Here is a 115343-nt window from a genome sequence, read left to right on the forward strand (position 1 = left end):
ATCGCCCTGTATACCGCTAACCAACACATCAACATCACCCTTTTTTTGCAGCAATGGCACAATATCCATCGAGCGACTTAAGTGTCCGTTGCCCGTGCCCTGTATAGCGTAAAGTATCTTCATTTTATCAAATTTATATAAAAGCCCTTAAATAAATAAAGAGAGCGGGGTATTAGCTCTCTTTATTCTGTAATTAACTGATCTTATTAGCCAATGAAAAAAAGAACGATCTATTTAAAACTTCAATTGGATTAACGTTGCAAAAGTAAAATTGGCATATTAATGGCAGGTTAAGTTTGTGTTAGGTATGAATAACATTTATTAATGTGATTTTAAATAACTTAACATATACTTTTATAAACAGGCAGATATGTTGATATACAGAAAATTAGCTTTACTGATCATTATTTTAAGCAGCGCATCAACCGCGCATGCGCAATCAGAATGGGTAAAGGTTACCGAGAAAGAGGGTATAACAATCTACAACAACCCCAAATCGGCCGAAAAAATAAAACCCATAAAGGTGGAATGTACGCTTAATGCAACAGCCGCGCAACTGGTGGCTGTGTTGTTGGATCTAAAAAGTTATACCGACTGGGTTTATAAAACTAAAAGCACTACGCTGGTTAAACAGGTATCAACCTCAGAAATATATTACCACAGCGAAGTTAACGTACCCTGGCCCGCTCAAAACCGCGATTTTGTGGCCCATTTAAGTATTACACAAGCTGCGGATAAAACGGTTACGGTTGATGCGCCATCGGTAAAAGGGATGGTGCCCGTCAAGGAAGGCATTACGCGTATTTATGAATCAAAAGGCAAATGGATCATCATCCCGCAGGGTAACCAGGTTAAAGTGGTTTATTACCTGCAGATAGATCCCGGCGAAGGTGCGCCTACCTTCCTGATCAATCTTTTTGCTACCGACGGACCTATGCAAACCTTTAAAAAATTGAAACTACAGGTACAAAAACCGGCTTACAAAAACGCGGCTTTATCGTTCATCAAAAACTAAATGCATGTTAGCGTGGCTGAAAATATATGCCCAAAATTTTTGAAAAAAATGATGACCTTAGCTGCTTCAAATAACAACGCCGCTTAATGAGTAAACTAACCGAAGCCAACGCCCGCCGTTATACCCTCAATCTTATTATCATTACGTTTTTGGTGCGCCTGCTTATTGCAGCCTACACCGGCATGGGCAACGGCGAATCGTACTACTTCCGCGGCGCGTTGCATTTCGACTGGAGTTATTTTGACCAACCTCCCCTCTTCTTCTGGCTGGGCGGTATCAGCATAAAATTATTGGGGCTTACTAATTTAGGTTTGCGTTTACCTACGGTATTGCTATTTGCCGGCTCAAGCTGGTTACTTTATTTGTTAAGCGAGCGGCTATTCAACGCCAAGGCCGGCTTTTGGGCAGTTACTGTAATGAACCTGAGCGCGTTGTTTACTATAGGTGTAGCGGTTTGGTTTCAGCCTGACGGACCATTGGTTTTCTTTTGGCTGGCAGCCACCTGGTACATAGTTAAAGTGCTGGGCATAGGCGGACCAAAGCTTGACCCCATTAAAGATAAAGGCAAAGTATACCGTCTATGGCTGATCATCGGCATTATGATGGGCCTGGCAACATTGAGTAAATACCATGTTTTATTTCTGTTCGCGGGTGTTTTCTTGTTCATTGCAACCAATAAAGATCAGCGCCATTGGATCACTCACCCTGGGCCGTACCTGGCTATATTCATCACCCTCTTGATGGCTACCCCTGTTTTGTGGTGGAACTATAATAACAATTGGGTATCTTTTGTATGGCAGGGCTCGCGGGCCGGCACCAGGCACGAGGCTTTCCAGTTTCATGTGGATTGGTTTTTGCGGAGTATCCTGGGTCAGGCCGCATGGTTGCTGCCATGGATATGGTGGCCGACTATCAAGCAATTATTCATTAGCTGGAAACAGCGTTTTGAGGCCGCCTACGGCTTTAACTTTTGGATGGCGGTGTTACCTATAATTTTCTTCACCGTATTAACCCTGTGGGCCGATCTGCAGTATCATTTCCACTGGCAGGCGCCGGGTTACATGATGCTGTTTATGCCGCTGGGCTTCGCTATTGACAAAGCTTTGAATGGCGTCGATGAATACCGCAAACGCTTAACCCGCCGTTGGCTTAATTTTTCTATTTACTTCACCATTATAACCATTGGCGTACTAGGCACGCACTTGGTTACCGGCTTTTGGCAAAGCTATGGCCCCAAATGGGTGGCCGGCCTTGGCGGCGGCAAAATTGACCCCACTATACAGGGCGTAGATTATGACGGCATCATGACCCGCTTTGAGAAAGAAGGCTGGTTAAACAACCCCAAAGTATTTGCAGGCAGCACCCGCTGGTGGCTGGCTGGCAAGGTAGACTGGGCCCTGCGCGGAAAAAAAGACATCATCTGCTTTAACCGCGATGCACGTAACCTTCCCTTTCTTGTCGACCCGAAAACACTATTAGGCAAAGACGCCATCATCATCGGCGAAGCCAGCGCTTACGATGAAACCATAAACCAGGACGGCACCCCATTCTTCGACAGCATAACCAAAGTGGCCGATATCCCCATCATCCGCGCCGGCGTGGTTGAAGAATACTTACAGGTTTTTTATTGTAAAAATTTCCATCAATCGGCTACGCCATTGCCTGATTACCCGTTGTACAGGCAGTTGAATGGGTTGGTGCCTTTTGGGAAGTGATGATGAAATCGGCCAATCACTATTTGTTATGTTTGTTCATTGCCTGTTGTTTATTAATGGCGTGCAACACGAAGTTTGACAAAAAAACTTGGACGACAGGCGCAGTTGATGGCTTTCCTCCACCCTCGCGGGCCAGAATGCTAAAAGACTTAACAACCAACCATAAATTGGTGGGATTGACCTGTAAACAACTAATTGACAAATTAGGGGAACCTGACTGGAAAGACAGCATTGCAATAACCTATAAAATTGAGCTTGAATACGACATGATCGACCCCGACTACACCAAAAACCTTGAGTTTGCATATTCAAAAGACTCTGTGATACGCTCATTCAAAGTAGTGGAGTGGAAAGATTAAAACAGAGATAATGAATTACATCCTAGGCATAGACATAGGCACCGGCAGCGTTAAAGCTGTTGCTGTTGCGCAGGGCGGCGAAATACTGGCTACCACGCAGTACCACTATCCTACCCAAAGCCCGCAACGCGGCGCCAGCGAACAGGATGCCGAATTAATATGGCAGCAATTTGTAAAATGCGTAAACCAGGCTTGCGCTGATCTGAACGAGTCGCCAACGGCCATCGGCCTAAGCAGCGCCTTCCATAGCCTGATCTGTGCTGATAATGCCGGCAACGCGCTAGGCCCCATGCTAACCTGGGCAGATACCCGTGCGGCAAAACATGCCGAAACTTTAAAAGCATCAGCCGAAGGCGAAGATATTTACCGCACATCTGGGACGCCTATTCATCCCATGTCGCCGCTGTGCAAATTGTTTTGGCTGCATGAGTACGATGTGGATTTATTTAACCGTACAGAGAAGTTTATTTCCATTAAGGAGTACATCTGGCATAAGCTGTTCGGCGTATTTGAGGTGGATCATTCCATCGCTTCGGCAACGGGCTTATTTGATATAGCGACGCTGGATTGGAACGAGAAAGCCTGTGCCGTGGCGGGGATCAGCAAAGCGCAATTATCGGCTCCTGTTAAAACTACTTACCAGCGTAAAGATATTAACGCGGCAGTCGCTCTGCAATTAGGCATTCCCGCTTCTACACCTTTTATTGCCGGCCTTGGCGATGGTTGCGCAGCCAACCTGGGCAGCAATGTTTCCGCCGAAGGAACAGCCGCCTTAACCATTGGCACCAGCGGCGCGGTGCGGATAACCGGCAACCAGCCTGTATTTGATTACAGCGCTATGATCTTTAATTACCTGCTGGATGAAAAAACCTTCATCAACGGTGGTGCTGTAAATAACGGCGGCAACGCGGTTAACTGGCTGCTCAAAAACTTCCTGAACAAAACAAACGTAGATCCTACAGACTACGAGCGCCTCTTCGCGGATATTGAAACCGTCCCGGCAGGTAGCGATGGCCTGCTATTTCTCCCCTACCTGCACGGCGAACGCGCGCCCATATGGGATGCCGGTGCCAGCGCTTCATTCTTAAACGTACGATCGGTACATACGCAAAAGCATTTTCTACGCGCGGGTATTGAGGGTATATGTTATGCTTTAAATGATGTGTTGACGCATTTGGAGCAGTCATCGGGCACTACCATTAACCAAATTAACATTAGCGGCGGTTTTATATCATCCCCTACCTGGGTGCAATTACTGGCGGATGTGACCGGTAAGAAACTGGTGGTAGTGCAGGAAGAAGACGCATCAACCCTTGGCGCCGTATATTTGGCCGCAAGGGCTTTGTATGGCGTCGGGCATAGCTTTAAAAACACAGACGAACACATCACCATTATTGAGCCGGATGCCGCAAAGCACGAGACTTACCAGGGAGGTTTCAAGCAGTACAGGGCGTATTACAAAGCTTTAACCGCCATCGCCCGCTAAAACAAAAAGTGCCACCCCAACGGATGACACTCTGAACTATAAAACACCAAATTAAACTTAAAATTCAAACCACAGCGTGCCGCTTACAGGCTCGCCGCTTAGCTTATTTTTCTGGCTTTGCGGGCCCATGGCCTTGGCATCCTGAAACTTAGTGCCTATGGCGCTTATGCCTTGCAAAAAGCTAATGTTGCCTTTAGGCATAGGCGGCTCTACACGGTCGAGGGTAGCGTTGGCGCGGTCTTGCTTGTATACTTGTAAAAACGTGTTCTTGTTATCGCTGTACACGGTGAACGGTGCTTCCTTGTTCTCGATGGTTACCCAGTTAACTTCCTGGTGGTAGCCTTTAAACTCGGGATAGATCCAACTTTCGCCTGTAATGCCGTTGTTGTAGGCTTTGTGCCATACGCCAAACTGCTGGCCGCGCAGGCGGTTGCGCCAAACTTTGTAAGGGCCTCTGCCCAACCATTTCATGCCGGTAACTTTATCCTCAGGGTAGTTAAAGCTTATACCGTGAAAATCCACATCGCCGCTTTGCTTGTAGCTGTATTGCAGTTGCGCGGGTTTACCCCAGGCAAAGGTCCAGCGTATGTGCAGGGTGGCATCGCCTTCGTATTCGGCATCGATGATCTGGTTGCCGTTTTCTTCTTTGTGGGTAAATTGCTTCAGGGTGGTGTTAACGCCGGCCAGTACCGGTCCGTCCGACAGGGAAATGGTGGTGTTGCCTTTAACCACCTTAGCAATGTAGCCGGTAGTTTTATCAAAATAGTATTTTACGCGATTAGCGCTAATGATCACATCATTACCTTCTTCGCTGGCCGTAATAGGCATTTTTATCCACGGCGTTGCTGTTTTAGCAATTGACGCTGGCGCGGTTATTGGCCAGCTCCAGGTAAATATCTCGTGCTTATTCCTGTCGTAAGCGGTTAAATATAATGCGTCATTTTTATTCCATCCGGCAGGTAAATTAAGGTTTAGCGTGCCTTGCGCGCCGGGTGCCAGGCTTAATGCTGCCGGTGCGCCCGTTAAAGTAACCGTAGCAGTAGTTGTTTTCGCTGCCGCGGATGGGAACTTAACCAGCTTCCATTTAAAAGTGCAGGCATTAAGGTTGGTAAACGAGTACCGGTTTTCTACTGGTATCTTACCATCAAACTTCGCATCGATAGGCTGTGGGGTAATATAAACCGGCGACCAAATTTCTTTTATCGTATAATAACTTGCTTCTTTTTCGCGGTGCGGACCAACAATACCATCCGGCGCGTGGTTGCCATCGGCATCGTAAGCGCCGTTTTTATCTGTACGGATTATCGCTTCATCACCCAACACCCAGATAAAGCCGCCCGCGTTGGCCGGATACAAGGTCATCGCGTTCCAAAAATCTTCCAAACCGGCTCCTGCCCCACCATCGTACAGGCCGTGCATAAATTCGGTTGGAAAAAATACGCCGCCGTCTTTATCCTTTGGTAAGGTGTTGGCCACATAGTTATAGTCGGGGTAATGTTTTGTGTTGGTGTTGTTAAACTTTTCCCAAGGGTGAATTACGGTACGGTTTTGCGGATCGTATAGCTTGTAATCATTATCCAAACCACGGTTCCAGCCGCCTTCGTTTCCGTTATCCCAAAACAAAATAGCCGGGTGATTCACATCGCGTACCACAACTTCTTTAACCAGCTTACGACCAACAATAGTATCGTATTTAGCTTGCCAGCCTGTCAACTCATCCAACACATATAAGCCTATCGAATCGCATATCGCCAAAAAGTCTTGGTCAGGCGGATAATGCGACATACGAACAGCGTTCATGTTCATATCTTTCATCGCCTTCGTATCCATCAAGTGTATAGCATGGCTAAGCGTGCGGCCGCTCTCCGGCCAGAAGCTATGGCGGTTAACACCTTTCAACACTATTTTGGCGCCGTTAACATATAGGCCGTCGTTTTTACGCACCTCAACAGTACGGAAACCAAATTTTTGCTTCTGGGTATGCAGCACCACACCACTTTTGCTTTTAACGCTGATGATAGCCTGGTACAGGTTAGGATACTCGGCGCTCCACTGTAAAGGCTTGTTAAAGCTGGCGCTCAGTTGCTGAAAATCGGCCCCGCTATTAGCTTTTACGCTGAATGGTTTACCTATGTTCTCTCCGTTTAATTTTTGCACCTGGCCGGTAATTAGTTCGTCGCCTTTTAAGTTAGCCGCATAAACATCCATGGTAAATGCACCGTCAGCAGTAGCATTCACAGCCATACGGTCAATATAAGTTTGCGGGGTGATCTCTAAATAAACCGGGCGATAAATACCGCCGAAGATCCAGAAGTCGCCATTCTCGGCTTTATTAACCGAGGCGTTGGCAGACACCTTATCAACTGTAACTTCCAGTTGATTTTGACCTGTTTTCACCAGATCTGTAATATCATATTTAAAACGGTAGAAACTGCCCTGGTGTACCTCACCGGCCTGTTTGCCGTTTATCATCACCTTGGTATCGCGCATTACGCCTTCAAACACAATAAAAACGCGTTTACCTTTCCAGGCAGGCTGCGTAGCGAATGTAGTTTTATACTGGCCCTGTTCTTTAAACTTTACTTTGTCGTGTCCGTAATTGTAATTGCCAAAGCCTTGTAGTTCCCATTGAGAGGGTACAGGTATTTTTGTCCACGAGCCACTTTTACGGCCTTCGGTGCAGAAGAAATCCCACAATACGGTATGATCTTTATCGGTTCCCGACAGGTATTTTACGATAGTTTGTTGCGAAAACGTGCTTGCCGCGCTCAGGAGCATCAGGCATAACAGGCTCAGTTTTTTCATGTTTATAAATTGGTTATTCGTTGCTAAACTAATCATTACAACCCAATTTGCGCAAACACAAAACGCGGGAACGATTGCGTAATGCAGATGTTGCAGAGCTGGTTTCGCTTCGCTATTTTTAAATTATGATAGGTTTGAAATTACTGGATATCGCTCTCACCATAGTACACCTGCTTATTGTAAGTTTTAACCTGGTGGGCTGGATATGGCCACGCACCCGCCGCGCGCATTTATACTGCGTAGCCATTACCGCCGCGTGCTGGTTTTTACTGGGCATATGGTACGGCATTGGTTACTGCCCGGTTACCGATTGGCAGTGGCAGGTAAAAGCAGAACTAGGCCAAACTAATCTGCCAAATTCGTTTATTGAATATGTAGTGGAGGGGATAAGCGGTGCGGATGTACGATCGTCTGTTATTGATGTGTTTACTGCCGGTGGGTTTTTATTGGCGATTGTGATGACGGTATATTTTAATTTTTTTGCGGGAAAGAAGTCCAGGACATAGGCTTGAGGAGCTGGACGTTGACCGACGGTTTCACCAACCTGTCATTGCGAGCGCAGCGTGGCAATCGCGCGGAGAAAAGTAGCCTACCAAGCAACGTGCGATTGCTTCGTCGTTCCTCCTCGCAATGACATAAAAAAAGATATTTACTTCAACATCACCCTCGTAGCTCCATATCCAAACTTCTCCTTCTGCGCATCCATAAAAGTTTGCACTTTGGCATGCTTGCCCAGCAGCTTGTGTATCTCATTACGTAAGGTACCGTTACCCGCGCCGTGGATAAACACTATTTCGGGCAATTGATGAACGATGGCCGCATCAAGGGTTTTATGGAAATAGTCCAGCTGTATTTTTAGCATCTCGGTGCTGTTTAAAAACTGATGATCGTCGCGAAGCTTTTCTATATGCAGATCAACCTCTTTACCGGGTTTGTTTACGGCTACTTTCTCTTCGGCGGTTTTAAAAAAGCTTTCCTTTAGTTTATCTGCGTCGATGACTAATTCAGGTTCATCTAACCGTATGAGCCAACCCAATTGATTTAAAACCGGGATATTCTTTTTAGTGCCCGAAAAATCCTTCGCCTTAAATTTATCATTAAAGGCAATCGGTGCCGCCGGTTCAATATTTTGCGTGGTGTAAGCCAGTATATTGATGATAAACTTTGGCCATAGCTGCAGATCAGCCAGCTGTGCCGAATATATTTTCGTGGTTGCCTGCGGAGCCGTAATACCGGCATATTCTCCTTTAAAGCCCTGCTTATCTGTAGTTAGCGAAGCCAGCAACTGGTACGATGTATCGTTAATTAAATGAAAATGCACTACCGAATTTGCTTTGGCATCGGCCACTACACCCAGGTAAATACCTTTGCGTTTAAATTCAGCGGATGATACCGCTGTTTCCTGCACAGCTTCGGTACCTGCTGCGGCCGGCGCTTTGTAGCCGTGTACTAAGGTTACTTTGTTGGCGGGTACAGGTATTTCAAACCCATCTTCAATGGTTACCCCTATCATCTGCTCATCAATAATGCGGGTTATAAAACCCTCCATCTTTTCATCTATAAACCGTACAAAGTCGCCTAGTTTTAATTTCATGGGTGTGTGTTACATGTTGAGCCGCAAAGCTACACTATATTAGTTTATGCTAAAACATACTACCTCTTGAAACGTATTAGTAGTGAATTTAACACCAATACAACTAATAGCTATAATGAAAACACATACCTCTCCCTTAAACAACGATTTATTACAAAAGGTGTTTATGCATAACCTTAACCGCATTTATTTTGCCAAACGCTACGCCGATCGTGAAATGGGGCGTTTAATTGAAATGGCATCTTTTAAAACCCTGCAACAGGGAATGGCAGAATATGCTGATGACTTAAAAAGGCAAATTAAACGGATGGATCAAATTTTTGAGACGTTTAACGAGACCCCTTCGGACGAGAATTGCAACCCTTTGCGGGCTATTGTTAAAGATGAATATTGCCTCTCTGATAACTTTGATATACCAATGTTAAAAGACATGGATATTATATGTTTTATGCAAATGCTTGAACATATAAACATGGCATCGTACAGGTTGCTCAGAACCATTGCGAAAGCGCAAAAAAACACCCAGGTGCAGCAGTTGCTTAGAGAATGTTTTGATGAGTGCGTTGATAACGACCAGTTGTTCGTACTCATTTCTAAAGAATACATCGGCGCCTGATCAACGTACTAAAAATCAAGCTATTAATATACAAAAAATAAAGCCACCCGCTTTCGCAGATGGCTTAGTTATAGCTATTTAATACCCCTATTAAAATAACCTACTGTAAAGTTGAAGGTTTTTTTTTAAACCTCCAAACGGTTTAGTAAACTATTATTAAATACTGACGAATAAGTCAGTATTTATGGCGTTAAAATTAACTTTTTAACCCTTTCAGGCATATTTTGCATTATAGCAATGCAATCGATAACAAAAAATGGCCCTCCTTTTCAGGAGGGCCATTTTTTTCATTACTTAAAAGTAAGCGCTTAGCCTAATAGTACGGCTTTAACAGTATCTAAAATTTTGAATGAGTCTTTTGAAGTTGGTGCTTCTGAGTAAACACGCAATACCGGCTCAGTGCCCGACGGGCGGATCATTACCCAGCTGCCATCTTCAAAGAAGAATTTAAAGCCATCCAGGTCATCCATTTTGGCAACCTTTAAATCGCCGAAGCTGGTGTACTTACCTTCTTTGCTGTTGCTGATGATCTGCTGTTTCAGTTCTTCGGTAACATGCAGGTCGTAACGCTCAACGGCAAATTTGCCTACAATGTCGTAAATCTCCTGTACCAGGTCGCTCAGGCTGCGGCCGGTTTTGGCCATAAACTCCCAAACAATTAAGCCAATCCAAATACCATCACGCTCAGGGATGTGGCCAACGGCAGCAATACCGCCTGATTCTTCACCACCAACCAGGAATGGTTTGCCCGAGTTAACAATCAGGTCGCAAATGTATTTAAAGCCAATTTTGGTTACAGTGTTATTTAAACCGTAAGCATCGCAAAGCTTCTGTATTTTGCTGGTACAACTAAATGTTGAGTAAACCTCGCCGTCTTGTTTTTTCACTTTATACATGTAGTGGATCAACAGCAACAGGATGTGGTGCGAATCCACAAAGTTGCCATCCTGGTCATACAAACCAATACGGTCGGCATCACCATCGGTAACTAAGCCTGATGCGATCTCACCGTCTGATAGTTTGATCAGGTCCTCAAACTCGGTCAGGTTACGCTGGATAGGCTCAGGTGCCTGGCCGTCAAAACCCGGGTTAGCATCGCAATGTAAAAAGGTAATATCAGGGAACAGGCGACGCATTACGTTCTGGCCCGCACCGTACATAGCATCGTAAGCCCAATTAAGGCCGCAGGTGCGGATAAGGTTAAGGTCGAAACTGTTTTCAACGTGGGCTACATACATGTCTTCCAGGTTTACGTATTCAACCAGGCCGTCTTTTTGATAATCGTCTAATGATTTTAACTCACCGGTAAAAGTTTCCGGGATCAGGTTTTCTACCTTTTCAATATCGGCAGGAACAGCCGGACCACCAAAATCGGCTTTAATTTTATAACCGTTGTAGGCAGGCGGGTTGTGGCTGGCGGTAATAATAATACCGGCAGAAGCATGTTTACGCACCGTACCTAATGATATCATTGGGGTTGATACAAACTGGTTTTCGGCACGGAAAACTTTAACGCCTTGCGACGCCAGCACGCGTGCAGTGGTATCAGCAAACAGCGGACCGGCAAAACGTGGGTCGCAACCTACAACGGCAGTAGGGTTTTCAAAATTATCTTTAAGCCATAATGCGGTTGCATAGGCCACGCGTTTCACATTTTCAACGGTAAAATCTTCCGCGATGATAGCTCTCCAGCCATCTGTACCAAATTTTATTTTTGTCATTTTACTATGATGATATATAGTGGTTAAAATCCTAATTTAGGCGCCTCAAAGTTGATACAAGAATATCAATCATTTGTGGTAAACAGAAACAAAAAATGAAAGTTTTAAAATTCGGCGGAACATCGGTAGGAAGCCCTGAGCGAATGAAGAATTTGCTGGGCATTATTGATGCTTCGGAAAGACAGATCGTGGTGCTGTCGGCCGTATCGGGCACTACAAACAGTTTGGTTGAAATTGGACAGGCCTACCTGGCCGGCGATAAACCTAAGGCCGCCGGTTTAATTGCCGCCCTGAAGGCCAAATACGAAACTTTTATTACCGAACTTTTTGCCAAACCAGATTTTTTAGCAGAAGGCAAAGAGGTTATTGACTATCATTTTTCGCTGTTGAGCAATATTGCCAACGACTTATTTACTTCGGTAGAGGATAAAATAATTTTGGCGCAGGGCGAGTTGCTATCGACTACGTTATACCATGTTTATTTAAAGGAGATAGGCGTACCCTCGGTATTATTACCTGCTTTAGATTTTATGAAAACCGATGAGGATAGCGAGCCGCTGGTTGAGCATATCACGTCGCATCTTATCCCACTATTAGAAAAACACCCGGATAATAAGCTATTCATCACCCAAGGCTACATTTGCCGTAATGCCTTCGGCGAGATTGATAACCTGCGCCGCGGTGGCAGCGATTACACCGCGTCATTAATAGGTGCCGGCATCAACAGCGAAGAAGTGCAGATTTGGACCGACATTGACGGCATGCACAATAATGATCCGCGCATTGTACAAGGTACTAAACCTATCGCCCAGCTATCATTTGATGAAGCTGCCGAGCTGGCTTATTTTGGTGCTAAGATATTGCATCCGCAAAGTGTTTTCCCGGCACAGAAATATAAAATTCCGGTTAGGTTGCTGAATACGATGGATCCGCAGGCTAAGGGCACCTTGATTACTTCAACCAGTGAAAAGAACCAGATCAAGTCTATTGCGGCTAAGGATGGAATTACGGCTATCAAGATCGTATCAAGCCGTATGTTGCTGGCTTACGGTTTCCTGCGCAGGGTGTTCGAGGTTTTTGAGCGATATAAAACTTCGATAGATATGATCACCACTTCGGAAGTGGCGGTATCTTTAACTATTGATGACACGACATACCTTGACCAGATATTGGAAGAGTTAAACAGCTTTGGCGAGGTGGACATTGACCACGATCAGACTATTATTTGCGTAGTGGGCGATTTCGCGGCAGACAAGCAGGGCTTCGGCTCGCGCGTGCTGGATGCCTTGAAACACCTGCCATTGCGCATGATATCATACGGCGGCAGCAAGCACAACCTATCTGTACTGGTTAAAACTGAGGACAAGGTGGAGGCACTGAGGAGCTTGCACAGCCGATTATTTTAATAAATAATACGCCGTCATTGCGAGGAACGAAGCAATCTCTACATAAGCTTAGCATTGAGATAAATTCGACCGGCAAACGGCAATAAATATAATGAGGATAGCTGACCCGCATGTGCAGAGATTGCTTCGTTCCTCGCAATGACGTAAAAGATTATGTTCAACCAAGATACCGTTACCCGTTTTAACAACATCGAAACACCATTTTATTACTATGATCTGGATGTTTTGAACCAGGCATTACAGGCTTGCCATGCGGCTTCGGCCAAATATGGCTTTCATGTGCACTATGCCTTAAAGTCTAACTTTAACCCTAAGGTTTTGCAAGCCGTGCAGGCCATAGGCTTTGGCGCCGACTGTGTGAGCGGTGGCGAGGTGAAAGCTGCTATTGACTATGGTTTTAGCAAGGACAAGGTGGTGTTTGCCGGCGTGGGTAAATCAGACAAGGAAATAAACCTGGCTTTAGATGCCGACATATTCTGCTTCAACGTGGAATCTGTACAGGAACTGGAGGTTATTAATGAGCTTGCTATCGCTAAGGGTAAAACCGCCCGCGTGGCCATCCGCATAAACCCTAACGTTGACGCGCATACACACCACTACATTACCACCGGATTGGATGAAAATAAATTCGGCGTTAATACCTGGCAGTTGGATAGCGTGGCCGAAACTTTACGCGCCTGCAGCAACATACAGTTTATCGGCGTTCATTTTCACATAGGTTCGCAGATCACTGATCTGGAAGTTTATAAAAGCCTTTGCATCCGCATAAACGAGATACAGGACTGGTTTGAGAACCACGGGTTCACCGTAAAGGTACTCAACGCCGGCGGTGGCCTTGGCGTTGACTATTACAACCCGGACACTAACACCGTTTCTAACTTTGAGGGTTACTTCAAAGTTTTCAAAGACTTCCTGAATGTTAAACCCGGTCAGGAGGTACACTTCGAGCTGGGTCGCGCGCTGGTGGCCCAATGCGCATCGCTGGTGGCCAGGGTGCTTTATGTTAAGAACGGCCAGAAAAAGAACTTCCTGATCCTGGATGCCGGCATGACCGAATTGATGCGCCCAATGCTTTACCAGGCATATCATGAAATTGAGAACATTAGCCGGAAGTCGGAAAGTAATAACTTAAACTACGACGTCGTTGGCCCTATTTGCGAGAGCACCGACTGCTTCCGCAAGGATGTGAGCCTGCCTGAATCATTCCGTGGCGACCTGATTGCCGTACGCACTGCCGGCGCTTATGGCGAGGTTATGGCATCGGGTTATAACCTGCGGGATAAGGTGGTAAGTGTTTACTCTGAATAGATAATAAAAAAGCTGGGATCGTGTCCCGGCTTTTTTGTTAGAACCTATATCCTGCCCTCATCATAAAGGCACTGCCTACCTCAATGGTGCCAAAAAAATCTCTCAGCTTCATGTAATACGCCGCTTTTGGATAAATGTTACGGAACATGCGGGCCGTGGCCGAATCCTCGGTGTACTTAACGTTGTTAATATTGTTATTGCCAAAGGTGGTGCCCAGGTAACCACGGATGCCATGCTGAAATTCCACATTATTTTGGTTATGGAATATCACCTCGGTGGTTAGGCCAAGGCTGAAGAGATCGCTGCGGCTATCAACGTAAAAGGCGGGCTGGTTGGCTACCAGTTTACGGTAGGCCAGGTAATCGCCAAATTCATGGCTGAAGGCGGCCTCAACACCGATGAATCTGAAATCAACCCTACCCTCGGTTACAAAGGCATTTGCCGAAAAACGTCCGCCTACGGCGCCGAAAAACTTGTCACTAAAGTAATTGGGGGCAGCTTTGTCACTCGAACCGTTCTGGTAATCGCCGAAAGAGGCGAAACCACCATAGGCAACGTTAAAATTATTGAAACGATGACCCTGGCTCAGGTTAACCTGGCCGCTAATGATCAGGTCATTAAAGCTGCTGTTGGCGTGCATGTCCAGTCCGCCGGAAACATAGGTGGATGAGGCCTCCTTATCAAACGAGGCTGGTTTGGGCATATACGCAATATCGTTATGGAACAGCGCCGGCGAGTACACCCGCGAGCAGGCACTCAGCATCAGCATCGCGCAACCGCATATAAATGGTAACTTTATCTTCATAGGTCAAATTTTAAATTCTTCTTCACTATATAACGCGCAGTGTAGCGGTTTATGCGTAGCGCGCTACACCGCTACACCTGGTGTAGCATGCTACACCACTCATTATCAATATATTAATATTTTTAATACTACACCTGTTTCACTTATTTAGCGTACTATTTTGTAGCGCTAAGCTACAGGTTAACGCGCAAGTTCATCAAAAAATTCACCGTTAAAACTATCGGCAAAATGCAATATGTTATCATACTTCGCAAAACCAGCTATAGAGTGCGTGGTGGTTAATACCACGGCTTTCATCCCTGCATTAACTGCCGATTCTACACCTTTTGGCACATCCTCAAATACAATACAGTCTGTTGGGTTAACTTGTAATAGTTCGGCGCATTTAAGGTACGTTTCGGGGTGTGGTTTACTGATCAGCACATCATCGGCACTTACTACGGCTTTAAAGTAGTGGCGGATGTTAAGGTTATCCAACACAAAATCAATATTGAATGGTATAGCTGCAGATCCTATCGCCATTAAAATACCTGCCTGGTGTGCTTGCTCCAAAAACTCGGACAAACCGGGTAGCAGGCGTAAATGCGGCAGGTACTCCCGTTGGTATTGCTGTTCCTTTAACATAGATAGGCGGTCCATCTCTTCGGCTGTAAACCTGCCTGCTCCAAATACGCGGGTTATCAGTTCGGGGTTTTTACCGTATAGTTGCGGGGCAAGCTCGTTGGTGGTAAAGTTAGTACCTAACTCCTGGTTAAACATGTTCGTCCAGGCACGGCCATGATAAGCCATGTCATCTATCATGGTTCCGTTTAAATCAAATAAAAATGCACGCATTGTTAGTATATGTTTTTGTTTGGTGGCACTGTGTAAGTCAGGTGAGCTGCCTCCGCCCGCAAAAGTAACAAACCCTTTTATCTACCCAAAAAAACAAGTCTTTAAAACCGACGTTGAGCAACCAATTGCTTATTAATAAAGTATTAACCTATAACTAATAATTGTATTATAAAAGTTACAAGGTTTACAACGTTATTAAGTCGAAATTTAAAACCATATGATATATAAAAGCGTAGCTATAGTTGTAAAAAATTTATTGGTGCTTACCCCCTGTCACTGCATCTATGAACGAACTTAACCGACTACAAGCTGTACAAAGGTTTAAACACCTTGATGCCGCTATCACAGCCGATCTGGAAGAGATCGTTAAACTCGCCGCGCACCTATGCAAAACGCCGGTTGCACTAATTACTTTGCTTGATGATGACGTGCAATGGTTTAAAGTGCGCACGGGGGTTGATATCGAATCGACCGACAGGAGCCTGGCCTTTTGTAATTATACCATACAGCAGGATGGCCTGATGATAGTGCCCAACCTGGCGGTAGACCCACGCTTTGTAGACAACGCTTTGGTTCATCGCGACCCGCATGTACGTTTTTATGCCGGAGCTTCGCTTAAAACTAATGATGGCCACGCTATTGGCAGTTTATGTGTTGTTGACCTGGAAGCACGCGACCTTGATGAACACCAGCAGCACGCGCTTAAAGTACTGTCAAAACAGGTAATGAACCTGATGGAACTTAACCACAGCCTTACCGAACTGGAGCAGCGCCACCATGAAACCAAGCTGCAAAAAAAGATCATTGAAGAATCGGAACTAAAGCTGAACGCCATATTTAACAGCAGCCGCGACACGCATGTGCTGGTGAACAATAATCTGGAGATACTGGCCTTTAACAATGCCGCTGAAGAGTTTGCGCAGGAAAACAATGGCAGCGGCCTGATAACCGGCGATTGCCTGCTTAACCATGTTACCCCTAACCGCGTTGAATCTCTTAAAAAATTATTTGCACGTGCTTTTAAAGGCGAAACGGTGAAAAAAGAATGGATACTAAATGCCGATACCCCTCAGGCCCGTTGGAAAGAGGTTGTATTTGTCCCTATAAAAAATAAAGCTGACGAGATCATTGGCGTGGCCCTCAACTCAACCGACGTTACAGAACGTAAAATGCAGGAGGACCAGATCAATATCCAAAACGCCGCGCTTACCCGCATTGCCATCATCCAATCGCACGAGTTACGCCGTCCGGTAGCGTCGCTGTTAGGTATTATGGCCCTCATCAAATTGGAACAAAGCAAAGCAGCCCCCGAGTATTTTGAGATGCTGGAGCTTACCGTGCAGGAGCTGGATCAGAAGATATGCGAGATCGTAAAGGATTCGGAAGATACGATCAATGGGTATATGTCGGTAGCCTAGTTACCACTCTCGACCTCCCTTTTGGGAAGGATAAATATTATTTATGTCATTGCGAGCGTAGCAATCTCCGCATGCTAATTGTACAACTTGTATGCGGAGATTGCTTCGTCGTTCCTCCTCGCAATGACAAAACCTTGTTTCTACTCTACACTACAGTGCACTTTTCCATACACTCCAAACCGATTAAACTATCTTATGGTATCTTCCCGGTATTGGCATTGTTGTTGTATAAACCTATATAGCTACAAAAATGAAGAACATTATGAAAGATCAATCAAAAATTATAGCAGCCTTATTGGTAGGCGCGGCCGCAGGTGCGGTATTGGGTTTATTGTTTGCTCCGGATAGTGGTGAAAACACCCGCGGAAGTATTGCCGGTTACGCCGATGACCTGGCCGGAAAAGCTAAAGACAAAGCCCGTTCAGCATCTGATAGCATCAGAGACTACGGTAACAGTGCCTACGAAAAAGTAAGAGCCAGGTTTAATGGCGCTGCCGATGACCTGTATAACTACCGCGATGGCGTAAGCGACGAGATACGCTCAAAAGGCGAAGATATTGCCGATGATGCCCGCGACCATGTTGCCAACGCTAAATCAAAAGTTAAAAGCGCTGCCAATGATGTGAACGACGCTATTCAAAGCGCATAAACAAGTCACCTTATCCCCGCAAGGGTTTCTATAAATAATAAGAACAGTTAATTTTTAATAAAATGCCCCTAACGCGAGGTTAGGGGCATTTTTTATAGCGCATACGTAGCGCGGACTGTCATGCTGAGGCACTCGAAGCATGCGGGAAGAGGCCTTTGCGCTCACCCTTCGACGGGGCTCAGGGTGACACCTAACAGGCAGAGCTTCCTTTTACTTCTTCTCCGACACCTCCATCAACTCCTTTAAATACTTCCCCCAAATAGTGGGGTTAGAATGTGTGCCGTGGCCGGATGTCTCATCCGTTATGGGCAGCAGGATGTAATGGCCTTTGGCTACTTTTTTAATCTCGCGTTCCATAATGCCCAGTTCGGGTGGGTTCACTTCGTCATCTGCCGAATTAATGGCAAACAGCGGTGCTTTTATTTTTGACAGATGCGGCGCAGGGTTATAATAGCGCGAAGCATCAAAGGCATAGATCACATCGTTAGCATCCAACGTAGTTTGGTAGCGTTTCCAGGTGCGCTCCACAATAGCATCCTCCAATTCGCGGGTTGGCGCAGCCTTCTGCATCTGCAGCGGACTGCTACCCATAAACATCAGCACCGCCGAAGCGCCTATCAGCCCTTCTTTGGGTTGTTCTTTGTACTCCCCTCCCATCCAGGCCGGGTCGTTCTCTATCAGGTCAATGGCCAGTTTGCGGGTCATGCGGTTTCGGCCCGCAATCTCAACGGGGTTGCTGGCCAGCGGCATCAGGGCATCCATAAAATCGGGATAGGTATAGCCCCAAACCCAGGTATGCATGGCACCCATTGATGTACCCATCACCAAACGCAGGTGTTTAAGGCCCAAATGCTCGGTTATAAGCAGGTATTGCGCCTTCACCATATCATTATAAGTATATTTCGGAAACTTCATGTGCAGGCCATCACTGGGCTTGCTTGATTTGCCATGACCTATACCATCAATAAATATCATATAATACTTAGTAGCATCCAAAGGTGCGCCGGGGGCAAACAAAGTATTAGAGAACCGCGCGATAGACACCAGTCCCTGCGAATTACCGGTAGTGCCATGCGTTATTAAAACGCCGTTATCTATGTTTCCCTTAGCATCCTTATGCGGTTGCCCTACGGTGATATAGTGGATGTTCATTTCGGGCAGTTTTTCGCCGCTTTCGAACAGGAAATCTTTGGTTTTGTAGTCGCCTTCTATGGGTTTGGGGTAATTGGTTTGGGCTTGGGTGGTTATGGCTGCTGATAGTAGCAGGATGAGGAAGGTGTTTTTGAGCATGATGGATCGGGTTTTGTTTGTGTAATATACGAAAACCTGCAAGTGTCAACAAGCACGTCATTACGAGCGAGGAACGAGCGTAGTAATCCCCGACAGGAAAGTCACGTGCATACCGTTCTCAATGGGATGGCCACGCTACGCTCGCCATGACGTAGTAGGTGGGAACAAAAAAAGCCCCCGATAATTCGGGGGCTTTCCATATCAAAAATGAGGTATATTATAATTTACCGATCTCTTGAACTAAATCGATCAATTTGTTTGAGTAACCCCACTCGTTATCATACCATGATACAACTTTAACAAAGTTATCGCTCAAAGCAATACCTGCTTTTGCATCAAAAATTGAAGTACGTGCGTCACCTTTGAAGTCTTCAGATACAACTTCGTCTTCAGTGTAACCCAGGATACCTTTTAATTCGCCTTCTGAAGCTTCTTTCATAGCAGCTTTAATTTGCTCGTAAGTAGCAGGAGTTTTTAAGCGGGCAACCAAGTCAACAACAGATACGTCGGCAACAGGTACGCGGAATGACATACCGGTTAATTTACCTTTCAACTCTGGCAATACCAAACCTACAGCTTTAGCAGCACCGGTTGATGAAGGGATGATGTTCTGGTAAGCACCACGGCCACCTCTCCAGTCTTTTGCAGACGGGCTATCAACAGTTTTTTGAGTGGCAGTTACCGCATGGATAGTGCTCATCAAACCTTCTTCGATACCAAATTTATCATTTAATACTTTAGCGATAGGCGCTAAACAGTTAGTAGTACATGAAGCGTTAGATACGATAGTTTGCTCTGCTTTTAACAGTTTATGATTTACACCCATTACGAAAGTAGGGGTATCGTCTTTAGCCGGCGCGCTCATCACTACTTTTTTGGCACCTGCGTCAATGTGTTTTTGAGCAGTATCCAGTGTTAAGAATAAACCGGTAGACTCGATGATAACTTCAGCACCAACTTCATTCCATTTAAGGTTTGCAGGGTCTTTTTCAGCAGTTACACGAATAGTTTTACCGTTAACAACCAAATGGCCACCTTCAACAGCAATAGTACCTTTGAAAGCACCGTGAGTTGAATCGTACTTTAACATGTAAGCCATGTAGTCCGGGTCAACAAGGTCATTAATACCAACAACTTCAATGTCGGCTCTTTCAACAGCAGCTCTGAATGCCAGGCGTCCAATACGGCCGAAACCGTTGATTCCTATTTTCATGATTTTTTAATTTTTATTTGAATAATACGTTAATAGATTGTTTATAGGCTCTTTTATGATACTTGTAATCTCCAATCCTGACTCGGCAGCTACCTCGTGCAGGTAGGTTTGAAATGCAAAAGCGACTGATCCTTCAAAATGCAAAGAAGCACCCGGATGTTGCTTATGTAAAGGTAACAAGTATGTGGTTATTAGTTTACTAAATCCTGTTTTTATGACGTTAGCAAGATATTGATCTTCGTGATTCTCCATATAAAAATCACTGAATGAACTCAGGAACAGGGCCGGTTGTTTTTGGCGATAAACTTTCTCCAACAGGTTACTGCGGTCGGCATCAAATTGCTTTACAAACTTTTTGCGCAGATGCTCGGGCAGGGTTTCGTTCATAAAGCTTTTTACCAGCTGGCGGCCCAGCCAATTGCCGGATCCTTCATCGGCCAAAATATAACCTAAGCCATAATTGTTAGGTTTAACCTTGCGCCCATCGTACCAGGCAGCGTTACTCCCGCTTCCGCAGATGCCTACAATACCCGGCGAGTTTTTGCAGCAGGCAATGGCCGCGCCCTCAATATCATGCGCTATGTTTACCTTGGCAAATTTAAAAAAGCCTTCAAAAGCTTTTTGCACCACCGCTTTCAGATCAGTTGATGAAGCGCCGGCACCAAAAAAATATACCTTCTTTATTTCTTCGGCGTGGTGTATCAGGTTAATGTTTTTGTTGAATAGTTGTGTGATGTGTTTCTCATCATTAAAATAGGGATTGATGCCATTTGTTTTAAAAGAGGCAACAGTACGCCCCTTGTCCGACAGTCGCCAGTCGGCATGATTTGATCCGCTATATACAACTGCTATCATTTATATAGATAACACGTCAACCATTTTCAACAAGTCTTCTTCCAGTTTAAACTCGTGGCCGCTAAGAGCCTCTTGCAACGATGTAATTTTAATGTGGTTAGCTTCTAAACCAACCATTTTTTGCGAGTGACCGGCAATTAAAGCATTAACCGCCGCGTAACCTAAACGGCTACCCAATACGCGATCGAAACTGCTTGGCGCGCCACCACGTTGTAAGTGGCCCAGTACGGTAACTTTAATATCGTAGTCAACCTCTTTTTCAACAGCTTTGGCCAGGTCGTAAATACCGCCGCTCTTATCGCCTTCGGCAACAATTACAATACTGGATGATTTTTTATTAGCCTGCAATTGTGCTATAAGTTCTGGGATAGTAGTAGACTTTTCGGGCATTAAAATAGCCTCAGCACCGGTTGAGATACCCGCGCGTAGCGCGATAGCACCCGAATCGCGACCCATAACTTCTACGAAGAACAAACGATCGTGTGAGTCAGCTGTATCCCTGATTTTATCAATAGCCTCGATAACGGTGTTGGTAGCGGTATCGAAACCCAGGGTATAGGTTGAGCCGTACAAATCGTTATCAATAGTGCCCGGCACACCCATTACGGCAATGTCGGGATATTTTTGCGAGAAACGCAGCGCGCCGGTAAAAGTACCGTCGCCACCTATTACTACTAAGGCATCAATGCCTTGTGCTTTGGCATTCTGGTAAGCGGTTTCCATGCCCTCGTCTGTACGGAAAGGCAGGCAACGCGCGGTTTTAAGTATGGTACCGCCCAGGCTCAGTATATTGCTAACCGAGCGACTGTTCATAGCATACATATCATTTTCGATCAAGCCTTTATAGCCTTGTCTTATCCCTACAACTTCTATCCCGTTATACAAAGCAGTGCGTACTACGGCCCTTATGCAGGGGTTCATGCCGGGTGCATCGCCTCCGGAAGTTAATACGCCAAGTTTTGAAATTTTATGCATGGTTTATAATGATATTATTTTGCGAATATAAGGTGTGAAAATTACACCATTAAATTTATTTTTATTTATTTTTGATGAGTTGACATTGTATCGTCAAAATTATAAACTTTAATTTAAACGTCATTTGGAAGAAAAATTACCCGCGTTTGAGTCAGTATTTTCTATTGACTGCTTAATTTTTGGATTTGAAGCCGGTGAGCTTAAAATTTTATTAATTGAACGTAATGAAGAGCCTTTTAAAGATAAGCTGGCCCTACCCGGCTACATTGTAAAACAGGATGAAAGCCTTGACGATGCCGCCGAACGTATCCTATACGAGCTAACCGGCCTGCGCGATCTGCCGATGAAGCAGTTCCACACTTTTGGTGAGGTGAACAGGCACCCGCAGGGCCGCGTTATTACGGTAGGTTACTATGCGTTGATACGTATTGCCGGCCAAAAAGAACTGCGCCCTATTACACAATACGCAAAACGAGCCTACTGGCACCCGGTTAACGAACTACCTAAACTGGCTTTTGACCATACCGAGATATTCACCAACGGCTTCGGCAAAATACGCCGCAGGCTAAACCACCAGCCCATAGCGTTTGATTTGCTGCCCGAAAAATTTACCCTTACCCAACTGCAAAGCCTTTACGAAGCCATCCTGAACAAAAAGTTGGACAAACGTAACTTCCGCAAAAAAATGCTCAGCTACGGCTTTTTGAAAGAACTGGTTGAAAAACAAAAAGGCGTATCCTACCGTGCGGCCAAGCTGTATAAGTTTGACAGGCGCAAGTATGCCAAGATCTTCCAGAGCGAATTGGCGGGGGAAGTGTAGGGTTTTAGAATCAAGAGCCGGGAACCAAGAATCAAGATTTTTTGGTTTGTGAAATATTAAAAAAGCCGTGACTGCGTCACGGCTTTTTTTGTGTCCGAAAATTCAAGGCATAAAAAAAGAGCCAAGACATACATCTTGACTCTTGACTCTTGACTCTCTAAAACTACGCCTCCGCAGCTAACTCCATGTGGAATTTCACCAGGCTATCTATAGGCGAGCGGATAATGTTGCCTACGGTCATGCCGTTTTCGGTGGCAACTTCTTCCAGCACGTTGCGGAAGTTATAACCTACCGAACCTATGCAGTTGAAAGTATATTTTTGATAATCAGGGTAACGGGTTACCAGGTTCTTGAAGAAATCTTCGAACGAGGTTTTAACGAGGTTACGTGAGTATTGAATGTTTACATTGTTATCATACACAAACTTGCTGAAGCTTGCGCAGAAACGGTTTGGCAAAGGCTGCGTATAAACCGCTTCATTGATATCATCAGGCGTTAATTTAAAGGTCTCCCAAAACAAATCGCGCACCGCATCAGGCATATAACCGCGAATGTAGTCGGTCAATAATTTTTTGCCGATGTAGCAACCGCTGCCTTCATCACCCAGGATGTATGCGCCCGAATCAATGTTTTGTACAATATCTTTACCATCATAAATACAGGTATTGGTACCGGTACCTAATATGGCGGCGAAACCCGGCGTACGGCCCAGCAAAGCGCGGGCTGCGGCCATCAAGTCATGCCCTATGTTAACTTTAGCATTGGTAAAAACAGCGCTCATGGCGGTTTGAACGTGTTTACGTTTCTCGTCTGTAGAACAGCCTGCACCGTAGTAGTTTACTTCGGTAATTTTGTCTGTTTCCAGGTCAGTTGGTAAACTTTCGTTTAGCGAGTTGATAATGTACTCAATACTTGAAAAGTAAGGATTGTAGCCCTCGGTATTGAAGTAAACTTTCTTACCATCGTCGGTAAGTAAACACCAGTTCGTTTTGGTCGAACCGCCGTCAGCAATAATGATCATACCTTTAAGTTTTTAAAATAGTGCTCTAAAAGTATAATTTCTTATTGTAATTCATACAATAAGGTGCAAAAAAGTTACGTTTTTATTCGCCGGCCTGTTATTTATCACATCAAAGGGGGCTGCTTAAAAGCTATTTTCGGCTAAACATTATCTCATAATCAGCTGTAATAACCACCCGTGGGTTGTAAAAACCACCATTACCATCGGGGGTATCAGGGTTACCGCTGTATACAACGTGTACAAATAACAATAAGTGTCCGTTTCTAACGTCGTAAGTGGTGTACAAGGGCTTAGCCAGTAGCGTACCTATAATGCTGGTAGTACCTTGAGCCGGGTTAATGCTGCTCAGACCTAAAATGTGGGTATTGTCAAAACTCCTGATCACCAAACCGTCAGCCTCTTTGGCAGTAGTGGTGTAGTTCCAGGTGCTGTAAAAGTTAAAATCGTAAGGTGTAGGCACGCCCATGCCGTTAAAGCGGGTCATGGTTTCGGATATAGCAATGCTGTTATCGCTGGCAAATGTCATGCTAAATGAGTACGGAAACTGAATAAACAGGTTACCGTTTATCGTTTGCTTCATTTGCGTGCTCACGCTATCGTAAGTGGTTTTAAACGTGGTTTTATAATCCTTGTTATTAATATTAATAACGGAATCTATCGTACCGTCAATTTTGGTAACCTTCCATCCGCCTAAAATATTAAAGCCTTCACGCCCTTCTTTAGGGGTAGCACCCTTTTTTTTGATGCAACCGGTAAGTGCACCCAGTACGGCAATAAACAACAGGTATTTGCTAAAGTTCTTCATGTAAGTTCAGTTCTTATCTGCCAATTAATAACAATACGTATACCAATAGCATAAAGTTTTAACATTGTTATAGGTAAAAGGGGGGTGCTAAGCACAAATTTAGCTATTTTACAACATTTAGTGCTAACATTTTTTGCAAGGCTATATACCGGTTTTACTAACGCGAAGGGTAATTGGGGAATTTATGCATCACCAAAGCTCCCCAATTGCCATAGCTACCTACCATACAGGTAATGCGGGTACTGCCATTGCATATCCTTGCTTACCTTAATGGTATCGTTCTCCTGGCTCAGTTTTTTTAACCTGTCGGGAAAACGCAAAGGGTCGTTGGTATCGGCCATCCATTTCAATAACTGGTAAAGCAGGCGCTTTTTAACGGCGGCGTATTTGGGGTTGGTTGATAGATCGTTAAACTCCCATGGGTCCTGCTGCAAATCATACAGTTGTATTTTGTTGGGATGCAACCATTCGGCGTAAGTTTTTTGTACCTGCGGCGATGCGGTTTGCAGTTCATTCATAGTTGGGCTGCCACCCAACGGAGATTTAGGCCCGGCATTTAAATAGCGCTGCGCCACAATATTGGTAGGCTTATCCAACAGCGAGTAGATCAATTTATACTGCTTATCGCGTATGGCGCGGCGCGGATTGTAAAGGTCGGTTTGGTCGATATTTTTTTCAGTATAGAGGTATTGCCTGAAATTGCCGTCGTGGTTATTAAAAAGCGGCAATAAGCTTTTACCCGGCAGTGTTTTATCGGCAGGTAAGCCGGCTACATCCATCAGCGTGGGCGTAATATCAATGCTTGATATCAGCGCGTTGCTTACCCTACCCTGCTTAATTTTGCCCGGCCAGTTTACCATAAAAGGCACTTTGGTACCAGCCTCGTATACATCGAACTTACCGCGGGCCATTTCGTCGCCGTGGTCTGACAGGAAGATCACCAGCGTATTACGCGCCTTGCCGCCGGCTTTCAGCTTACCCAGCAGCTCACCTACGCATTCGTCCAAACGCAACAGGCAGTTGTACATGGCGGTGGTGTATTCGCGTATCAGTTTGTTATCGTGCTGCAGGTAGCTAAAAGGTTTAACCTGCTGCTCGGTCACCGCCTGCTTCGGGCTGCCGTCAATCTGGTTAATAAAGGGCCAGTGCGCATCGGGGTAATTCACCATTAAAAAGAAGGGCGCTTCGCCATCACGCATAAATTTATCGGCATAATCCGCGTAGCGATTCATATCCTTACGCTCGTAATTGGGGCTTGTAAGGGGGTGATAGCCTATCGGGAACTCAGATTCGGGCATTACATGCAATTTGCCTATCATACCGGTGCGATAGCCGGCATCTTTCAGCCGCGCGTAAATGGTTTTAACCGGCATGGCATATTTAAAACCGAAGGTAGTTAAGCCCAAATGCCCGGTTTGGTGCGGATACAATCCCGACAATATACTGCTGCGCGACGGACTGCAAACCGACTGCGTTACATAAGCATTGTTAAAACGGAAACCACCAGTAGCAATCCTATCCAGATTAGGCGTTTTGATCACCTCATCGCCATAGCAGGAAAGGTGCGGCCCGTGATCTTCGCTTACTATCAATAAAATATTGGGCCGTTCATCCGCAGGCTGCGCGCCAAAGGCACATACCAACACAAAAAGTGCAAGCCCGGCCAGGCCTGTCAAGCCTGTAGCCAGGTAAATTTTCCATTTCATTGCCGTAAGCTTCCCTCGCGTTTGTTTACTATTTTAAAAACCAGGGTGTTACAAATTTAGGCGGGAAGCAGGCTTGATGGTAATATTTTATTTTGGAATGGTGGTATTAATTTCGAAAGCATTACCAATGACTGGTTGAAGCTTTTAACTTCGACCTAAAATACGTCAAGCTTTCAGCTTAACGTCGAAACGCGGTCTCGAAGCATATTTACGCGTTTTGGAAACCAGGGACAACGAAAGGATTAATATGTAATTTAGAAACTTACAACTTAAACTATATTACAATGAAGAAAATAATCTTAACACTAGCTGTAGCCTTAGCTAATTACTCAACGTATGCGCAAACCAACACATTTCCTTCAAGTGGAAATGCCGGTATCGGAACAACGGCTCCAACTAACGCACTTACGTTCGCATCATCAGTAGGAGGAATTGACAACTACAATACTGCGAATCAGACAACAAACTATGAACGAATGCGTCAGCAGTTTATTTCTAACAGCTACACATTTAGGACCGAGGCGGCTGGTACTGGCACCGTTAGAAACTTCTCATTTTTAGGTGGAAACGTTGGGATTAACACTAACAATCCCGGAGGAAACCTTTCGGTAAACCAGACAACTGATGCGATAGCGGGAGTAGTGATAGCAACACCAAGTAGCGCAACGGGAGGTATAACTTCATTGCAGTTTAACTACAATGGTGTGAGCACACCCACCACCAACCGTGTCGCGCGTATTAGTACCATTACTCAATCTGGTGGCGGAGGAGATCTGACGTTTGAAACAGCACCCAGTACTTCAGGGGCATTTTCTTCGAAGATGACCATTCTACGCGGTGGTAACGTTGGCATTGGTACATCGTCACCAACTAATCTACTGCATATTAGTTCGGCTTCAAGCGGTTTAATAACAGGGGCTTACATGCAAAACGTAACGTCATCCACAACCGCGTCTATCGCTCTTGACTTTGGTATAGCAAGCTCGGTTAATTTAGGTCTGGTATCAGGAAGGATTGCGAATGTAAGAACAAGTAGCACTAACCATGATTTGGTTTTTTCAACTTATCAAGGCACTCTCAAGGAGATGGTTAGGATTGTTTCAAATGGTAATGTGGGTATTGGGACTACTGATCCTCAAGGTTACAAACTAGCAATTAACGGTAGTGCAATAGCCACTTCTATGACAGTAAAACCCTACGCTAACTGGCCTGATTTTGTATTTAAAAAAGATTACAAACTTGCTACATTAACAGAGGTTAAAAACTATATCGAACAAAATCAACATTTACCCGACATGCCTTCTGCAAATGAAGTGAACACCAACGGGATTGACTTGGGCGAGATGAACAGACTGCTCACTAAAAAAGTAGAGGAATTAACCTTATACGCCATTGAGCAGCAACAGCAAATTGAACAACTAAAGAAAGCTCAGGAAACAAGGATATCCGCTTTAGAGAAAGCATTATTGAATATGGGAGGTAACTAAAAAGGGGGTTAATCGCGGACAGGTTTTCCCTCTTGCACTCGTTTGCAACGAGCGCCTAACATGGTTTAGCATCTGTGATGCGACGGGCGATAAAATCGCAAGCCCAGCTTAAGCACTCGTTACAAACGAGCGCAAGTTTTTGGTAGCTTTAGAATATTAAATGAAACATGAAATATCTGTTTTATAACATTTATAGAAACTTATTGAAAGTTAAAACGAATGATACGCCCATTGCTAACGCAATGTTCATACTTAGCATATTTCAATTCATTAATATCCAAACGGTATCGTTGTTTTTACAGCCTGCTGGAGTAAATTTTACGCTCGGAGGGCAACATGTATATTACCCAATTCTAATTGGACTATTTTTATTTGTAATTAATTATTTTCTTTTAGTAAAAAACATTTCAAAACTTAAAGAAAAGTATCAACACGAAAGCAATAAGCAAAAATTGAAAGGTAATATAATACTGGGCGGATATTTGGCGCTATCGTGTTTACTTTTATACATGGCAGTGTAATGCTCCGCGTGCACCCTTTTTTACTTCATTCGCTCAACCAAGAGGCAGAAGTCAAACCTAATCCATCCTACCCTGTTACTACATAAAACGACAGCCATGGGTCTCGACAGATTTAAAACCGCGCAAACCACCGACTACCCCATCGCGCTGGCCGAAATAAAACGCGGTCGTAAACGCAGTCATTGGATGTGGTACATTTTTCCGCAGATTGCCGGGTTGGGAATGACGGACACCTCACGCCGTTATGCAATTAAAGATATCACTGAAGCAAGTAACTACCTGGCCGATAAAATGCTTGGCCCCCGCCTGGTCCAGATCAGCGAGGCCCTGCTACAACTGCAAACCGATGATGCAAATACTGTTTTTGGTAGCCCGGATGATATGAAGTTACGATCAAGCATGACTTTGTTTGGCGCGGTGCCCGGCGCTTCGGCGGTTTTTGGGCAGGTGCTGGATAAATTTTATGGTGGCAAAAAAGACGAGCGCACACTGGCCATTTTGGAAAGTAAATAACAATCGTTAAAAACTTAAAAGAAAATAATTTTCATATTTAGAAAAATCAATCAAACATCCTTCCCCGTTGCTTGTTGCTAATTGTATAAAACAAACAAAAACCTACTATTATGGAAACGAGCAATTTTAACCCTCAGCAAGAGGAGCAGCAACAACAGCAAGGCCAGTCGACTAATTCATTTAACGTTGGCCAGGACAACAATGCCGGTTACAATGACCAGGACATCCAGGGATCGGACTTTGCCGAGACCGATGACCTGGATGACGACCTGGAAAACAACGACAGCACTTACGAAGAGGACGACAGCGAAGACAGTGACTTAAGTGACGATGACGATTTGGAAGATGACAGCGAATTGGACGAGGACGACAGCGACCTTGAAAACGACGACATCCCCGAGGCTGATGAGACCGACGACAATACCAACTACGGCACATCAACCGGATTAAGTTAAAAATAGCTTAAAGCAAAATCATCGGGCGGCCATTTGTGCTGCCCGTTTTTATTTACGGCAGATGTAACAACAAACCAATTAGCCATCAGTCTGTTATCATTAAAACCACACACGCTATGATACTGGAATATTTAAAACAGGAATTTGAACAGGAAGTAAATAATACCCGCAAACTACTGGAAATGGTGCCGGCAAAAGATGCGGATTTTAAACCCTCGCCCATATCATGGAATATGGGTCAGCTGGCACAGCACATAGCTACCATTTACTACTGGTATGTTGGTGCCTGTACTATGGATGAGTATGACATGAGCACCGGCAGCCTGGAGCGCGGCGAAACCAACGACCTGCCCGCCACCCTGGCCCTGTTTGAAAGCAATGTAGAAAAAGCCCGCGCCGCGCTAAACACCCTTACCGAAGACAGCCTGCAACAAAACTGGACCATGAAAGCCGGCGGCAAAGTAGTGCTTGGCCCCATACCCCGTGGCGCCGTTATCCGCAACGCGCTGTTTAACCACGTATACCACCACCGCGGCGAAATGATAGTTTACCTGCGTGCTACGGGTAACAAGGTGCCCGGTTTGTATGGCCCTACTTATGAAGATGAGCAGGCAGCAAAATAGCGCTTACAACAAGCAAAAGGCCCCGATGGTAAACCATCGGGGCCTTTTTATTAAAGCTTTTATTATTGTCCTAAATCTGACTATCTTTAGCAAAGATGCAGAAGTATACACATGACTTCTGCATTAAGTATAAAACCAAACCTTATCATGAAAAAAATCATCATCACCGCAATCGCGGTTTTTGCTACATCGCAATTTGCGCATGCGCAATGGACCAGCAGCGGAGGCACTATATCACTAACTACATCAACAGACAATGTAGGCGTTGGCCGCATTAGCACTGCCCGAAAACTGGACGTACTATCAGGAACAGGGGTTACGCCTTTTGCTGCAGAGGGCCCTAACGGGTTTATTTTGGTTGATAATATAGGCTCTGGTCAAAACTTTTACAGGGCAAATGCTTACCATCAATTTCAAGGTACCTCGGGCATTGCACTAATGACGATAAATGCCAATGGCAAAGTAGGTATTGGCACCACATCACCAGGCAGCTTATTATCTTTAAACAGTGATAACCAAACCGATTTGCAGTTAAACAGGGCCGCATCAAAGTATGCCAGGTTAATATTCTCTACCGCAGGCGCTATTAAATGGTATGCAGGTATGGATAATGACCGTACGCCGGGCGCTGAAACTTTTATTATTGAAGACCCAACCGCTGTAAGATTTGCAATAAACAGTGACGGGAATGTTGGTATAGGTACTAGCACGCCAGGTTCCAAGCTCGATGTTTCGGCAACGCTTGCTACCGATAATGCGGCGGGTTCTAATCTTACGATAACAGGGTCTACGGTAAATGAAACTTATATCGCCCAAAAAATTACGGCAACCCACACTAATACGAATACAGGAGGCGGACTAACAGGGCTTGATATGACTATTACCAATAGCGGAAGAGGCATATATGCTACTAACGGAATAGTGGCCCGGGTGATTACAGGCCCACGAAATAGTGGAAGCACAGTAAAAAATCAGTATGCCGGTTATTTTCAGCTTACAGGCTCTTCGGCAACAAGCTCGACGGCCACCTTTCAAAATTATTATGGTATACGAGCCGGGGTAAACAACACTACAGCCATAGGGGAAGGTGGAAATGTTTACGGCGGCTATTTTGCAGGCTCGGGTGTCACTTCCAATAACGTATACGGCGGCTATTTTACGGCATCAGGCGGCACGCACAGTTATGGTATTTATTCTGTCGCCCCAAAAAACTATTTCAGCAGCAACGTAGGCATTGGTACCGATCCGGGCGATGCCATGAATTTATTCATAGATAAAAACATTACCGGTAATACAACAGCGGTAGGTATTAACAATGCCGGCCAGGTTCAACCTGATGTAACTACGGCAGCCTATATGTTTCGGTCTATTGCCAGGGTTGCAAGCGGTGTTACGTTAACTAATCTTACACACTACCGGGCCACAAAAGGCACTTTTAGCAGTCCCCCCACTGCGCAAATGGCTTTTTATGCAGATAATTTAAGCGGTGCCACAAACAACTATGCGTTTTATTCTAATATGAGTGCAGGCACCGGGATATGGAATTTATACATGACCGGAACCGCGCAAAATTATATTGCGGGCTCTGTTGGTATAGGTACAAGTACCCCTGATGAAAAACTTACTGTAAACGGTAATATCCACGCCAAACAGGTAAAGGTTGATAACAACATCCCGGTACCTGATTACGTTTTTGCGCCCGATTACAAGCTTATGCAACTGAAAGATCTGGAAAGCTATATCAATAAAAACAAACACCTACCCGAGATCCCATCGGCCACTGAAATTGAAAAAAACGGTTTGATATTGGGCGATATGAACCTACAGTTATTAAAAAAGGTGGAGGAATTGACCTTATATATCATTAAGCAGGATAAGGTTAACCAATCTTTACAGAAACAAATTAACAAGCTAGTTGCGGCTAAAAGCAAAACCACGCGGAAAAGCAAAAATTAAGGTTGATTTGATTTATACCAAAAAGCCTCAAGACATACATCCCGAGGCTTTTTACATAAAAGTAGTGATCCCATTTGGATTCGAACCAAAGACCTACAGATTAGAAATCTGTTGCTCTATCCAGCTGAGCTATAGTTAAACGCTGTTTTTGACACTTTTTACCGAAAAGTGCACCAAAAGTGCACCGAAAATGTCAATTAATCAATTAAACTTCACTGAACCCTCTATCGTTACAACTAATGACCTTAAACATCGCTCCTTCATATCATTCTACTTCAACGGTAGCCCACAAAGGCAATATCATGGGAAATGTGTAGGCCAAGAGATAAACCCGAACCGCGCAAAGACAACAAGTGAGAAACATCACCTTTTAAACAAGTTAAAGTATGAAATTCACAAAGCTCTTGAAGCTGGAACCTACCCATACGTAGCACCTAGTACCAATGTAAAAGTTGCCGAGTTTAAACCTGAAGATGAGCGTGCGGTTAAGCTACTGTTTGAAGTAGTGAAAGATAAAATCAGGTCGGACTTGAGTAAGAAATACAAGCGTAACCTGAAAGTCGTTTACAGAGAATTTAAAAGATTTATGTCAGAAGAAGAACTGAGCAAGCCCTTGAAAACGATCTCCACCACGCGGATTGAAGCATTTCTTAATCAATTCGCATCTTCAGGCACATACTATATGAATAAACGAAGAGACCTGGGGGTGCTTTTTAACTCCGCTGGTAGGGCTTTTGAACAACCTGTAGTAACGGTGAAGATGTCCTCCAAAAAGAAGTCGAAAGCACAGCTTCATAAGCCTTATGATAAGGCTCAACTTAAACCAATATTTAACTATCTAAGACAACATTATCCGAAGCTACATCTTTGTTGCTTGTTAACTTATAGCTCTTGGCTACGGCCTCATGAAGAAGTTAGATTGTTAACTTTACAGCATTTCAATACAGACTTGACACAAATTATTTTATCAGGTCATGAAAACAAAGGAGGTAAAGTGAGAGTAGTCTACGTTCCTGATTACACTCGGGACGTTCTCGTACCATTCCTATCAAAGATAATGCACAACTGCAACATCTTTACAAACTCCATCAAGCCATTAAATGAAAGTTATTTCAATACAACATGGTCGCGGGCTTTCAAACAGATGTTCGATATTGGGCTCATTACCGAAGGGCAAACAATTTATTCATTCAGACATACTGCCGCTGTCGAAACTTACAGGAGAACTAAGGATGTTTACTTGTTACAAAAGTTATTGGGACACTCCTCAATACTGGTTACGTTAAAATATTTACGAAGCTTGGGCGAGTTTAATTCTGATGAATTGAGAGATGCAGCGCCGACACTTTAGATAAACATTAGGACAGGCAACTACGTGCTTTTTTTAACTTTGAATGTTCATAATAGAAATCAATGTCATCAGCTAACCTTTTATATCATTCATTGAAACTTGTAATAAAAAAAGACTTCCTAAAGTGGTTGTATGGCCATCGCTTTATAGATACCATAGGGTTATCAAAAGATGAAGAGAGTTATAGTAAATTGTGGAGTAATCAACCGGAGAATAAAGCTTTGGTATTTGAGGGAGCGTTTGGCAATAAGTTTAAGTCTTATGTTGAAACTGATAAGTTTAATAATAGCTACAATGAACTATTGCACAAAGTTGGTTTAGCCAATAAACACAAGGATAACTTATTATACTTAACGCTATTTGATTACATTGACACTGAACATCAAAGTCTCGCCTACAACACCCTTATTAGACTTCAGGATTATGCCAAGTTTATTATTGACTTTGCTTTAAACTGCTTGAAACATCTTGATGAAATGTTAGAGAATGAGAAGTATGTACAAATCTATAACATCTTCACGCGAGAGTACATCTTTGTAACTAAAAGCTTTATAACAGAATTGAATGCGTTGCATGATGAAGACTTACTTGATTATATGTCAGATGAAATAATAAGATATAACATTATTAACTTTTACGATTTGAAGTTATATGTACCATTAACTTTTAACCTTTATATTTCTAGCAGTGCGAAAATGGAATTTAAGTCCATTGACGGGTCTACAATACCATATGTCACACTGCCAAATCAAATCAGACATGAGCTTTTAAAACATACAATTGACATGATGTTAAGAGAGCATGAGCGGTATAAAACTGAATTCTATAGTAGAATAATTGAGGGAACCCTTCCAATAATGTTTTATAAAGACATATACACCCAAAGTTATCGCAAAGACATAGGTGGTAATAGCCTTAAAGCTGTTTCGATTGTTCTTAAGGATTACTTAAAGCAGTATACGAGAGTGTCAAAACCTTCTGCTATAGCTCATTTCATCTTTGAGTTAATCTGCTTACTAAAAGGTTTCCAACTTCCTAATGATATTCAGTTGCCTGAAGATCCAAAACAACTAAGAACTTTCTACCTCAAACATGGCTTCAATAGTGAAATGATACGCTACTACATTAGAGATTAAATACCTGTCGTGTAAATGAATATTCAAAGCCTTACAACCAATAGTTGTTAATAATAATTAATTACACTGTGTAACAGGTAGTTATTCGTTAATTCAAGTTTTTTTCTAATATTTCTTAACATCGTCAAAGCCCTGTTTTGATTTGAAGTATCAAAGGCAATTAATAACGGGAACGCTAATGATGTCGAATAAAACTCAATCACCTGGTAGGCGACCCCAAAAAACGACTAGAGTGGACGAAAGACCATGAAAAGATGGCTACAAAGAAGAGGCAAAGCCTCAATTAGTGGCAGTAAGATGTTAGTTACTGCTAAAATGTTTTTAGGGAAGGAAGGCTCCTTGCAATTTATTTCCCCTGATCAGCTCTTCCAATTCAACGACAACAGCCGTGAAGATGATGTGAGCGAGATGAGTGCGTTCTTTGATCTTGCAAAACTTGGTTACAAGCCAATCATTACTCGTAAAACTCGAATTGATCAAGGCGGGAATGTTTACAAGTTTCAGAACTTTAACCGCAATGGTAATTCAGACGGTGCCAAAGTTATCTTGATTGGCAAACTTGCAGAATTCATCGAAGGACTGTATGATAGCAAATACGCTATAGACTTCACCTATGATGACCTCATCGAGGAGGCGGAGCAAGCCTAACAACTCTAACCCAGGGGCACGCCCGCTCCTGGGTTTCTTTCTAACTATTTATTTAATTATTTGACAACACATCGTCTGTGTTGACTGGAGAACTTATATCAAACATGAAGACTTTTAAATTATACAAAGATCAATACATAAGAGACATTGAGCCTTTCAAATCCTTCGGTATTCCCAACAAAAGTGTGGGATATAAAACTTTGCCTGGTTGTGGAATCACATCTTATGCGATAGAATGCATGAAGCAAAATCTTCTGCTAATGCTCGCTAACGTACCTGTAATAAAGGATAAGGTTGCGAAACATAACGCAAAATTTCCTAACGATCCAATTCTGGGTGTTTACAGAGACACAGATGTTGATGATATTGAGGTTTACCTGTTAAAAGATACGCCTTACAAAAAGATTCTTACCACACCGGAGGGCTTCATGAAGAAAGTTCTTAAAGCGTTTGGCGAAGACCGCACCGAGTTTTACAGAAACTACTTTTTTCTCTTCGACGAATGCGAGAAAGCAATTACTGATGTATCATATAGAGAGGCAATTGCGGCACCATTTGATGAATTTTCTAAATTTGATAATAGGGCGCTAGTATCAGCAACGCCCCTACCATACTCAAGTGACCTGTTTAAGGATTTCGAACATTATGTAATTGAACCTCAGTTTACTTACAGCAAGACCATTAAAGTTATAACAACCAATAACGTGCTCGCATCTCTTAAATCGTATTTGGAGGCATTGGATAGTAATCAAATTTGTTTGTTCTTTAATTCGACAGTTGGTATCAAAGCTGTTATTGATGGTCTTGGTATTAAAGACGACTCGGCAGTATTCTGTGCCCAGAAGAGTGTTTCTAAGTTACTAACGATGAAGTTTAAAGACGCAACATCAGACTTTAAGGTTGAAGAAATGAAGAAATATAACTTCTTTACCAGTCGTTACTACTCTGCATTAGATATCGAACTTGACACCAAACCAGACATTGTCATATTGACTGACTTGTTCGCCGCTGAACACAGCACCATCGACCCCAAAACTGAAGCGATACAGATCCCGGGACGGTTTAGAAATGGTTTTAACAGTTTAGCGCATGTAACAAATTTCAATTCTAGTATTGAAGTTATGAATCAAACAGATGCTCTTAATTACCTGGATGGCTCACTTGATCTCCATGAACATATAGTCAATCTACTCGAATCGAGTAAACAAAAGTCAAGTGTTGATATGTTACGTTTTTTCAAAAAGTTTTCTCCAATGGCTAATTTCTACTCCAATGGTAAACGAAATCCTTTTATGATGGACAATGCGTTAAATAACCACAGGGTAAACGGTTATTATCAAAGTGAAACAAATTTACTGCAAGCATATAACGCTCTCGCTGACCACTTTGCCATAACACATCAACCGGAACAATATCCGGTAAGTGACGAAAGCCTGCACCTTCTCAAGTCTGATTTATCCAAAAAGGAACAAATGCGAGAGGCAGCAAAACTGATAAATGATTTGACATGTGAGGTTAAGCCAAATTTTTTTACAATAAGGCTCCCTTACATGGAGGAGCTAAGAAATTCATTAATTGAGTTATACCCGTTTCTCCCGGAAGCAATACGATACTTGGGATTAGCTGGTTTAGAAGCAACAAACTATGTAAAGTCAGCTATAACTAAAGCTATTACTAAAGAAAAGCGTACCAGAGTGGATAGAGATTTTGCTCCATTCGTTCATGCACATTTTGCGAGTATAGATTCAGTTGTCGAAACGCAAATGGTCGAGGATTTGAAATCACTTGCTTCGGAGCATGATTATCCCTACAAAGTAACTGGCTCGCTTATAAAACGGTTCTTTGAAGCAAAACGGACCTCAAAAACTAAAGTCAATACTTGGAAGATAGGCGAACCTATCTGCTTTGGGTCAACTCAAGAATAATGAAAAACTTCTATTTATAGATGCATGATAAAACTTGAATTAACAATCATTCTATCTAACCTTAACTCAAGAATTATCAATAATTAATATTTGTAGAGGTTGTTTAAATCCTGAATTAACAAAGGCTGCCATTCGTGGCCTTTGTTGTTTGAACAACATCCTCAAACTTTTCTTTTACAAGGTTGCCTTTTAAAGCAAGTAGTCCGAATGTTGACCTATGCAAGTTTATCTTTTCTTTGTTCATACGCCCTATTATGCTTATCTTTATGTATAATAAATAACTGGTAGACAGCTTCTTGATTCACGTGTTTTCTTTTTTTGTAGTTTCTACCAGTTATTTATATTAGATGAGTTGCCCTCCCAAGATCACTACAGCACTACTCTGCTCCACACCAGATTATCAAGTGAAAGAAAAACAATAAATAGGAAATGGGCATAAGCACAAACACAAACGATTTGGATAACACAACATCCACAATAGATAAAGACGAGCAAACAGTATTACTTGTAGAGTATGACATCCCTGGCGTAAGGATTGGAAAGAACCTTAAAAAGCGCTACAGACTCCAAGACATATTTGATATCCTTTTGATTGCAACCAATCAGGGGTACTGCGATGGTGGAAGTAGCGGTGAAGGATCTATGACCGTATGCTGCATGGTGAATAACTTTGACGAAGCAAAGCAAGTAATTGAGAAGGCCCTGAATGGCACAAAGTATGGAAATTATACACGCATTGTTGAAGAAAACGCTGCATATTGGAAAGAGCTGTTTCCTCATCAGTTCCCGGACAAAGTTGTTAGCAGTGAAGTTCTATAAGTAAACTCCTGATACATAATAATAAAAGCTGCCTAGTGCAGCTTTTATTGCTTTAAAGAGTTGCCAACACTTTACTTTATAAGGGAATCATTCGAGACGCTACACTGGCTAAGCCTGTTGAAGTCCATTTTTCAAATATATTTTTTTTTAGGGTGCACCTCAAACCCACCCCGGGCTTCTATCTTTAGTTTGCTTAAATATTTAAAGTAATTCTCATATCAGAAATCTTTTGTGTCTTGTAAGCGCATACTGCGCTCTGAAATCAACCCCTCACTTGTTCTCGATCTAAAACAGAAAGTATTTGAAGCTTTCAGGCGGATAGCCTGGGTCGAAAGCGCATCATACCAAACCCAAGGGCATAACTCAGCAAACAGGCTAGCTTTCATACTATCACTGCTGCCCGGTCTGCTTTCGACCAACTTCCGCCAAAGCTCAAATCCAATCAATCATTAACCCAAATCAAGCAACATGCAAAGAACTCAATCAATTCAACAATCAATGTGGCTGCGAGCAGAGACCACACTCGACACTACCTATGAGCAAAAGGCAGCTAACCGTGAGGTTGAAATGGCCTATCATAAAGCCTTAGGTAAGCTTAAACTGCTTTACAAACGTGGTACTTATTGGTTTTATGAGCGCAACCACAAGGTGCATCCAAGTTCACAGAAATGCGCGATTCACGACTTTCGCACAGCAGACGTGATGTTCTACTTGGCTTGTGATGACTTATGCGTCTACAACATTTGCTATCGGATATTCGATAGTGAAATCGAAGCTAAAATCCAAGCTATCATAGATGCCATCAAGCCGCAGTCATGCGTTTCATTATCAACCAATGCTATTCACCTACAGGAAGTGTTACAACGATTCAAAAATGAATCGAAGTTCGTTACCCGGAAGGATTAGTAGACTTCACACTCTTATCAAGGCCTGACATTACACGTCAGGCCTTTCTTGTATATAAACCTCAACAACTTACACCAAATGAAAGAATTCAAAACCTTTGGTAACATTCTCCAACAACACTATCCATTACCAAACCAGCGAGGCACTAAGCGTTGGATTCTCGCACAGCGTAGGCATTGTAAAGTGCTTCATCAAACAGATAACTATTCTATTGAAGTAGCTTATATCAGAGTTCTGAATTATGTTAAACAGCGCTGTTTGCAAGTTGGTGAAATTTACTATGAGCGCGATTATCGGCAAGACAGGTCGGAGGGTCTAGCAGGGATGCACTGCATCATCACTCCACATTTCTACTGGAGACTTGACTGCGAGTTTACATTCAATTATGTTGTCAGCTTCGTTTTTAATAACTGCATTTATGAGCATGAGATTAGAAAGCTACTTGCTGCATATCCTTTGGATAGAACAGCTACGGAGAAACAACTTTCGCCTGACTTCAACTCGTTCTACAACTCAGTGCTAGCGATTCAAGAACCTGAGCACATTCATTCCTTTACAAGGTAATCTTTCGAGACAGCCTTATACCATATTACGCAAGCTTGGCTTAATCAGCCAGGCTTGCTTCATTTAACAACCAATCATTAACTATTAACTCAACTTACAATTGGAAACACAAACCAACGAGCAGGACTCATCGAAAGTCCACGAACAACTTGACATTGAAGGCCATTCTAAAAAAGCTGTTTCATGCAGAGCGTATAAAACTATAGTCGACAACATCATTGCTTTACTTGCTAGCGATGAGTGTCCAGTTGAATACTCAAAGTACTTCCAGGTCAAGGAAGATACCAATGGTTATGAGCCGGAAATGAGGTATCACTTCTACTCACCGTTGCTAACACTTTCGATTAGCGACTACTATGGAGATTACTGGATTCTGTACTCAATCGACACAAGTTTGGGCTGTCCTTACTTCAACGCGGCGTTGGTACGGGTTATTTACATCTACACATGCGTAGATCGAACCGGGATAAACATCGAAAGGAATGTTGCGGTAATCTTTCATCGTCCTAATGGCTATCAGCAAGTGGTGAGTGGCCTTTCAGGCGCACAGGAAGTAGTGCTAAAGGATGCAAGCAAATCAACCTATGACACAGAGGATTTACCTTATTAACCATGAAACAACTAAACAACAAATCAGCAACATCCCCTTATAATAAGGAGGTCAAGGCAACATACTTCAAAGTCCTTAAAGAAGCCAAAGCCTTACTCGCAACGCTAGAACGTGACGAGTTACGACATTCATTAATTCGTGAGGACCGGCTAAGCTCCACACCAAGTAGAGTTATACATGAGTTTTGCAACCCACTTCTGTACCTACGCTTAGAAAGTTATGCAGATGGTAAGTTTGGGGTTCGATACGGGTTCGAGCCTTGCGAAAGTTATAGTCACATAACAGCAGCATTTGTTCGCTTTCTTTACAAGGTCACTATGCAAGGAGCAACGTCAGAAGACATCGAAAGCAGTATCAACACAGGTTTCTTTGTGCATAATCCTGATGAAATGTACGAATACTTGGAAGAGCGGATGAAGCACCACACGTTCTATTTGATACCTTACAAGCCATCAACAAGCAAAAGAAAACAAATGATGGCAGTGGCTTAGTATCACAACAGTTTATTAACTTTACAACCATAACAAAGGAGGAAACCGCAAACAGTACTACACTAACATATAGATAAAAGATTGAGCGTTGCTTAATTTGTTCTGCACTAGAAATCGGGAAAATTTCAAACATACAGGAACAAATGAGTTCAACGTCCATGCGCGAGAGCGTCTGGGCGAAGACTTGTTTGTTGTATGTGGGCTTTTCCCGAGCCTCTAGTGCGCAAATGGAGTTTAGTCCAGGCGCTCTTGTGTTATAAACTACCGATAAGGACTACTCGGTACCTAACTTCAATCACAACAAATGAAAAGATTATTAGTCCTACTGATCCCTTTCTTTCTAATCATTTCCTGCAAGAAAGACAGTTCAAGTTCGCAAACACCATCGGGAACTATTGACCCTACCGATATCAAACTTCAATCTCTAACGCTAGACCCCAGTGCTATAACACTGAAAGTTAACGAGACCAAGCAACTTACTTTTACGGCACTACCTACCAATGCATCTAACAAGGTAATAGCTTATACTTCTTCGGACCAATCTATAGCTTCCGTATCTGATGTAGGCTTGGTAAAAGCTATTAAGTCTGGAACAGCTACAATCAGCGCGACCAATGTCAAATCAGGGCTGGTTGCACAATGCAAAGTAACCGTATCGCCTATTCTTGTCAGTTCAATAACAATCAGTATTGAAACTATCTCAGGTTCAACATTGGGTTATACCAAGCAACTAACGGCTACTGTGCTACCTGCAAATGCCGCCAATACAAAGATTACTTGGTACTCGTCTGACCCAACTAAAGTAAGTGTTAGTTCCGATGGTTTGATAACTGTTCTCGGCTATGGTATGGCTATCATAACTGCCAAGAGTAACGATGGCAGCAACATCACTTCCAATACTTGCACTGTAACCGTAACTAAGTAGTAGTCATGAGTACAAATTTAGATTTGACCAAGCACTTTACAGATTGCAAGGTCTTATTCCCACTTAACGCTAGTTGCGCTAAAGTGCTTAACGAACTCTTTGTTATTGGGTTAAGTATCAATCAATTTGAAGACAAGTACAGAGGTAGTACTAAGTCAAACATCAGACTTAATACACCAAGTTATCAATCGAGCGTTCAGTATAACATTGCAACGGACATCTGGGGACCTAAAGAATTTGTAATAGTAAACAAAGGTGGAGGTGATTACGAAGCTGGACTCGTCTACGCCATACGTGAAACTTCCGAGTTTTGGACTGTTGACAACTACCTAAGTAAACTTCCTGATTGTGATTTGGTCTTGGATAATCCGGGTAACAAGATGTATAGGCTTTGGCCACCTTACACGACTTGGGAGCGTACAAGAGAAATAATCATTGCTACGCAGCGCCATACCGAAAAGGCCACAATGGTAACTGTATTATTGAACTTCTAGTGCCTCAATTCTATGAAATACAATCCAATCACTAACACACTCTTTGATGATAAAATGGTTGTGCTGAAACAACTCCATTGTCCAATAGCTAAGCGGTGGGACGAATTGGTAAATGAACCGCATAGCCAAGACAGGCTATGCGGTTCTTGCAATCACCATGTTGTCGAAACCTCGCTTTTACAAGGGGAAGCTGTCGAAACCTTGCTCAAACAAAACCCACACACATGCTTGAAAGTTGACTTAAATCAACCTAACATTACAATTACCTATGATAAATAATTTATTAGCTCTATTCATTAAGAAGCCAAACGATTGTAATGAAGGTAGCCTGCGCATTATCAGAACCGCAAGGTCAGTTGACGACATAAACGAAGCCATTAAGCAGGGTTACTGGCCGCTAGTGAAACCTGTACAGCCATCAGCGAAAATACATGGTAAGTATGCAATATTTCAGAACCAATCAACTGGTGAGATCAAAGTCGTTAATGATTACAGGGAGTCACATGAAGAGGGATATAAAACTGTTATCGACTTCACTTCATACTATCCTTACACCTTTGAAAATCCTTATGCAGCGTATCTTATACCATCTGATATCAAAACTGGTGAACAAGTTTTGTTAGAGGATCTTATTGAGGATATAGTTGGCTCACACTGGAACCAAGGAGATGTTTATCGTTTAAAATCCTGTAAAGCTACTTGGGATGGTAAAGAGTTTGTATTACAGCAAGTACCAAATAGAGAGTTAGCTGTAATTGGATAATATTATTTCCGCGTACTTTTCAATGGGTCAATCCTTTTTTTGACGTCTATGGCGTTCGACGTTTTTATTAAACTCAAAGATGAACAAACTACTCAACACCCACATTATCATCACAATTGCTAGCGATAAATCAATCGTTTGCCAATTGTCTTTAGTAATGATGATCTTTATGAATGGATTAAACAATATTGCGAATAAAAGGCACAATATGGCTATTACACTTTGCTGTTCTTTATACTTAATGTAAGCCAGCCATGCAAATAAGCTTGTAACAGCAATTCTCATGAATTGATAATAAGCATAAGGCATATTTAACAAGCATAGAAGCAACATTAAAGCTATTGTTGCTTTAAGGGCGTTCGAGTGGTTCATGTTCTTGTGGGTCATAGTAAACAGAATCTACTTTCAACGAAATGACATAGGTTGTGTCTCGCAAGTTGAGTTTAACTTCTTTATTTTCTTTTGCGGTTTGAAGAAACCGTTCATCCTCATGGCTGTAATAATAAGCAAACCAAGAGCCTAATACAATTGAGATGAGCAACCAAATGCCACCAGAGCTATCTTGGGATTCTTTTTTCATAATTAGTGATTCACGTACTAGAATCTATCTTAACATATTACGCTCTTTTAATATATGCGAACCATGCCTCGCTTGTCAGAGTCTAAAGACCATTGAACTTGCCAAGTCTTGCCATTTGTATGGTCTAATAGGATGAACGTATATATATTAGTAGTAAGATAAAGGCCAAACCTATCATTGCTTTCTTCTTCAGCGGATACTAATGCAGTAGAATTGATTTGTATTGTTGTGCGGTCTTTCTCGCTACCATGTTGCACTTGCCATACAAGTCCATTTCTGGTATTTAATTTAACAAAGTTCCAAATGTTTGTAGTTGGGAACAGTCGATAAGCAGCACTACCTACATATTGATTAGATGTCATTGATATCTTTTGCTCGGACTGTGCAAATGACCTTGAAAAACATAGTGTCAATGTGTAGAAAAGTATAAGGCTTATAATGAGTGGGTTAATACGCATGATTGTGGTATTTTAGGTTTAAGCAAATATAAGAGTAATCGACGTTGCAGCAATACCTCAATAATTTAAGCTGTTAAAAGATTAAATTTACGTACTTTGATGCACCTTATCACATCATGGAGCAACATCATTTCAAAAGCCTACTTAGTCAAGTAACCACTTTAAACAATCATTACAAAAGGATTAATGAGTTAACGGGAGAGAACTTTAATGTCTTTCGCATACTCAAACTTGAATCCTCAGAAGTTCGGATGCATTCAGCCTTCATCGCTGAACTGCTCAATCCCAAGGGAAGCCATGGGCAAAAGGATACGTTCCTACGTCTCTTCATAGATCAGTTTTGCTTCAGGAAAAACGAGTTTGACACTACCAATTGCCAGTCTAACGTTGAACTACATACTGCGTTTATAAGTGAAGATGGCGCCGAAGGTGGACGTATCGATGTGATAGTTACAGATCAATACCACAATAAAATTATCATTGAGAACAAGATATATGCAGGAGACCAAAATCAACAACTGTTGAGATATCATAACCATGACACTAAAGCAGATTTGTTTTACCTTACTTTATACGGGAAGGCACCCAGCGATTCCAGCAAGGGGAACTTAAAAGAAAACATTGATTTCAAATGTCTATCTTATAAATCTGATATTATTAAATGGTTGGAAGACTGTAGAAAGGAAGTAACGGTTTACCCAATAGTGCGTGAGTCTATAACTCAATACATCAACCTCATCAAGTACCTAACCAATCAAACCATCAATCGAACCATGCAAAAAGAGCTTAATGGCATAATAAAGTCAAACCTTGAAGCCTCCTTTACAATTTCTGACAATCTAGATAATGCTTTAAATGAAGTTTTGAAAGACTTTACTCCAGAATTAGAAGGCGTGTGTCAGTCGCTAGGTTTAAAATGTTCAAATAAGGTCAACTTCGAAGAGCGATATACTGGCTTTTGGATATGGAAAGAGAACTGGAAGTATGCCAATATTGGATTTCAATTTCAAAACTATGACAAGGAGTTGATATATGGTATTGCAGCCAAACGGAATCCTGACCAGTTCCCTACAGACCTTAGAAAGCAATTAAACATTTTGGCTAACAATACCAAAAAGGTAAACGGCTGGTGGCCTTGGTTTAATTATGTCGAGGCACCCTATGGCAATTGGAGCAAGTATGAAGCATGGAAAGCAATTGAAGACGGCTCTATGTTATCTAATTTTAAAGAGAAAATCTCTTATCTAATAAAACTTACTGACGGGATAAGTTTATAACCTATCGGTCCAACATTCCACAGAGGGACATTGCTTAAATATAACAAGCCCTCGCTTACCTTACCCTCTTTCTGTTGCTCACATAGGGATAAGGTAAGCTCTGCTTATTCTTGTCTATCGCACAGGGCCTTTCACGCACAGGAAATAAGGCGTTTCGCATTCCTTACACTCACAATCTTTGCACCAAGTTGCGTTCATGGTAATAAGCTTATCAGCACATTACCATTCACCGGCGGTTGCCGACTTGTCACATCGCTTGTCATGAGTGAGCAGAATGCTCCACACTCACTTTCTCTCGATTTCAGCAACTCTCACTTATGCTGCACATCACTTGGTTTGCAACCAGGTGATGCTTGCAACGTTCAAGATGCGTAAATCGAAGCGTTCGTATTGTCTGGCTCGCCTACGCCTAAGCAAGAAGCTGCTCAACTTTCACACAGTTTGAGGTGGCCATGCGCACAACCTGTTGTCAAACTATCCGCCAGTTGTTTGTCGCAGATACTGAACAGTCGCGTTTTACGCTTTCTCTGCTCAGACTTCTTGCTTTGCTCGCAACCACCTGCGTTGCTCTTCGGTGGTTTTGGACGGCTCGGTTTATTGTTTACCAGTTCCAGAAAGTGCCATCTGTCAACATTTTTTTGTTTTGCTTGAAATCACTATATTAGACTACCAATATAACCTTATGGCAACCTCAGTTATATCAGCTTTTAGTGAATTTAATAAAAATATAGTAAATCTAGATCCCGACCGAACGACAAAAGGTCGAGCTAGTAGGGATTGGCTAATTGAGCAACTATTAAAGCTTCCAGACAGAATTGACGACTTTCCGAATTTGTATGAAGGAATGCATATAAAGTATGGCTCCTTTGCGAGAAACACTAAGATTAGACCTTTAGATGATATTGATTTAATGCTGACGTTTAGAGCGGACGGTGCAACCTATCTTATGGAAAGTTATGGCAAAAAGTATATTCTTTCAGCTCCGGAAACTTCGATAAAACTAAGAAAGCTTTGCAACAATGATGGAACAATCAATTCTATAAAAATGGTTAACAAAGTTGTATCCGCTTTGAGTGGTATTGAGCATTACAGATCAGCAGATATACACAGGAGACAGGAGGCTGCTACGTTAAACTTAAGCTCTTATGAATGGAACTTTGACATTGTTCCTGCTTTTTATACAGATACAGGTTACTACCTAATTCCCGACGGAAGTGGTGGGTGGAAAGCGTCGGACCCTCGCATTGATCAAACTCGCGTAAAAGATCTAAATACGAAGCATAAGAGCAGGCTTTTGCAAACGATTAGAACCGTTAAGAATTGGAGTAAAAGGGCAAAGATACCTTCTATGTCATCTTATTTGCTAGAAAATTTGATTCTTAATTACGCGGAGTCGACAGACGAATTGAGTGAATATATCGATGCTAACCTTATTCTGTTTTGGAAATACCTGAAGACCGCCGTCTATGGAGGCGTTCAAGACCCTAAGGGCTTTCAAGGGAACCTGAATACTTTGACATATGAAGAGATGACGATAATTTCCGACAAAGCCTCCAACTGCTACGAACAAGGCAAGTTAGCTTGGAGTTATGAGGTTGACGAGAAAGATCAAGAGAAATCTATAACTAAGTGGCGGCAAATTTTAGGCGATGACTTCCCAGCATATGGATAGTATTGGTGCACACATAGTGGTTGAACAAAACAAAGCGCAACGTATAGCAGAGTTGAGTGCTCAAAGGCAAATCTATTCCGAAGCCAAACAACTGTTTTATGTTCAATTGGTAATAGCTGTGCCTATCCCAATCATGATTTCCTTTATTCAAGTATTCTATACAAATGCCGCCAAACTTAGTTGGGTCTTTGCCTTTTACAGTATTGTCGCAAGCATTACAGAGATCTTTATTGAGGGTGAAATTGCCAAAAAGAAACAAGTCGCAGCCGCAATACAAGAGCAGTTTGACTGCAATGTGCTAAACATACCTTGGAATAAAGTTTTGGTTAAAGAAAGACCAAAGCCCGAAGCTATATTTAAAAGTTCTACCAAGTTTAAGTCTAAGGCCGACCTGAGTCGGTTATATGATTGGTACTCTCCTGTTTTAGTAGAAGTTGCGACAAATGCGGCAACTTTGATTGCCCAACGGGCTAATTGCACCTATGACTTTTCACTTAGAAAAAAGTTTAACTACATTATACTTAGTTTAGCTTTGTTAACCCTAATATCCACCATATGGACAACCCTTGCGATTGGCCTTACGATGCAAACATTCTTTTCCAATATTGCATTGCCAATGTTGCCAATAACGCTGGTTGTTATTAAGCAGATACGTTTAAACAATGAGTCATTAAATAATTTGGAAGAGCTTAGAAGCGTAGTAGAATCTTGTCTTGAGAGTATTACACGACAGTCAAACCTTTCAATAGATGTTATTCGTCAGATCCAGGACAAAATTTATTGTAATAGAACATCCAGCCCATTAATGCCCGACATACTGTACAGTATGTTGTGGGGTAAGTTGGAAGAAGAAATGAAATTTTCTACAGAGGCGAAAATAGAGGAACTGTGATAACATCTCAAGAATTCTCTCCCCAAAGTTAGTTTCACATCATCACATAGCCGCTTCGCTTCAAGGTTGTACAACAAACCGGGGTATCCATGAATGGAGCCTCCACAGCTTTGTTGTCTCCACCTTGCCTTAGTGATGCTGTTCAGCAGTCCGTTTCTTCGAGAATTCACTCGAACTAAAACTTACTGCTATGACAGAAATCAAAGAACTATTTACTGAATTTAACCGCTACGCATACGGACAATCCCTTCACAACGCATTCACTGACATGCTTGATTGGATGCTGTTACCTTTTAAAAGGTATGACAAAGCAATTGAACAAAATGAGGCACTCGAAACCTACCAATCTCATCCAAAGGTTGAACACCTGGTTAAACTTATATCGCTGATAGGTGAACTGTCAGAAGGATTCCGCGACCCGCTTGGTGAGTTGTTTATGCAAGCTATCAGCAACGGTCACAATGGTCAGTTCTTCACGCCAACTCCAATAGCGGATATGATGGCTATGATGCAAGTGGGTGATTCCATTGAACCAGGTAAGCGAGTTAGTGATCCAGCTTGCGGTAGTGGCAGGATGTTGCTTGCAGTAGCTAAACTTAATCGCAGTAGCTTGTTGTACGGTGCAGACCTTGATATTACGTGTTGTAAAATGGCGTTGCTCAACATGCTGCTTAACTCACTTAGTGGGGAAATAGCTCACATGAACACACTTAGCAATGAGTTTTATAGAGGCTTCAAGGTTGGTACAGTACTGTTTGATGGGTTCCATATGCCTTATTACAAAGAATTCACAGAACCTGAGTTAAGTTACATTTGGTTACGACCTTTAAAAGTTCAGGAGGTTAAGGCAAAGTTTAATAAATCTTTTAATCCAACACGTTCAAATGTGTTCACTGCCGAACAAGGGTCGCTATTTGATTAGTAGCGACCAACAAGTATATTTACTGTTAAATCTGTTAACTTAGCAGGTCACATATACTATAGTATGGCAAAAGCTAAAACGACCAAACCCCAAGACAATAAGCCAATGGAACAAATACTGTTCCTCACGGCTGATAAACTCCGTAAGAACATCGATGCAGCTGAGTATAAGAGTTACGTTTTAGGATTGTTGTTTCTTAAGTACGTTTCTGATGCTTTTGATGTGCTTCATCAAAAGATTGTTAATAAAGAAGGCGATTACGCCTACGATGATCCCGAAGACAAACTGGTGTATAGTGCTGAGTATGTGTTTTTCGTTCCTGAGAAAGCAAGGTGGAATTATATAGTGTCCAGAGCCAAACTGCCTACCATTGGTGAGGAAGTTGATACAGCGATGGACCTTATTGAGAAGGAAAACCCTAAAATCAGGGGTGTTCTGTTTAAGCAGTTTGCGCAATCTAAACTGGATAAAGTCACCCTCGGAGAGCTTATTGACCTAATTAACAACATGGATCTGGGTACGGAGGCCGCACAGCGTAAAGATTTGTTTGGCGTGGTTTACGAATATTTCCTCGGACAATTCGCTTTAGCGGAAGGACGTAAGGGAGGGCAGTTCTATACACCACGTTCAGTTGTTTCACTACTGATAGCTATGCTTGAGCCAAAGCATGGTAAAGTCTATGACCCTTGCTGTGGTAGTGGTGGTATGTTCGTGATGTCTGAAAAGTTTGTTGAACAACATCAAGGCCGTTTGGACGACATTACCATCTACGGGCAAGAAAGCAATCAAACAACCTGGAAGCTTTGTGTTATGAACCTCGCTATCCGAGGAATCGACCCGGAGCAAGTTAAGTGGAATAGTGAGGGTAGTTTCCTCAAGGATGCACACCCTGATTTAAAGGCAGATTATATTATAGCAAACCCACCATTTAACGTATCAGACTGGAGTGGCGAACTTCTTCGCCAGGATGGTCGTTGGAAGTACGGAATACCGCCCGTAGGTAACGCCAATTATGCGTGGCTGCAACATTTTCTATATCACTTGGCACCCAAGGGAAAAGCAGGGATTGTGTTAAGTAAGGGTGCTTTAACCACCAAGTCAGGTGGAGAGTATGAAATACGCAAGAATATGGTTGAAGCCGGTGTTATAGATTGCATCGTCAATCTTCCGACAAAATTGTTTCTGAATACTCAAATCCCTGCTTGCCTCTGGTTTTTAAACCGTGATGAGAACAGATTACGTAAAGGTGAAGTGCTGTTTATAGACGCGCGCAATTTAGGGCATTTGGTGAACAGACGAACCCGTGAATTTAACGATACCGATTTAAATGCTATCTCTGAGACTTACCACCATTGGTTAAACAGTAGGGACGAGTATGAAGATATACCGGGCTTCTGTAAATCCTCATCGGTTGCTAATATAACGTCAATGGATTATGTACTTACACCTGGACGGTACATTGGTTTACCAGATGAAGAGGAGGATTTTAACTTTGTCGATACACTGTCAAATCTTCAAGCTGAATTAGAGAAGCAAATGGAAGAAGAACAGGTCCTTAACGAACGCATTAAAGATAACCTTTCTAAGTTGATGGAGGTGGGAGATGAATAAATGGAAAGAATATCGTTTAGAAGATATAATGGCTCCAGCAAAGAGCTTTTATACTCCAAAAGCGGGAGACAATTTTCCCTACGTAGGTTTAGAACACATAGAACAGCAAAGCTTACGCCTAAATAGTGTTGGAACGTCGGATAGCGTAACCAGTCAAAAGCTTAAGTTTTCAGCTGGCGATGTATTATTTGGTAAGCTTCGACCTTACTTTAGAAAGGTAGTAGCTCCCGCATTTACAGGAGTGTGCTCGACAGAAATATGGGTATTAACTGCTAAAGAGCCTGTCATGCAACGGTTTCTTTACTATCTCGTTGCCTCATCCGATTTCATCGAAACATGCAATGCCGGAGAAAGCGGAACAAGGATGCCAAGGGCCGACTGGAATTATATTAAAAACACTACTTGGCAAATTCCACCTAAGAATGAGCAGCAAGAAATTGCTGAAGTCCTTACCAGCTTGGATGAAAAAATAGACCTGCTGCACCGCAACAACAAAACGTTGGAAGCTTTAGCAGAAACGTTATTCCGTCAGTGGTTTATTGAAGAAGCTGATGATAGTTGGGAAGAAAGATCATTATGTGAGTTTTTAGAAATAAAAGGAGGCTTTACGTACAAGGGCGAGTATATTGGAAATGGAGATGCATTACTACTTGGTATGGGATGTGTGTCATTCAACAATAGGTTTTTATTGTCAGGAGCTCGTCCATATTCTGGACAATGCCCTGAAAAATATATGGTAAAACCAGGTGATCTGGTGATTGCCACAAGGCAACAATCAGACAACTTACCAATTCTCGGATTTCCAGCAATTATACCCGACGACTTCATCGGTAAAAAAGTAATCGTTGGAGCTAATTTATACCGAGTAAGTAATAAATCATTATTCAGCAACTATCTTCTTTATCTTCTATTAAAAACCAGAGAGTATAAAGATCATATTGTCGCATCTGCAAAGGGTTCAACTGTTAGGATGATAACGAAAGACGCAATTGAGTCTTATAGGTTTGCTTTACCTCCTAAAGAAGTAATAGATTCATTAGAACAGGTTATTACTCCGATAAATAATAAATTAACAGCAATTACAAGGCAAATCCATACTCTCACGACACTGCGTGAAAATTTACTACCTAAGTTATTAAGTGGAAAAGTAAAGGTAAACAACCCCGTAATAGCATGACACGCATAGTTGAAAATGACATAGAGCTTTGGGTCATAGAAGTATTGCAAACCAAAGGCTTTACCTATATCCACCCGAATCTGCTTGACCCGGATGTTGATACGTCCCTTCGTAATGGTTTTGCCGATATCGTCATTGAGAATTATCTTCAACGAGCTTTAGCATTAATAAATCCAACAATACCGACCAATACACTTCAACAAGCTGTTAAAGAAGTACTAAGAGCACCCGGGCATGGCGATTTGATGGAATGCAACCAGTACTTTCATACCTTGCTTGTAGAGGGAGTTGATGTAACCTACACTGAAAAAGGAGAAGAGCGTACTATTAAAGCGAAGCTAATTGATGATGTAAACTCGGACAACAACCTATGGCACGTTACGCATCAAGTAACCATAATTGAGAATGGGCAGCATAAGCGGCCCGATGTGATATTATACCTCAATGGCTTGCCCATAGTTGTACTTGAGCTAAAGAACGCAACAGATCATAACGCGACTATTGAAAAAGCTTACCACCAGTTACAAACGTACCACCGTAGCATTCCTACGCTGTTTAACTATAACTGCTTCGAAGTAATATCTGATGGGTTAGAAGCTAAATTGGGAACGATAACAAGTGATATATCCCGCTTTATGTCATGGAAGACTTCGGACGGCAAGACAGTAGCATCTAACAAAACGAGTGAACTGGCCGTACTGATGGATGGGTTATTGAACACAGAGGTTTTAACTGATCTCATTCTGAACTTCATCGTATTTGAAAAGACAAAAGTAGAGGACTTAGCTACAAAGACCGTTCGTATTGAAACAATCAAAAAGATAGCAGCCTATCATCAATACTACGCAGTTAAGAAAGCAATTATATCGGCACAGGAAGCAAGTACAGATGGCGGTAACCGCAAAGGTGGAGTTATATGGCATACCCAAGGCTCGGGTAAATCCCTTTCTATGGTGTTCTTCACCGGACTATTAGTTAAAGCCTTAAACAATCCTACAGTAGTTATCATTACAGACAGAAATGATTTAGACGAACAGCTATTCGACACGTTCGCCAACTGCTCTCAGCTATTAAGGCAAGTGCCTGTGCAGATTGACAGCAGAATAGCCCTGATAAAAGAGCTAAAGAACCGACAATCCGGAGGTGTGTTCTTTACAACTATTCAAAAGTTCCTACCCGAAGATAACTCCAACCAATTTGAGAAACTCTCTGAAAGACGTAATATCATCGTTATTGCTGACGAGGCGCACCGTACCCAATATGGGTTTGAGGCTAAGGTTAGGTACATAAAAGATGAAACCGGAACAGAAGTAGGCAGCGAAACCACGTATGGATTTGCAAAGCATATGCACGATGCCTTACCTGGTGCAACTTTTATAGGTTTCACCGGTACGCCTGTAGAGAGCAACGATAAGAACACTCAAGCGGTGTTTGGCGAGTATGTGGACATATACGACATTGAACGTGCCGTGAAAGATGGAGCAACAGTGCCGATCTACTATGAAAATAGGTTCGCTAAACTAAAACTTGATAAAATCTTTACTGAAGAATTAGAGAACAAGCTAAGCATGGTTGCCGAAGATATACCTGAGTATGCTGTCAATAAGGCAATAGAACGTTCAACGCGACAAGAAGCAATTATAGGTCACCCCGAAAGGTTAAAGATGGTTGCTAACGATATTCTTACTCATTTTGAAAGTCGGGCAGAGGTATTTACAGGCAAAGCTTTAATTGTTGCGATGAACCGCAACATTGCAGTAGCCCTATACAACGAGATTGTAGCCCTCAAACCTGAGTGGCATGATAACCGTGATGAATATGGAGGTATAAAGGTTATCATGACTGGTAGCTCGTCCGATGAAAAGCATTTGCAGGATCACATCCGCACCAAAGCTAAGCGTGGCTTAATAGCTGCCCGTTTAAAAGAGAAACGTGACCAGTTGCAAATGGTGATTGTGGTAGATATGTGGTTAACAGGTTTCGATGCACCAGTATTGCATACGCTATACCTCGACAAAGACATGAGCGGCCACAATTTAATGCAAGCCATAGCAAGGGTTAATAGGGTGTTTAACGACAAACCAGGTGGTTTGATAGTAGATTACGTTCCAGTTACAGGGAACTTAAAGACGGCCTTAAAAACCTATACAGAAAACAACGGCAATGGTGCCATCACACTTGACATTGCAGAAGCAGTAAATCTAATGCTTACGAAGCTCGAAGTGGTAGAACAGATGTACCATAAATTTGACTATCAATCATACTTTAAGGCGAGCACTGGCACTAAGATGAACATCATTTTAGAAGCGGAAGACCATATCCTTGGTTTGGAAAATGGTAAAGAGCGATACATTAAAGAAGTTACTTCATTAGGCCAGGCCTATGCACTGGCCAAGTCAGAACCGGAAGCTAAAATTATTACAGAGGAAGTAGCATTCTTTCAGGCAGTCAAGGCAAGGTTAGCGAAGTTTGATATAGCCGTTACAGGTCAAAGGCGTAGGGAGTTTGAGAATACCATTAAGTCAATGGTAGAAACTGCTATTGCTACTGATGGCATCGTTAACCTTTTAGACCAGGCTGGCTTAGATAAGCCAGAGGTTTCAATCTTTAGCGAAGACTTCATGAACGAAATCCGTAACATGAAGCAGAGAAATGTGGCTATTGAACTGTTGAAGAAGCTATTGTCAGACCAAATCAAAATACGGTTTAAGAAGAACCTTGTTATTAATAAAGGCCTTACCGAGAAGCTAATGGCCGCTATTAACAAGTACAATAATAAATCTATAACTGCCCTTGAAATGATGGAGTTGTTGCTCGAACTGTCCCACGATGTTAATCGTGAAACCGAACTGGGTAACTCTATGGGCTTAACCGATACCGAGAAAGCCTTTTACGATGCCCTTGCTTGCAACCAATCAGCAATGCACATGTTAGGAGATAGTAAGCTGCTAATCATAGCTAAGGAGCTAGTACAACGGGTAAAACGAAGCACGACTACTGACTGGACAGCCAGGCAATCGGTTAAAGACCGTGTTAAACTTGAGGTTAAACGCGTCCTGCGTTTCCATAAATACCCACCTGACGATGAAGCCCGTGCTACTGATACAGTGTTGGAGCAAGCTGAAATGTATGCTAAGGAATTAGCCTAAACTAAACATGAATTGCAGATAACTGTTATCGTGTTATGGAAAGGATAACATTTGATCAGTTACCTGAAATGGTTGCGCTGATCCTGGAAAAGTTAGAGCGGATTGAGACGCTTATTGGTAAGGGTGAAACTGTTGTAGAGCACTTTGGCAAGGAAATGTTAACTGCTAATGAGGCAGCAGCATTTATGGGTGTTTCTAAGTCAAAGTTATACAAGATGAGTCATAATCGAGACATGCCAATTTACAAACCAACAGGTGGTCGTATCTACTTTAAGAAGGATGACATTGTTGCTTACCTTCAACACAATCGAGCCATGAGCCGTGATGAAATCGAGCAAGAGGCAATTAATTACATAACAAAGTCAGCCACAAAACGAAGTGCGCAACGGTTCAAGTAGAAATATAGATATGCAAGAATGTACTGTTAGCCCAGAGTTTTTACATACCGAGTTACTTCAAGAGTATATTCATACTTTTTATGGATATGGCAGTTGGTCAGTCAGCAAGTTTTGGTTTATTGGCATTGAAGAAGGTGGCGGTAATGAACAACAAGATATCGTAAAAAGGCTTAGCAGTTGGGTGAAACTCGGCAAAACAGATTTGATGGATTGCAAGCTACACCACCAAAACACAGGCTCGTTTCCAATGGAACCTTTATTAAAGATGCATAGTCGAACCTGGACGCGACTAATTATAGCTAAGTTGGGGTTTCAATCTATAATTCGAAGCCCGGAGGTGATGCTTGACATTTTAAACAATCAGTGGGGACAATTGTCTTCTGATAACTTACTTGTTGAATTACTACCCTTACCGTCTCCAGGAGTTGACTATTGGAATTATAAATATTGGGTAGACCTTAGCTCAGACCTGCGTTTTCTTAAAGATAGGTTTACATACAAGTCCCAAGTTATCCTACAAAGAATCACTTACATCAAATCAAAAATAGCTGAACATAACCCTCCAGTCGTGCTATTCTATGGTAAATTAATGCAGGAACATTGGAGTGAAATCATTGGAACCAACCAATTAGAAACCTTTGACATTTTAGAGAAAACACGATATAGGATAAAACATAAGCTGATTGGCAAGACACTTTATGTCCAGTGCCCTCAGCCTACTTATATCAGAGGTTATGCCTTTTGGACAGCGTTGGGTGTGAAGATAAAAGAGTTGGTTGATACGACCGCACTGAATTCTTAACACCCCAAAAGGACCAATTACTTTTTTAAAAGGTAACTTTGATATCCTATTCTTGAATCAATTTTAGTGCTTGCCTAATACAGTAACTTTTAAAAAAGCAGGCAAGTGCAGTCAAATACTCAAAGTACATTCAAACAATAGACACTAATTAACAAAGGGTATATACCTCATATTAAAAAGTGTCCAACCTAACTCAGGATTATAAAGACCTCTATATACAGTAAAAATTCAAATTTCTTGAGTTGAAACTCCAATACATTATATTAGCTATCCTAAACCGCGCATATGTTTAAATATCTACTGGTAGTATCATTAATCACAACTTCTATTAGCGTAAACGCTCAACAATTTGTAAACGTTGTTGACCAAACAGTTGTCATAAACTCAATGTCTAGCCCTGTTGGTAGCACGCGAGGTGTGGTTAAAGTAAATTTACCACCTAACACAACTTCATACATCTACAGGTTATCAGTGACCCCAAAAGACCGTAGAGGTGATGCATCAAATCTGATAATGTTGTTAAATCAAGTCGCCCCTAAAGAAATCGTAGTAGGTTTGACATTAACTCAGTTTGTTGTTAAGAGTGCAGAAAACTTATCAGTGGACGCATTTACATTTACTAATGTGTACGACGCAGATGCATTCGCATTAAAACAAACTGATTGGCATGCCTGCAATGAGAACTTGAATCTAGTCAACACCTGCTCGTCGTCAGCTTCATGCATTAACCCAATAGTTTATTTCGGATTTAGAAATAATAATGTGATAACTGGTCTTAACGTACGTTTGGAAGTTGTCGCGATAGTCGACACAGAAAGCACCTCAAAGTTCAGTTATACAGTAACCAATGCAACCAAACAAGATATAGCGTTTCAGTTAAGTACTAATAACGTCACATGGGAAAAGGCTGAGCTACGACCTGGATATGACAAATACATCACTATACCTAATCGATTACTGTACTTTAAATTATTTACAAGTGCTTTCAACTTCGTCAAGTATGAAATTAAGCCTGACGATCACTATAAAGTAATTTGGAATCCTAAAGGTGTATTAGAGTTGGTGAGGTTCTAATTCAAGATTTCATCGACCTCTATAACTAGTAATTTTTAACTTTTCTTGAATTAAACATTTAGAATAATTCCCTTATAAGAAATAGGTTTGGGCTAACACTACATAAGTCAATTCAAACTTTTAGTTACCTCTATAGATAGTAATTTTTGATATTTCTTGAATTAGCAATATCTTGTCACAAACTAAATTTTATCAAATGAGACTTAACTACGCGTGGCAAAACTTTCACAAAGCATATCAGTGTATAAATTCTAGAGGGACTAATTCACAAAACCTAAAATTCGCATTAGGTGAACTACATACTCTCACACCTGCCGACCTACCAGAAGATCTTCAAGAGAGTTTCAGAGAATTTTGGGAGCAGATGACAAGCGTCCAATCAAAAGGTGAAGAAGGAAAGATTTCTGCTACAGTAAATAGTTTGTCAGATGCAGAAGTTCAAGTTGCTATTGATAAAATACTATCAATGCATGAACGAATATGTCAGGTAACGGGTAATCCGCGTTAATTCAAACATTTAACTACCTCTATAAAGTAAGAAATTCCATATTTCTTGAATTGGAGATTGGGGAGAGAAAATACATAATTAAGCAAGCAAAGTTAGGACTGGTGCTTCTGAAGCGCATGAAAGACTACGGCATAAACTCACAAGCCAACACACAATCCATTTATTCCGTTTCCTTTCTTGCTTTATCGCACCAAACCTGAGTAGGCTGTATAATTATTTATTCACGTAAACGTATAACTATGAAAGACCCTCCTACTGTTATCTTACTACGTAAAATGCAATGGTGCACTTAAAAACTGCACTGAAACTGCACCGAAACTGCACCGATTAGTCTTGAAACTTCAATTTTTTGTAGATTGCAACAATCAGCCTACATAGGGCAAATATTTAATTAACCTATTTACAAATACTGCACTTAGCTGTAGAACAGTGCTTTAAAACAGAAAAAGCCTTTCTGAACTAACAGAAAGGCTTCCAATTCCCGGTGATCCCATTAGGATTCGAACCTAAGACCTACAGATTAGAAATCTGTTGCTCTATCCAGCTGAGCTATAGGACCGCGCAAATAAATTGCGGTGCAAATATGCAAATTTCTGCTTAAAATCCGAATGGAATTTAAAAATTATATATCTTTAAGCAGCAACTTGTTATCTGTTTACAGGTTGCAAATTACAAGCCAATTTTACTTTTTTGATCAATATCAGGGTATGAAAAAACTGTTACTGCCGGGCTTTATATCCGGTTTAATGTTATTTGTGGGCATTGCGTGCGCGCAGGCTCCGCTATCAACTGTAAAGCTGGATATTAAACTGGTGGCCGATAAACTGGCCTACCCTACCGCGTTTGCGGCGCCTAATGATAAAAGCGGTAGGCTGTTTGTTGGTGAACAGCGTGGCCGGATACGCATCATCAAAAATGGCGTTTTACAGGCCGAACCTTTTTTGGATATTACCAAAGATGTGCTGATGATGGCCAGTGCCGACGAGATGGGGCTGCTGGGCTTGGCCTTCCACCCAAACTTTGCTAAAAATGGTAAATTTTATGTGTACCACAGTCGTAAAATACCTAAGGCGCCGGGCCTTGATCACCGCGGCGTTTTACGCGAGTATACTTTGGCCGATCCGAAAGCTAATAGTACAGCCAACGCCACATCGCGCGATGTGATCACTATTGACGAGACCGACTCCAACCATAACGGCGGCGATATCAAATTTGGCCCCGATGGTTACCTGTACCTAGCCCTTGGCGATGGTGGCGCGTACAACGACCTGCACGGTGAGTTTGGCAACGCCCAAAACATGAACCAGCTGCTGGGCAAAATATTACGTATAGACGTTAATCAATCGCCATACGGCATCCCGAAGGATAACCCTTTCATCGGCAAAGAAAACCATAAGCCCGAAATTTATGCCTACGGCATGCGTAACCCTTGGCGCATCAGTTTTGATAAGCTTGACGGCAGGCTGTTTGCCGGGGATGTGGGCCAGAACAACTGGGAAGAAGTGGATATCATTACCAAAGGCGGCAACTACGGCTGGCGCGTGCGCGAGGGAACCCACGTAAAATTCCCGAACGACCCCGACCCTAAAAACTGGATCAACCCCATTGCGGATTATGGCCACAACGAAGGCATCAGCATAACCGGCGGTTTTGTGTACCGTGGTAAGGCAATCCCGGCACTGGCAGGCAAATATATATTCGGCGATCTGAACGGCACGTTGTGGACACTGACTGACATTAAACGCAGCATGTGGCCGCGCGAAAAACTATCCATCAGCAAAGCACCCGGCACCTGGCAGATATACAGCTTTGGTGAGGACCAGCAGGGCGAATTATACATACTGGCCAATATGCCTGAGCAGCAAACCGGCGCGGTTTACAAAATAGTGGCGGGAAAATAAAAGATTAACCTTTAGATGATGACGCCCTTACAATAAGCTGCGGCTTAATGCTGATAACTTTTGGCGTTACCACCTCTTCGGTATTATCCATTTCGGCAAAGTAAAGCTCGGCAATGGTTTTACCCATGTGGAAACTAAACTGATCAATACTGGTTAGCGACGGATTGGTAATTTCGGTAAAGGCTTCGTTAGCGTAGCCTAAAATACCCAGTTGTTCGGGCACGTTTATGTTAAGCTCCTTAGCAACCTCTAAAGCCCCAAGCGCCGAGTAATCAGACGTTGAAACAAAGATAGCGTCGGGCGGGTTGGGCAGGCTTAGGAGTTTTCGCGTTGCTTCGGCGCCCAGTTCTTTTGTCCAAACGTTGCCTATAATAAGGCTTTCGTCAACCGGTATGTTATGGTTTTTTAACGCCTGTAAGTAGCCGTTTTTACGGTGTTTAAAAATATTGATGTTTTGAGGGCCTTCCAGCAAGGCAATGCGTTTATAGCCACGCTCAACCAAATGGTTTACCGCCTCTATGGATGCCTGTTCATTATCGTTAATCACTTTCAGGGTTTCCAGGTCATCCGCTACGCGGTCAAACTGGATAAGTTGTATCCCCTGCTCCATTACATTTTTAAGGTGGCTGTAGTCGTTACTTTCAACCGATACCGAAATAATGATACAATCAACATGCTGGTTCATCAAGGTGTTAACGCAGTTGATCTCTTTGCTATGCGATTCGTTAGACTGGCAGATGATCAGGTTATAGCCTTTTGCATACGTAGCATCCTCTAAACCCGCAATAACGTTGCTAAAGAAATTGATATTGATACGCGGCACAACCACCCCGATGGTTTTGGTTTTGCCCATACGCAGGTTACTGGCCAGTGTGTTGCGCTTATAGTTCAATTCGGCAGCCGTTTTTAAAACCAGGTTCTTGGTTTCTTCATTAACGTTTTTGCTATTATTGAGCGCACGCGATACCGATGAGGCTGTAATATTGAGCTTCGCCGCTATATCATAAATGGTAATTCTCTTCTTTGGCTTCATAGGCAATCACAAATATGTAAAAATTTCCCACTCAATCGCTTTCCTATAAATAAAAAAATCTATACAATCGATTGCAATTAATAAAAAAATTATACTTTAGCCTTCATATAAACCAACGCTTAAAAACCTGCTGTTTTCAATTAAAAAAATTGGGGTGTTATGTTATTACTAGGAATTGATGTAGGCACCTCGTCTATCAAAGTATCTGTGGTTGATGCCGCTACGCAAAAAAGCGTGGCCTCGGCCCAGTATCCCGATACCGAATCGGCCATTACCGCGCTGCAACCGGGCTGGGCCGAGCAATCGCCGGATATGTGGTGGCAACACGTGCAAAAAGCTATTTTGCTGTGCAACGCTACCGGCAAATATCAGTCGCATGATGTAGCTGCCATTGGCGTAACCTACCAGATGCACGGCCTGGTATTAATTGATAAAGATCAAAAAGTACTTCGCGACAGCATCATCTGGTGCGATAGCCGCGCGGTTGAACTAGGTAAAGGCGCGTTTGACGCCATAGGCCATGAGCAATGCCTTTCGCACCTGCTCAATTCGCCCGGTAACTTTACGGCCTCAAAATTGGCCTGGGTAAAGCAAAACGAGCCGCAGATTTACGCCCAAATAGATAAAGTAATGCTGCCCGGCGACTACATCGCCCTAAAACTTACCGGCGAGCTGACAACTTCCATATCTGCCCTATCCGAAGGTATCTTTTATGATTTTGCTAACGAGGATATTTCGGCCGACCTCTTAAATTACTATGGTTTTGACAGGTCATTTATCCCCGAAGCAAAACCGGTATTCTCCAGTCACGGTGAGCTAAGCGCGGGCATGGCATCGGCCCTCGGCCTAAAACAAGGCATCCCGGTAGCCTACAAAGCCGGCGACCAGCCCAACAACGCTTTATCTGTAAACGTACTAAAACCCGGCGAAGTAGCCGCCACGGCAGGCACATCAGGCGTGATATACGGTGTAAGCGATGAACTGACCTATGATCCGCAATCGAGGGTGAACACTTTCGCACACGTAAATTATCTTACCCAACAAAAAAGCCTGGGCGTTTTAATGTGTATTAACGGTACCGGCAGCATGTACCGCTGGGCCAAACATACATTTGCTCCTAATCTGTCATACGTACAACTTAATGAGTTGGCAGCAAAGGCGCCTATTGGCAGCAACGGTCTGCTGGCCCTGCCTTTTGGTAATGGTGTTGAGCGAATGCTGAGCAACCGGACTACCGGCGCGGTATTTAGCGGTATCGACCTAAACAACCATAACAACACCCATATTTTCCGCGCGGTTAATGAGGGTATTGCCTGCGCCTTTAGGTACGGGCTTGATATCATGCGCGAAAACGGCATGAATCCATCGGTTATCCGTGCCGGTAGGGCCAATTTATTTTTGAGCGATGTGTTCGCCCAATCATTTGTAAATGCTACGGGTATCCCGGTTGAGCTTTATGAAAGCGATGGCAGTGTAGGCGCGGCTTTAGGCGCGGGCATTGGTTCGGGTATATACGCATCGGCCACTGAAGCCTTTACCGAAATGAAGCCCGTGCAACTGATAGAACCATCGGCCACCGCCAAATTTGAGCCGGTATACCAGGCCTGGAAACAACTTTTAAATAAACATTTAACATCCATATAAACCTAAAAAAGACAACAAACACAATGGCAGGAGTAGTAACCGGGCAAACCGAATTTTTTAAAGGAATTAGCCAAATTAAATACGAAGGACCAAACACCGACAACCCATTTGCCTTTCGCTGGTACGATGCGGATAAGGTAGTGGCGGGTAAAACCATGAAAGACCACCTGCGTTTCGCGGGCGCTTACTGGCACTCGTTTGTGGGCAATGGCGGCGATCCGTTTGGTGGCGCTACGCATATTTTTGAGTGGGATAAAAAGGAAGATGCTGTGGAGCGCGCCAAAGACAAAATGGACGCGGCATTTGAATTTTTAACCAAAATGAACCTGCCATACTACTGCTTCCACGATGTGGATGTGGTTGATTACACCAACGATATTAACGAAAACGACCGTCGCCTGCAGGCTTTGGTTGAATATGCTAAACAGAAACAAACCGATAGCGGTGTAAAACTGCTTTGGGGCACAGCCAACCTGTTCTCGCACCGCAGGTACATGAACGGCGCGGCTACCAACCCGGATTTTCATGTATTGGCGCATGGCGCGGCGCAGGTTAAAGCGGCGCTTGATGCTACCATTGCTTTAGGCGGCGAGAACTACGTTTTTTGGGGCGGCCGCGAAGGTTACATGACCTTGCTAAACACCGATATGAAACGCGAGCAGGATCACCTGGCGGCTTTTCTACACGCGTCAAAAGACTACGCGCGCAAAAATGGTTTTAAAGGCACCTTCTTTATCGAACCAAAACCTTGCGAACCGACCAAGCACCAGTATGATTATGACTCGGCCACTGTATTGGGCTTTTTGCAGAAGTACGACCTGATGAATGATTTTAAACTGAACATTGAGGTTAACCACGCTACCCTGGCCGGCCATACCTTCCAGCACGAGTTGCAGGTAGCTGCGGATAATGGTTTGTTAGGATCTATCGATGCTAACCGTGGCGATTCGCAAAACGGCTGGGATACCGATCAGTTCCCGAATAATATTAATGAGATCACCGAATCCATGCTCATCATTTTAGAAGCCGGTGGCCTGCAAGGCGGCGGCATAAACTTTGATGCCAAGATCCGCCGTAACTCAACCGACGCGGCCGACCTGTTTCACGCCCACATTGGTGGTATGGATACCTTTGCCCGTGCTTTGATCACCGCGGATAACATCCTCCAAAAATCAGACTACAAAAAAGTACGTGCCGATAGATACGCCAGCTATGACAGTGGTAAGGGAAAAGAGTTTGAGGCCGGAAAATTAAGCCTGGAGGACCTTAGAAATTATGCAATCGATAACGGCGAGCCAAAAACCATTAGCGGAAGACAAGAATATTTGGAAAATGTGATAAACCGCTATATATAATTTGAAAAAACCATGATATAAAGTTATAATTGCCAAACCAAATATAAACTTTACGAAACATGAACAAATTGACTAACGGCGACTATGCAGTATTTTTAGTATACTTCCTGGTCGTTGCTATTTATGGCTTCTGGGTATACAAGCGCAAGCGCGATGCCGATGCCACCTCGAAAGATTACTTTTTAGCCGAGGGATCATTAACCTGGTGGGCAATTGGCGCATCACTTATCGCATCAAACATTTCGGCCGAGCAGTTTATCGGTATGAGTGGTTCGGGCTTTAAAATGGGTTTGGCTATTGCTACCTATGAGTGGATGGCTGCTGCTACCCTGGTTGTGGTTGCTGTTTTCTTTATCCCGGTGTATCTTAAAAATAAGATATTCACCATGCCGCAGTTTTTGCACCAGCGCTATAATGGCACGGTAGCCATGATTATGGCGGTATTCTGGTTGTTGCTTTACGTAGTGGTAAACTTAACTTCTATTTTGTACTTAGGTGCATTGGCAGTTAGCAGTATATCAGGCGTAAGCTTCCAGGCTTGTATATGGGGATTAGCCATTTTCGCTGTAATTATCACCCTGGGTGGTATGAAGGTAATTGGTTATACAGACGTTATCCAGGTGTTCTTTTTAATATTAGGTGGTTTAGTAACTACTTACATTGCTGTTAATTTAGTGGCCGATCATAACGGTGGCGGTGGTATCATGAAAGGTCTTTCGGTAATGAAGGAACAGGCCTCCGACCACTTCCATATGATATTTAAGAAGGACGAGCCAAACTATATCGATCTGCCGGGCCTTTCGGTACTGATAGGTGGTATGTGGATCATCAACCTGAACTATTGGGGTTGTAACCAGTACATCACTCAACGTGCCTTAGGTGCCGATTTGCCTACTGCCCGTGGTGGTATCCTGTTCGCGGCTTTCCTGAAACTGTTAATGCCGGTTATTGTGGTATTACCGGGTATTGCGGCTTACGTATTGTACAAACAAGATCTTTTCCAAACCGAATTATTGCAAGGCGGCGAGGTTAACCCTGACCGTGCTTACCCGGTATTGTTAAACCTGTTGCCATCGGGCTTAAAAGGTTTATCATTCGCGGCACTGACAGCTGCTGTGGTAGCATCGTTAGCGGGTAAAGCAAACAGTATCGCTACCATCTTCACGTTAGACGTTTACAAAAAATTCAAACCGGAGATAACCGACAAACAACAAGTACAGGTAGGTAAAATTACCGTAGTTGTTGCCATGATATTGGGTATCCTTATCTCTCCTTTCCTGGGTATCGATAAAAAAGGCGGTTTCCAATACATTCAGGAATACACAGGCTTCGTATCTCCGGGTATCTTCGCCATGTTTATCCTGGGTTTCTTCTGGAAAAAAACGACTTCAAACGCGGCATTATTTGCAACTATCGGCGGTTTCGGCTTATCGGTATTGTTTAAATTCCTGCCGAATATGGTCGACCTGTCGTTCCTGTCATCTACAGGTTTCTCGGTAGCTAATGCAGCCGGGGTTTACGAAATTCCGTTCATTGACCGTATGGGCTTTGTATTCCTGATCTGCGTTATCGGTATGTACATCATCTCGATGATCGAGAACTCAAAAGGCGCTAAACAACACGCGCTTGAGGTTGACACCAAAATGTTTAAAACCACCACCGCTTTTGCTGTGGGTACGTTAATAGTTTGCGGTATACTGGTTGCAGTTTATTCTGTTTTCTGGTAGGACGCGCTATAGACTTACGAAGTTTTTGAAACTTCGTAAGTCGAAATAAAAAAGGGGTTACATTGTAAATCATGTAACCCCTTTTTTATTACAAATGGTTAAATAAAACGATAATTTTACCTATATATTCCATATTTCATGGCACGATCAAAACGAAAAACTCCATTTTTTGGAATTACTACTGCAACATCTGAAAAACTCGACAAAAGACGTTGGAACCAAACTTTTAGGAGGATAGCTAAGATTAAAATAGCTAAAGGAGCTGAAGTGCCTGAAAAGATTCAAGCTGTTACCAATGTATGGGATGGTTCAAAAGATGGCAAATATTATCGCAAGAATCATAGTGTTAAAGATCTGCGCAAATAAATAAGTCAAACAGCTTACTTTTTATTTCCCTCTCTCCTAAACCATCTCCCCTGTTTTGATGTTAAGCAAGAAAACATCACAACATGAACAACTTTTTTAGAGGTATTATAGCAGCCTATGGCGCCAAAAAACTGGGCGGGGGTTGCTTTTCAACCATTGTAATATTTATTATAATTTACGTGGCTTTGGGGCAGTGTAACCAGCGCTCGCACGCAGCTACGCGGCCTGCTAATATGAAAGCGAAGCAGATAAAGGTTTGCGTGGCGCCGGCCGGTATAATCGCTCACTCGAACCGCTAGTACCAGAGACGCAAATATTGCGTCTCTACGTTAAAAAAAGGTGCGCCACTTTTATCGGAAGCAAAATCACGCAAAACACAAGTAACTGATAATTATGCACTTACAAATAAAGCAGGGTGCGCCGCATTGCGCCGCTTTTTTGCATAAAAAACTGATAGTTAATTATTTACAAAAAACAGGTGCGCCACATGCGCCACTTTAAAAGTGGCGCACCCCGGTATTAAAAATATCGAATACGATTTCGCATTTTTCCTTTAAACAAATTGGGTATCCGCTCCAAAATGATGTTTATTTGTATCAGTAAAACCAATTGCAACACTTAAACATTAACTCATATAATGCTTAGTAATTTAGAGCAAACTTTCCGTTGGTACGGTCCGCATGACGCGGTTACCCTGGCCGATATTAAATTTACCGGCGCTACCGGTATTGTTAACGCCCTGCACCAGATACCTACTGGCGAGGTTTGGCCGCTTGACGAGATCAACAAACGCAAAGCGATGATTGAGGCCGCGGGCTTCCGCTGGTCGGTTGTGGAGAGTGTGAACGTGCATGACAGTATTAAAACAGCAGGCCCCGATCGCGACAAGCACATAGCCAACTATATCCAAACCCTTAAAAACCTGTCTGCCGCGGGCATCAATGTAGTTTGCTACAACTTTATGCCGGTGCTTGACTGGACCCGCAGCGATATTGATTACCGTTTGCCAAACGGCGCTTCGGCCCTGCGCTTTGAGGCCCGTGCCTGGCGCGCGTTCGACCTGTATATTTTAAAACGCCCCGAAGCCGCTAACGAATTCACCGAACAGGAGCAAGCTGACGCCAAAGCTTACTTAGATGCCTTGAGCGAAGACGAAATAACCCTGCTCACCAACAACATGATGGCCGGTTTGCCAGGTACCCGCGATGTAATGACGGTTGAGGAGTTTAAAGGTTTCCTGGCTAAATATGACGGCGTGGATGCCCCTACCCTGAAAGCTAACATGGCTTACTTCCTGCAAGCTATCATCCCTGATGCCGAGAAGTTGGGCATTAAGATGTGTGTACACCCCGACGATCCACCGTTCCCGATATTTGGTTTGCCAAGGATAGTATCTACCGAGCAGGACCTGAACGATGTGGTTAACGCGATACAATCGCCAAGCAATGGCTTGACCTATTGCACCGGCTCATTAGGTGCCCGTGGCGATAATGATCTGCCGGGAATTGTTGAGCGATTGGGGCAGCACTTCCATTTCCTGCACCTGCGTAACGTAAAGCGCGAGGCAGATGGCAGCTTTTACGAAGACGACCACCTGGCGGGCAGTACGGATATGTATGCCGTAATGAAGGCCCTGATACTGGAACAACAAAAAAGACAAGCCGCTGGCCGCACAGACGTGGCCATACCAATGCGCCCGGACCATGGCCATAAGCTTTTGGATGATTTTAGATATGACACCTTCCCCGGCTACTCGGTAATAGGCCGACTCAAAGGCCTCGCCGAACTGCGCGGATTGGAATTAGGTGCTAAACGCAGCATCTTAGGATAAAAAGAAAAGACCACCCGTCAGAGGGTGGTCTTTTTTGTTTTATAGAGAATATGAATACCTTAGTATATCACTACAAAACTATGCTAAGCAACAACAAACAAACCGTTACCAAATACCTTGAAGCCCATGCACGGCTTGACCATGAAGCCGTACTGGCCTGCCTTACCAACGATGTGATATGGGAAATGCCCGGCGTGTACGGGCGCATTGGCAAAGCGGCATTTGATAAGGGTATAGAAAACGATGAGTTTACAGGCTATCCCATCATTGAAATTACCCGCCTGATAGAAGAAAACAATGTAGTAGTTGCCGAAGGCACCGTTATAGCCAAACGCCGCGATGGCACTACCCTGAATGCCGCGTTTTGCGATCTCTTCCATATGGAGAACGGGCTGATCAAGATATTGACCACCTACGTTATGGCCAAATAAAACAATTAGCGACTTTGCTGTTTATACAAAGGCAACGCACAATCAAATTGCGCCGTACTTATATATATGCCCTATATAGCAGCAACATCTACCATTAATCTACCTTATAAAACGCCACAGCAAGCCGTCAAAGAACGAGCCTACGAGCTGTTCTCGGCCAACTTCGCGGCGGCCGACAGGCTGATATTCGCTTTTGATAATACGGGCATTATAACCCGTAATTTCTGCAAGCCGCTGGAATACTATGGCAGCCCTACCACGTTTGAAGAACGTAATAACGACTATATCCGGATAGCCCTGCAATACTCGGTACTGGCTATTGAACAATGCCTGGCGGAAGCCGGTGTAAGCAAAGATGAAGTGACAGACCTGGTGTTTGTATCCACCACCGGCCTGGCTACCCCAAGCATCGATGCCTTGATCATTAACCAAATGCGTCTTAATCCTAACATTAACCGCTCGCCATTGTGGGGATTAGGTTGCGGTGGCGGCGTGTCGGGCATGGCCAAAGCTAATGTGGCGGCTAAGGCTAATCCTAAAGCGGTGGTGTTGCTGGTGGCGGTTGAGCTATGTTCGCTTACGCTGATCAGGAGCGATTATAGTAAGAGTAATTTTATTGGGTCGAGCTTGTTTTCGGATGGGATTGCGGCCTGTGTGGTTAAAGGCGATGAACATGGCAGCGGCGATAATCGTGTGAGTTGCGTGGCATCGGGCAGTAAGCTGTATTACGATTCGTTGGATGTGATGGGCTGGGATTTTAAGGATACGGGCTTTAAAGTGTTGTTCTCGAAGGATATCCCGGCGTTCATTCATGAGCATATTAAACAAGATATTGATGATTTCCTCGCTAAGCAAAACCTTCAACTAAGTGATATCAAAAACTACATCTTTCATCCCGGCGGCAAAAAGGTGCTGGATGCCTATACAGATGCTTTGGCTATTGAGGGCGGACTCCTCAACAAAACCCGCGCGGTGATGAATGAAAACGGCAACATGTCGAGCGCTACGGTACTATACGTATTGGATAAGTTTATACACGAGGACGCCGAACCCGGTTACGGATTAATGCTGGCCATGGGGCCTGGTTTTTCAAGCGAAATGGTATTATTGCATTTTAACTAAGGCCTTATGTATTTTACGATGTTTATGTGCTTCCTGGTAGCTCAACGCTTATCTGAGCTCTATATATCCAACCGTAACGAAAAGTGGCTGCTACAGCAGGGCGCGGTGCAATACGGGCAGGGCCACTACCCTTTTATGGTGGCTATGCATACGGCTTTCCTTATTTCGCTGATAGTTGAATACTATCTGAGTAAAAACACGCCGTTTAGCTACGGGTTTTTCCTGGCCTTTATACTGGTGCTGAGCTTTAAGTTTTGGGCGTTGTCATCCCTTGGCAAATACTGGAATACCAAAATTTACCGTGTACCCGGCAACGGCCCCTTAAAAAGCGGACCATACAAACTATTTAAACACCCCAACTATATGGAAGTGGTGTGCGAGATAGCCATCATACCGTTGGTGTTTAACCTTTATTATACGGCAATAATCTTCAGCCTGTTAAACGTAGTGATGCTAACAGTACGCATAAACGTTGAAAATAAAGTGTGGGCCAAATAGGCTTATGACAGTTCGGATTTTGAGTCTTTATTCCGTCCGGCTTTTATAGCCAGGAACAGGAACAATAAAAACAAGCCTGTGGGCGCCAACATACTTGATTCGTTTACGTACGGAAAAATGGGATAAGCAGTGTAAACCAGCCAGCCAAAGGCCGCGAGTGCACACAGGGGGTACACTACTGATAATAATTTTCTCATGTTGCTATAAGGGTTTTGAGTGCTATAACGGTAGCACCAATTTAACTTATATATACCTGACAATGAAAATATTGTAAAAATATAGTATTGATTAAAAATCAATACCCAATACATGACATTTTTATCTGAAAAAGATATTTATTGCTTGTACAGAAAACACTTTCAACAATATAACGCCCAAATAGCCAACAAATTACTTAGCCACCCTTTTAAACACTGTGGCTGCCAATGGTGACACTGTAAGGTTAACAGACTGCGGTTTGCCGTGCCATTCTACGCCTTCGGTATACAGCAACTTTTCGTTCACCACGCCGGTACCCCAAAAGTTTAAAGCGTCTGAATTGAACACCTCTTTCCAGGCGCCGGCGGCAGGTACGCCTATGCGGTAGCCTGGACGGGTTACCGGGGTCATGTTTAATACCACCAACAAGTCGTCGCTTTCGTTGTGGCCCTTGCGCAGGTAAACAAGTATAGAGTCAGCCACATTGCCACCATCTATCCACTCAAAACCCGACGCGTCGAAAGCTTTTTCATACAGTGCAGGTTCTGATTTGTATAGCTGATTAAGCGCGCGCACCGTTTCGCTGATGCCTTTGTGGTTGGCATGTTCGGTTACGTACCATGATAGCGCGGTTTGGTAGTTCCATTCGTCGCCCTGGCCAAATTCGCTACCCATAAACAGCAGCTTGGCACCCGGGTGGGTAAACATATAGCTGTACAGCAGGCGCAGGTTGGCAAACTGCTGCCACTCATCACCCGGCATTTTGCGCAGCATTGAGCCTTTGCCATACACCACCTCGTCGTGCGAGAAAGGCAGCATAAAGTTTTCGGTAAATGCGTATATCAAACTAAAGGTGATCTGGTTGTGATGATATTTACGGTTGATCGGATCTTCAGAAAAATACTTGATGGTATCGTGCATCCAACCCATCATCCATTTCATGCCAAAACCTAAGCCTCCCAAAAACACCGGCCGACTAACCCCTGTAAACGATGTTGATTCTTCAGCAATGGTTTGTATATCCGGGAAGTGGCTGTAGCAAGCCTCATTAAATTCTTTCAGGAAGGATATAGCTTCTAAATTCTCGTTACCGCCAAATACGTTCGGTTCCCACTCGCCATGCTTGCGCGAGTAATCCAGGTATAGCATGGAAGCCACGGCATCAACCCGCAAACCATCCACATGGTACCTATCCAACCAAAACAGCGCGTTGCTGATGAGGAATGCCCTTACCTCGTTACGACCATAGTTAAATATGTACGATTTCCAGTCGGGGTGAAAGCCTTTGCGCGGGTCGGCATGCTCGTACAGGTGCGTGCCGTCAAAATTATACAAAGCATGCGCGTCGCCGGGGAAGTGGGATGGCACCCAATCCAGGATAACCCCTATACCCTCCTGGTGGAAACGTTCTATCAGGTACATCAACTGTTGTGGCGTGCCATAGCGCGATGAAGCGGCGTAATAGCCGCTCACCTGGTAGCCCCAACTTGGGTAGTAAGGGTGTTCGGCAATAGGCATAAACTCTACGTGGGTAAAGCCCATATATTTAACATAAGGTACCAGCATATCCGCCAGTTCCTCGTAATTATAAAATGTATCCGGCTGGTCGAAATTGCGCGCCCACGAGCCTAAATGCACCTCGTAAACCGAGTATGGTTTATCTAAACCATTATGATCGCGGCGGTTGGCCATCCAGTTCTCATCCTTCCATTCGTAGTACGTATCGGCCACTATAGAGCCGGTAAGCGGCGGTACTTCCCAGCGAAGGGCAAATGGATCGCTTTTTTCCAGGTCCTCACCTGTTGATGAGTTGATGAAATATTTATACACCTCGCCCACACCAACATTTGGTATATAACCCTCCCAAATACCCGAACCATCCCAACGGCTATATAAAGGGTGCGAACCTCGGCTCCAACCATTAAAGTTGGCAATAACCGACACGTACTGCGCGTTTGGTGCCCACACGGCAAAATAGGTACCCACTACGCCTTCATGTTCCACAACGTGACTACCCAGCTTTTCGTAAAGCTTGAAGTGTTTACCGCTTTGAAATAACGCGATATCAAATTCGGTAAAACGGCTATAAGGAATCACCGCCCTAAACTGCTCTGTAATGGTAAGCGTGCTGATTGGCGCCGATGGTTTTGTAACCTTAGGCTTGATAGCTTTAGCAGGCTTTGCTGTCGCGGACGTAGTTTTAGTCGCCTTTTTTGCTGGCGCAGAGGTTTCCTTTTCGGCTTTTGGCTTAACAGTTTTTTTTGGTTTCGCGTCCGCGGATTCAGGTTTGGTGGTGGATGTTTTTTTTGCCATGGTTGGATATATTCCCGTTTATGGGATGTGGCTCAATGGTTAGATGGGCCCGGTTGTATAACAATCAAATATATCATTATTGTTTGAAGCAAGGCAATAAACGTGAAATAGTTATTGAGTGTTGGCAGACATTAGCATATAAGGTATATATTGGCATAAAAAATCAAAGTGTACAGACTCGATCTAATTTTTGTTGGCGCCGTTTTACTCATATTTGTTTTAAATGTAGTTATCATCAGGTATCTAATTCACAAAGCAATAAGGAAATTTGTACTTCCTAAACTGGCAGCCCGAAACCTAACCTATTTAAGATATCAATGGGCGGGTTTCTTTTCTACAGGGGATTTTAAGCAGCCAATTGGTTTAACCTTTTTCAATGTTCCGGGTCGGCTATCGATATATGTCTATATTTTTTACTGGGACCAGAAAGTCGAACGGCGCTTTACAATTGAGATTGACACCTCCACACTATTTATAAGGAAAGTTATTTTTAGTGATGACCAGTTTAATAACTAAAAAGCCTTACAAAGTTCTTACACTTTGTAAGGCTAATCAAATAAGTCCTAAATCTTAATTTATTTCGATATCTCTATCACCTTAAACTTCTTATTATACTTAAACTCAAGTATGTTCTTATCAGTAATAACAAAATCAGTTACCGTTTTTCCATCAACAATAATTTTTGATGTTTTGAACGGCAAACCTGCTACGTTAAAATTGTAATCTTCGTAGCGGGGGGTATACAAACCTTCCATGCTTTGGTTAATGGCAAAGCTGGTTTTGGTACCCTTAACGGCGAATTTCTTCTCCGAATAAATATCCTGCTCATATGCGAAAGTCTCGCCGTAATCTTCAAAGAAGAAAGAGTTGGCATCGTTCTCGCTATAATAAACATTCAGTTTAACTTCTTCTATCTCTTGCTGGCCAACATATTGCATTACCGGATATTCAGGAATAACCGCGCCTGCTTTAATAAAGATAGGGATAGTTTCCAACGGAGTTTGTACTTCAACCTCACGACCACCTTCAACAACCTCTAACGACCAGAAATTATACCATTTACCATTTGGCAAATAAACCTTACGGCTTTTCTGACCAGGCTCTAATACCGGGCATATCAATATCTTATCCCCATAAGTAAACTCATCCTGGCGGAAGAAGTTACCCGGTTCCAATTGCTCCTGCATTACTATCGGTCTCAAAATTGGGAAGCCGTAACGGTGATGCTCCCAGAAAGTAGAGTACAGGTAAGGGATCAGTTTATAACGCAGTTCGATAAATTTACGGTTGATGGCAGTATATGGCTCGCCAAAGCTCCATGGTTCACGCTCTTTGGTATCGCCCGCCGAGTGCGCACGCATAAACGGCGCGAAAGTGCCTAGCTGGATCCAGCGGGTAAACAATTCGCCATCAGGCTCGCCGCTAAAGCCACCAATATCCGTACCGCAGAAAGGTATACCCGACATGGATAAACGCTGCAACTGGATGTTACCTAACTTCAGGTGCTCCCATGTAGCTACGTTATCACCAGTCCACACCGAAGTATAACGCTGCACGCCCGAATAACCCGCGCGGGTTATGGTAAACGGACGTTTATTTTTCATGATCTTGCGCAAACCTTCGTAGGTAGCGCGTACCATTTGCATACCATAAACATTATGTGCCTTACGGTGCGAACCACGGTAGCCATCATATTGGTGACGAACATCATCCGGGAAGGTACTGGTACCAAACACGGCAGGTTCGTTCATATCGTTCCAAACACCCGCAACACCGGCATCAACCAGGCCCTGGAATAAGCCACCCCACCATTCACGCACCTCAGGGTTAGTAAAATCAGGGAACTGGCAGCGGCCAGGCCATACGTGGCCCTCCATAAAGTAATCATCGCTACGGCGGCAGAAGTATTTCTTCTCTTTACCCTCTTTAAACACCCAATAGTTATCATCAACACGGATACCCGGGTCGATAATTACTACGGTTTTAAAGCCGTCGTCACTTAGTTCCTTCACCATTTTAACGGGATCAGGAAAATATTTTTTGTTCCAGGTAAAGCAGCGGTAACCATCCATGTAGTCGATATCTAAATAGATACCATCGCAAGGAATTTGCTCTTTACGGAATCTGTCGGCAATAGCTTTAACTTTTGCTTCCGGGTAATAGCTCCAACGGCATTGGTGATAACCAAAGGCCCAAAGCGGTGGCATTGGGTGCGTACCGGTTATTTTGTGGTAATTCTTCACCACGTCCATCATATGCGGACCGTGGATATAATAGTATTGCATCTCACCTCCATCGGCCCAGAAACTGGTTTTATCCCGCTCCTGCGAAGCAAAGTCAAAATGCGATTTATAAGTATTATCAAAAAAGATACCGTGCGAAACGCCGTCACTTATACTTATATAAAATGGTATGGTACGGTATATCGGGTCCTGGTTCCATTGGAATGAGTAAGCATCCGTATTCCAGTTTACAAAACGTTTGCCGCGCAGGTTAAGTTCGGTAGGTTTATCACCTAAACCAAAGATAGCTTCGTCGGGGGCGCAGGTTTTGGTACAGAAAACGTAGTAACCACCAAAGGCAACGTTCTCTTCCCAGTGCATAGGCACCGCGTCTTCGCTGGTTACATGGCCGTTATTGTCCGAAAACGAAATAAAGAAATCGGCCTTGCGGATATGGCAGTTAACCACACCTGTAGAAACCTTAAACTCGGTATCACTTTCAAACAAAGTAAAAGCCGTAGCCTTATTAGGCAGCTTTGGCACACCGTACGAAAACTCGTCCAGGAAAACACCGTGAGGTGCTAAACGCACGCGGATAATTTCGTCGGTAACAACGGTTATCTCTACTTTGGCTTCGCCGTCGGTAAAAAAGAATTTGTTTCCTATCTGGTCGGCATGATTAGGTACGCCAAGGTATTTTTTTATGATCGGCTTAATGCCAATAATAGGGTTATTTACGTGCTGAAAAACTTCTTCTTCCTGTGCTACTAATCCATTTAACTCCACTTCCGGATCTAGTGTATTATCTTCCATATATTAATCAATAATTTATTCTCTGCCCATTAACAATTATTAGCTTTTGTTAAAAATGAGCTGGTAGTTACCCGTTCTAACAGCTAATAAACGATTTTTCTTCAATAATTAAGCCATCAACACCGTTAAAATTAGGTTAAGCCTTAATATTTAAAAAGCTCATAAAATAAGGGGGGCGATTATGAAATTTTCGCAATAATGTTGCTCTGCTTAACTACCTTATTAGCCATTACTTAAATCACGTGATTACCTGGCGGGAAAAAACCACCCTAATGCGGGAAACAGCATTAATGTTTTGATGAATTGCGTACCCGCGCAAAATATCATTAGCAATTCATCTTCGTACAATTTATTACAGCATTTCTGCAATTCGCCTATCTTTGCCACGCTATGAGCAAGCCCGATAAACAGAAGGTATTTAATATTAGTAATGAAGAGCAGTTTAATGAAACTGCCTTGCAGATATTTAGATATCAGGCTGCTAATTGCGAAGTTTACAGGCGTTTTTTAGAGGGCCTGGGTTCGAATCCAAATGGGATCACTAGTGTAAAAGACATCCCTTTTTTACCCATACAATTCTTCAAAGCACATTCAATATTAAGTTGCGATGCCGAACCGCAGGTAACCTTCACCAGTTCGGGCACTACGGGTTTGATCACCAGCAGCCATTATGTAAGCGATGTAAGTTGGTATGAAGAAAGTTTCCGTAAGGCATTCGCTTTGTTTTATGGCGATATCAGGGATCACACCGTATTAGCCCTGCTCCCATCCTATTTAGAGCGCCAGGGCTCGTCGCTTATTTATATGGCTGATGACCTGATCAAACAATCGCAAAACCCCAATAGCGGCTTTTATTTATACAATCATGATGATCTGGCAGCGCAGCTGATCAACCAACAGCAAGCCGGTAAACCTACCTTATTAATAGGCGTAACTTTCGCGTTGCTTGATTTTGTGGAACAGCACCAGATCAATTTCCCCGAACTTATTGTGATGGAAACCGGCGGCATGAAAGGTCGCCGTAAAGAAATGATCCGCGAGGAATTGCATGAAATACTATGTAAAGGTTTTGGGGTAGATGCCATACATTCTGAATATGGCATGACGGAGCTGCTATCACAAGCCTATTCTAAAGGCCAAGGCATATTTAACTGCCCGCCCTGGATGCGGGTGATGGCGCGGGATACAAATGATCCATTGAGCTGGGTTACCAATGGCAAAGCCGGCGGTATTAATGTGATAGATCTGGCCAATATCAACTCCTGCTCGTTTATAGCTACGCAGGATCTGGCCAAAGTACAGCCAAATGGCGATTTTGAAGTACTGGGCCGCTTTGACAATGCCGACATCCGGGGCTGTAATTTACTCATAGCGTAAAACTTAATACGCAACTAACAGAAATTATATATTTTTGCACCACAAAATAATTTTGAAAAAATGATCGAGAAATTCTTGAACGACGAACAGGACCCAAAAGCGGTAGAGAAAGTTTACCTGCGCCTGGTAGACCTGTTAACCACCGGCGAAGAAATAATATACATAGCTGTTCAAAAAAAACCAATCGTAAATATATTGCCCGATTGTATAGCTATTACCAATAAACGTGTGCTGTTTTTCACCCCGGCAAACCTTGGCCTGTCTATAAAATTTGTTGATTTTGTTTGGAAAGACGTAGTTGACGTATACACCAAAGAAGAGATCATTGGTGCCATATTCAGCGTTAAAACCACCAACGGTGCCGAAATGGGTGTTGATTACCTGCCTAAAGTACAGGCCCGTAAATTGTACCAATATGCACAGGAACGTAAAGAATCAGAACGCGATGCCCGTCGCCTGCGCGATCTGGAAGAGCAACGCGCCAAATCAGGTTCGGTACAATTTGAAAGCCCATCACAACCTGTTGCTGCAGCGCAGATAGCTACCCCGGTGGCCGCACCTGTAGCCCCACAACCTGTCGCCGAGCCAACACCTGCCCCGGCACCGGCTGCACCGGCCCCAAAAGCAGATGAACTGACCGAAAAACTAAAAAAGTTACGCATGCTGTTTGATAACGGCCTGATATCGCAAGAAGAATACAATCACAAAAAACTGGAATTGTTAAGCGATCTGTAATCGCTGAATACATAAAACAAGAAAGGCCCGGATATCCGGGCCTTTCTTGTTTGTCATCCTGAGCATAGCGAAGGATCTTATACATTATACTTATCGCGCTTACAAGATTCTTCGCTATGCTCAGGACGACAAGCGCTATTTGCTATTTAATCCAACAACCTCGCATCAAAACTAAAAGGCTTTATATCCTTTATCTTAACGGCCGATGCCTTGGCATGCGCCGGATTCAACAGGAAATTAAATTCTTCCTGTACCAAAGCCGACGGCACTTTCAGGAACAAATATTTGCCGTCCTTTAAAAAGTTATTGCCTATCTGTTTTAAAATGTTTTGTTCGGGATATTCGTGCCATTTTTTAGGCAGGCGATCTGCTGTTATTTCGACAAAATTATCAGGGGCCTCAATCGTCACCATCACAAAATCATCCGGCATATTGGTGGGGTTGATGTGTGCAAGAGCTTCTAACACGGCTAATGAGCGCGACGAAGCCATATAAACCATCGCTTTACCCTCGCTGTTCCAACGGCCACCGTATAAACGCGCGCCGGTACCCGTAAGGTCATTAGCAAACTGGCGTTTAACCACCCGGTAAAGTATCATAGCTATTTATTAAGCGAAAATACCGTGCTCAATACGGCCCAGCTCCCTAAAAACCAGATCAAAGCCAATTGAAGTATCTAAAAGCGAAACAGGCGTATCACCACGAAAAGCATGCACAGGCGATTTCATCCAGGTTTTAAACTTATCCATCGAACCAAATACCTCTTCGCCGCGGGTGTACAGGCGGGCTAGCTCAACGGCTTTTTCTGCGTACTCAGTTTTGATGATTTCGGTATCATCATAACGCTGCAAAGTGCGCTCAGAAATGTGCATGATATTGGCAAACTCCTGGAGTGTAAGCGATATTTTTTTAGCCAAACCCATCAAGGCTTGTTTTGAAAAACCTTGACGGGTTGACATCAAAATATCCAGATCGCTCATAAAATTAAACTGCTTGGCATTGCCACCCATTAAACCTGTAAACAGGTTATCAACAGGTATAGCATAGGCTGCCAACGGCTCATTAAGGATATTATCGGGATTTTGATTTTTCATAACAACTACGACATTTATCCAAAAATAAATACATTTTGTCGTAAATCAAAATTATTCAGCAATTATTAAAAAATAATTCTTCTTACCTTTTTGTGCTACCAAAAACTTGCCACCTATCAGGTTATCAACGGTATAAATATCATCAACAGTATTGATCTTGCTTTTGTTGATAGCTACACCACCACCCTGCACCATTTTTTTAGCTTCGCCTTTTGAAGGGAATACTGATGTATGAGCAGCTAATAAATCAACCGCGTTAATCCCGTTCTTTAAATCATTTAAGTTGATCGTAAAATTAGGCACACCTTCAAACAAGCCGATAACCTCACCCTCATTCAACTCATTTAAAAACTCGATACCTGTATTACCGAACAAAAATTCGGACGACTTGATCGCTTTTTCATACTCGGCTTCGTTATGTACACGTATGGTGATATCCTTAGCCAAGGCTTTTTGCAGGATCCTTTGATGCGGAGCCTGGTCATGCTCGGCCTCCATAGCTTCAATAACTTCTCTATCCAGCAACGTAAATATGCGGATGTACGCTTTAGCATCAACATCGGTAGTGTTTAACCAAAACTGGTAAAACTGGTATGGCGATGTACGCGCCGGATCTAACCAAACCGCGCCGCTTTCGGTTTTACCAAACTTGGTACCGTCGGCTTTCTTGATCAATTGGGTAGTTAAAGCATAAGCCTCGCCTGCATCTTTACGGCGGATAAACTCTGTACCGGTAACAATGTTACCCCATTGGTCGCTGCCGCCCATTTGCAGTACGCAGTTATGGTTTTTCCATAAATAGTAAAAATCATAACCCTGCACCAGCTGGTAAGTAAACTCGGTGAATGACATGCCGGTATCGCCTTCCAGGCGTTTCTTAACTGAGTCCTTCGCCATCATATAATTTACGGTGATGTGTTTACCTACATCACGTATAAAATCAAGGAAAGTAAAGTTTTTAAACCAATCGTAATTGTTAACCATCTGTGCGCTGTTGGCACCGCTGTTAAAGTCCAAAAACATTTCCAGTTGCGCTTTTACCGCGTTCAGGTTATGCTGCAGCACATCTTCTGATAGTAAATTACGCTCGGCTGATTTGCCCGACGGATCGCCAACCATACCGGTAGCACCGCCCACCAAAGCATACGGCTTGTGGCCCGCGCGCTGAAAGTGAATCAGCGTCATGATCTGGGTTAGGTGGCCCACATGCAGTGAGTCGGCAGTTGGGTCAAAACCAATATAGCCCGATGCCATACCTTTATTTAAAAGCTCTTCAGTTCCGGGCATAATATCATGCAGCATGCCCCGCCAGCGTAATTCTTCAACAAAATTCATGGTATACTATTATTATACCCGATAGCCATCGGGCCGCCAAAGATAACAGAATAATAAGTTTTGTATAAAAAAGATAATGATGTGATTAAACAAGTTTAATCCAAATTGCGTACAACGGTAAGCTCTCACAATAATAAATATGGTATAGTTTTCGTATTTTAGCTGATAAGGCCATTGGCAACGCACCCCTTTATGAATTTTCTATCGCACTTTTATTTTGATCAAAAGGTTAACAACTGTTACTATATATTAGGGACAGTACTGCCCGATCTTTTAAAAAATGCCGATAAGAATATCATTCTCCATCCCGAAAAACTGCAACACCCCAACCCGGCCATCAATAGTATTATAGCCGGCTGGAATATGCACTTGGATATCGACCGACATTTCCATTCGTCGGAATTTTTCGCCACACACTCGCACCAGTTAAAGCTGGAATTGGGACCGGTTATTGAAGGCTCGCCCGTAAAACCCTTCTTTTTGGGACACATAGCTATCGAACTGATATTGGATAACTTATTGATAACCAACAACAAATTAAAGGTTGATGATTTTTATGATCAGTTAAACGGCTGCGACCATGCTGTAATAGCGGAGTTTTTAACCTTTGCCGGCTTAACAGACAGCTCTGCTTTCTTCCGCTTTTTTGATATATTTAAAAAAGAAGGCTACCTGCATACTTATGCCGAAACCCGGCAAATTGCCTATGCTTTAAAACGCATTTGTATGCGCGTATGGCAAAACCCATTTACCCCGCAGCAGGAAGCTGCCATGAATGCCGTACTATTTGATTATCGCGCGCGGTTGGAACCAACTTTCATGAGCATTTTTGACGAGATAGCACCTAAATTAAAGGCCGCATAATCAGCATTTTAAGTCATAAAATCTATCCGCAGTCAATTCTTCGCGCGGTAAAGCACTATAAAAATTACAAAAAGGCTTAAAAATCAGCATTTAACAGCAAATTAAATTTTTTTTGAAAGAAATATAGTTCTACCTTTGCAGTCCCAATTAAGAGATTGGGAAAAGGAGATAAATTATTTAATGGCAAAAAAACAAGAAGCAGAAAAAGAATTAAAAGCTAAAGAAGCAGAACTGGGTACAGTTAACGCATCTGGCGAAAAAGAGACTATTGAATCAGAAGCTGATTCGTTCTCAATTGAGGACATCAAGTCTCAGATTGTAGTAGCACCTCTGGCAGATTTCGACTGGGATGCTGACGACAAAAAATTTGGTAACTATAGCGATAGCGACCGTGAGAAATTCGAGAAATTGTATGATGGAACTTTCAGCTCTATCACTAAAGGCGAAATTATCACCGGTACTGTTGTTAGCGTTAACAACAAAGATGTGGTACTTAACGTAGGATTTAAATCAGACGGTTTAGTATCTGTTTCTGAATTCCGTGATACACCTGATCTGAAGATCGGTGACACAGTTGACGTATTTGTTGAATCACAAGAAGATGCTAACGGTCAGTTAGTACTTTCTCGTAAACGTGCGAAAACTCAAAAATCATGGGAGAAAATTAATTCGGCACTTGATAACGATGAGATCATCACCGGTTTTGTTAAAAGCAGAACTAAAGGCGGCTTGATCGTTGATATTATGGGCGTTGAAGCCTTCTTACCTGGTTCACAGATCGATATTAAACCAATACGCGATTACGATGTGTACGTAGGTAAAACTATGGAATTCAAAGTTGTTAAAATTAACCACGAGTTTAAAAACGTGGTAGTATCACACAAAGTGTTGATCGAGGATGACTTAGAAAACCAAAAAACTGAAATTGTTGCCAAACTTGAAAAAGGTCAGGTATTGGAAGGTACAGTTAAAAACATTACTGACTTCGGTGTATTCATCGACCTTGGTGGTGTTGACGGTTTATTACACATTACCGATATTTCATGGGGCCGTATCGAGCACCCGAGAGAAGTTTTGGCATTGGATCAAAAGATCAACGTTGTTGTGCTTGACTTTGATGACGAGAAAAAACGTATCGCTCTGGGCTTGAAACAATTGACTCCACACCCTTGGCAAAACCTTGACGAGACTATCCAAATTGGCTCGAAAGTTAAAGGCCGTATAGTAACTGTTGCTGATTACGGTGCTTTCTTAGAGATCATCCCGGGTGTTGAAGGTTTGATCCACGTGTCAGAAATGTCATGGTCACAAAACCTGCGTAACCCTCAGGAATTCCTGAAAGTGGGTGACGAGATCGAAGCACAAGTATTGACTTTAGATCGCGACGAGCGCAAAATGTCATTAGGCATTAAACAATTAACCCCAGATCCTTGGCAAAATGCTGCCGACCGTTACGCGGTAGGTACCCAGCACGTAGCTACAGTTAAAAACATGACCAACTTTGGTGTGTTTGTTGAACTGGAAGACGGCATCGACGGTTTGATCCACATCAGCGACCTTTCATGGAGCAAAAAAGTTAACCACCCTAACGAGTTCACTAAAGTTGGTGAAAAACTAAACGTGGTTGTTTTAGAGCTTGACGTAGAGAACCGCAAACTAAGCTTAGGTCACAAACAATTGGAAGAAAACCCTTGGGATACTTTCGAAACAGTTTTCACTATCGACTCGATACATGAAGGTACTGTGTTAAAAGTGACTGACAAAGGTGCAATTGTTGCTTTACCTTACGGTGTTGAAGGTTTCGTGCCTACCAAACACCTGGTTAAAGAAGACGGCAAAAGCTTAAAAGCTGACGAAGTTGCTGACTTCAAGATCATTGAATTTAACAAAGAAAACAAACGTATAGTTATTTCACACTCACGTATATGGGAAGAAGCTCGCGCTGATGCTCGTGTACAAGACTTTGAAAACCGTAAAAAAGAAGCAAAATCTGCAACTAACGCGGTTAAAAAAGTGAAAGACTCTGTTGAAAAATCAACTTTAGGTGACCTTAGCGTTTTAGCTCAGTTAAAAGAGCAAATGGAAGGTGCTGAAACTAAAGCCGCTACCAAAAAAGCTGCTAAAAAATCAGAATCTGAAGAAGAAGCTCAATAATTGTTGATCTTTTAATATACGAAAGCCCCGCTAGTGATAGCGGGGCTTTTTTGTTTGTTAGAGTTTTGTAGATTTGGCGAGTCGACTATTTAAAAACGAAAAATTGAAACTACGAGATTAAAGTAAATGAGCAGTAAACTAAGATATCTAATATGTTACTTCTTTTTTTTCATTTTGAGCTGCAAAACTGATTTGGAATGCTACAATGCTGATTTAATTGCCTTAAAAAAGACGACTGACTATATAGCTGTAAAGCGAATATTCCAACAAAATGCACACTTAATACAAAACGAAGAAGGGTTTAAAACTTACCGGCCAGCATTTGTAAAACAACTGGTAATCGATGATGCGATTTTTTTCAATAGCAATCATCGTAAATGCTTACTAATGGTGTTACAAAAAACTAAAGACGACATGGAATTTGACCATATAGAGTATTTTCAAGGCTCGTTAATGGGAAACAAATGGATTTTCTCTACCGACAGAATCCGAATGTAGCCGAAGTTACAATGACTGTTCGCAAACGAAAGAAAGGCGGTTTATATTTAAACAATTCATTCAAAGTTCTTTCAGAAAAAGGCAGACAATTTGCATTAAGCGCGGGGAAGAACACTAACTACTCTTGTAAAGTAGACGATGGATATTGGTTTGGGGAAACTGAGCGCGATTGACCTCTTTATGTCCTACCCACTGGTCGAAGTTTACAACTTCGTCCTAAATGTTTTAAGCTTCCAGCTTAACATTGTTATTAAAAACAAAAGGCCTCCCGGGTACGTGGGAGGCCTTTTAATTAAATAAAATTGTGAATTATCAGGTTTAACAATTTGCAAATGCTATAAAACAGCGCCAGCGCCACCAGCATGCCGGTAAAAAACTGAACGCTGTTTTCATATGTCCGGTTTCTTACCGACATGATTGGGTTTAGTGTTGAAATTAAATAGGTTACGTATTGTAAATATATAAAATATTCCCAAAAGGAGTATTTGAAAAATATTTTTATTGATCTTTAAAATCAACTAATCACCAAATCAACCATTCAACTAATCAACTAAATAATTACCTTTGCCCAAATCCACCCATACGATGCAAAATCTAACACTGCTCGACGGTCAGAAATTCCAGATCACTATACAGCGTTTATGTCGTCAGTTAATTGAAAATCATAACGATTTTTCAGACACCGTATTGATAGGCATACAGCCCCGCGGCATATTCCTGGCCAAACGCATAGCTACCGAATTACGCAAGATCTTGCCCGAAAGCAACATACAGCAAGGCGATATGGACATCACCTTTTACAGGGACGATTTCCGCCGCAGGCATGAGCCGCTAATGCCCAGCGAAACCAAGATGGACTTTATTATTGAGGGCAAGAACGTAATATTAATGGACGATGTGCTGTGGAGTGGCCGCACCATACGCGCGGCAATGGAGGCCATGCTGGCCTTCGGCAGACCACAAAAAGTGGAACTGCTGGCACTGGTTGATCGCCGTTACTCGCGACACCTGCCGATAATGCCCGATTACGTAGGTATAGATGTAGATTCCATCGCATCTCAAAAAGTAAAAGTGAGCTGGGCAGAAACCGACGGCGAAGACAAGATAGTTTTGTTGACTGAAGAAGAAAAATAATAAAATACCTATGTCATTGCGAGGAACGAAGCAATCGCGAACCTTGCATATGTGCGATTGCCACGCTACGCTCGCAATGACAAACAAGATATACTAACACAAACACATGGCACAACTAAGCACAAGGCATTTATTAGGTATTAAAGGTTTAACCGAACAGGATATACAGTTGATATTAGAAACGGCTGACCGTTTTAAAGATGTGCTTAACCAGCCTCAGATACGTAAAGTACCTTCGCTGCGTGATGTGACCATTGCTAATATATTCTTCGAAAATTCAACCCGTACGCGCCTGTCGTTTGAACTGGCCGAGAAGCGCCTGTCGGCTGATGTGGTAAACTTCGCGGCCTCGTCATCATCGGTAAGCAAAGGCGAAACTTTGATAGATACGGTAAACAATATATTGGCCATGAAGGTGGATATGGTGGTAATGCGCCACCCTTATGCCGGTGCGGCTACTTTTCTGTCAAAACACGTAAACGCCCAGATAGTAAACGCCGGCGATGGCGCACACGAGCACCCTACCCAAGCCTTGCTTGATGCTTTTTCCATCCGCGAAAAATATGGTGATGTGGCTGGAAAGAAAGTGGTTATTGTGGGTGATATATTGCACTCACGAGTAGCGCTGTCAAACATACTTTGCCTGAAACAACTGGGCGCCGAAGTAATGGTTTGCGGACCAACTACCCTTATACCAAAATACATTGGCGCCCTGGGCGTTAAAGTTGAACATAACCTGCTTAAAGCCCTTAACTGGTGCGATGTAGCCAACATGCTGCGCATACAACTGGAGCGCCAGGATATTAAATACTTCCCTTCGCAACGCGAATATACCATGCTGTATGGCTTAAACAAGCAGATACTGGACGGCTTGGACAAGGAGATCACCGTAATGCACCCCGGCCCTATTAACCGCGGTGTGGAGATCACCAGCGACGTGGCCGACAGCAAGCAATCCATCATACTGGACCAAGTACAAAATGGCGTAGCCATCCGCATGGCAGTACTGTTCTTGCTGGCAGGGCAAAACCCACAATAACATGAAAGCCCTCGCAGCTTTTATATTGGCTTTCTGCCTCGCCGTTACCATCAACGCATCAGCACAAAACAGGCAGCTACGCAAAATAGACTCTGTACTGCGACTGGTTAAAATACATTTCAAGCTAAAAGATGCTGACGAGATTTACGCACTAGCCGGCGCAAATTTTAAAAAAAGCCTGAGCCAGGCCGGGTTTCGTAAAGTTAGCGAGGAACAACTTTTCCCCTTAGGCGGTATTAAGAGCGACTCACTCATTAGCTTTGAAAATAACAGCAGGGCAACTTATAAAGTAAGGTTTGATGCAGTAACGCTACAATTGCTCATTAGCCTTGATGCGAACGACAAAATCGAGCTTTTGCTGTTTCAACCTTATCGCGACCCAAACGCCCGCAAACTGGCCTTAGCCAACACCACCAATCCATTAAAATCATTAATGGATAAACAAGTTGATTCGATCGCCCGCGCCTACATACAAAAAAGCAATACTGTTGGCCTAAGCATTGGCATTTTAAAAAGTGGCAAACTAAGCACCTACAACTACGGCGAAACCGCCAAAGGAAATGGCAAACTGCCTAATGCCAACACCCTTTTCGAGATAGGCTCCATCACCAAAACATTTACCGCTACCCTGTTAGCTTATTACGTTAACGAAGGTAAAATAAGCCTTAACGACCCGATAACTAAATACCTTCCGGACTCGGTAGCAGCCAACCCGGCGCTCAAGGATATTAAACTGGTACAGTTAAGCAACCATACATCAGGCTTGCCGCGCCTGCCGGCTAATTACCAGGCGCAAAAGCCTTTTAACGGGCTCGACCCTTATAAATATTACACTAAACAACTGCTGTTTTCTTATTTAAAAACCTGCAAACTAAACAGTAAGCCCGGCGAGCAATATGCTTACTCCAACTTAGCAGTAGGTTTATTAGGCACCATACTGGAGCGCGTAAGCGGCAAAAACTTCGACCAAATGGTGCTGGAAAATATTTGTCAGCCATTGCAAATAAAAAGCACCTTACAGCATTTATATACGTTGATATCGCCCCGCTTTGCTAAGGTTTATAACGAAACAGGCGACGAAACCCTGCCTTGGGATTTCGACGCGCTGGCCCCCTGCGGTGCCCTACGCTCATCCGTTGCAGATCTGGCCGCCTACGCCAAAGCTAATATGAACCCGGCTAATGATAAATTAGGCAAAGCCTTTCAACTGGCTCACCAAATAACCTTTAATGGCGAACCCAAGCTTAGCCTTGGCTGGCATATTATCAAAGTAAACGGGGTTGAATATTACTTCCACAACGGCGGCACCTATGGTAGCAGCAGCTACCTGGCCTATGATACCAAAAAGCAGTTGGCCGTCATCGTGTTATCAAATGCAAGCGAAACTACCGATGGACTGGGCACGGGTTTATTGAGGAAATTGCAATAACCCCACTGCAAGCCCCGTCGGGGCTCCGTATTTATAGAAAAAACACTAAACGAAAAGGCTCCGTTAGGTACACGTGATTCCTACGGATTCTGGAATATTTTGATCATGTTGCTATAAACACGGTGCTCCTACTGAGCGTTCTTAGCACTCATAACTATTCAATCGTTATACTATCTCCCGGCTTATAAATGTTGTGAAACCGGATGCCCAGTTTATCAAAGTGTTTGGTGTAAGCCTCGTAACGTTGGTTAATAAAAAACTCCTTGGCATAGCCATCGTGCACAGGCAAAATCTGTTTAGGCTTAAGCTGATCGGCAAAACCTGTTATGCGCAGCTCGTTGGCAAAGGGTGCCATGGTTACCATCAACAGCAATTCAACGCCTTCATATTTCAGCAAAGCGTCTTCCATCGAATCTACCGGGTGCAGCACTTTATCGTTTATCAAAAACCCCAGCATCTGCGGTGGCAGGTTATCCAAAATAGGCTCGTGGGCTACATTAAAGGCCTGTATCTTAAACGGACCGATCCAATGGGTATCCTCATTCAAAACCGTGCAATTAACTTCCTCCCTCGCCAAAACCGCGGCAACCTGCTCGTTAGTATAAACGCGGGCACCGCTAAGGCCTGTTATCTGCTTTAGTATATCCACATCCAGGTGGTCGGGATGCACGTGGGTGATGATGATACTGTTCACCTTGGTGAATGTATCAACCGAAACCAGCCCCTCGGCAAACGAAAATTTACCGGGATCTATCAGCAGCTTATGCCCATCCAACTCAAACAATAAACACGAATGCAGGTATTTTGAAATTTTCATAACGGGTGCAAATTATGAAATTGATAACCTTTTTGGGAGGGAAAAGTTTGGTGGCGTATAACCTTATAAGGGCGTTCCCCTTCGGGTCAGGCTTTACGCTCATACTGCGCGGGGCCTTAGCCATCCCCACAGCTGTGGGGACCGGTATCCGCTCCAATCCTTAACGCGGCAGACTCACCCGGTCTACGCTTCGCTGGACCACCATCTCTTCGCCTTCGGCGGAAAGAGGGTGAGAAGTCTTTTCCGCCAAATTCATCATGCTCATCAAAGTCCCTCTCCTTTGAAGAGGGATTTAGGAAGAGGTCGTTAAAGCAGCCCCGTCAACTCCTTCAGCCCATTAATAGTAGCTACCTGCCCTTGTTCAACCTTACCAAAACCGTACGATGCAAAAATGAAAGGCACACCGGCAGTTGCGGCGGCGTTGTAGTCGCCCATGGTATCGCCCACATAAACCGGGGCCTGCAGGTGATGATCTATTACAATGTCTTTAATATTATCGGCTTTAGGCATGCTCTTGGTGCCATAGCATTGGTGACCCAGGAAATATTTTTCCAGTCCGCTGGTGGCGAAGAACATTTCGATGTAGCCGTTTTGGCAATTGCTGACGATATATAGTTTGTATTTGGCTGATAAGTATTGCAGTGTAGTTTCCAGATCGGCATACAGGTCGCCGCCCGTTTTGTGGAGGATATCGAGTTCGGCTTTGCCCGCTATGGCTTTAAAATGTTCGCGCTGCTCATCGGTAAGGTATGGCAGCAGGGTTTCAAAAATAGCTTTGTAGGTAAGGCCGGTTATGGAGTGGATCTTTTCTCGGGTAAAATCCTCCTTGATATAATCAACCTGCTCTTTAGCCGATTGCCAGGCCACCGTTACATTGGCCGAGCTGTCCCAAAGGGTGCCATCTAAATCAAATATAATGCTGTCGTAAGTATTTTTCAGTGAAGTATTCATTGGCGGCAAAAGTAGGGTTTTAGGTGTAGACTTACGAAGTTTCTAAAACTTCGTAAGTCTCTAACGGGTTATCACCACCACTTCCATCTTAGTCAACTCTTTCCCCCTCGTCGCCTTATTTAAAAAAGCAGGTTTTAACCGGCTTATCCAATATCTGTCAAAAGTTTTCAAGGTCTGCATCTGCCAGCCTTTGCTTTTTAGTTCGCCGAGCAATTTCGCGGTGCCATAAAATATAAACCTACCTTCAGGCAGCTTACCTTCACCTTTAGCATTTAACAAACTCACAGGCGTATTATTATAAAACTCCAACGGCCATATCAAATCCTCATCAGTTTGCACCACCGGGAGGCTTTGAGGGTTATGCTCATTGATCCACATACCGGCTTCGCTGCCTGCCTGATATTTTAGTAAAGAGGAATAAAATACCTGGTTAAGATAAATATTAACAATGAAAGCAATCAGCGCTGTACGCAAAATCAGCTTGGGAATCGTTTCTAGTACTATCAGGTAAGGTAGTATTAAAAAGACAAAAAGTAATAAGGCTAGAACAGCACCTATGGCAAAAGTGAATGTTTCGGGTTTATAAAAAAGGTGAAGACTCTCTATCACCAGCAGCAATAACATAAAAATTATTGTCTGCGTGGTGCTGATGGCTTTAATACTGCCCTCCAACTTAACATGATACAGGTACTGCGCCGTAATAATGGCGAAGAACGGAAACACAATATTTAAATAATGCGGCAGCTGGAACTTAGATGCCGAGAACAGCAGGAATGTTAACAAAGCCCCGCTAATGCAATACCATTCGGTAGCCTGCACCTTGTCCTTACCCTTCTTAATAAATTGAAACACTGCCGCGAACATCAACAAGGACCAAGGCAAAAACGCCCACAAAGCGGTATGCAGAAAGAAAGATGGATCGCCATGGCCTTTAATGGGACCAGTATTAAAGAAACGCCCGAACTGGCTATCCCAAAAAAAGAATTTAATGCCAGATACGCCGTGCGTACCAAAAACCAGTTTCTCGGGATGGGCATCAAACTGCACGTACAGGCAATAGATCTCCGGCAGGATAAATATCAACACCAACACAACACCTATCAGCCATTTCATATTAACGAGCTTCTTCCATTGCCTGGTGATCAGCAAATGCCCTACAGTGGCCCCGCCGATGGTTATAAGGGCAAACATTCCCTTGGTCATGATGGCGCAGGCAGTAAAAAGGCATCCCCATAACAATTGCCAATAGCTGTCAATATTGTTGGCTTTATACAAATGATAAACCGCCGCGATGATCAAACCTGTTAAATAAGGCTCGGCGCGCACGTCCATATTGGAGAGAATGATGTGCTGCGCCGTTAACAATATCAGCACGGCCCATAAGCCAATTTGCTTGTTATAAAGCGCCTTGCCAAACAGGTAGGTGTACCATGCGCCCATCAGCAAAAATAGTATGGCGGGCAGCTTATAGGCCCAGGTATTGATACCAAACAGTTTAAACGAAAACGCCGCCATCCAAAACGGGAAATGGGGTTTATCCAACCAATCCGTACCGTACGAGAAGAGTTCAACATAATTGTTACGTTGCGCCATTGTTTTGGCAATGGTGGCGTACAGGGCACCGTCCGGTGCCATTATCGGCACAAATAAGCCGCTAAAATTAACCAGAACGGCCATCCCTATAAAAAGGTATAACCAGCGGTTAGCAATGGTGGGCTCGGCATTTGTCATGTGTGGTAAAGGTAAGCAGAGTTTTGTATTGCCCCTTACTGATTTTTTATATTAAATTTATAATGCCGATATCACCCGGCCTAACCACATAAACTTTAAAACCTGTTATGAAGAAATTATTTATTGCCGCCCTGGCAATGTTATTGAGTCCCGCAGCGCTTTTGGCGCAGTCGGGCAAGGTTTATGATAACCTTTCGCTAACCAGCAAAATATTAAAAAGCGAACGCAAATTTGCTATTTACCTGCCACCTGATTATGAAACTTCGGGCCGCAGCTACCCGGTATTATACCTGCTGCACGGATCAGGCGATAACCAGACCGGCTGGGTACAATTTGGCGAAGTGCTGCATATTGCCGATGCTTCGGTCGCAGATGGCACCGCCACCCCCATGATCATTGTAATGCCCGATGCAGATACCGGTCGGCGTGGTTATTTTAACGATATTAAAGGCGACTGGAACTACGAGGATTTCTTTTTTAAAGAACTAGTGCCCTACATCGAACAAAAGTATCGCGCCAAAAAAGAAAAACGCTCACGCGCCATTGCAGGCCTGTCTATGGGTGGCGGCGGTACGCTGATGTACGCGCTGCATCATCCTGAAATGTTCTCCTCAGCCTGCCCATTAAGCGCGGCTGTTGGACCATTAAGCCTGGAAGATTACAAGAAAACGGCTGCCCGTAATGCACCAAACGCGGCCGACTCTACCATCACCAACTATTTCAATCGCCATAGCGCCATTGCCCTGGTAAACAACATGCCCGAAACACAAAAGAAAGCCGTACGCTGGTACATTGACTGCGGCGACGACGACTTTTTATACGAAGGCAACGCGCTGCTGCACATCGCCATGCGCAAAAAAATGATTGAGCACGAATACCGCACCCGCGACGGTGGCCACACCTGGACCTACTGGCGCGCCGCATTGCCAAAGGTTTTGGCCTTTGTATCGGATGCGTTTCATCAGTATTAAACACAACCCCATCCCCCCTCCCAACCCTCCCCGAGGGGGAGGGCTTTTGACTTTCTGGTTGTTAAACACACAGGGTTTCCAAATGGAAAGCCCTGTGTGTTTTTTATAATTTCTATCCAACATGCTAATTAAAGCCCTCCCCTTTGGGGAGGGTTGGGTGGGGTCACCTACTTCTTCTGCGTAGTCACCACCCTATACCCTACCAGCTCTTCCCAGCGGGCATTAGGCGGTTTGAAGTAAACCAGTACCTGGTATTCATTCTCGGTTTCGAAGTAAGAGCCTTCAAAAGCAACGTCATCCACCTTCCCGCTCTTATCCACCCATACATACATAAAGTCGTACACACCTTGTTTCAGCAGCAGGTCGGTAAAAAAAAGGCCTTTTGTGGGTTCATAGTCCAGTTTGCTGCGGGCATCAATGCGGTAGTCGTTAAACTTGCCTATAACGTGTGCCGAGCCTCCTGCCGGGTTTTTATTGGCAAACAGCGAGAAGTACATATGCGCGTAATCTGCATCGCGGCGCGGGTCATCACCGTCACGGTTGAGGATATAGAAACGACCATCATTATCAAACGAAAACGAATAATTGGGCAGGTTACGCGAGGGATCAGTCAATAGTAGTACGGTATTGGCAGTATCGCGATAGATTCGACCCACGTGGTCGCCGGGTACTTTGAGGGTACGCGTATCAAAATGCCTGAACTCGTTCAGCCCCGCAAAATCAAAATAACTCACATCATTATAAACTAGTTGATTGCCGCGCACATAGGTTGGGCGTATGTTATATTGCCCTGTCTCTGGCCGCTCATTCTGCATCACCAACACACGAATATCAGAGTTGGGGTTTTGCAGCGGCGCCCCTGTAGATGTAACGGTGATATTCAGTTTCTGATTATGCTGCCTTAGTGGCACGTTGCTTGAAGCCACAGCTTCAGCTGCAATGTTTACCTTAGTACCTATAACATACATCCGACGGGTTAATATCACTTTATCCGGCGAACCTTCCTCATAAACCTTTAACACATAATTGCCCGCTATTTTGGGGCTGATGTTTTCGTTAGGCAGCCTTACCTGGTAGTGGGTGTACTTTTGGATGGTGGCCGTTGAGTAAACGTATTCAATGATCCGGTCATCGCGAAACCCCTGCAGGTAATCGTTGGTGTTGATGTTCGAGGGGTTCCACTGGCTGTCGCAGTGTTGAATAGTGTAAGCAAAATTGCGCCTGCCACCGGCCAGGTCATCAAAAGCCAGTTGTACCTGTTCGTTTGATTTAAGTATGATGATAGGAAATGAGGCTTCTTTGTTGGTATTATAAAATTCTACACTGCGAATGCCGGGATCAAACACATTATTGGTGTAGGGCTGCGCATGGCTTGTTATGGCGATGAACAGCAGCGTTATGATGATGGCGAATTTCCTCATAATGCAATATTAATCAAAAAGCACGTCATTACGAGAGAGGAACGAGCGTCGTAATCCCCTTGAGACTTGCAAAGCGTTCACCATTCTCAAGGGGATAGCCACGCTGCGCTCGCTATGACGCATTTTGTGGACTACGCTTCCAGCTCCATAATTTGCTCGGCTAGTTCTTCCCATTTCTGCTGAATTTTTGTTAATTCATCTTTCTTTTGGGCGTATGCGGCGTTGGTGCTATTAAGCTTGGCGCTATCGTTATATACTTGCTCATCGGCCAGTTGGGCCTCTATATCTTTTACCGACGTTTCTAAAACGGCTATCTGCTCTTCTGTTTTAGCCAGGTCCTGGTTCAGCTTTTTTAATCGCTGGGCATTGTTGGCCGATGGCTGTGTTTGCTTAACCGGCTCAGGCTTTTTCTCTTCTTTTTTTGGTTGAGGTGCAGGTGCGGATACTTTAGGATCAAGTTTGCGTTTTGCGGCCCACTCTTCGTATTCCTGGTAAGTACCCGGGTATGATTTGATCTTTTGATCTTCAATAAACCATATTCTGTTGGCTACATTATCCAGGAAATACCTGTCGTGCGATACCACGATCACCGTACCTTCATACTGTTGCAAGGCCTGTATCAAAATATTAACCGAGGCCATGTCAAGGTGGTTGGTAGGCTCATCCAGTACCAGGAAGTTGGCATCGGCAGTCAGTGCCTTTGCTAACGCGACGCGCGATTTCTCGCCACCCGATAATACCTTGATCTTTTTAAACACGTCATCGCCGGTAAACAGGAATGAACCGAGTATCGATCTTAATTCCGTTTCGCTATGTCTCGGCGCGAAGGATTGCAGCTCCTGCAAGATCTGGTTCTCCAGGTGCAAGCTTTCCAACTGGTGCTGCGCGAAGAAGGTTTGCGAAACGTTATGACCGGTAATAGCCTTACCTTCAAACTCTTTATCGGCACCCGCCACAATACGCAGCAGGGTTGATTTTCCTTTACCGTTGGCACCTATCAAGGCAATTTTGTCGCCCTTTTCAATAATGGCTTCGGCTTCGTCTAAAATATCTATTGCCGGGTATTTTTTGGTGATGTGCTCCAGCGTTACCACGTGACGGCCCGACTGCTTGCTGAATTTAAAGCTGAAGTTAACCTCGGGGTTATCATCATCCACATCTTCCACACGCTCCATTTTATCCAGCATTTTGATACGCGATTGCGCCATCTTTGCTTTAGAGGCCTTGGCACGGAAACGCTCGATCAAACGTTCTTCCTGCTTGATTTTTGATTGCTGGTTTTTAAACTCGCCACGCTGAATTTCGGCGCGAAGAGCTTTCTCTTCTAAATAAAAAGTATAATTACCCGCATAAACGTTCAACTTGCCTTTGCGCGACTCAACCGTGCGGTTAATTACCTTATCCAAAAACCATCTATCGTGCGATACGATGATGATGGCGCCGGTAAACGCTTTCAGGTAATCTTCCAGCCATTGTATGGATGGTAAGTCCAGGTGGTTGGTAGGCTCATCCAGCAGCAGGATATCAGGTGCCTGTAACAATATCTTGGCCAGCATCACGCGCATGCGCCATCCACCCGAAAAAGTGCTTAGCTTGCGCTGACAATCAGCATCGCTAAAACCTAAACCGGCTAAAATTTCGTGTGCTTTGTATTCAATGTTATAACCGTCAAGCGCTTCAAACTCGCTTTGCTTGTCGCTTAGCTTGTGCAGCAGGTCTTCGGTGTAATCTGTTTCCAGTTTTTTGAGCAGCAACTCTATCTCATCGTGCAGTTGGTTTTGGCGCTCAAAAGCTTCCATAGCCACGTGGACGATGTTTTTATCAGACGAGTACGACAACAGATCCTGGTTAAGGTAACCCATGGTGAGGTCCTTAGCCATTGATATGGTGCCCGATGTGGGTTTATACTCCCCGGTAATTATTCTTAAAAGGGTGGTTTTTCCGGTTCCGTTAGCGCCTATGAGGCCTATTTTCTCACCGGGTTTAATGTGCCAGTTAGCTTCATCATATAATGCCCGCGCACCGATCTCGAACGTAAGGTTGTTAATAGCAATCATTTGGCCGCAAAGGTACGGTTTTTAAGCGGGGCTTGAAAGCGGAGATTAGTGATTGGTTGATTGGTGATAGGAGCCTTTCAAAAGCAAAAAGCGTGTCGACAATAGCCAACACGCTTTTAATATCTCATCAATACCACAAACTATGGACTATCAACTATGGACCATGGACCAAAAGCTATCCCTTCACCGCCTGCAACCAGGTCTCTGCCATTAGCGCAGCACCTGCTATCGATGGATGCACACCGTCGCCTGTCCAGTAAGCGGCCGGGGCTTTGGTTATAGCTTTATCAAACGCCGCCTGGTAAGATACAAATGGTGTATCGTACTCTTTCGACAGATTGAACGCAGCTTCGCGATATTTATCAAATGCCGGATACCATGCATCGGTAACGGCACGTACGCCGCGTACACCGAACGGGTCGCACAATATCAGCTTCACATTTGGCAGGGCAGTTTTAGTGCGGTCAAGCAGTTTGCGGTAGTCGCCTATGTAGGTTTCGATAGTGCCTTTGTATGGATTGGTGGCGTTAAGCGTGTGCCAGTAATCGTTCACACCAATATGTATGCTTAATATGTTTGGTTTAATATCCAAAGCATCGGCATCCCAGCGCTCGGCCAGTTGGTACACCTTGTTACCGCTGATGCCTTTGTTGTATATTTTCAGGTCCTTATCCGGGTTTTGCAATAATAACTGGCTGGCAGCTATCAAAGCATAGCCGTTACCCATAGCACCATTGTTATTTGGCGACCACGCATTGCGGTTACCACGACCAGAGTCGGTAATCGAATCGCCCTGGAACAGGATGACATCGCCTTTTTCAATACTTACTTTTTTGCCTTTAGGGGCCGATGCCATAGCTTCCTGAACAATTGCCGGGATGCTGATGGCCGCTAATGTGCCTATTGAAGCATGTTTTATAAAACTGCGACGGTTAGATGAATTTTCACTCATAATTGATACTGTGGTTTATTTTATAGGTTAAATACACAAAATGGCTATTAAGGTTAGTTGGTTTGTCTAACCGTAGAGTTGTGCTAATATAGTTATTGTTTGAATTTTAGGTAGGTAATTTTCCATAAAATTACTATTACCTTTGCGCTTATGTATTCGTTACTTAAACCCATACTTTTTAGCTTTGACCCCGAGGCCGTTCACTATTTTGTAACCCGCAACCTGAAGCGCTTTAACCGTTTCCCGGGTGGCGCGGCATTAAGCAGGGCCATATGGGAGGTTAACGATCCGCGTTTAGAGCGCGAAGTTTTCGGCATTAAATTTAAAAACCCGGTTGGCCTTGCCGCGGGCTTTGATAAAAATGGCGAAATGATTGCCGAAATGGCGAACATGGGTTTTGGCTTTGTTGAAGTAGGCACAGTAACGCCCCTACCCCAGCCCGGCAACCCTAAACCACGCATGTTTAGAAGCCCTGCCGATGGCGCGATCATCAACCGCATGGGTTTTAATAATTTAGGGGTTGATGTTTTGGCTGAGCGAATTGCAGCATATCGTGCCAACCAGCCTGAAGCGCATAAAGGGCTTATCATCGGTGGCAACATCGGAAAAAATAAAAACACACCTAACGAGGAAGCGATAAACGATTACATTAAATGCTTTGATCGGCTGTTTGATGTGGTTGATTATTTTGTGGTGAATGTAAGCTCGCCCAACACCCCGGGCTTGCGCGCCCTGCAGGAAAAAGAGCCGCTGATGCATATTTTAAACACCCTGCAGCAACGCAACAACAAACGCAAAGAGCGCCGCCCTATACTGCTTAAAATAGCACCTGATCTGACCAACGATCAGTTAAATGACATTGTGGATATTGTGGTGCATACCGGGATATCGGGCGTTATTGCTACTAATACTACTATTGATAAGAGTTCGCTTTCAAAAGAGGCCCTTAAAGCCGAGGCCGGCGGTTTAAGCGGTTTACCGCTTACTAAACGTTCTACCGAGGTTATCCGTTACCTGGCGGATAGATCAAAACATTCGTTCCCTATCATTGGCGTGGGTGGTATACATTCGCCCGCGGATGCTTTGGAGAAATTAAAGGCTGGTGCATCATTGGTGCAGCTGTATACCGGTTTTATTTATGAAGGCCCGGGATTGATTGGAGCTATTAATAAGAAGTTGCTGGCGGCTAAGTAATTTATAGTTTGCTATATTTATGGTATGGCCAACACCTTTTCGCAGATCTATCTGCAGTTTGTTTTTGCGGTTAAAAATCGGCAAAGTTCGATTCCGCCAGAGCATAAAGAAGAACTGCATAAATTCATTACCTCTTTGGTACAGGCACGTGGTGCAAAAATGCTCGCCATTAATTGCATGCCAGACCATGTACATCTTTTTATAGGTTTAAAACCCAATATTTTGATCTCGGATTTTGTGAAGGAGGTCAAAGTGCAGAGTAATGAATTTATCACCAGTAAAAAATGGGTGATGGGAAAATTTGGTTGGCAAGAAGGATATGGTGTATTTTCTTATTCGCATTCGCATATTGATGCAGTAGTTAAATATGTGCTAAATCAGGAAATACATCATCAAAAGAAAACGTTCAAGGACGAATATTTAGGTTTGTTAAAGAAATTTGATATTGCGTTTGATGAACGATACGTGTTTGATTTTTTAGATTAAGAGTTTTACACGGCACATATGGAGCCTAACATTTGTCTGTATAAATTTTCTATAAACACAGGGCTGCGCTGCAGCCACTTGGCGCGTAACATGCTATCCACTTCGCAACATTTGACCTAACGGCGTTACGCGGCACCTACGGAGCCGAACACCTGTCTCTACACGTTTCCTATAAACACGGGGCTGCGCTGCAGCCACTTGGCACGCAGCATAACTTTAACCATTAAACAAGCGCTCCATAGGAGCATCGTGTTTATAGAACGCCAACGAAACAAAAAAGGCTCCATAGGAGCCACGTGTTTATAGCAATATTAAACCATACACCAAGGCTCCGTAGGTGCCTCGTATGGACCAACATGCAATCGCCCATTACCATCAACCCACGCAATCCCGCGCAACAAAAAAAGTCCCGCCGGTAAACACCAACAGGACTTTAATATCATAAAACTAACGGCTAATTATTTAGCGGCAGCGATAGCCAAAGCAGCATTGTTTTTTGCTATTTGGTTACCTTTTGCTTCGTGAGAGCGGCTTCCCGGCTCCAGGTTAGTTGCATTTTTAAGAAACTGTACTTCTAAACGTGAGAAAGTTTTGTTTCTTCTATCTTTTCTTTTTAAACGTGTTACGCCCATGATTAATGTTATTTAATGTTTTCAACCTCGAGGTCGGGAGCGGATTCGAACCGCTGTAAAAGGTTTTGCAGACCTCTGCCTAGCCACTCGGCCACCCGACCATTTTTAATGAGGTGGCAAAAATAGTAATTATTTATTGCAAGGCAATATTTATTTTAGCTTATTTCGCTTTATTTCTGAACAAAATATCGCGGTAGCTATCGCAACGTTCAATGATTCGGCCTCGCCGGCCCTTGGTATGGTGATAGCTTTGTTCACTAAAGCCTTAACCTCAGCACTTAAGCCGTTGCCTTCGTTGCCCATTACCACCAGGCCTTCGTTGCCAAAATCGGTGTTATAAATATTCTCGCCATCCAACAATGCGCCATAAACTGGCAAGCCGGATGACTGAATCACCTCCCTAATACTAGTATAATGCACATTTATCCGCGACAGCGAGCCCATGGTAGCCTGTACTACTTTGGGGTTATACACCTCCACACAATCTTCCGAGCAGATAATATTATCAAAACCAAACCAATCCGCGGTGCGGATAATGGTGCCCATATTGCCCGGATCTTGTATTCCATCCAGGACCAGCGAGAATTTTTTATTCAGCGCCAGCTTGTTTAAAACGGGCCATTGCGGTATTTTAACTACTGCAATTACATCTTGTGGCGTTTTTAATGAACTTATTTTCTCCAGAATGGTTAATGATATTTCAACAGAGTTTATTTTATGCAATAATTTAAGCAATTTTGGGGCTATTGCGGGCGTATAGTAAATAGCATCAACCTGGTAGGCCGAATTAATGAATTCGCTTACCGATTTTAGGCCCTCTACCAGGAACACGCCATGTTCCTTACGGAATTTTTTATGTTGTAAAGACTGTAATAAACTGATCTGAGATTTTGAAAGCATATAGTACTGAAACTAATATTTACCGCCTTACAATATTAAGTATTCTTCTGCTCATTATAGGCTCGGGTTGTAGTTTAACCCGAAAGCTTGGGCCTAATCAATCCCTGGTACGCAAAATTACCATTAAGGGCATGGATGAGCAGTTTGCCGAAACCGCTGTAAATTACGTTGATAAACAACAACAACCCAACAACGTAATTAACCTGCAGTTTTACTTACTATTTAGCAAAAACGGCAAGCGCAATGTGGGCGAGCCGCCTGCCATACTGGACAGCAACCTGGTGGAGTTTTCGCGCATACAGATTGAGCGTTACATACAAAGTAAAGGCTATTTAAAAGCTAAGGTTACTGATAGCATCAGCATAAAAAAGAAACGCGCCGAACTGATATTCAGCACTGACGAGGGGCCATTATTCAAGATACGTAAGATTGATGACAGTATTGCCGATTACCCGGTACGTGCGCTTTATCGCGCCTCGCGGCCTATATTTTCGCACCTGCAGCCCGGCGGCCGTTTTGATACTGATAGCGTAGCTTATGACCGTGATGCCTTTTACCAGGTGATGCGCCGTAACGGCTATTTTGATTTTTACAGGCAGTATATTAATTATAGTTACGACTCGACCTATAACAGCAGCGTGGTTGACCTGCGTGTAATTATTGATAACCCGCCGGGTAAAACCAAACACCCTATTTATAAAATTAACAATACGCTTATAACCATATCAGATAGCCGTGGCCGAACCGAAGCCGACAGCCTTGGCAGGTTACCGGCTGTACCTAATCCTGATACATTAAAGGTTGATAGCCAATTTACATTTGTCGACTACTCGGGCAAGTTTAAACCGCATACTGTTACCGACTATATTTTCCAGAAAAAAGGAGAGATATTCAACTCGGATCTGCAAACGCTGACTACCTCGCGCCTTTCAGAACTCAACGTGTTCCGTAACGTGCCCAACCCTACCTACACTAAAACAGCCGATAGTACCAACCGCTTAAATATGCGCTTTGACATTGTGCCCTTAAAACAAATGAGTGATCGCGTGGAGGGCGAGTTTTTGTTTGCCAACGGCCGCTATGGCTATAATATTGGCAACACCTTTACCAACCGAAACATATTTAAGCAGGCCGCGGCTTTACAGGTAAAACTTAATTATAGCGTTTTGTATAATATAGGTAATACCGGCACCCGCGGCGTGCAGAACCAGGATTTTAAGATAGGTGTAAGCTTATCATACCCTCGTATCATATCGCCGTTTAACTGGCGGCAGCCGGGCAAATATGGGGTACCGCATACTACATTCTCTACCAACTACTCGCTGTTTTTCCAGAAGGACCTGGTTGAACGTACCAGCTTTGTTAACTCGGTTACCTATGAGTTTGCCGAAACTGCCAATAAACTGCACAGTGTAACACCTATCAGTATCGAATTTTCAAAAGGATCTATTGATACCGGGGCGCGCCGGCAATTAGAAGCGCAGAACCGTTTTTCATATATTTATCTTATCGGTCGTACCATATTTACAACGGGTAGCCAGTACACCTACCAGGTAAACGGTAACCAGTTAAATAAGTATGCCAATTTTATATACTTCCGCGGCTTTTTGGATATCGGCGGTAATATGCTATCGGCAGCCAGCAATATTTTTAACACGCAGCGCGATACGTTGGGTCAGCGTAAAATATTTGGCTATGCCTTTGCCCAATATACCAAAACAGAAGTTGACCTGCGCATTTACCGTACACTTGGGGGCGAACGCCAGTTCATCTTCAGGTTAAACGCCGGTGTTGGTATACCTTATGGTAACAGCAGGCAACTGATATTTGAAAAAAACTTTTATGCCGGTGGCGCTAACGATATGCGCGCATGGCTACCCCGCACCCTGGGCCCCGGCCAGTTTAACCGTGCTACAGCTTACGGTCCGCCGGGCACCTATGATGTACCTAACCAGGCCGATGTACCTTCAAGCGGTGACATTTTGCGTACCCGCCTAAAATACATCGATCAGTTTGGCGAGGTAAAAATTGTGGCCAATGCCGAGTATCGTTATAAACTGGTAAATAACTTTTTTGGGTCGATATTAAAAGGTGCCGTGTTTGTTGATGCAGGTAACGTATGGCGATTGCGCAAAGAACCCGAAAGCCCTAACGGCGAATTCAGGATGAATAATCTATTGCCGTCAACCGCTATTGGCGTGGGTACGGGTTTACGTTTTGACCTAAGCTTTTTCGTGTTCCGACTTGACGCGGCCTTTAAGGTTAAAGACCCACAGTTCTCTGGCTCAGACCAATGGGTGCTGTTTAAATACGGCAACGAAATGTTTCGTCCGGGCGCCTTTAAACGCGCCTATCAGCAAAACAATCGCGAAGATTACGGCTTTATGCAGTTGAACTTTGGTATAGGGATGCCGTTTTAGTGGATGTGCAGATATGCAGATACGTGGATGTGCAGATGCTAATCTAGCTATACAATTTATTAAATTTGCACATCTGCATATACGCACATCAAAACAGCCCTTTCAATCCGTACAGTATACTCTCGAAGAAAGTTGACAGGTTTAATCCGTTATGGTGATTGAAGTATAGGAATATACAGAAGATGACAATGGCGATGATGATAAACCTTTTAAACATATAGCCCAGTAATACCAATGCTATGGGTATGCCTATCAACAGCAGCCAGCTTATGCGTATGGGGCTTAGTTTGCCATCGTGTTTGTAAATGTAGTACAGGCTGGCATGGGTGCCTTCGTCGTTAACATGTTTTACGTAAAAGAAGCTTGATTTATCCAGTTTGCGGTGATAAAATGCCGTACCCTTGTCAAACTTCAGCGTTTCCTGGAAACCGTTTATGGTGAAGCTAAACAAGCCCTCTACCGCTTCGCGGATGTTGTTGTTGTCGGTCGAATCGGTGGCCACGATGGCTACTTCGTCCTGCGCGAAGGGGTTTTCCTTCACCACAAAATTATTTACGTGTACGGTATCGGCCAGGGCCAGGTTTGCCAGCATAAAGGCAAAAACGCTCAGTATTACTTTTTTCATAGGATAGCGAGGTTGATAATTATTAAACAACCCGCACTAAAATTAGTTATTATAATCTTACTTTGGTGCCGGCTTGTTTTAATTAGGCAGGCAAAAATTTTACCATATCTACCATGTTTAAATTTCTGTTTGTTTTTTTCCTGGCGGGATTGAATGCTATACCCGCTACCAATAATGATCCCGACGCCATATGCGGCAAATGGACATCCGCCGAAAAAACCATCACCATACAAATTTATCGCGACGGTAATACCTACAAAGGCAAAATGCTATGGTTTAAAAACAAGGACCAAAGCAAAGCCATGGATGAGTGGACCGACAAGCACAACCCCAGCCCTGCCCTGCGAAACCGCAAGCTAATTGGTATGGATGTACTATACGGCCTGCAATACGATGCAAAAAACAACACCTGGGAAAAAGGCAAAATATACGTAGCCGAAACTGGCAAAGAATGGAACGCCGCCGCCACCCTCAAAAACAAGGACCAATTGCTACTTAACGGCTACTGGAAAGTGAAGTTTATCGGGAAGGAAATGGTGCTTAATAGAGTGAACTAGTCATTAGTCATAATTTGAAACGAAAAAAGCGGCCCAAATTGGGCCGCTTTTCTTTTTTTAAAGCTTTGCTTATGCTTTGCTAAACTCGCCGTTAGCCAAAATTTGTACTTCGTCGCCTAATACAGGTGAAGTAAATTTAGGGCCGAAGGTAAAGTCAGAACGTTTGATCTCGCCGGTTACTTTAAAACCTGCAACTTCTTTACCACCCTGGCCTTTAATGGTGCCACGGTACCAAACATCTAAGGTAACCGGTTTAGTAACGCCATGCAGGGTTAGGTTGCCGGTAACTTTGTATTTGTTAGCGCCTGCTTTAGTAACCGCAGTGCTGGTAAAGTTCATGGTTTCGTATTTAGTAGCGTCAAAAAAGTCGGGGCTTTTAAGGTGGCCGTCGCGTTTTTCGTTTTCGGTGTTGATAGATGCGGTTTTGGCAACCAGGGTAAATTTAGCGTCGCTAAAATCGGGTTTGCTGCTAACGATGGTCGCGTCGAAATCTTTAAATACGCCTTCAACTTCTGATACCGCCATGTGGGTAATGGTAAATTTTAAGTTTGAGTGCGCCTTATCGTTTTTCCAGGTGCTTTGGGCAAAAGTAGTAGCGGTGGCTAATAATGCTACGGCTAAAGTGATGATTGTTTTTTTCATGTCGTGTGTATTTTGTGATGCAAATGTAAACAGATTTTTATATAAATGTTTAAACATTTATTATATGACTTTTGGATGGCTTTGCTGTTTTAACGCCGGCAATATGCCAATAATTGTATATTTACCAAAATGCATTTACATACTATGAAATCAAAACGCCCTGTAGACTCGTTAACCATTATGAACGAACTGGTATTACCCAATGATACCAACACGCTTAACAACCTGATGGGCGGGCGCCTGCTGCACTGGATGGACATAGCCGCAGCCATATCGGCACAAAAACATTGTAACCGCATTGTGGTAACGGCTTCGGTTGATAATGTATCCTTTAAGCATTCCATCAAACTGGGCGATGTGGTAACCATTGAAGCTAAAGTTACCCGGGCTTTTAATACTTCGGTTGAGGTTAGGTTGGATGTGTATGCGCAAAACATACCATCGGCCACTTTAGTAAAAAGCAACGAAGCCTATTACACTTTTGTCGCACTTGATGCCGACGGTAATAAAGTTACCGTACCCGAACTCATCCCCGATACCGATTACGAAACCGAGCTTTATAACGGTGCCCTGCGCCGCCGACAGTTACGTTTGATATTGGGTGGTAAAATGAAGGCTGATGAAGCGACGGAGTTGAAGGCGCTGTTTTTTAACGCTGAGCAATAAGCGATGAAACAGGTTTTTAGCACCATTATTTTAATTTGCCTGATGGTTATCGGTAAACAAAATAATGTAGCTGCTCAAAACAAACCAACATTTTCTATCCCGTTTAAATTAGTTGATAACCGCCCGTTTATCAATATCGATATCAAGGGTAAAAAATTTCATTTTATGCTGGATTGCGGGGCCATTAACCTGCTTGATCTGCAAACGGCCAGGACACTAAACCTCAAGTTATTTGATGCAGGGCTGCAAGGCGGCGCCGGCGCTAACCAGGTTAAAAGCTGGACCTGTAATCTGGGCACCGCACGTATTGGCGCTGCTGCTATGATCAACCAGCGTTTTAGTGTTATTGACGTATCCGAAATAAAAAACAAACTGAAACTCCCCTACCTCGACGGCGTAATTGGCTACAACTTTATGCGTAATTACGTGGTGCAGTTTGATTATAAGGCTGCTAAAATAAACTTTTTTGATACCTACAAAGCTGTAGGTGCAATTCCTTTCGTTTTACAATATGGCCACATCCCCGCCATAAAAGCAGCTATTGATGGTAAGGAAGCTTTTTTAATTATGGATACCGGCGACCGCACGGCATTAACCGTTTTTAACCACTATGCCGATAAACAGCACATTAAAACCCGTTACACTTTATCTGATACTACCATAACCGGCTATGGCATTGGCGGCCCTGTATATGCCCGCACTTTTGTTTTAAACAAACTTACTATGGGGCAAGCATCTTTAAGCGCCGTACCGTCCCGCGTGCCGATGGCGAAAACGGGCGGCTTTAGTCAGACTGATATTGATGGTAGTATTGGCGGCGGTGTGTTAAAAAATTACAAGTTTACCATAGATTACAGCAAAAGCATGTTGTATTTGGAGTAATAAACGTAATTGATCAACTAACAAATACCACCAACCTAACTCCCCAACTCCAATATCCTGTCAAACTCCTCGCGTTTAATACTCATTACCGATAAACGGCCCTGGCGTATTAAACCTATATCTTTTAAAAATTCGTCTTTTTTTATCTGCTCAAGCGTTACAGGTTTATTGAGCGATTGTACGGGCGAAAGCTCAACCACCAGCCAGTTCGGGTCGGTAGTGGTGGGGTCCTGGTAGTGTTCTTTTACAACTTTGGCAATGCCTACAATTTCCTTCCCTTCGTTACTGTGGTAAAACAGCACCAGATCGCCTTCCTTCATTTCGCGCAGGTTGTTGCGGGCCTGGTAGTTGCGCACGCCATCCCAAAAGGTACGGCCATCCTGGTTAAATTTTTCCCAGCTGTATTTAAAAGGTTCTGATTTTACGAGCCAATGTTGCATGTTGATTGTAGAATTTTATAGCGGTAAAGGTGTAAAAAAGTGGTGAGATTGTAAAGGCGAAAATTGCTGTGGGCGATGCAATCGCCAGTGCCATGTTAAGCACTCGTTGCAAACGAGCGCAAGAAAAAAAAGAAAAAAATTATAACAGGGTGTAATGTTTTCCAAATCGGGCCACTAACTGTTGAAAGTACAATGTTAAACTGATAATGCATTTCGTATCTTATCTTGAACAAATTATGACAAGAGGCAAAAACAAACAAAGTGAGTAAAGATTTTTACCGGATATCAATTTTACCTTTTTCGGCAATCATCATCAAGATCTGCAGGGCCTACACCAATTCGCAGGAAGATTTTGAGGATTATTACCAGGAGGTGTGCCTGCAAATCTGGAGAAGTAAAGATAGTTTCCGCGAGCAATGTCAATGGTCAACCTGGGTTTACCGAGTATCGCTGAACGTATGCCTTACGCTGCTTAAAAAGCAGAAAAACAAGGGACAAGCCTATTTTACTTCGGATGTTTTGCCTGATGTAATAACAACCGAAAACAGGGCTTTTGCAAACGAAGGGCTAAACCAGTTATATGTTGCTATCAAGCACTTATCAGAGGTTGACAGGGCGGTTATCCTGTTGTACCTGGAAGAAAAATCATACCAGGAAATTGCCGAGATACTGGGCACCAATGCCAACAACATTGGTGTGCGCGTAAACAGAATTAAAGAACGTTTAAAAAAAATACTCGATGACAAAATCAATTGAAATGATATGGAAAGAGGGCTTCCTGGATGAGAAGAACATGATCGCCCCTCAAATTAATGATCTGTACAACCAAAAATCTATCCACCTGGTCGAAAAACTGAAAAGCATGTACCGGATGAATATCATTATGCTTGTGGCAATGGCCGTACTTTTCCCTATCTGGTATTATTACCTGGATTTTATTTGGGAAGGAATAGCCACATCTGCCCTGCTTTTGCTAACCATAGGGTACAGCTTATTGCAGAAACAAAAAATTAAAACGCTGGACCAAGGCGCAAACAGCCTTGACTATCTGCAATCGTTCAACAGCTTACTTACCGATGCCCTGGTGAGAGGCGAAAAAGTACTACGTTTTTCCTATCCGCTCTATTTTTTGATAGCTGTGAGTACGGTATGGGCATCATGGAATAAAACCCCGCTGGCAGCTAAAGTACCTCAAAGGTTTCCCGAGTTAATGTATATCGGCAATATGCCATTATTCGTACTCATTATCATAGGCGTGGCCACCCTGGTAATATCCTACTTTTCGGGCAGGATATACAGGTGGGATGTGCGGTTATTTTATGGAAGGGTACTACAAAAACTGGAAGAAACTATTGCCGAAATGGAAAAGTTAGCTTCTAAACATTAAAAACAAAACGACATGAACATCATTGAACTAAGAGAAAGACAAAATATCTCTGACAACATTAAACTCAGCAAAAGCTACATTCAACTTGGAGAATTGCTAGGTGAATTAAGAAAAAAGCAATTATCGCTACGCATCATCGAATCTATTAATCAGGATATCGTAGAGTTGAATTCTACGACACTCACAGGTAATGATTTAAGGAGATTAGTAAAACAGAAGCAAACCAAAATGCTAAAATTGGTTGAAAAGGCACATAAAATAATACCCGAAAATTATTACCGTAACCTTGGATTAGCTTTAGGTATATCTTTTGGATCGGGCATTGGAGTTGCTTTTGGAATAAGTGTAGGCAATATGGGATTAATAGGAATAGGCATCGCTTTTGGTTTGATCATGGGGATAGCACTAGGTTCGGCGATGGATAAAAAAGCTTTAGATGAAGGGCGGCAATTAAATATCGAAATTAAATAAAAGGCATCATCATACCACAAAAACCACTATATATCAAAATCAATTAAAAATCTCAAAACATGAAAAAGAACAACAAAACCGTACTTACCTATTACATCATAGCAAGTGCATTGATCTGGGGCTTTACAATTATTGGTTGCGCTTTAACACTTAAAGACAGATTTAGCGAGATATTTTTACTGCTAACCGGCGCGGCGACCGCTCACTTACTGTTTATTTGGGGCACATTACCTGCACAACTGAAAAAACAGCGCGCAGAAGAAGAAGCGGAAACAGGAATATAAAGACAACAACACTAAACTTAAGTATCATGGAAATTCAATGTACCAATACCAAACTATTTGAACTTATTGATGGTTCAGCAAAATTAGGGCAGATAAGCTATGAAGGTTTACTGTCATACAAAGCCAATGCTACTGTGGGTAATGATCAATACGTAATTACCCCGACCGGCTTTTTTAGCACCGCGATGTCCGTCACTAAGAACGACGTTGAAGTTGCTACAATGCAAATGAACTGGAAAGGCCATATCGTAATCTCCTATCAAAATGGGCAGGAATATATATTAAAAGCAACCGGCACTTTCCTGAATAAGTACGTTGTGGAGGATAACGAAGGACAAAAAATAATGCTATTAGATCCTGATTTTAACTGGTCGAAATTCAACTATAACTATAGCATCGCTTACGATGTTAAGCCGCAGGATATATTATTGGTTCTGCTGGCTACTTATTCGGCTAATTATTATGTTTCGGCAATGGCGGGGGCGATGTAAGGCTAAACTGAATTGCTTTTTTTACCAACTCTTAGCTGTCGCACCAAAAAGAATAAAAACAACATAAACGAAGCTAGTGTAAACAACGCAAAAGCCCAATCCTCGACCATATGCGGCCTAAAGCGGATATGCCCATGCGTACCAACTACCCAAACACTAACCGCAAAAAGCCAAACAAACAAAAACGCCAGGGAGATGATGATATTTTTCATGGCCGGTTATCAAATACTATAGTTGCTATCTACCGATTGATTGATCTTATCCGTTAACAAAACAACCAGTTCTTCATCCATAAACTCATATTCGTCGGCAATAAACAGCACCTCAATTTTGGGTAGTTGCATAAAGCTGTACAGTTCTTTGATCTTGGCGCGATGGTCTGTTTCCATTACCAGCACCAGGTCGGCCCAGTTCAGGTCGTTCTCAGATATCTTCCTGTCGCTTTTAGGGCTAAGGCCGGCCGAGCGGATGTTAAAGCGGTTATCGTTTTTAAAAATATGTTCGGCGGTGCGGCTGCGGCGCTTGTTTTTACCGCAAATTACTAACAGGTTGGGTCTGGTCATTAGGTGTAAAGATAGCTAATGTGGCCTATTTAACCGCATACCTCATCACCTGCCTACCCAACTCCCCTTCCGCGTTCATACCTTCAACCACAACACGGTAAGTTCCCGGGCCATCGGCATTAAAATAGTTAATGGTAGTACGGCCGTCTATACCCGTTACAATTTTGGGGCTCCAATAAACTGTCGACCGTACATCGGGCATCGTTTGCGATGTTTCATTCAATTCATACCGTGGCGAATAAAACTCTCGCGCTTTATTAAAACCCTTGGGCGTTAAATTGGCAATGCTTGGGTTATACTTTTGGCGCACATAATCGCGCTTGGTAAATATCATCAACGATACGCCGGCCACACGTGTTGGGCCCATGGGCTTTCTTATCACATCTACCTTATAAACCGACTCGGGGTCTATACCCCCATTCTCCAGCACGCTGGCGGCTTCCTCAAACCTCAGGGGCCTGCCATCCAATATAATGTCCATAGCTGTAAGATGGCCATCAACATAACAGTGCGGATACAGATTAACAGTTGTCATCTCCACAGTACGCTCTTTAAACACAATGCCGTTTAAGCCTTTAACCAGGCAAAGTGTTAGCATGGCACAGTTACTTTCCGTGATGTAATAAGTTTGGTCGGCATAGCCCTCGGGTATCCTAATCAGGCCCTGGTTATTGTAAGGCAGCACTTTAGGTTTGTTGGCATTAATGGTTACCTGGCGCAGGCGGTGCACCTTATCCAGCATATTCAGCTTTTCAAATATCGAATCCTGCTTACGCATATTATCCATATAGGCTTTAAGCGTGGCGGCTATATCAGTGTTTACATCGGCCATGTTCAGGTTGGGTGTCATAACTTGTTGGGGTACGCTATCCAACACCAGCTTAACGTTATCCTTATTTTTAACAGATCGCGCCTGTACCGCAAATTTTATACTATCGGTAATAAACAGGCCGTCAAACTTAAAGCGCCCATCGGCATCGGTAGTGGTTAGTTTATGTACACGAGCCTTTACCGATAATAGCATAATGGCGGCATTGGGGGCTGGCTTATCGCCCAGCGTAGTTGCTATGCCCGAAATAGTGTTAACCAAACTCTCGGGCTTAAAATCCGGCTTCGCCAAAGCATTTAAACCCTGCCAGGTAAAGCGGCGGTAGCCCTGCGTAAGCATCAGGTTATCTAAAGCATTGCTTACTTCTTCGCTTTGCGTAGCGAAATAGTAGTTGGGCTTTTCTACATAGCCTTTCAGGTCCGATGTGAGCAGAAGGTTTGAAAATATGGTACTCTCGGCATCTTCGTTAACGGGCACCTTGGTTTCATCAACCACCGCTATCGAAAAATAGCCCGCCGTAACTTCGCGTTTACTGTCAAAACTTGTCAAATCTAGCGTAACGGGTTGCTTGCTGCTGTAAACGTCCTTATCAGTTTTAAGGCTCAATTGCAAATGATCGTTATTGCTGATAAACGCCACACGCTCGGCCTGCGGCTGGTTGTTGGTTGCGTTAAACAGGGTAAACTGTGCTATACCTGTCGGGAATGATTTTTTAGGCAGGCGCAGCAACGCGGTACCGTTATTAAGCCTTAGTGCGCGTGCTGTTATCACCTCGCCGCCGGTTTGCGCTATCATATTAACCTGCGCGGGCATTACGCTGGTGCCGTTAACGCGTACCAATATAGTATCAGCATGCTGACTAACGTTTAACACATAGCCCTCCATCAAAGCTTTGGGCAGGGTTATGGTTTTGGTTATCCTGTCGGGAAAGGTAATAGTAGCGGTGTAGGTACGGCCTACCTCGGGTTTTAAACTAAAGCTACCCATACCCGCATGCAGGGTTTGCAGGGTGGCTACCTGTTTGCCGGCATCGTCTGTAATCTTACCCTTAATAGCTAAACCCAGGCCATTAACCCCAACGGCTTTAAAACCCACTTGCGATTGCAGGCCTGCAACCAGGTTTCCCCCTTCGGGGAAAAATTGAATATCGCTTTGCAGCAGGTCGGCCTTAACCGGGAAATCGCGCCTCACGGTTTGGTTGGCGTTATTGCTCAGGCTGGTTTTAATGTAGGCGCCGCTTAAATTGGTATTATCGTCGGTAGGTATTTTTAGGTCGATATTGCCTTTGCCATCGGTTTTGCCGGTGCCGCGCCATACGGTTTTACGGTTGATAACAATTTCATAAGTAACATTTTTTCCGCGCAGCGGAGCGCCATTATCTGTGGCGTAGGTAAGCGTGGCAGTTAATTCAGGCTTATCATTAGTTATTTTATGCTGATACGCGGCACGGCTGATGATGTTGTTGCTCACCGGATCGCCTACGGTAAAGGTGCGGTCGAAATAGTAAGCGGCACCGGCATTGCGCATCCATTGGGTGTAAGCCCGCACGCGGTAATTGCCCTGTCGCAGGTCATCCTCCAACGGAAAATCACCCATTACCATACCATTGGTTACGGGCAGTTTGAGGTTTTTGATTACCGAATCGCGCTCGTTGATCAGGTCGACATACAAAGCACCGCTAATGGGCGAAAATTTATGCCTGCTGCCGGATGTTAAATACCCCTTAAACCAAATGGTATCGCCTGCCGAGTAATAAGGCTTATCCATATGCACATAAACCTTCTCCTGCGGATGGGTATCAACCCACTGCTGCAAAGATGCCAAAAGCTTAGCTAAGGGATCATCAACCCCCGGCTTAAAAGCCGACGCGAGCAGCGCTACAACTACAAGGCAGGGTATAATAACTTTGCGAAGGTTTTGCATAGGTTAGGCAACAGGTTTATACTAACGGCCAATTGGGTGCGAGCCGTTGCTGCATAAATTTATAAAATTAGTTTGAAAGTAATGGTACGGATTGTTTCAAATTGAATAACCATAATGCCAATAAAACTAAAATACTGTAACGTTTATGCCTGCTTTTACATCTAACACCAAACAACATAAACTAACGCCATGCGCTATTTTCTTTGCATCATCCTCCCGCCTGCCGCCGTACTTACCACCGGTCGCATAGGTGCTTTTATACTCAGCATTATACTAACCCTGTTTTTCTGGATCCCCGGCGTTATCCACGCCATACTGGTAACTAACGACTATTACTCGGCCAAACGCCATCGCCAATTAGTACGCGAGGTGAAAAGAGGTCGTGCTTTTTAGGTGTAGCGGTAAAAAATCAACTATTTGATAATGAGAGCTGTAGCCTGCTACACCAGGTGTAGCGGTGTAGCGTGCTACGCATACGGCGCTACACTGCGCCGCTTTAGTGCAGTATTTTAAACATGAGTTCTTTCATAAGCCCGCCGTGGTCGGTGTTACTTTCCACGCCCTTGCTTTTGAGGTCGTATTCGCGCAGGTAACTGATGATCTGCATGGTTTTGCCGTAAGGGTAACTGCGCGCGGCGGCCTCATAATCCTTCACAAAAAACGGACTAACGCCCAGCTCTTTCGCCAAATTTTGCTGTGATTTATCGCGCACATAATGGTAAACCAAAACCTTGGTGAAAAAGTTATTCAGGTTGCCCAAAACCAACACAATGGGGTTGTTTTTAGGATTAGCCTCAAAGTAGTTAATGATCTGGTTTACTTTATAAGCATCCCTTTTACCCAGGGCAGCCTGCAGCTCAAAAACGTTATATTCCTTGCTGATGCCAATGTTGTCATGAATATGCTTAAGGGTTATCTCCTCCCCTTGCTGAACGTTAAGCATCAGCTTATCCAGTTCGTTGGCAATTTTGGATAAATCGTTACCCAGATATTCGGCCAGCATTAAGGTAGCCTGCTGATTTACGCGGTAGCCTTTATCACTAATATAACCTTCTACCCAGGCCGGTATCTTACTATCATATAGCGAAGCTGACTCGAATATCAGCCCGCTTTTTTCAATGGCCTTGTAGGTTTTCTTGCGCTTGTCAAACTTGCCGTACTTGTAACAAAAAACCAGTATAGTGCTGGGCAGCGGGTTTTCCAGGTAGCTCAATAATGGGTTGATGGTTTTCTTGTCGTCGCTGTCGCTTCCCCATTTCATTTCCTGGGCCTCTTTTACCAGTACCACCTGGTAGTCGGCCATCATGGGGTAGCGTTTGGCAGCGTTGAGCACGGTCATTACATCGGTATCCTTGCCGTACAAAACGGTTTGGTTAAAACCGCGCTCGGCTTCGGATAGTAAATGATGCTCGACATAGTTACTCACCACATCAATAAAATAAGGCTCGTCGCCGTGTAGCAGGTATATGGGTTTGTACTTGCGGGCTTTAAGGTCCTTGATGATGTCGGTAGCTGTCATTGAAATTCAAAAGTAAAAATTCAAAAGGCAAAAAGGTAGCGTGTTGGTAAGTAAAGTTTTTATTAACCTTTAAAGGCATTTATTAATTTTTACTTTTGAATTTTGACTTAACAAAATGGATCAGCTGGTTCCGCTAAATCTTCCGCCACACCCCTTCAAAATAACCGATCAAAACGGCCAGCTTAGCCTGTTTGATGAGATCCGGAAGCGAAATATTATCATCACCCCCGAGGAGTGGGTGCGCCAACATTTTGTGCAGTACCTCATCAAGCATAAAAAGTATCCCAAAAGCCTGTTGAAACTGGAAGGCGGCCATAAGCTGAACGGCATGCCCAAGCGATCTGACATTATCGCCTTCAACTCATCCGGCCAAAAAATTTTACTGGTGGAATGTAAGGCACCCGGAGTAAACATCGATCAAAAGGTATTTGACCAGGTGGCCCGCTATAACATCGTACACAAAATTGGCTTATTGGCTGTTACCAATGGCCTGCAGCACTATTACTGCCGCATCAATTTCGAGCAAAATAACTATACGTTTATTGAGGAATTACCGGATTACCTGAACATTTAAACATCCTGCAGTGCCGGTACCAGCGCGTGGATCTTCTCAAACAACTCATCAGGTTTAAATGGTTTGGAAACATAGTCGTTCATACCCGATTCGTAAACCCGTTCCTTAATATCAAACAGGGCCGACGCGGTTAGCGCGATGATAGGGATAGATGCCTTCTTAGGATCAGGCATTTTACGGATCTCGACAGCCGCGTCAAAGCCGTTCATTACGGGCATTTGCAGGTCCATCAGGATGATATCGAAGTTACCGTACTGCACAAACTCCACCGCACGTTCGCCGTTTTCGGCTATGAATGGGGTGATGTTCCATTTAGATAGCAGCTTTTTCATTAGCATAACGTTAACAGGGTTATCCTCGGCAATTAAAACGCGTAAGGCACTAAAGCTTTCGGCGGTTTGTTCGATGGACTCTGCAGGTTTTTTAGTTGTTTCGGGCAATACTTCGGTTGATACCGGGAATTCCATATTAAAGGAGAATTCAGAACCCTGACCAACGGTACTTTTAACTCTAATTTTAAGCCCCTGCAACTCCAGCAAGCGTTTAACAATAGCTAAACCCAAGCCGGTACCGCCGTATTGACGGGTAGTGCTGATTGATTCCTGGATAAATGGTTCGAAGATGATATCCATCCGCTCTTTAGGGATACCAATACCGGTGTCTTTAACTGAGAAATTAACAGTGATAAAGTTATGCCGGTCTTCGATACATGAAGCCTTAACCGATATATTCCCTTCCGAAGTAAATTTAATAGCGTTGCTAACCAGGTTAAACACGATCTGGGCAATGCGCGTAGGGTCGCCATAAACCACTTTACGGGCAAGTGCCGTATCAACGTCAAGCTTAAAGTTAAGGCCCTTTTCCTGTGCGGTAAGTATCTGGCCGCCGCAAATGCTTTGCATCAGGTCAACCAGGTTAAGCTTGATGTTTTCGAACACCAATTTGCCCGACTCGATCTTGTTAAAATCCAAAACGTCATTAACAATTGATAGCAGGTTACCTGCCGAAAATTTCAATATCTCCAGGTTCTCTTTCTGATCAGGTCTTGGACCACCCATGATCAGCAAATTACTCATACCTATCACCGCATTTAACGGCGTACGTATCTCGTGCGACATGGTAGACAAAAACTCCGATTTAGCCTCAGACGACTTCTCGGCTTTATCTATCGCTTTTTTAAACTCATCGGTAAGGCTTACCTTTTCGTTGGTTGTGGTGCGTAGCTGCTTGATGGTTTTTACAAAAGCGGTTTGGAAATGGCTCTGTATGTAAACGATCAATATAAAGCAGGAAACTAAACTGATAACCAGGGTTGATTGATCAACCTTTTCAGGCTTCAGATCAATTAAATAACTGTTGTTTGATAGTAGAATAAGTAAAGCAACTGCCGCGATAATGTTAATAGCAGAATAGATCAATCCCGTGCGCTGACCTAACATAGATATACTGAACAACAAGATCAACATCATTACCGACATGGTAACGATATCAATATTTTGTATCACCACGTAAATATTAAATATGTTGGCCAGGGTGGCAACTACCAATATAATATGCGATATGATCTTAAGATCAGGACGATAGGTAAGAAACTTAAACAACAGCGCCGAGGTGGCCACCATAACCCCACAAATAACTCCCAGCAAAGTATGCCCCTGGTACAAAACCTCTAAAAGCAATACCAGCGAAGTACAAAACGCCAACGCCAAGCCATAATATAGCATGCGCACCCGCGCATTGAATAGCGAGAACTGTTCCCCGCTAAGGATACTATTTATAGAGAAGTTGAGGAAGTCGGGTTTATTACTCATGCTCAGTTATTTAGCTTTCGCTATAAATATGATTTCTAAAAGTAGTAATTATTAAATACAGACTACTAATTTTAGTCATAGATATGCAACTGATATACATGCAATTAGTTTGCCAATGCTGCCAAACCCTCTTCTATGATCTTTAATTTTGCTTCTGCGTCGGCCTTTTTCCTGGTTTCAACTTCAATAATTTCTGGTTTCGCGTTAGCCATAAAACGCTCATTACCTAATTTGGCATTAACCGATTTTAAAAATCCGTTCAGGTAATCCTGCTCTTTTTGCAAACGCTCGCGCTCGGCAACCGGGTCGATATTTTCGGTCATCGGCACGTAAAACTCGTCTGTTGATACTAAAAACGCGGTTGCGCCGGCAATCTTATCGTATACCAGATTTAGCTCGCTCAGGTTGGCCAGCTTGCTCAAAATGTTTTGGTAAGCCAAATAATCAACGCCCGAATTTGCTTTAACCGAAAGTGCTAAAGTTTCTTTAGGCGACATTTGTTTATTTTGGCGAATACTCCTTATTTGTGTAATAACTTGTTTAACATTTTCTACATCGGCCAATAAACGGGAATTAAATTCCCCGTTTGATGGCAATTGGGCAACAATACAGCAATCGCCCTCGGCACGTTGGCCAAACAATTCATCATGCCATAGCTCCTCGGTAATAAACGGCATAAACGGATGCAATATCCTTAAAATATTTTCGAAAAAGGCGATCGTCTTTCTGTAGGTAACGCCATCTATCGGGTGCTGAAAAGGCTGGCCATCGGCCGGGTGCTCAAACGCGGGTTTGATCATCTCCAAATACCAGGCGCAGAAATCATCCCATACCAGCTTATAAGTAGCCATTAAAGCTTCTGATAAACGGTACTGCGCGAAATTATCTTCTATCTCCACCAGGCCTTCGTT

110 protein-coding genes and 2 tRNA genes (2 of these 112 running past the window's edge) are annotated in these 115343 nt (G+C 43.4%); 70 read left to right on the top strand and 42 right to left on the bottom strand.

All coding sequences use genetic code 11. The features are described from left to right. Positions 1-123, bottom strand: the 5' end (the start) of a protein-coding gene (locus AC59JT_RS11055) for a glycosyltransferase family protein (RefSeq protein WP_497398717.1). It extends 861 nt beyond the left edge of the window; only the first 123 of its 984 coding nucleotides appear in the window; it begins with the start codon at positions 121-123; its stop codon lies off the left edge, out of view. Between the two features lie 247 nt (positions 124-370). Here AC59JT_RS11055 and AC59JT_RS11060 point away from each other — a divergent pair, with 247 nt between their 5' ends. The 4 genes from AC59JT_RS11060 to AC59JT_RS11075 all read left to right on the top strand — a co-directional run bounded on the left by AC59JT_RS11060 (position 371) and on the right by AC59JT_RS11075 (position 4575). Continuing rightward, positions 371-1015 (top strand): START domain-containing protein, encoded by a 645-nt coding sequence (locus AC59JT_RS11060; protein ID WP_497398719.1) that lies wholly within the window; start codon positions 371-373, stop codon positions 1013-1015. An 86-nt stretch (positions 1016-1101) separates the two neighbouring features. After that, positions 1102-2730: an ArnT family glycosyltransferase gene (locus tag AC59JT_RS11065; RefSeq protein ID WP_497398721.1), complete on the top strand. Its 1629-nt coding sequence runs from the start codon at positions 1102-1104 to the stop codon at positions 2728-2730. A 137-nt stretch (positions 2731-2867) separates the two neighbouring features. Next, the gene (locus AC59JT_RS11070) at positions 2868-3089 is read left to right on the top strand and encodes a hypothetical protein (protein ID WP_497398723.1); all 222 of its coding nucleotides are present in this window, start codon (positions 2868-2870) and stop codon (positions 3087-3089) included. Positions 3090-3099: 10 nt separating this feature from the next. Then, positions 3100-4575, top strand: coding sequence for a gluconokinase (locus AC59JT_RS11075; RefSeq protein WP_497398725.1), 1476 nt, complete (start codon positions 3100-3102; stop codon positions 4573-4575). A 57-nt stretch (positions 4576-4632) separates the two neighbouring features. Here the strand turns inward: AC59JT_RS11075 and AC59JT_RS11080 are convergent, their stop codons facing one another. After that, entirely contained in the window at positions 4633-7380 is a 2748-nt protein-coding gene (locus AC59JT_RS11080; protein ID WP_497398727.1) for a glycoside hydrolase family 2 TIM barrel-domain containing protein, read from the bottom strand. Positions 7381-7505: 125 nt separating this feature from the next. Here AC59JT_RS11080 and AC59JT_RS11085 point away from each other — a divergent pair, with 125 nt between their 5' ends. After that, the gene (locus tag AC59JT_RS11085; protein WP_497398729.1) at positions 7506-7886 is read left to right on the top strand and encodes a DUF2784 domain-containing protein; all 381 of its coding nucleotides are present in this window, start codon (positions 7506-7508) and stop codon (positions 7884-7886) included. Between the two features lie 143 nt (positions 7887-8029). Here AC59JT_RS11085 and AC59JT_RS11090 read toward each other — a convergent pair whose 3' ends face one another. Further along, complete coding sequence (locus tag AC59JT_RS11090; protein WP_497398731.1) at positions 8030-8974, bottom strand: Smr/MutS family protein; 945 nt, start codon at positions 8972-8974, stop codon at positions 8030-8032. 115 nt (positions 8975-9089) lie between these two features. Between AC59JT_RS11090 and AC59JT_RS11095 the strand changes: the two genes are divergently transcribed. Continuing rightward, positions 9090-9590: a DUF892 family protein gene (locus AC59JT_RS11095; protein ID WP_497398733.1), complete on the top strand. Its 501-nt coding sequence runs from the start codon at positions 9090-9092 to the stop codon at positions 9588-9590. Between the two features lie 308 nt (positions 9591-9898). Here the strand turns inward: AC59JT_RS11095 and AC59JT_RS11100 are convergent, their stop codons facing one another. Next, positions 9899-11311 carry a phosphohexomutase domain-containing protein gene (locus AC59JT_RS11100; RefSeq protein ID WP_497398735.1) on the bottom strand — a complete coding sequence of 471 codons (1413 nt, stop codon included), beginning with the start codon at positions 11309-11311 and terminating at the stop codon, positions 9899-9901. Between the two features lie 95 nt (positions 11312-11406). Here AC59JT_RS11100 and AC59JT_RS11105 point away from each other — a divergent pair, with 95 nt between their 5' ends. Beyond that, a complete protein-coding gene (locus AC59JT_RS11105) occupies positions 11407-12717 on the top strand; it encodes an aspartate kinase (protein ID WP_497398737.1) in 1311 nt (436 codons plus the stop codon). Between the two features lie 153 nt (positions 12718-12870). Next, the gene (gene lysA / locus AC59JT_RS11110; RefSeq protein WP_497398739.1) at positions 12871-14025 is read left to right on the top strand and encodes a diaminopimelate decarboxylase; all 1155 of its coding nucleotides are present in this window, start codon (positions 12871-12873) and stop codon (positions 14023-14025) included. Between the two features lie 37 nt (positions 14026-14062). Here lysA and AC59JT_RS11115 read toward each other — a convergent pair whose 3' ends face one another. Next, positions 14063-14830, bottom strand: a complete 768-nt coding sequence (locus AC59JT_RS11115) for a hypothetical protein (RefSeq protein WP_497398741.1) — start codon at positions 14828-14830, stop codon at positions 14063-14065. A gap of 180 nt (positions 14831-15010) precedes the next feature. Beyond that, positions 15011-15664 carry an HAD family hydrolase gene (locus AC59JT_RS11120; RefSeq protein ID WP_497398743.1) on the bottom strand — a complete coding sequence of 218 codons (654 nt, stop codon included), beginning with the start codon at positions 15662-15664 and terminating at the stop codon, positions 15011-15013. Between the two features lie 284 nt (positions 15665-15948). On the opposite strand from AC59JT_RS11120, the gene AC59JT_RS11125 reads away from it, so the two are divergent. Beyond that, complete coding sequence (locus tag AC59JT_RS11125) at positions 15949-17082, top strand: GAF domain-containing protein (RefSeq protein WP_497398745.1); 1134 nt, start codon at positions 15949-15951, stop codon at positions 17080-17082. 250 nt (positions 17083-17332) lie between these two features. After that, positions 17333-17731 carry a YtxH domain-containing protein gene (locus tag AC59JT_RS11130; RefSeq protein WP_497398747.1) on the top strand — a complete coding sequence of 133 codons (399 nt, stop codon included), beginning with the start codon at positions 17333-17335 and terminating at the stop codon, positions 17729-17731. 210 nt (positions 17732-17941) lie between these two features. On the opposite strand, the gene AC59JT_RS11135 is transcribed toward AC59JT_RS11130, so the two are convergent. The 4 genes from AC59JT_RS11135 to pfkA all read right to left on the bottom strand — a co-directional run bounded on the left by AC59JT_RS11135 (position 17942) and on the right by pfkA (position 22064). Next, positions 17942-19021, bottom strand: coding sequence for an alpha/beta fold hydrolase (locus AC59JT_RS11135; RefSeq protein ID WP_497398749.1), 1080 nt, complete (start codon positions 19019-19021; stop codon positions 17942-17944). 217 nt (positions 19022-19238) lie between these two features. Next, positions 19239-20234: a type I glyceraldehyde-3-phosphate dehydrogenase gene (gene gap / locus AC59JT_RS11140; protein WP_497398751.1), complete on the bottom strand. Its 996-nt coding sequence runs from the start codon at positions 20232-20234 to the stop codon at positions 19239-19241. 6 nt (positions 20235-20240) lie between these two features. Next, positions 20241-21089: a hypothetical protein gene (locus tag AC59JT_RS11145; RefSeq protein WP_497398753.1), complete on the bottom strand. Its 849-nt coding sequence runs from the start codon at positions 21087-21089 to the stop codon at positions 20241-20243. Then, positions 21090-22064 (bottom strand): 6-phosphofructokinase, encoded by a 975-nt coding sequence (gene pfkA / locus AC59JT_RS11150; protein ID WP_497398755.1) that lies wholly within the window; start codon positions 22062-22064, stop codon positions 21090-21092. It abuts the gene before it with no gap. Positions 22065-22188: 124 nt separating this feature from the next. Between pfkA and AC59JT_RS11155 the strand changes: the two genes are divergently transcribed. Beyond that, a complete protein-coding gene (locus AC59JT_RS11155; RefSeq protein ID WP_497398757.1) occupies positions 22189-22884 on the top strand; it encodes an NUDIX hydrolase in 696 nt (231 codons plus the stop codon). Positions 22885-23047: 163 nt separating this feature from the next. Here AC59JT_RS11155 and AC59JT_RS11160 read toward each other — a convergent pair whose 3' ends face one another. From AC59JT_RS11160 to AC59JT_RS11170, 3 genes are all read right to left on the bottom strand, one after another. Continuing rightward, on the bottom strand, positions 23048-23905 hold the full coding sequence (locus tag AC59JT_RS11160; protein ID WP_497398759.1) for an N-acetylglucosamine kinase: 858 nt from the start codon (positions 23903-23905) through the stop codon (positions 23048-23050). A gap of 130 nt (positions 23906-24035) precedes the next feature. Then, a complete protein-coding gene (locus AC59JT_RS11165; protein WP_497398761.1) occupies positions 24036-24710 on the bottom strand; it encodes a hypothetical protein in 675 nt (224 codons plus the stop codon). 215 nt (positions 24711-24925) lie between these two features. Then, a complete protein-coding gene (locus AC59JT_RS11170; RefSeq protein ID WP_497398763.1) occupies positions 24926-26416 on the bottom strand; it encodes a sulfatase family protein in 1491 nt (496 codons plus the stop codon). Positions 26417-26700: 284 nt separating this feature from the next. Between AC59JT_RS11170 and AC59JT_RS11175 the strand changes: the two genes are divergently transcribed. The 17 genes from AC59JT_RS11175 (at position 26701) to AC59JT_RS11255 (ending at position 42603) form a co-directional block, all read left to right on the top strand. Beyond that, complete coding sequence (locus tag AC59JT_RS11175) at positions 26701-27903, top strand: hypothetical protein (RefSeq protein WP_497398765.1); 1203 nt, start codon at positions 26701-26703, stop codon at positions 27901-27903. A gap of 617 nt (positions 27904-28520) precedes the next feature. Continuing rightward, a complete protein-coding gene (locus tag AC59JT_RS11180; RefSeq protein ID WP_497398767.1) occupies positions 28521-28937 on the top strand; it encodes a DUF1810 domain-containing protein in 417 nt (138 codons plus the stop codon). 110 nt (positions 28938-29047) lie between these two features. Then, positions 29048-29392 (top strand): hypothetical protein, encoded by a 345-nt coding sequence (locus tag AC59JT_RS11185; protein ID WP_497398769.1) that lies wholly within the window; start codon positions 29048-29050, stop codon positions 29390-29392. A 116-nt stretch (positions 29393-29508) separates the two neighbouring features. Further along, positions 29509-30015: a DinB family protein gene (locus AC59JT_RS11190; RefSeq protein WP_497398771.1), complete on the top strand. Its 507-nt coding sequence runs from the start codon at positions 29509-29511 to the stop codon at positions 30013-30015. Positions 30016-30162: 147 nt separating this feature from the next. Further along, complete coding sequence (locus AC59JT_RS11195) at positions 30163-31971, top strand: autotransporter outer membrane beta-barrel domain-containing protein (protein WP_497398773.1); 1809 nt, start codon at positions 30163-30165, stop codon at positions 31969-31971. Between the two features lie 190 nt (positions 31972-32161). Next, positions 32162-33322 carry a tyrosine-type recombinase/integrase gene (locus tag AC59JT_RS11200; protein WP_497398775.1) on the top strand — a complete coding sequence of 387 codons (1161 nt, stop codon included), beginning with the start codon at positions 32162-32164 and terminating at the stop codon, positions 33320-33322. Between the two features lie 92 nt (positions 33323-33414). Next, positions 33415-34458, top strand: coding sequence for a hypothetical protein (locus AC59JT_RS11205; RefSeq protein ID WP_497398777.1), 1044 nt, complete (start codon positions 33415-33417; stop codon positions 34456-34458). Positions 34459-34704: 246 nt separating this feature from the next. Further along, positions 34705-35106: a hypothetical protein gene (locus AC59JT_RS11210; protein WP_497398779.1), complete on the top strand. Its 402-nt coding sequence runs from the start codon at positions 34705-34707 to the stop codon at positions 35104-35106. 104 nt (positions 35107-35210) lie between these two features. Continuing rightward, positions 35211-37031: a hypothetical protein gene (locus tag AC59JT_RS11215; RefSeq protein ID WP_497398781.1), complete on the top strand. Its 1821-nt coding sequence runs from the start codon at positions 35211-35213 to the stop codon at positions 37029-37031. Between the two features lie 429 nt (positions 37032-37460). After that, on the top strand, positions 37461-37850 hold the full coding sequence (locus AC59JT_RS11220; protein ID WP_497398783.1) for a hypothetical protein: 390 nt from the start codon (positions 37461-37463) through the stop codon (positions 37848-37850). A gap of 468 nt (positions 37851-38318) precedes the next feature. Further along, a complete protein-coding gene (locus AC59JT_RS11225) occupies positions 38319-38756 on the top strand; it encodes a hypothetical protein (protein WP_497398785.1) in 438 nt (145 codons plus the stop codon). A gap of 78 nt (positions 38757-38834) precedes the next feature. Beyond that, positions 38835-39320 (top strand): hypothetical protein, encoded by a 486-nt coding sequence (locus tag AC59JT_RS11230; protein WP_497398787.1) that lies wholly within the window; start codon positions 38835-38837, stop codon positions 39318-39320. 100 nt (positions 39321-39420) lie between these two features. Then, a complete protein-coding gene (locus AC59JT_RS11235; RefSeq protein ID WP_497398789.1) occupies positions 39421-39930 on the top strand; it encodes a hypothetical protein in 510 nt (169 codons plus the stop codon). Positions 39931-39932: 2 nt separating this feature from the next. Further along, complete coding sequence (locus AC59JT_RS11240) at positions 39933-40421, top strand: hypothetical protein (RefSeq protein ID WP_497398791.1); 489 nt, start codon at positions 39933-39935, stop codon at positions 40419-40421. A gap of 304 nt (positions 40422-40725) precedes the next feature. Then, positions 40726-41346, top strand: a complete 621-nt coding sequence (locus AC59JT_RS11245; protein ID WP_497398793.1) for an Ig-like domain-containing protein — start codon at positions 40726-40728, stop codon at positions 41344-41346. A gap of 5 nt (positions 41347-41351) precedes the next feature. Continuing rightward, a complete protein-coding gene (locus AC59JT_RS11250) occupies positions 41352-41840 on the top strand; it encodes a hypothetical protein (protein ID WP_497398795.1) in 489 nt (162 codons plus the stop codon). Between the two features lie 268 nt (positions 41841-42108). Continuing rightward, entirely contained in the window at positions 42109-42603 is a 495-nt protein-coding gene (locus AC59JT_RS11255) for a hypothetical protein (RefSeq protein WP_497398797.1), read from the top strand. Between the two features lie 27 nt (positions 42604-42630). Here the strand turns inward: AC59JT_RS11255 and AC59JT_RS11260 are convergent, their stop codons facing one another. Genes AC59JT_RS11260 through AC59JT_RS11270 form a run of 3 tightly spaced genes read right to left on the bottom strand, consistent with a single transcriptional unit; the run spans position 42631 to position 43641 of the window. After that, positions 42631-42990, bottom strand: coding sequence for a DUF6804 family protein (locus tag AC59JT_RS11260; protein ID WP_497398799.1), 360 nt, complete (start codon positions 42988-42990; stop codon positions 42631-42633). Then, positions 42953-43183 carry a hypothetical protein gene (locus AC59JT_RS11265; protein WP_497398801.1) on the bottom strand — a complete coding sequence of 77 codons (231 nt, stop codon included), beginning with the start codon at positions 43181-43183 and terminating at the stop codon, positions 42953-42955. The genes AC59JT_RS11260 and AC59JT_RS11265 overlap by 38 nt, the downstream gene beginning before the upstream one ends. 47 nt (positions 43184-43230) lie before the next feature. Further along, positions 43231-43641, bottom strand: a complete 411-nt coding sequence (locus AC59JT_RS11270; RefSeq protein ID WP_497398803.1) for a hypothetical protein — start codon at positions 43639-43641, stop codon at positions 43231-43233. Between the two features lie 116 nt (positions 43642-43757). Here AC59JT_RS11270 and AC59JT_RS11275 point away from each other — a divergent pair, with 116 nt between their 5' ends. The 11 genes from AC59JT_RS11275 (at position 43758) to AC59JT_RS11325 (ending at position 57123) form a co-directional block, all read left to right on the top strand. Beyond that, on the top strand, positions 43758-44918 hold the full coding sequence (locus AC59JT_RS11275; protein WP_497398805.1) for a PDDEXK-like family protein: 1161 nt from the start codon (positions 43758-43760) through the stop codon (positions 44916-44918). A 682-nt stretch (positions 44919-45600) separates the two neighbouring features. Then, on the top strand, positions 45601-46590 hold the full coding sequence (locus tag AC59JT_RS11280; RefSeq protein WP_497398807.1) for a hypothetical protein: 990 nt from the start codon (positions 45601-45603) through the stop codon (positions 46588-46590). Then, the gene (locus tag AC59JT_RS11285; protein WP_497398809.1) at positions 46583-47482 is read left to right on the top strand and encodes an S-4TM family putative pore-forming effector; all 900 of its coding nucleotides are present in this window, start codon (positions 46583-46585) and stop codon (positions 47480-47482) included. The genes AC59JT_RS11280 and AC59JT_RS11285 overlap by 8 nt, the downstream gene beginning before the upstream one ends. A 190-nt stretch (positions 47483-47672) precedes the next feature. Beyond that, positions 47673-48404: an N-6 DNA methylase gene (locus AC59JT_RS11290; protein ID WP_497398811.1), complete on the top strand. Its 732-nt coding sequence runs from the start codon at positions 47673-47675 to the stop codon at positions 48402-48404. Between the two features lie 63 nt (positions 48405-48467). Further along, positions 48468-50015: a type I restriction-modification system subunit M gene (locus AC59JT_RS11295; protein ID WP_497398812.1), complete on the top strand. Its 1548-nt coding sequence runs from the start codon at positions 48468-48470 to the stop codon at positions 50013-50015. Continuing rightward, entirely contained in the window at positions 50008-51192 is a 1185-nt protein-coding gene (locus AC59JT_RS11300; RefSeq protein WP_497398814.1) for a restriction endonuclease subunit S, read from the top strand. The genes AC59JT_RS11295 and AC59JT_RS11300 overlap by 8 nt, the downstream gene beginning before the upstream one ends. Continuing rightward, on the top strand, positions 51189-54341 hold the full coding sequence (locus AC59JT_RS11305; protein ID WP_497398816.1) for a type I restriction endonuclease subunit R: 3153 nt from the start codon (positions 51189-51191) through the stop codon (positions 54339-54341). The genes AC59JT_RS11300 and AC59JT_RS11305 overlap by 4 nt, the downstream gene beginning before the upstream one ends. 35 nt (positions 54342-54376) lie before the next feature. Further along, positions 54377-54739: a helix-turn-helix domain-containing protein gene (locus AC59JT_RS11310; RefSeq protein WP_497398818.1), complete on the top strand. Its 363-nt coding sequence runs from the start codon at positions 54377-54379 to the stop codon at positions 54737-54739. Between the two features lie 10 nt (positions 54740-54749). Then, entirely contained in the window at positions 54750-55541 is a 792-nt protein-coding gene (locus tag AC59JT_RS11315; protein ID WP_497398820.1) for a hypothetical protein, read from the top strand. Between the two features lie 285 nt (positions 55542-55826). After that, positions 55827-56615, top strand: coding sequence for a hypothetical protein (locus AC59JT_RS11320; RefSeq protein WP_497398821.1), 789 nt, complete (start codon positions 55827-55829; stop codon positions 56613-56615). Positions 56616-56811: 196 nt separating this feature from the next. Beyond that, on the top strand, positions 56812-57123 hold the full coding sequence (locus tag AC59JT_RS11325; RefSeq protein ID WP_497398823.1) for a hypothetical protein: 312 nt from the start codon (positions 56812-56814) through the stop codon (positions 57121-57123). Between the two features lie 485 nt (positions 57124-57608). On the opposite strand, the gene AC59JT_RS11330 is transcribed toward AC59JT_RS11325, so the two are convergent. After that, a tRNA-Arg gene (locus AC59JT_RS11330) sits at positions 57609-57682 on the bottom strand. Between the two features lie 148 nt (positions 57683-57830). Between AC59JT_RS11330 and AC59JT_RS11335 the strand changes: the two genes are divergently transcribed. Next, positions 57831-59024, top strand: coding sequence for a PQQ-dependent sugar dehydrogenase (locus AC59JT_RS11335; protein WP_497398825.1), 1194 nt, complete (start codon positions 57831-57833; stop codon positions 59022-59024). 4 nt (positions 59025-59028) lie between these two features. Here AC59JT_RS11335 and AC59JT_RS11340 read toward each other — a convergent pair whose 3' ends face one another. Continuing rightward, positions 59029-60057 carry a LacI family DNA-binding transcriptional regulator gene (locus tag AC59JT_RS11340; RefSeq protein ID WP_497398827.1) on the bottom strand — a complete coding sequence of 343 codons (1029 nt, stop codon included), beginning with the start codon at positions 60055-60057 and terminating at the stop codon, positions 59029-59031. Positions 60058-60216: 159 nt separating this feature from the next. Here AC59JT_RS11340 and AC59JT_RS11345 point away from each other — a divergent pair, with 159 nt between their 5' ends. The 9 genes from AC59JT_RS11345 (at position 60217) to AC59JT_RS11385 (ending at position 69031) form a co-directional block, all read left to right on the top strand. Next, positions 60217-61701, top strand: coding sequence for a xylulokinase (locus AC59JT_RS11345; protein WP_497398829.1), 1485 nt, complete (start codon positions 60217-60219; stop codon positions 61699-61701). Positions 61702-61724: 23 nt separating this feature from the next. Next, positions 61725-63056 (top strand): xylose isomerase, encoded by a 1332-nt coding sequence (gene xylA / locus AC59JT_RS11350; RefSeq protein WP_497398831.1) that lies wholly within the window; start codon positions 61725-61727, stop codon positions 63054-63056. A gap of 59 nt (positions 63057-63115) precedes the next feature. After that, complete coding sequence (locus tag AC59JT_RS11355) at positions 63116-64783, top strand: sodium/sugar symporter (protein WP_497398833.1); 1668 nt, start codon at positions 63116-63118, stop codon at positions 64781-64783. A 138-nt stretch (positions 64784-64921) separates the two neighbouring features. Then, a complete protein-coding gene (locus tag AC59JT_RS11360; RefSeq protein ID WP_497398835.1) occupies positions 64922-65149 on the top strand; it encodes a hypothetical protein in 228 nt (75 codons plus the stop codon). A gap of 83 nt (positions 65150-65232) precedes the next feature. Next, a complete protein-coding gene (locus tag AC59JT_RS11365; protein ID WP_497398837.1) occupies positions 65233-65448 on the top strand; it encodes a hypothetical protein in 216 nt (71 codons plus the stop codon). Positions 65449-65786: 338 nt separating this feature from the next. Beyond that, positions 65787-66980 carry a mannonate dehydratase gene (uxuA, locus tag AC59JT_RS11370; protein WP_497398839.1) on the top strand — a complete coding sequence of 398 codons (1194 nt, stop codon included), beginning with the start codon at positions 65787-65789 and terminating at the stop codon, positions 66978-66980. A gap of 50 nt (positions 66981-67030) precedes the next feature. Next, positions 67031-67411, top strand: coding sequence for a nuclear transport factor 2 family protein (locus AC59JT_RS11375; protein ID WP_497398841.1), 381 nt, complete (start codon positions 67031-67033; stop codon positions 67409-67411). A gap of 66 nt (positions 67412-67477) precedes the next feature. After that, positions 67478-68533, top strand: a complete 1056-nt coding sequence (locus tag AC59JT_RS11380; protein ID WP_497398843.1) for a type III polyketide synthase — start codon at positions 67478-67480, stop codon at positions 68531-68533. Positions 68534-68539: 6 nt separating this feature from the next. Further along, the gene (locus AC59JT_RS11385) at positions 68540-69031 is read left to right on the top strand and encodes an isoprenylcysteine carboxyl methyltransferase family protein (protein ID WP_497398845.1); all 492 of its coding nucleotides are present in this window, start codon (positions 68540-68542) and stop codon (positions 69029-69031) included. 2 nt (positions 69032-69033) lie between these two features. On the opposite strand, the gene AC59JT_RS11390 is transcribed toward AC59JT_RS11385, so the two are convergent. From AC59JT_RS11390 to AC59JT_RS11400, 3 genes are all read right to left on the bottom strand, one after another. Then, complete coding sequence (locus AC59JT_RS11390) at positions 69034-69228, bottom strand: hypothetical protein (RefSeq protein ID WP_497398847.1); 195 nt, start codon at positions 69226-69228, stop codon at positions 69034-69036. A gap of 193 nt (positions 69229-69421) precedes the next feature. Next, positions 69422-71542: a 1,4-alpha-glucan branching protein GlgB gene (gene glgB, locus AC59JT_RS11395; protein ID WP_497398849.1), complete on the bottom strand. Its 2121-nt coding sequence runs from the start codon at positions 71540-71542 to the stop codon at positions 69422-69424. A gap of 575 nt (positions 71543-72117) precedes the next feature. Next, positions 72118-74577: a glycoside hydrolase family 31 protein gene (locus AC59JT_RS11400; RefSeq protein ID WP_497398851.1), complete on the bottom strand. Its 2460-nt coding sequence runs from the start codon at positions 74575-74577 to the stop codon at positions 72118-72120. Between the two features lie 390 nt (positions 74578-74967). Between AC59JT_RS11400 and AC59JT_RS11405 the strand changes: the two genes are divergently transcribed. Both AC59JT_RS11405 and AC59JT_RS11410 read left to right on the top strand, forming a co-directional pair. Beyond that, positions 74968-75954 (top strand): LuxE/PaaK family acyltransferase, encoded by a 987-nt coding sequence (locus AC59JT_RS11405; protein ID WP_497398853.1) that lies wholly within the window; start codon positions 74968-74970, stop codon positions 75952-75954. 60 nt (positions 75955-76014) lie between these two features. After that, the gene (locus tag AC59JT_RS11410; RefSeq protein ID WP_497398855.1) at positions 76015-76689 is read left to right on the top strand and encodes a PH domain-containing protein; all 675 of its coding nucleotides are present in this window, start codon (positions 76015-76017) and stop codon (positions 76687-76689) included. Between the two features lie 146 nt (positions 76690-76835). On the opposite strand, the gene AC59JT_RS11415 is transcribed toward AC59JT_RS11410, so the two are convergent. Genes AC59JT_RS11415 through tyrS form a run of 3 tightly spaced genes read right to left on the bottom strand, consistent with a single transcriptional unit; the run spans position 76836 to position 79118 of the window. After that, complete coding sequence (locus tag AC59JT_RS11415; protein ID WP_497398857.1) at positions 76836-77288, bottom strand: RES family NAD+ phosphorylase; 453 nt, start codon at positions 77286-77288, stop codon at positions 76836-76838. A gap of 9 nt (positions 77289-77297) precedes the next feature. Further along, on the bottom strand, positions 77298-77783 hold the full coding sequence (locus tag AC59JT_RS11420; protein WP_497398859.1) for an Xre family toxin-antitoxin system antitoxin: 486 nt from the start codon (positions 77781-77783) through the stop codon (positions 77298-77300). Positions 77784-77834: 51 nt separating this feature from the next. After that, positions 77835-79118 (bottom strand): tyrosine--tRNA ligase, encoded by a 1284-nt coding sequence (gene tyrS / locus AC59JT_RS11425; protein WP_497398861.1) that lies wholly within the window; start codon positions 79116-79118, stop codon positions 77835-77837. 192 nt (positions 79119-79310) lie between these two features. Between tyrS and AC59JT_RS11430 the strand changes: the two genes are divergently transcribed. The 5 genes from AC59JT_RS11430 to AC59JT_RS11450 all read left to right on the top strand — a co-directional run bounded on the left by AC59JT_RS11430 (position 79311) and on the right by AC59JT_RS11450 (position 86236). Then, a complete protein-coding gene (locus AC59JT_RS11430; protein WP_497398863.1) occupies positions 79311-79982 on the top strand; it encodes an ACP phosphodiesterase in 672 nt (223 codons plus the stop codon). Positions 79983-80162: 180 nt separating this feature from the next. Then, the gene (rpsA, locus tag AC59JT_RS11435) at positions 80163-82136 is read left to right on the top strand and encodes a 30S ribosomal protein S1 (protein ID WP_497398865.1); all 1974 of its coding nucleotides are present in this window, start codon (positions 80163-80165) and stop codon (positions 82134-82136) included. Positions 82137-83219: 1083 nt separating this feature from the next. Further along, positions 83220-83768: a bifunctional pyr operon transcriptional regulator/uracil phosphoribosyltransferase PyrR gene (gene pyrR, locus AC59JT_RS11440; RefSeq protein WP_497398867.1), complete on the top strand. Its 549-nt coding sequence runs from the start codon at positions 83220-83222 to the stop codon at positions 83766-83768. A gap of 106 nt (positions 83769-83874) precedes the next feature. Beyond that, on the top strand, positions 83875-84807 hold the full coding sequence (locus AC59JT_RS11445; protein ID WP_497398869.1) for an aspartate carbamoyltransferase catalytic subunit: 933 nt from the start codon (positions 83875-83877) through the stop codon (positions 84805-84807). A gap of 1 nt (position 84808) precedes the next feature. Beyond that, complete coding sequence (locus AC59JT_RS11450) at positions 84809-86236, top strand: serine hydrolase domain-containing protein (RefSeq protein WP_497398871.1); 1428 nt, start codon at positions 84809-84811, stop codon at positions 86234-86236. 154 nt (positions 86237-86390) lie between these two features. Here AC59JT_RS11450 and AC59JT_RS11455 read toward each other — a convergent pair whose 3' ends face one another. The 3 genes from AC59JT_RS11455 to AC59JT_RS11465 all read right to left on the bottom strand — a co-directional run bounded on the left by AC59JT_RS11455 (position 86391) and on the right by AC59JT_RS11465 (position 89735). Next, complete coding sequence (locus AC59JT_RS11455; RefSeq protein ID WP_497398873.1) at positions 86391-87053, bottom strand: MBL fold metallo-hydrolase; 663 nt, start codon at positions 87051-87053, stop codon at positions 86391-86393. 306 nt (positions 87054-87359) lie between these two features. Continuing rightward, positions 87360-88004 (bottom strand): HAD family hydrolase, encoded by a 645-nt coding sequence (locus tag AC59JT_RS11460; protein ID WP_497398875.1) that lies wholly within the window; start codon positions 88002-88004, stop codon positions 87360-87362. A 60-nt stretch (positions 88005-88064) separates the two neighbouring features. Continuing rightward, the gene (locus AC59JT_RS11465) at positions 88065-89735 is read right to left on the bottom strand and encodes an ArnT family glycosyltransferase (protein WP_497398877.1); all 1671 of its coding nucleotides are present in this window, start codon (positions 89733-89735) and stop codon (positions 88065-88067) included. Positions 89736-89842: 107 nt separating this feature from the next. Here AC59JT_RS11465 and AC59JT_RS11470 point away from each other — a divergent pair, with 107 nt between their 5' ends. Then, positions 89843-90706, top strand: coding sequence for an alpha/beta hydrolase (locus tag AC59JT_RS11470; RefSeq protein WP_497398879.1), 864 nt, complete (start codon positions 89843-89845; stop codon positions 90704-90706). A 167-nt stretch (positions 90707-90873) separates the two neighbouring features. Here the strand turns inward: AC59JT_RS11470 and AC59JT_RS11475 are convergent, their stop codons facing one another. The 3 genes from AC59JT_RS11475 to AC59JT_RS11485 all read right to left on the bottom strand — a co-directional run bounded on the left by AC59JT_RS11475 (position 90874) and on the right by AC59JT_RS11485 (position 95136). Continuing rightward, the gene (locus AC59JT_RS11475; protein ID WP_497398881.1) at positions 90874-92127 is read right to left on the bottom strand and encodes a type IX secretion system plug protein; all 1254 of its coding nucleotides are present in this window, start codon (positions 92125-92127) and stop codon (positions 90874-90876) included. Positions 92128-92258: 131 nt separating this feature from the next. Further along, positions 92259-94184, bottom strand: coding sequence for an ABC-F family ATP-binding cassette domain-containing protein (locus tag AC59JT_RS11480; protein WP_497398883.1), 1926 nt, complete (start codon positions 94182-94184; stop codon positions 92259-92261). Positions 94185-94359: 175 nt separating this feature from the next. Next, positions 94360-95136 (bottom strand): SGNH/GDSL hydrolase family protein, encoded by a 777-nt coding sequence (locus AC59JT_RS11485; protein ID WP_497398885.1) that lies wholly within the window; start codon positions 95134-95136, stop codon positions 94360-94362. 150 nt (positions 95137-95286) lie between these two features. On the opposite strand from AC59JT_RS11485, the gene AC59JT_RS11490 reads away from it, so the two are divergent. Together AC59JT_RS11490 and tnpA are read left to right on the top strand one after the other, a co-directional pair. Continuing rightward, positions 95287-96330: a quinone-dependent dihydroorotate dehydrogenase gene (locus AC59JT_RS11490; protein ID WP_497398887.1), complete on the top strand. Its 1044-nt coding sequence runs from the start codon at positions 95287-95289 to the stop codon at positions 96328-96330. A gap of 24 nt (positions 96331-96354) precedes the next feature. Continuing rightward, the gene (gene tnpA / locus AC59JT_RS11495) at positions 96355-96816 is read left to right on the top strand and encodes an IS200/IS605 family transposase (protein WP_497398889.1); all 462 of its coding nucleotides are present in this window, start codon (positions 96355-96357) and stop codon (positions 96814-96816) included. Between the two features lie 458 nt (positions 96817-97274). Here the strand turns inward: tnpA and AC59JT_RS11500 are convergent, their stop codons facing one another. From AC59JT_RS11500 to AC59JT_RS11510, 3 genes are all read right to left on the bottom strand, one after another. After that, on the bottom strand, positions 97275-97448 hold the full coding sequence (locus AC59JT_RS11500; protein WP_497398891.1) for a spore protein: 174 nt from the start codon (positions 97446-97448) through the stop codon (positions 97275-97277). Between the two features lie 30 nt (positions 97449-97478). Continuing rightward, a tRNA-Cys gene (locus AC59JT_RS11505) sits at positions 97479-97549 on the bottom strand. 49 nt (positions 97550-97598) lie between these two features. Then, entirely contained in the window at positions 97599-98348 is a 750-nt protein-coding gene (locus tag AC59JT_RS11510) for a TrmH family RNA methyltransferase (RefSeq protein WP_497398893.1), read from the bottom strand. On the opposite strand from AC59JT_RS11510, the gene tamL reads away from it, so the two are divergent. Then, positions 98339-100768, top strand: coding sequence for a translocation and assembly module lipoprotein TamL (tamL, locus tag AC59JT_RS11515; RefSeq protein ID WP_497398895.1), 2430 nt, complete (start codon positions 98339-98341; stop codon positions 100766-100768). The two genes, AC59JT_RS11510 and tamL, sit on opposite strands and share 10 nt — an antisense overlap. A gap of 88 nt (positions 100769-100856) precedes the next feature. Here the strand turns inward: tamL and AC59JT_RS11520 are convergent, their stop codons facing one another. Beyond that, positions 100857-101393: a hypothetical protein gene (locus AC59JT_RS11520; RefSeq protein WP_497398897.1), complete on the bottom strand. Its 537-nt coding sequence runs from the start codon at positions 101391-101393 to the stop codon at positions 100857-100859. 113 nt (positions 101394-101506) lie between these two features. On the opposite strand from AC59JT_RS11520, the gene AC59JT_RS11525 reads away from it, so the two are divergent. Then, complete coding sequence (locus AC59JT_RS11525; RefSeq protein ID WP_497398899.1) at positions 101507-101950, top strand: DUF2147 domain-containing protein; 444 nt, start codon at positions 101507-101509, stop codon at positions 101948-101950. A 69-nt stretch (positions 101951-102019) separates the two neighbouring features. Here the strand turns inward: AC59JT_RS11525 and AC59JT_RS11530 are convergent, their stop codons facing one another. Beyond that, positions 102020-102592, bottom strand: a complete 573-nt coding sequence (locus AC59JT_RS11530; protein ID WP_497398901.1) for a YceI family protein — start codon at positions 102590-102592, stop codon at positions 102020-102022. Between the two features lie 144 nt (positions 102593-102736). Here AC59JT_RS11530 and AC59JT_RS11535 point away from each other — a divergent pair, with 144 nt between their 5' ends. After that, on the top strand, positions 102737-103258 hold the full coding sequence (locus AC59JT_RS11535) for an acyl-CoA thioesterase (protein ID WP_497398903.1): 522 nt from the start codon (positions 102737-102739) through the stop codon (positions 103256-103258). Positions 103259-103261: 3 nt separating this feature from the next. Then, positions 103262-104140, top strand: coding sequence for a pepsin/retropepsin-like aspartic protease family protein (locus tag AC59JT_RS11540; protein WP_497398905.1), 879 nt, complete (start codon positions 103262-103264; stop codon positions 104138-104140). Between the two features lie 35 nt (positions 104141-104175). Here AC59JT_RS11540 and AC59JT_RS11545 read toward each other — a convergent pair whose 3' ends face one another. Beyond that, positions 104176-104580 carry an EVE domain-containing protein gene (locus tag AC59JT_RS11545; protein WP_497398907.1) on the bottom strand — a complete coding sequence of 135 codons (405 nt, stop codon included), beginning with the start codon at positions 104578-104580 and terminating at the stop codon, positions 104176-104178. 261 nt (positions 104581-104841) lie between these two features. On the opposite strand from AC59JT_RS11545, the gene AC59JT_RS11550 reads away from it, so the two are divergent. The 5 genes from AC59JT_RS11550 to AC59JT_RS11570 are packed head-to-tail and all read left to right on the top strand — an operon-like array spanning position 104842 to position 107213. Beyond that, a complete protein-coding gene (locus AC59JT_RS11550; RefSeq protein ID WP_497398909.1) occupies positions 104842-105336 on the top strand; it encodes an RNA polymerase sigma factor in 495 nt (164 codons plus the stop codon). Next, on the top strand, positions 105320-105967 hold the full coding sequence (locus AC59JT_RS11555) for a hypothetical protein (RefSeq protein ID WP_497398911.1): 648 nt from the start codon (positions 105320-105322) through the stop codon (positions 105965-105967). Before AC59JT_RS11550 ends, AC59JT_RS11555 begins: the two co-directional genes overlap by 17 nt. A gap of 12 nt (positions 105968-105979) precedes the next feature. Further along, positions 105980-106438, top strand: coding sequence for a hypothetical protein (locus AC59JT_RS11560; RefSeq protein ID WP_497398913.1), 459 nt, complete (start codon positions 105980-105982; stop codon positions 106436-106438). Between the two features lie 59 nt (positions 106439-106497). Further along, positions 106498-106722 carry a hypothetical protein gene (locus tag AC59JT_RS11565; protein ID WP_497398915.1) on the top strand — a complete coding sequence of 75 codons (225 nt, stop codon included), beginning with the start codon at positions 106498-106500 and terminating at the stop codon, positions 106720-106722. A gap of 26 nt (positions 106723-106748) precedes the next feature. Beyond that, positions 106749-107213 carry a hypothetical protein gene (locus AC59JT_RS11570; RefSeq protein WP_497398917.1) on the top strand — a complete coding sequence of 155 codons (465 nt, stop codon included), beginning with the start codon at positions 106749-106751 and terminating at the stop codon, positions 107211-107213. Positions 107214-107215: 2 nt separating this feature from the next. Here AC59JT_RS11570 and AC59JT_RS11575 read toward each other — a convergent pair whose 3' ends face one another. The 3 genes from AC59JT_RS11575 to AC59JT_RS11585 are packed head-to-tail and all read right to left on the bottom strand — an operon-like array spanning position 107216 to position 110528. After that, positions 107216-107425 (bottom strand): hypothetical protein, encoded by a 210-nt coding sequence (locus AC59JT_RS11575; RefSeq protein WP_497398919.1) that lies wholly within the window; start codon positions 107423-107425, stop codon positions 107216-107218. Positions 107426-107434: 9 nt separating this feature from the next. After that, positions 107435-107776 carry a protein tyrosine phosphatase gene (locus tag AC59JT_RS11580; protein WP_497398921.1) on the bottom strand — a complete coding sequence of 114 codons (342 nt, stop codon included), beginning with the start codon at positions 107774-107776 and terminating at the stop codon, positions 107435-107437. Between the two features lie 25 nt (positions 107777-107801). Next, positions 107802-110528 carry a carboxypeptidase-like regulatory domain-containing protein gene (locus tag AC59JT_RS11585; protein WP_497398923.1) on the bottom strand — a complete coding sequence of 909 codons (2727 nt, stop codon included), beginning with the start codon at positions 110526-110528 and terminating at the stop codon, positions 107802-107804. A gap of 189 nt (positions 110529-110717) precedes the next feature. Here AC59JT_RS11585 and AC59JT_RS11590 point away from each other — a divergent pair, with 189 nt between their 5' ends. Then, entirely contained in the window at positions 110718-110921 is a 204-nt protein-coding gene (locus AC59JT_RS11590; RefSeq protein WP_497398925.1) for a YqaE/Pmp3 family membrane protein, read from the top strand. Between the two features lie 103 nt (positions 110922-111024). Here the strand turns inward: AC59JT_RS11590 and holA are convergent, their stop codons facing one another. Beyond that, positions 111025-112047: a DNA polymerase III subunit delta gene (gene holA, locus AC59JT_RS11595; RefSeq protein ID WP_497398926.1), complete on the bottom strand. Its 1023-nt coding sequence runs from the start codon at positions 112045-112047 to the stop codon at positions 111025-111027. A 115-nt stretch (positions 112048-112162) separates the two neighbouring features. On the opposite strand from holA, the gene AC59JT_RS11600 reads away from it, so the two are divergent. Further along, complete coding sequence (locus tag AC59JT_RS11600) at positions 112163-112621, top strand: type I restriction enzyme HsdR N-terminal domain-containing protein (protein WP_497398928.1); 459 nt, start codon at positions 112163-112165, stop codon at positions 112619-112621. On the opposite strand, the gene AC59JT_RS11605 is transcribed toward AC59JT_RS11600, so the two are convergent. Further along, positions 112618-114432, bottom strand: coding sequence for an ATP-binding protein (locus AC59JT_RS11605; protein ID WP_497398930.1), 1815 nt, complete (start codon positions 114430-114432; stop codon positions 112618-112620). The genes AC59JT_RS11600 and AC59JT_RS11605 overlap by 4 nt on opposite strands. A 104-nt stretch (positions 114433-114536) precedes the next feature. Then, positions 114537-115343: the final stretch of a valine--tRNA ligase gene (locus tag AC59JT_RS11610; RefSeq protein ID WP_497398932.1), read on the bottom strand. It continues 1851 nt past the right edge of the window; only the last 807 of its 2658 coding nucleotides appear in the window; its start codon lies off the right edge, out of view; its stop codon occupies positions 114537-114539.

It is taken from the genome of Mucilaginibacter sp. A3364 (assembly GCF_059690715.1).

Coding starts and splice junctions, on each gene's coding strand:
- AC59JT_RS11060 (WP_497398719.1), top strand. CDS start 371: ATGTTGATATACAGAAAATTAGCTTTACTGATCATTATTTTAAGCAGC.
- AC59JT_RS11065 (WP_497398721.1), top strand. CDS start 1,102: ATGAGTAAACTAACCGAAGCCAACGCCCGCCGTTATACCCTCAATCTT.
- AC59JT_RS11070 (WP_497398723.1), top strand. CDS start 2,868: ATGCTAAAAGACTTAACAACCAACCATAAATTGGTGGGATTGACCTGT.
- AC59JT_RS11075 (WP_497398725.1), top strand. CDS start 3,100: ATGAATTACATCCTAGGCATAGACATAGGCACCGGCAGCGTTAAAGCT.
- AC59JT_RS11080 (WP_497398727.1), bottom strand. CDS start 7,380: ATGAAAAAACTGAGCCTGTTATGCCTGATGCTCCTGAGCGCGGCAAGC.
- AC59JT_RS11085 (WP_497398729.1), top strand. CDS start 7,506: ATGATAGGTTTGAAATTACTGGATATCGCTCTCACCATAGTACACCTG.
- AC59JT_RS11090 (WP_497398731.1), bottom strand. CDS start 8,974: ATGAAATTAAAACTAGGCGACTTTGTACGGTTTATAGATGAAAAGATG.
- AC59JT_RS11095 (WP_497398733.1), top strand. CDS start 9,090: ATGAAAACACATACCTCTCCCTTAAACAACGATTTATTACAAAAGGTG.
- AC59JT_RS11100 (WP_497398735.1), bottom strand. CDS start 11,311: ATGACAAAAATAAAATTTGGTACAGATGGCTGGAGAGCTATCATCGCG.
- AC59JT_RS11105 (WP_497398737.1), top strand. CDS start 11,407: ATGAAAGTTTTAAAATTCGGCGGAACATCGGTAGGAAGCCCTGAGCGA.
- lysA (WP_497398739.1), top strand. CDS start 12,871: ATGTTCAACCAAGATACCGTTACCCGTTTTAACAACATCGAAACACCA.
- AC59JT_RS11115 (WP_497398741.1), bottom strand. CDS start 14,830: ATGAAGATAAAGTTACCATTTATATGCGGTTGCGCGATGCTGATGCTG.
- AC59JT_RS11120 (WP_497398743.1), bottom strand. CDS start 15,664: ATGCGTGCATTTTTATTTGATTTAAACGGAACCATGATAGATGACATG.
- AC59JT_RS11125 (WP_497398745.1), top strand. CDS start 15,949: ATGAACGAACTTAACCGACTACAAGCTGTACAAAGGTTTAAACACCTT.
- AC59JT_RS11130 (WP_497398747.1), top strand. CDS start 17,333: ATGAAGAACATTATGAAAGATCAATCAAAAATTATAGCAGCCTTATTG.
- AC59JT_RS11135 (WP_497398749.1), bottom strand. CDS start 19,021: ATGCTCAAAAACACCTTCCTCATCCTGCTACTATCAGCAGCCATAACC.
- gap (WP_497398751.1), bottom strand. CDS start 20,234: ATGAAAATAGGAATCAACGGTTTCGGCCGTATTGGACGCCTGGCATTC.
- AC59JT_RS11145 (WP_497398753.1), bottom strand. CDS start 21,089: ATGATAGCAGTTGTATATAGCGGATCAAATCATGCCGACTGGCGACTG.
- pfkA (WP_497398755.1), bottom strand. CDS start 22,064: ATGCATAAAATTTCAAAACTTGGCGTATTAACTTCCGGAGGCGATGCA.
- AC59JT_RS11160 (WP_497398759.1), bottom strand. CDS start 23,905: ATGATCATTATTGCTGACGGCGGTTCGACCAAAACGAACTGGTGTTTA.
- AC59JT_RS11165 (WP_497398761.1), bottom strand. CDS start 24,710: ATGAAGAACTTTAGCAAATACCTGTTGTTTATTGCCGTACTGGGTGCA.
- AC59JT_RS11170 (WP_497398763.1), bottom strand. CDS start 26,416: ATGAAATGGAAAATTTACCTGGCTACAGGCTTGACAGGCCTGGCCGGG.
- AC59JT_RS11175 (WP_497398765.1), top strand. CDS start 26,701: ATGAAGAAAATAATCTTAACACTAGCTGTAGCCTTAGCTAATTACTCA.
- AC59JT_RS11180 (WP_497398767.1), top strand. CDS start 28,521: ATGGGTCTCGACAGATTTAAAACCGCGCAAACCACCGACTACCCCATC.
- AC59JT_RS11185 (WP_497398769.1), top strand. CDS start 29,048: ATGGAAACGAGCAATTTTAACCCTCAGCAAGAGGAGCAGCAACAACAG.
- AC59JT_RS11190 (WP_497398771.1), top strand. CDS start 29,509: ATGATACTGGAATATTTAAAACAGGAATTTGAACAGGAAGTAAATAAT.
- AC59JT_RS11195 (WP_497398773.1), top strand. CDS start 30,163: ATGAAAAAAATCATCATCACCGCAATCGCGGTTTTTGCTACATCGCAA.
- AC59JT_RS11200 (WP_497398775.1), top strand. CDS start 32,162: ATGTCAATTAATCAATTAAACTTCACTGAACCCTCTATCGTTACAACT.
- AC59JT_RS11210 (WP_497398779.1), top strand. CDS start 34,705: ATGAAAAGATGGCTACAAAGAAGAGGCAAAGCCTCAATTAGTGGCAGT.
- AC59JT_RS11215 (WP_497398781.1), top strand. CDS start 35,211: ATGAAGACTTTTAAATTATACAAAGATCAATACATAAGAGACATTGAG.
- AC59JT_RS11220 (WP_497398783.1), top strand. CDS start 37,461: ATGGGCATAAGCACAAACACAAACGATTTGGATAACACAACATCCACA.
- AC59JT_RS11225 (WP_497398785.1), top strand. CDS start 38,319: ATGCAAAGAACTCAATCAATTCAACAATCAATGTGGCTGCGAGCAGAG.
- AC59JT_RS11230 (WP_497398787.1), top strand. CDS start 38,835: ATGAAAGAATTCAAAACCTTTGGTAACATTCTCCAACAACACTATCCA.
- AC59JT_RS11240 (WP_497398791.1), top strand. CDS start 39,933: ATGAAACAACTAAACAACAAATCAGCAACATCCCCTTATAATAAGGAG.
- AC59JT_RS11245 (WP_497398793.1), top strand. CDS start 40,726: ATGAAAAGATTATTAGTCCTACTGATCCCTTTCTTTCTAATCATTTCC.
- AC59JT_RS11250 (WP_497398795.1), top strand. CDS start 41,352: ATGAGTACAAATTTAGATTTGACCAAGCACTTTACAGATTGCAAGGTC.
- AC59JT_RS11255 (WP_497398797.1), top strand. CDS start 42,109: ATGATAAATAATTTATTAGCTCTATTCATTAAGAAGCCAAACGATTGT.
- AC59JT_RS11260 (WP_497398799.1), bottom strand. CDS start 42,990: ATGACCCACAAGAACATGAACCACTCGAACGCCCTTAAAGCAACAATA.
- AC59JT_RS11265 (WP_497398801.1), bottom strand. CDS start 43,183: ATGAAAAAAGAATCCCAAGATAGCTCTGGTGGCATTTGGTTGCTCATC.
- AC59JT_RS11270 (WP_497398803.1), bottom strand. CDS start 43,641: ATGCGTATTAACCCACTCATTATAAGCCTTATACTTTTCTACACATTG.
- AC59JT_RS11275 (WP_497398805.1), top strand. CDS start 43,758: ATGGAGCAACATCATTTCAAAAGCCTACTTAGTCAAGTAACCACTTTA.
- AC59JT_RS11280 (WP_497398807.1), top strand. CDS start 45,601: ATGGCAACCTCAGTTATATCAGCTTTTAGTGAATTTAATAAAAATATA.
- AC59JT_RS11285 (WP_497398809.1), top strand. CDS start 46,583: ATGGATAGTATTGGTGCACACATAGTGGTTGAACAAAACAAAGCGCAA.
- AC59JT_RS11290 (WP_497398811.1), top strand. CDS start 47,673: ATGACAGAAATCAAAGAACTATTTACTGAATTTAACCGCTACGCATAC.
- AC59JT_RS11295 (WP_497398812.1), top strand. CDS start 48,468: ATGGCAAAAGCTAAAACGACCAAACCCCAAGACAATAAGCCAATGGAA.
- AC59JT_RS11300 (WP_497398814.1), top strand. CDS start 50,008: ATGAATAAATGGAAAGAATATCGTTTAGAAGATATAATGGCTCCAGCA.
- AC59JT_RS11305 (WP_497398816.1), top strand. CDS start 51,189: ATGACACGCATAGTTGAAAATGACATAGAGCTTTGGGTCATAGAAGTA.
- AC59JT_RS11310 (WP_497398818.1), top strand. CDS start 54,377: ATGGAAAGGATAACATTTGATCAGTTACCTGAAATGGTTGCGCTGATC.
- AC59JT_RS11315 (WP_497398820.1), top strand. CDS start 54,750: ATGCAAGAATGTACTGTTAGCCCAGAGTTTTTACATACCGAGTTACTT.
- AC59JT_RS11320 (WP_497398821.1), top strand. CDS start 55,827: ATGTTTAAATATCTACTGGTAGTATCATTAATCACAACTTCTATTAGC.
- AC59JT_RS11325 (WP_497398823.1), top strand. CDS start 56,812: ATGAGACTTAACTACGCGTGGCAAAACTTTCACAAAGCATATCAGTGT.
- AC59JT_RS11335 (WP_497398825.1), top strand. CDS start 57,831: ATGAAAAAACTGTTACTGCCGGGCTTTATATCCGGTTTAATGTTATTT.
- AC59JT_RS11340 (WP_497398827.1), bottom strand. CDS start 60,057: ATGAAGCCAAAGAAGAGAATTACCATTTATGATATAGCGGCGAAGCTC.
- AC59JT_RS11345 (WP_497398829.1), top strand. CDS start 60,217: ATGTTATTACTAGGAATTGATGTAGGCACCTCGTCTATCAAAGTATCT.
- xylA (WP_497398831.1), top strand. CDS start 61,725: ATGGCAGGAGTAGTAACCGGGCAAACCGAATTTTTTAAAGGAATTAGC.
- AC59JT_RS11355 (WP_497398833.1), top strand. CDS start 63,116: ATGAACAAATTGACTAACGGCGACTATGCAGTATTTTTAGTATACTTC.
- AC59JT_RS11360 (WP_497398835.1), top strand. CDS start 64,922: ATGGCACGATCAAAACGAAAAACTCCATTTTTTGGAATTACTACTGCA.
- AC59JT_RS11365 (WP_497398837.1), top strand. CDS start 65,233: ATGAACAACTTTTTTAGAGGTATTATAGCAGCCTATGGCGCCAAAAAA.
- uxuA (WP_497398839.1), top strand. CDS start 65,787: ATGCTTAGTAATTTAGAGCAAACTTTCCGTTGGTACGGTCCGCATGAC.
- AC59JT_RS11375 (WP_497398841.1), top strand. CDS start 67,031: ATGAATACCTTAGTATATCACTACAAAACTATGCTAAGCAACAACAAA.
- AC59JT_RS11380 (WP_497398843.1), top strand. CDS start 67,478: ATGCCCTATATAGCAGCAACATCTACCATTAATCTACCTTATAAAACG.
- AC59JT_RS11385 (WP_497398845.1), top strand. CDS start 68,540: ATGTATTTTACGATGTTTATGTGCTTCCTGGTAGCTCAACGCTTATCT.
- AC59JT_RS11390 (WP_497398847.1), bottom strand. CDS start 69,228: ATGAGAAAATTATTATCAGTAGTGTACCCCCTGTGTGCACTCGCGGCC.
- glgB (WP_497398849.1), bottom strand. CDS start 71,542: ATGGCAAAAAAAACATCCACCACCAAACCTGAATCCGCGGACGCGAAA.
- AC59JT_RS11400 (WP_497398851.1), bottom strand. CDS start 74,577: ATGGAAGATAATACACTAGATCCGGAAGTGGAGTTAAATGGATTAGTA.
- AC59JT_RS11405 (WP_497398853.1), top strand. CDS start 74,968: ATGAGCAAGCCCGATAAACAGAAGGTATTTAATATTAGTAATGAAGAG.
- AC59JT_RS11410 (WP_497398855.1), top strand. CDS start 76,015: ATGATCGAGAAATTCTTGAACGACGAACAGGACCCAAAAGCGGTAGAG.
- AC59JT_RS11415 (WP_497398857.1), bottom strand. CDS start 77,288: ATGATACTTTACCGGGTGGTTAAACGCCAGTTTGCTAATGACCTTACG.
- AC59JT_RS11420 (WP_497398859.1), bottom strand. CDS start 77,783: ATGAAAAATCAAAATCCCGATAATATCCTTAATGAGCCGTTGGCAGCC.
- tyrS (WP_497398861.1), bottom strand. CDS start 79,118: ATGAATTTTGTTGAAGAATTACGCTGGCGGGGCATGCTGCATGATATT.
- AC59JT_RS11430 (WP_497398863.1), top strand. CDS start 79,311: ATGAATTTTCTATCGCACTTTTATTTTGATCAAAAGGTTAACAACTGT.
- rpsA (WP_497398865.1), top strand. CDS start 80,163: ATGGCAAAAAAACAAGAAGCAGAAAAAGAATTAAAAGCTAAAGAAGCA.
- pyrR (WP_497398867.1), top strand. CDS start 83,220: ATGCAAAATCTAACACTGCTCGACGGTCAGAAATTCCAGATCACTATA.
- AC59JT_RS11445 (WP_497398869.1), top strand. CDS start 83,875: ATGGCACAACTAAGCACAAGGCATTTATTAGGTATTAAAGGTTTAACC.
- AC59JT_RS11450 (WP_497398871.1), top strand. CDS start 84,809: ATGAAAGCCCTCGCAGCTTTTATATTGGCTTTCTGCCTCGCCGTTACC.
- AC59JT_RS11455 (WP_497398873.1), bottom strand. CDS start 87,053: ATGAAAATTTCAAAATACCTGCATTCGTGTTTATTGTTTGAGTTGGAT.
- AC59JT_RS11460 (WP_497398875.1), bottom strand. CDS start 88,004: ATGAATACTTCACTGAAAAATACTTACGACAGCATTATATTTGATTTA.
- AC59JT_RS11465 (WP_497398877.1), bottom strand. CDS start 89,735: ATGACAAATGCCGAGCCCACCATTGCTAACCGCTGGTTATACCTTTTT.
- AC59JT_RS11470 (WP_497398879.1), top strand. CDS start 89,843: ATGAAGAAATTATTTATTGCCGCCCTGGCAATGTTATTGAGTCCCGCA.
- AC59JT_RS11475 (WP_497398881.1), bottom strand. CDS start 92,127: ATGAGGAAATTCGCCATCATCATAACGCTGCTGTTCATCGCCATAACA.
- AC59JT_RS11480 (WP_497398883.1), bottom strand. CDS start 94,184: ATGATTGCTATTAACAACCTTACGTTCGAGATCGGTGCGCGGGCATTA.
- AC59JT_RS11485 (WP_497398885.1), bottom strand. CDS start 95,136: ATGAGTGAAAATTCATCTAACCGTCGCAGTTTTATAAAACATGCTTCA.
- AC59JT_RS11490 (WP_497398887.1), top strand. CDS start 95,287: ATGTATTCGTTACTTAAACCCATACTTTTTAGCTTTGACCCCGAGGCC.
- tnpA (WP_497398889.1), top strand. CDS start 96,355: ATGGCCAACACCTTTTCGCAGATCTATCTGCAGTTTGTTTTTGCGGTT.
- AC59JT_RS11500 (WP_497398891.1), bottom strand. CDS start 97,448: ATGGGCGTAACACGTTTAAAAAGAAAAGATAGAAGAAACAAAACTTTC.
- AC59JT_RS11510 (WP_497398893.1), bottom strand. CDS start 98,348: ATGCTTTCAAAATCTCAGATCAGTTTATTACAGTCTTTACAACATAAA.
- AC59JT_RS11520 (WP_497398897.1), bottom strand. CDS start 101,393: ATGAAAAAAGTAATACTGAGCGTTTTTGCCTTTATGCTGGCAAACCTG.
- AC59JT_RS11525 (WP_497398899.1), top strand. CDS start 101,507: ATGTTTAAATTTCTGTTTGTTTTTTTCCTGGCGGGATTGAATGCTATA.
- AC59JT_RS11530 (WP_497398901.1), bottom strand. CDS start 102,592: ATGAAAAAAACAATCATCACTTTAGCCGTAGCATTATTAGCCACCGCT.
- AC59JT_RS11535 (WP_497398903.1), top strand. CDS start 102,737: ATGAAATCAAAACGCCCTGTAGACTCGTTAACCATTATGAACGAACTG.
- AC59JT_RS11540 (WP_497398905.1), top strand. CDS start 103,262: ATGAAACAGGTTTTTAGCACCATTATTTTAATTTGCCTGATGGTTATC.
- AC59JT_RS11545 (WP_497398907.1), bottom strand. CDS start 104,580: ATGCAACATTGGCTCGTAAAATCAGAACCTTTTAAATACAGCTGGGAA.
- AC59JT_RS11555 (WP_497398911.1), top strand. CDS start 105,320: ATGACAAAATCAATTGAAATGATATGGAAAGAGGGCTTCCTGGATGAG.
- AC59JT_RS11560 (WP_497398913.1), top strand. CDS start 105,980: ATGAACATCATTGAACTAAGAGAAAGACAAAATATCTCTGACAACATT.
- AC59JT_RS11565 (WP_497398915.1), top strand. CDS start 106,498: ATGAAAAAGAACAACAAAACCGTACTTACCTATTACATCATAGCAAGT.
- AC59JT_RS11570 (WP_497398917.1), top strand. CDS start 106,749: ATGGAAATTCAATGTACCAATACCAAACTATTTGAACTTATTGATGGT.
- AC59JT_RS11575 (WP_497398919.1), bottom strand. CDS start 107,425: ATGAAAAATATCATCATCTCCCTGGCGTTTTTGTTTGTTTGGCTTTTT.
- AC59JT_RS11580 (WP_497398921.1), bottom strand. CDS start 107,776: ATGACCAGACCCAACCTGTTAGTAATTTGCGGTAAAAACAAGCGCCGC.
- AC59JT_RS11585 (WP_497398923.1), bottom strand. CDS start 110,528: ATGCAAAACCTTCGCAAAGTTATTATACCCTGCCTTGTAGTTGTAGCG.
- AC59JT_RS11590 (WP_497398925.1), top strand. CDS start 110,718: ATGCGCTATTTTCTTTGCATCATCCTCCCGCCTGCCGCCGTACTTACC.
- holA (WP_497398926.1), bottom strand. CDS start 112,047: ATGACAGCTACCGACATCATCAAGGACCTTAAAGCCCGCAAGTACAAA.
- AC59JT_RS11600 (WP_497398928.1), top strand. CDS start 112,163: ATGGATCAGCTGGTTCCGCTAAATCTTCCGCCACACCCCTTCAAAATA.
- AC59JT_RS11605 (WP_497398930.1), bottom strand. CDS start 114,432: ATGAGTAATAAACCCGACTTCCTCAACTTCTCTATAAATAGTATCCTT.